Annotated in this window: 98 protein-coding genes (1 of these 98 only partly in view); 59 read left to right on the top strand and 39 right to left on the bottom strand. The window is 63.3% G+C overall.

What is annotated here, in order from left to right:
- The 7 genes in view from JJ896_03180 to uraH are tightly spaced (each overlapping or abutting the next) and all read left to right on the top strand, a layout consistent with a single transcriptional unit that may run on beyond the window.
- On the top strand, positions 1 to 1,582 hold the 3' portion of the coding sequence (locus JJ896_03180) for a molybdopterin-dependent oxidoreductase (GenBank protein MBO6778636.1). Its footprint begins 692 nt before the window's first position; only the last 1,582 of its 2,274 coding nucleotides appear in the window; the start codon falls outside the window, past its left edge; it ends in the stop codon at positions 1,580 to 1,582.
- Complete coding sequence (locus JJ896_03175; GenBank protein MBO6778635.1) at positions 1,579 to 2,490, top strand: XdhC family protein; 912 nt, start codon at positions 1,579 to 1,581, stop codon at positions 2,488 to 2,490. The genes JJ896_03180 and JJ896_03175 overlap by 4 nt, the downstream gene beginning before the upstream one ends.
- Positions 2,487 to 3,812, top strand: a complete 1,326-nt coding sequence (gene allB, locus JJ896_03170; GenBank protein ID MBO6778634.1) for an allantoinase AllB — start codon at positions 2,487 to 2,489, stop codon at positions 3,810 to 3,812. Before JJ896_03175 ends, allB begins: the two co-directional genes overlap by 4 nt.
- A complete protein-coding gene (gene alc, locus JJ896_03165) occupies positions 3,805 to 4,737 on the top strand; it encodes an allantoicase (GenBank protein MBO6778633.1) in 933 nt (310 codons plus the stop codon). Before allB ends, alc begins: the two co-directional genes overlap by 8 nt.
- Positions 4,734 to 5,240: a 2-oxo-4-hydroxy-4-carboxy-5-ureidoimidazoline decarboxylase gene (gene uraD / locus JJ896_03160; protein MBO6778632.1), complete on the top strand. Its 507-nt coding sequence runs from the start codon at positions 4,734 to 4,736 to the stop codon at positions 5,238 to 5,240. Before alc ends, uraD begins: the two co-directional genes overlap by 4 nt.
- Complete coding sequence (locus JJ896_03155) at positions 5,237 to 6,565, top strand: hypothetical protein (GenBank protein ID MBO6778631.1); 1,329 nt, start codon at positions 5,237 to 5,239, stop codon at positions 6,563 to 6,565. Before uraD ends, JJ896_03155 begins: the two co-directional genes overlap by 4 nt.
- Entirely contained in the window at positions 6,562 to 6,906 is a 345-nt protein-coding gene (uraH, locus tag JJ896_03150) for a hydroxyisourate hydrolase (protein ID MBO6778630.1), read from the top strand. The genes JJ896_03155 and uraH overlap by 4 nt, the downstream gene beginning before the upstream one ends.
- A 70-nt stretch (positions 6,907 to 6,976) precedes the next feature.
- Here the strand turns inward: uraH and JJ896_03145 are convergent, their stop codons facing one another.
- From JJ896_03145 to JJ896_03135, 3 genes are all read right to left on the bottom strand, one after another.
- The gene (locus tag JJ896_03145) at positions 6,977 to 7,444 is read right to left on the bottom strand and encodes a nucleoside deaminase (GenBank protein MBO6778629.1); all 468 of its coding nucleotides are present in this window, start codon (positions 7,442 to 7,444) and stop codon (positions 6,977 to 6,979) included.
- Entirely contained in the window at positions 7,444 to 9,561 is a 2,118-nt protein-coding gene (locus JJ896_03140) for an amino acid permease (GenBank protein ID MBO6778628.1), read from the bottom strand. The genes JJ896_03145 and JJ896_03140 overlap by 1 nt, the downstream gene beginning before the upstream one ends.
- A gap of 65 nt (positions 9,562 to 9,626) precedes the next feature.
- On the bottom strand, positions 9,627 to 11,192 hold the full coding sequence (locus JJ896_03135) for a D-aminoacylase (GenBank protein MBO6778627.1): 1,566 nt from the start codon (positions 11,190 to 11,192) through the stop codon (positions 9,627 to 9,629).
- Between the two features lie 112 nt (positions 11,193 to 11,304).
- On the opposite strand from JJ896_03135, the gene JJ896_03130 reads away from it, so the two are divergent.
- Positions 11,305 to 14,433 carry a DNRLRE domain-containing protein gene (locus JJ896_03130; GenBank protein MBO6778626.1) on the top strand — a complete coding sequence of 1,043 codons (3,129 nt, stop codon included), beginning with the start codon at positions 11,305 to 11,307 and terminating at the stop codon, positions 14,431 to 14,433.
- Positions 14,434 to 14,448: 15 nt separating this feature from the next.
- Here the strand turns inward: JJ896_03130 and JJ896_03125 are convergent, their stop codons facing one another.
- Entirely contained in the window at positions 14,449 to 15,750 is a 1,302-nt protein-coding gene (locus tag JJ896_03125) for an aminopeptidase P family protein (protein ID MBO6778625.1), read from the bottom strand.
- Positions 15,751 to 15,810: 60 nt separating this feature from the next.
- Between JJ896_03125 and JJ896_03120 the strand changes: the two genes are divergently transcribed.
- The 3 genes from JJ896_03120 to JJ896_03110 are packed head-to-tail and all read left to right on the top strand — an operon-like array spanning position 15,811 to position 17,893.
- Positions 15,811 to 16,158 carry a hypothetical protein gene (locus JJ896_03120; GenBank protein ID MBO6778624.1) on the top strand — a complete coding sequence of 116 codons (348 nt, stop codon included), beginning with the start codon at positions 15,811 to 15,813 and terminating at the stop codon, positions 16,156 to 16,158.
- The gene (locus JJ896_03115; protein MBO6778623.1) at positions 16,155 to 16,508 is read left to right on the top strand and encodes a hypothetical protein; all 354 of its coding nucleotides are present in this window, start codon (positions 16,155 to 16,157) and stop codon (positions 16,506 to 16,508) included. The genes JJ896_03120 and JJ896_03115 overlap by 4 nt, the downstream gene beginning before the upstream one ends.
- Positions 16,505 to 17,893 carry a T9SS type A sorting domain-containing protein gene (locus JJ896_03110; protein MBO6778622.1) on the top strand — a complete coding sequence of 463 codons (1,389 nt, stop codon included), beginning with the start codon at positions 16,505 to 16,507 and terminating at the stop codon, positions 17,891 to 17,893. The genes JJ896_03115 and JJ896_03110 overlap by 4 nt, the downstream gene beginning before the upstream one ends.
- 1 nt (position 17,894) lies before the next feature.
- Here JJ896_03110 and JJ896_03105 read toward each other — a convergent pair whose 3' ends face one another.
- A complete protein-coding gene (locus JJ896_03105) occupies positions 17,895 to 19,853 on the bottom strand; it encodes a beta-lactamase family protein (protein ID MBO6778621.1) in 1,959 nt (652 codons plus the stop codon).
- A gap of 217 nt (positions 19,854 to 20,070) precedes the next feature.
- Between JJ896_03105 and JJ896_03100 the strand changes: the two genes are divergently transcribed.
- The 6 genes from JJ896_03100 (at position 20,071) to JJ896_03075 (ending at position 24,063) form a co-directional block, all read left to right on the top strand.
- Positions 20,071 to 20,898, top strand: coding sequence for a flagellin (locus JJ896_03100; GenBank protein MBO6778620.1), 828 nt, complete (start codon positions 20,071 to 20,073; stop codon positions 20,896 to 20,898).
- 392 nt (positions 20,899 to 21,290) lie between these two features.
- Positions 21,291 to 21,896 (top strand): hypothetical protein, encoded by a 606-nt coding sequence (locus JJ896_03095; protein MBO6778619.1) that lies wholly within the window; start codon positions 21,291 to 21,293, stop codon positions 21,894 to 21,896.
- A 64-nt stretch (positions 21,897 to 21,960) separates the two neighbouring features.
- Complete coding sequence (locus tag JJ896_03090; protein ID MBO6778618.1) at positions 21,961 to 22,428, top strand: DoxX family membrane protein; 468 nt, start codon at positions 21,961 to 21,963, stop codon at positions 22,426 to 22,428.
- Positions 22,421 to 23,350 carry a hypothetical protein gene (locus JJ896_03085; GenBank protein MBO6778617.1) on the top strand — a complete coding sequence of 310 codons (930 nt, stop codon included), beginning with the start codon at positions 22,421 to 22,423 and terminating at the stop codon, positions 23,348 to 23,350. Before JJ896_03090 ends, JJ896_03085 begins: the two co-directional genes overlap by 8 nt.
- Positions 23,351 to 23,441: 91 nt before the next feature.
- Positions 23,442 to 23,693: a ribbon-helix-helix protein, CopG family gene (locus JJ896_03080; protein ID MBO6778616.1), complete on the top strand. Its 252-nt coding sequence runs from the start codon at positions 23,442 to 23,444 to the stop codon at positions 23,691 to 23,693.
- Positions 23,680 to 24,063 (top strand): type II toxin-antitoxin system VapC family toxin, encoded by a 384-nt coding sequence (locus tag JJ896_03075; protein ID MBO6778615.1) that lies wholly within the window; start codon positions 23,680 to 23,682, stop codon positions 24,061 to 24,063. Before JJ896_03080 ends, JJ896_03075 begins: the two co-directional genes overlap by 14 nt.
- Here JJ896_03075 and JJ896_03070 read toward each other — a convergent pair.
- Entirely contained in the window at positions 24,057 to 25,667 is a 1,611-nt protein-coding gene (locus JJ896_03070) for a peptidoglycan DD-metalloendopeptidase family protein (GenBank protein MBO6778614.1), read from the bottom strand. The genes JJ896_03075 and JJ896_03070 overlap by 7 nt on opposite strands.
- A gap of 127 nt (positions 25,668 to 25,794) precedes the next feature.
- Here JJ896_03070 and JJ896_03065 point away from each other — a divergent pair, with 127 nt between their 5' ends.
- Positions 25,795 to 28,329, top strand: coding sequence for a hypothetical protein (locus tag JJ896_03065; protein ID MBO6778613.1), 2,535 nt, complete (start codon positions 25,795 to 25,797; stop codon positions 28,327 to 28,329).
- On the opposite strand, the gene JJ896_03060 is transcribed toward JJ896_03065, so the two are convergent.
- Genes JJ896_03060 through JJ896_03045 form a run of 4 tightly spaced genes read right to left on the bottom strand, consistent with a single transcriptional unit; the run spans position 28,330 to position 30,980 of the window.
- Positions 28,330 to 29,391 carry a succinylglutamate desuccinylase/aspartoacylase family protein gene (locus JJ896_03060; protein ID MBO6778612.1) on the bottom strand — a complete coding sequence of 354 codons (1,062 nt, stop codon included), beginning with the start codon at positions 29,389 to 29,391 and terminating at the stop codon, positions 28,330 to 28,332. It abuts the gene before it with no gap.
- Positions 29,388 to 30,293: a 30S ribosomal protein S6--L-glutamate ligase gene (gene rimK / locus JJ896_03055; protein MBO6778611.1), complete on the bottom strand. Its 906-nt coding sequence runs from the start codon at positions 30,291 to 30,293 to the stop codon at positions 29,388 to 29,390. Before rimK ends, JJ896_03060 begins: the two co-directional genes overlap by 4 nt.
- Positions 30,290 to 30,763: an ATP-dependent zinc protease gene (locus tag JJ896_03050; GenBank protein ID MBO6778610.1), complete on the bottom strand. Its 474-nt coding sequence runs from the start codon at positions 30,761 to 30,763 to the stop codon at positions 30,290 to 30,292. Before JJ896_03050 ends, rimK begins: the two co-directional genes overlap by 4 nt.
- 31 nt (positions 30,764 to 30,794) lie before the next feature.
- Positions 30,795 to 30,980, bottom strand: coding sequence for a CPXCG motif-containing cysteine-rich protein (locus JJ896_03045; protein ID MBO6778609.1), 186 nt, complete (start codon positions 30,978 to 30,980; stop codon positions 30,795 to 30,797).
- A gap of 38 nt (positions 30,981 to 31,018) precedes the next feature.
- On the opposite strand from JJ896_03045, the gene JJ896_03040 reads away from it, so the two are divergent.
- Entirely contained in the window at positions 31,019 to 31,546 is a 528-nt protein-coding gene (locus tag JJ896_03040; protein MBO6778608.1) for a hypothetical protein, read from the top strand.
- Between the two features lie 436 nt (positions 31,547 to 31,982).
- Here the strand turns inward: JJ896_03040 and JJ896_03035 are convergent, their stop codons facing one another.
- Positions 31,983 to 32,660 carry a DNA alkylation repair protein gene (locus tag JJ896_03035; protein MBO6778607.1) on the bottom strand — a complete coding sequence of 226 codons (678 nt, stop codon included), beginning with the start codon at positions 32,658 to 32,660 and terminating at the stop codon, positions 31,983 to 31,985.
- Positions 32,657 to 33,409 carry a 1-acyl-sn-glycerol-3-phosphate acyltransferase gene (locus tag JJ896_03030; GenBank protein ID MBO6778606.1) on the bottom strand — a complete coding sequence of 251 codons (753 nt, stop codon included), beginning with the start codon at positions 33,407 to 33,409 and terminating at the stop codon, positions 32,657 to 32,659. Before JJ896_03030 ends, JJ896_03035 begins: the two co-directional genes overlap by 4 nt.
- A gap of 85 nt (positions 33,410 to 33,494) precedes the next feature.
- On the opposite strand from JJ896_03030, the gene JJ896_03025 reads away from it, so the two are divergent.
- Together JJ896_03025 and JJ896_03020 are read left to right on the top strand one after the other, a co-directional pair.
- On the top strand, positions 33,495 to 34,583 hold the full coding sequence (locus tag JJ896_03025; protein MBO6778605.1) for a Gfo/Idh/MocA family oxidoreductase: 1,089 nt from the start codon (positions 33,495 to 33,497) through the stop codon (positions 34,581 to 34,583).
- Between the two features lie 56 nt (positions 34,584 to 34,639).
- Positions 34,640 to 35,473: an alpha/beta fold hydrolase gene (locus JJ896_03020; GenBank protein ID MBO6778604.1), complete on the top strand. Its 834-nt coding sequence runs from the start codon at positions 34,640 to 34,642 to the stop codon at positions 35,471 to 35,473.
- 58 nt (positions 35,474 to 35,531) lie between these two features.
- Here the strand turns inward: JJ896_03020 and JJ896_03015 are convergent, their stop codons facing one another.
- The 3 genes from JJ896_03015 to JJ896_03005 all read right to left on the bottom strand — a co-directional run bounded on the left by JJ896_03015 (position 35,532) and on the right by JJ896_03005 (position 41,024).
- Positions 35,532 to 38,249, bottom strand: coding sequence for a TonB-dependent receptor (locus JJ896_03015; protein MBO6778603.1), 2,718 nt, complete (start codon positions 38,247 to 38,249; stop codon positions 35,532 to 35,534).
- Positions 38,250 to 38,429: 180 nt separating this feature from the next.
- Positions 38,430 to 39,518, bottom strand: a complete 1,089-nt coding sequence (locus JJ896_03010) for a carboxypeptidase-like regulatory domain-containing protein (protein MBO6778602.1) — start codon at positions 39,516 to 39,518, stop codon at positions 38,430 to 38,432.
- A 66-nt stretch (positions 39,519 to 39,584) separates the two neighbouring features.
- Positions 39,585 to 41,024 carry a TIGR01777 family oxidoreductase gene (locus JJ896_03005; protein ID MBO6778601.1) on the bottom strand — a complete coding sequence of 480 codons (1,440 nt, stop codon included), beginning with the start codon at positions 41,022 to 41,024 and terminating at the stop codon, positions 39,585 to 39,587.
- 62 nt (positions 41,025 to 41,086) lie between these two features.
- Here JJ896_03005 and JJ896_03000 point away from each other — a divergent pair, with 62 nt between their 5' ends.
- The 10 genes from JJ896_03000 to JJ896_02955 all read left to right on the top strand — a co-directional run bounded on the left by JJ896_03000 (position 41,087) and on the right by JJ896_02955 (position 51,178).
- Positions 41,087 to 42,019 (top strand): helix-turn-helix domain-containing protein, encoded by a 933-nt coding sequence (locus JJ896_03000; protein ID MBO6778600.1) that lies wholly within the window; start codon positions 41,087 to 41,089, stop codon positions 42,017 to 42,019.
- Positions 42,016 to 43,509 carry a phytoene desaturase gene (gene crtI, locus JJ896_02995; protein ID MBO6778599.1) on the top strand — a complete coding sequence of 498 codons (1,494 nt, stop codon included), beginning with the start codon at positions 42,016 to 42,018 and terminating at the stop codon, positions 43,507 to 43,509. The genes JJ896_03000 and crtI overlap by 4 nt, the downstream gene beginning before the upstream one ends.
- Positions 43,490 to 44,362 (top strand): phytoene/squalene synthase family protein, encoded by an 873-nt coding sequence (locus JJ896_02990; protein MBO6778598.1) that lies wholly within the window; start codon positions 43,490 to 43,492, stop codon positions 44,360 to 44,362. The genes crtI and JJ896_02990 overlap by 20 nt, the downstream gene beginning before the upstream one ends.
- A 23-nt stretch (positions 44,363 to 44,385) precedes the next feature.
- On the top strand, positions 44,386 to 44,862 hold the full coding sequence (locus JJ896_02985) for a hypothetical protein (GenBank protein MBO6778597.1): 477 nt from the start codon (positions 44,386 to 44,388) through the stop codon (positions 44,860 to 44,862).
- Positions 44,862 to 45,389, top strand: coding sequence for an isopentenyl-diphosphate Delta-isomerase (gene idi / locus JJ896_02980; GenBank protein MBO6778596.1), 528 nt, complete (start codon positions 44,862 to 44,864; stop codon positions 45,387 to 45,389). Before JJ896_02985 ends, idi begins: the two co-directional genes overlap by 1 nt.
- A gap of 7 nt (positions 45,390 to 45,396) precedes the next feature.
- The gene (locus tag JJ896_02975; protein ID MBO6778595.1) at positions 45,397 to 45,891 is read left to right on the top strand and encodes a sterol desaturase family protein; all 495 of its coding nucleotides are present in this window, start codon (positions 45,397 to 45,399) and stop codon (positions 45,889 to 45,891) included.
- Between the two features lie 4 nt (positions 45,892 to 45,895).
- Positions 45,896 to 46,651, top strand: a complete 756-nt coding sequence (locus JJ896_02970; protein MBO6778594.1) for a lycopene cyclase domain-containing protein — start codon at positions 45,896 to 45,898, stop codon at positions 46,649 to 46,651.
- Between the two features lie 64 nt (positions 46,652 to 46,715).
- Positions 46,716 to 49,988: a T9SS type A sorting domain-containing protein gene (locus JJ896_02965; protein ID MBO6778593.1), complete on the top strand. Its 3,273-nt coding sequence runs from the start codon at positions 46,716 to 46,718 to the stop codon at positions 49,986 to 49,988.
- A gap of 39 nt (positions 49,989 to 50,027) precedes the next feature.
- Positions 50,028 to 50,564 (top strand): DUF1572 family protein, encoded by a 537-nt coding sequence (locus JJ896_02960; GenBank protein MBO6778592.1) that lies wholly within the window; start codon positions 50,028 to 50,030, stop codon positions 50,562 to 50,564.
- Positions 50,564 to 51,178: a hypothetical protein gene (locus JJ896_02955; protein MBO6778591.1), complete on the top strand. Its 615-nt coding sequence runs from the start codon at positions 50,564 to 50,566 to the stop codon at positions 51,176 to 51,178. The genes JJ896_02960 and JJ896_02955 overlap by 1 nt, the downstream gene beginning before the upstream one ends.
- On the opposite strand, the gene JJ896_02950 is transcribed toward JJ896_02955, so the two are convergent.
- The 3 genes from JJ896_02950 to JJ896_02940 all read right to left on the bottom strand — a co-directional run bounded on the left by JJ896_02950 (position 51,175) and on the right by JJ896_02940 (position 55,673).
- Positions 51,175 to 52,860 carry a beta-lactamase family protein gene (locus JJ896_02950; protein MBO6778590.1) on the bottom strand — a complete coding sequence of 562 codons (1,686 nt, stop codon included), beginning with the start codon at positions 52,858 to 52,860 and terminating at the stop codon, positions 51,175 to 51,177. The genes JJ896_02955 and JJ896_02950 overlap by 4 nt on opposite strands.
- Positions 52,861 to 52,944: 84 nt before the next feature.
- On the bottom strand, positions 52,945 to 54,426 hold the full coding sequence (locus tag JJ896_02945; GenBank protein MBO6778589.1) for a hypothetical protein: 1,482 nt from the start codon (positions 54,424 to 54,426) through the stop codon (positions 52,945 to 52,947).
- Positions 54,427 to 54,485: 59 nt separating this feature from the next.
- On the bottom strand, positions 54,486 to 55,673 hold the full coding sequence (locus tag JJ896_02940) for a divalent metal cation transporter (GenBank protein ID MBO6778588.1): 1,188 nt from the start codon (positions 55,671 to 55,673) through the stop codon (positions 54,486 to 54,488).
- Positions 55,674 to 55,776: 103 nt separating this feature from the next.
- Between JJ896_02940 and JJ896_02935 the strand changes: the two genes are divergently transcribed.
- From JJ896_02935 to JJ896_02915, 5 genes are all read left to right on the top strand, one after another.
- Complete coding sequence (locus tag JJ896_02935; protein MBO6778587.1) at positions 55,777 to 56,082, top strand: DNA-directed RNA polymerase subunit omega; 306 nt, start codon at positions 55,777 to 55,779, stop codon at positions 56,080 to 56,082.
- Positions 56,083 to 56,159: 77 nt separating this feature from the next.
- Complete coding sequence (locus tag JJ896_02930; protein ID MBO6778586.1) at positions 56,160 to 56,330, top strand: hypothetical protein; 171 nt, start codon at positions 56,160 to 56,162, stop codon at positions 56,328 to 56,330.
- A gap of 444 nt (positions 56,331 to 56,774) precedes the next feature.
- On the top strand, positions 56,775 to 59,744 hold the full coding sequence (gene uvrA, locus JJ896_02925; GenBank protein ID MBO6778585.1) for an excinuclease ABC subunit UvrA: 2,970 nt from the start codon (positions 56,775 to 56,777) through the stop codon (positions 59,742 to 59,744).
- A 3-nt stretch (positions 59,745 to 59,747) separates the two neighbouring features.
- Positions 59,748 to 60,134: a hypothetical protein gene (locus JJ896_02920; GenBank protein MBO6778584.1), complete on the top strand. Its 387-nt coding sequence runs from the start codon at positions 59,748 to 59,750 to the stop codon at positions 60,132 to 60,134.
- Positions 60,131 to 61,498, top strand: a complete 1,368-nt coding sequence (locus JJ896_02915; GenBank protein ID MBO6778583.1) for a M24 family metallopeptidase — start codon at positions 60,131 to 60,133, stop codon at positions 61,496 to 61,498. The genes JJ896_02920 and JJ896_02915 overlap by 4 nt, the downstream gene beginning before the upstream one ends.
- A gap of 49 nt (positions 61,499 to 61,547) precedes the next feature.
- Here JJ896_02915 and JJ896_02910 read toward each other — a convergent pair whose 3' ends face one another.
- Positions 61,548 to 62,276 carry a hypothetical protein gene (locus JJ896_02910; GenBank protein ID MBO6778582.1) on the bottom strand — a complete coding sequence of 243 codons (729 nt, stop codon included), beginning with the start codon at positions 62,274 to 62,276 and terminating at the stop codon, positions 61,548 to 61,550.
- A 3-nt stretch (positions 62,277 to 62,279) separates the two neighbouring features.
- Positions 62,280 to 63,188 carry an MBL fold metallo-hydrolase gene (locus tag JJ896_02905; protein ID MBO6778581.1) on the bottom strand — a complete coding sequence of 303 codons (909 nt, stop codon included), beginning with the start codon at positions 63,186 to 63,188 and terminating at the stop codon, positions 62,280 to 62,282.
- 105 nt (positions 63,189 to 63,293) lie between these two features.
- Here JJ896_02905 and JJ896_02900 point away from each other — a divergent pair, with 105 nt between their 5' ends.
- The 4 genes from JJ896_02900 to JJ896_02885 all read left to right on the top strand — a co-directional run bounded on the left by JJ896_02900 (position 63,294) and on the right by JJ896_02885 (position 69,907).
- On the top strand, positions 63,294 to 64,694 hold the full coding sequence (locus tag JJ896_02900) for a serine hydrolase (GenBank protein MBO6778580.1): 1,401 nt from the start codon (positions 63,294 to 63,296) through the stop codon (positions 64,692 to 64,694).
- Positions 64,695 to 65,105: 411 nt separating this feature from the next.
- The gene (locus JJ896_02895; protein ID MBO6778579.1) at positions 65,106 to 65,696 is read left to right on the top strand and encodes a sigma-70 family RNA polymerase sigma factor; all 591 of its coding nucleotides are present in this window, start codon (positions 65,106 to 65,108) and stop codon (positions 65,694 to 65,696) included.
- Complete coding sequence (locus tag JJ896_02890; protein MBO6778578.1) at positions 65,697 to 68,393, top strand: serine/threonine protein kinase; 2,697 nt, start codon at positions 65,697 to 65,699, stop codon at positions 68,391 to 68,393.
- Positions 68,394 to 68,452: 59 nt separating this feature from the next.
- Entirely contained in the window at positions 68,453 to 69,907 is a 1,455-nt protein-coding gene (locus JJ896_02885; GenBank protein ID MBO6778577.1) for a hypothetical protein, read from the top strand.
- A gap of 58 nt (positions 69,908 to 69,965) precedes the next feature.
- Here the strand turns inward: JJ896_02885 and JJ896_02880 are convergent, their stop codons facing one another.
- Positions 69,966 to 71,534, bottom strand: a complete 1,569-nt coding sequence (locus JJ896_02880) for a glycerol-3-phosphate dehydrogenase/oxidase (GenBank protein MBO6778576.1) — start codon at positions 71,532 to 71,534, stop codon at positions 69,966 to 69,968.
- Entirely contained in the window at positions 71,531 to 73,021 is a 1,491-nt protein-coding gene (gene glpK / locus JJ896_02875) for a glycerol kinase GlpK (protein MBO6778575.1), read from the bottom strand. The genes JJ896_02880 and glpK overlap by 4 nt, the downstream gene beginning before the upstream one ends.
- A 120-nt stretch (positions 73,022 to 73,141) precedes the next feature.
- Between glpK and JJ896_02870 the strand changes: the two genes are divergently transcribed.
- Together JJ896_02870 and JJ896_02865 are read left to right on the top strand one after the other, a co-directional pair.
- Complete coding sequence (locus JJ896_02870; protein ID MBO6778574.1) at positions 73,142 to 73,864, top strand: GAF domain-containing protein; 723 nt, start codon at positions 73,142 to 73,144, stop codon at positions 73,862 to 73,864.
- Positions 73,865 to 73,943: 79 nt separating this feature from the next.
- A complete protein-coding gene (locus JJ896_02865; protein MBO6778573.1) occupies positions 73,944 to 74,804 on the top strand; it encodes an alpha/beta fold hydrolase in 861 nt (286 codons plus the stop codon).
- Between the two features lie 209 nt (positions 74,805 to 75,013).
- Here JJ896_02865 and JJ896_02860 read toward each other — a convergent pair whose 3' ends face one another.
- The 8 genes from JJ896_02860 to JJ896_02825 form a co-directional block, all read right to left on the bottom strand.
- Complete coding sequence (locus JJ896_02860; GenBank protein ID MBO6778572.1) at positions 75,014 to 76,714, bottom strand: multicopper oxidase family protein; 1,701 nt, start codon at positions 76,712 to 76,714, stop codon at positions 75,014 to 75,016.
- A 1-nt stretch (position 76,715) separates the two neighbouring features.
- Positions 76,716 to 77,240 (bottom strand): hypothetical protein, encoded by a 525-nt coding sequence (locus JJ896_02855; GenBank protein ID MBO6778571.1) that lies wholly within the window; start codon positions 77,238 to 77,240, stop codon positions 76,716 to 76,718.
- Positions 77,241 to 77,249: 9 nt separating this feature from the next.
- A complete protein-coding gene (locus JJ896_02850) occupies positions 77,250 to 78,563 on the bottom strand; it encodes a hypothetical protein (protein MBO6778570.1) in 1,314 nt (437 codons plus the stop codon).
- A 27-nt stretch (positions 78,564 to 78,590) separates the two neighbouring features.
- Positions 78,591 to 79,940, bottom strand: a complete 1,350-nt coding sequence (locus JJ896_02845) for a hypothetical protein (protein ID MBO6778569.1) — start codon at positions 79,938 to 79,940, stop codon at positions 78,591 to 78,593.
- Between the two features lie 169 nt (positions 79,941 to 80,109).
- A complete protein-coding gene (locus JJ896_02840) occupies positions 80,110 to 80,358 on the bottom strand; it encodes a DUF2892 domain-containing protein (GenBank protein ID MBO6778568.1) in 249 nt (82 codons plus the stop codon).
- A 451-nt stretch (positions 80,359 to 80,809) separates the two neighbouring features.
- Positions 80,810 to 82,123 (bottom strand): hypothetical protein, encoded by a 1,314-nt coding sequence (locus tag JJ896_02835; GenBank protein ID MBO6778567.1) that lies wholly within the window; start codon positions 82,121 to 82,123, stop codon positions 80,810 to 80,812.
- Positions 82,120 to 83,493, bottom strand: coding sequence for a hypothetical protein (locus JJ896_02830; protein MBO6778566.1), 1,374 nt, complete (start codon positions 83,491 to 83,493; stop codon positions 82,120 to 82,122). The genes JJ896_02835 and JJ896_02830 overlap by 4 nt, the downstream gene beginning before the upstream one ends.
- Complete coding sequence (locus JJ896_02825; protein ID MBO6778565.1) at positions 83,490 to 84,605, bottom strand: hypothetical protein; 1,116 nt, start codon at positions 84,603 to 84,605, stop codon at positions 83,490 to 83,492. The genes JJ896_02830 and JJ896_02825 overlap by 4 nt, the downstream gene beginning before the upstream one ends.
- A gap of 140 nt (positions 84,606 to 84,745) precedes the next feature.
- On the opposite strand from JJ896_02825, the gene JJ896_02820 reads away from it, so the two are divergent.
- The 3 genes from JJ896_02820 (at position 84,746) to JJ896_02810 (ending at position 87,199) form a co-directional block, all read left to right on the top strand.
- Positions 84,746 to 85,861 carry a T9SS type A sorting domain-containing protein gene (locus tag JJ896_02820; GenBank protein MBO6778564.1) on the top strand — a complete coding sequence of 372 codons (1,116 nt, stop codon included), beginning with the start codon at positions 84,746 to 84,748 and terminating at the stop codon, positions 85,859 to 85,861.
- Positions 85,862 to 85,884: 23 nt separating this feature from the next.
- Complete coding sequence (locus tag JJ896_02815) at positions 85,885 to 86,277, top strand: hypothetical protein (GenBank protein MBO6778563.1); 393 nt, start codon at positions 85,885 to 85,887, stop codon at positions 86,275 to 86,277.
- A 211-nt stretch (positions 86,278 to 86,488) separates the two neighbouring features.
- Positions 86,489 to 87,199 carry an outer membrane beta-barrel protein gene (locus JJ896_02810; protein MBO6778562.1) on the top strand — a complete coding sequence of 237 codons (711 nt, stop codon included), beginning with the start codon at positions 86,489 to 86,491 and terminating at the stop codon, positions 87,197 to 87,199.
- A 43-nt stretch (positions 87,200 to 87,242) separates the two neighbouring features.
- On the opposite strand, the gene JJ896_02805 is transcribed toward JJ896_02810, so the two are convergent.
- Positions 87,243 to 88,661 (bottom strand): L-serine ammonia-lyase, encoded by a 1,419-nt coding sequence (locus JJ896_02805; protein ID MBO6778561.1) that lies wholly within the window; start codon positions 88,659 to 88,661, stop codon positions 87,243 to 87,245.
- Positions 88,662 to 88,764: 103 nt separating this feature from the next.
- On the opposite strand from JJ896_02805, the gene JJ896_02800 reads away from it, so the two are divergent.
- The 7 genes from JJ896_02800 to JJ896_02770 all read left to right on the top strand — a co-directional run bounded on the left by JJ896_02800 (position 88,765) and on the right by JJ896_02770 (position 98,522).
- A complete protein-coding gene (locus tag JJ896_02800) occupies positions 88,765 to 89,754 on the top strand; it encodes a hypothetical protein (protein MBO6778560.1) in 990 nt (329 codons plus the stop codon).
- Between the two features lie 4 nt (positions 89,755 to 89,758).
- Positions 89,759 to 89,971 carry a hypothetical protein gene (locus JJ896_02795; GenBank protein ID MBO6778559.1) on the top strand — a complete coding sequence of 71 codons (213 nt, stop codon included), beginning with the start codon at positions 89,759 to 89,761 and terminating at the stop codon, positions 89,969 to 89,971.
- 144 nt (positions 89,972 to 90,115) lie between these two features.
- Positions 90,116 to 92,215 carry an AAA family ATPase gene (locus JJ896_02790; GenBank protein ID MBO6778558.1) on the top strand — a complete coding sequence of 700 codons (2,100 nt, stop codon included), beginning with the start codon at positions 90,116 to 90,118 and terminating at the stop codon, positions 92,213 to 92,215.
- 147 nt (positions 92,216 to 92,362) lie between these two features.
- Complete coding sequence (locus tag JJ896_02785) at positions 92,363 to 92,866, top strand: ester cyclase (GenBank protein MBO6778557.1); 504 nt, start codon at positions 92,363 to 92,365, stop codon at positions 92,864 to 92,866.
- Positions 92,863 to 94,965: a DUF4331 family protein gene (locus JJ896_02780; protein MBO6778556.1), complete on the top strand. Its 2,103-nt coding sequence runs from the start codon at positions 92,863 to 92,865 to the stop codon at positions 94,963 to 94,965. Before JJ896_02785 ends, JJ896_02780 begins: the two co-directional genes overlap by 4 nt.
- A 117-nt stretch (positions 94,966 to 95,082) precedes the next feature.
- Positions 95,083 to 96,363: a tetratricopeptide repeat protein gene (locus tag JJ896_02775; GenBank protein MBO6778555.1), complete on the top strand. Its 1,281-nt coding sequence runs from the start codon at positions 95,083 to 95,085 to the stop codon at positions 96,361 to 96,363.
- Positions 96,363 to 98,522, top strand: a complete 2,160-nt coding sequence (locus JJ896_02770) for a TonB-dependent receptor (protein ID MBO6778554.1) — start codon at positions 96,363 to 96,365, stop codon at positions 98,520 to 98,522. The genes JJ896_02775 and JJ896_02770 overlap by 1 nt, the downstream gene beginning before the upstream one ends.
- Before the next feature lie 2 nt (positions 98,523 to 98,524).
- On the opposite strand, the gene hrpB is transcribed toward JJ896_02770, so the two are convergent.
- Positions 98,525 to 100,942, bottom strand: a complete 2,418-nt coding sequence (gene hrpB / locus JJ896_02765) for an ATP-dependent helicase HrpB (protein MBO6778553.1) — start codon at positions 100,940 to 100,942, stop codon at positions 98,525 to 98,527.
- A 53-nt stretch (positions 100,943 to 100,995) separates the two neighbouring features.
- Here hrpB and JJ896_02760 point away from each other — a divergent pair, with 53 nt between their 5' ends.
- On the top strand, positions 100,996 to 101,205 hold the full coding sequence (locus tag JJ896_02760; GenBank protein ID MBO6778552.1) for a hypothetical protein: 210 nt from the start codon (positions 100,996 to 100,998) through the stop codon (positions 101,203 to 101,205).
- 117 nt (positions 101,206 to 101,322) lie between these two features.
- Entirely contained in the window at positions 101,323 to 102,729 is a 1,407-nt protein-coding gene (locus tag JJ896_02755) for a beta-lactamase family protein (protein ID MBO6778551.1), read from the top strand.
- Positions 102,730 to 102,746: 17 nt separating this feature from the next.
- Here JJ896_02755 and JJ896_02750 read toward each other — a convergent pair whose 3' ends face one another.
- The 3 genes from JJ896_02750 to JJ896_02740 all read right to left on the bottom strand — a co-directional run bounded on the left by JJ896_02750 (position 102,747) and on the right by JJ896_02740 (position 104,690).
- A complete protein-coding gene (locus JJ896_02750; GenBank protein MBO6778550.1) occupies positions 102,747 to 103,571 on the bottom strand; it encodes a hypothetical protein in 825 nt (274 codons plus the stop codon).
- Complete coding sequence (locus tag JJ896_02745) at positions 103,568 to 103,912, bottom strand: helix-turn-helix transcriptional regulator (protein ID MBO6778549.1); 345 nt, start codon at positions 103,910 to 103,912, stop codon at positions 103,568 to 103,570. Before JJ896_02745 ends, JJ896_02750 begins: the two co-directional genes overlap by 4 nt.
- A gap of 109 nt (positions 103,913 to 104,021) precedes the next feature.
- A complete protein-coding gene (locus JJ896_02740; GenBank protein ID MBO6778548.1) occupies positions 104,022 to 104,690 on the bottom strand; it encodes a hypothetical protein in 669 nt (222 codons plus the stop codon).
- A 305-nt stretch (positions 104,691 to 104,995) separates the two neighbouring features.
- Here JJ896_02740 and JJ896_02735 point away from each other — a divergent pair, with 305 nt between their 5' ends.
- Entirely contained in the window at positions 104,996 to 106,177 is a 1,182-nt protein-coding gene (locus JJ896_02735) for a tyrosine-type recombinase/integrase (GenBank protein MBO6778547.1), read from the top strand.
- 92 nt (positions 106,178 to 106,269) lie between these two features.
- Here the strand turns inward: JJ896_02735 and JJ896_02730 are convergent, their stop codons facing one another.
- Positions 106,270 to 106,752 carry a hypothetical protein gene (locus JJ896_02730; GenBank protein ID MBO6778546.1) on the bottom strand — a complete coding sequence of 161 codons (483 nt, stop codon included), beginning with the start codon at positions 106,750 to 106,752 and terminating at the stop codon, positions 106,270 to 106,272.
- A gap of 84 nt (positions 106,753 to 106,836) precedes the next feature.
- Here JJ896_02730 and JJ896_02725 point away from each other — a divergent pair, with 84 nt between their 5' ends.
- Together JJ896_02725 and JJ896_02720 are read left to right on the top strand one after the other, a co-directional pair.
- Positions 106,837 to 107,247 carry a hypothetical protein gene (locus tag JJ896_02725; protein ID MBO6778545.1) on the top strand — a complete coding sequence of 137 codons (411 nt, stop codon included), beginning with the start codon at positions 106,837 to 106,839 and terminating at the stop codon, positions 107,245 to 107,247.
- A gap of 1,310 nt (positions 107,248 to 108,557) precedes the next feature.
- Entirely contained in the window at positions 108,558 to 109,124 is a 567-nt protein-coding gene (locus JJ896_02720) for a hypothetical protein (GenBank protein MBO6778544.1), read from the top strand.
- On the opposite strand, the gene JJ896_02715 is transcribed toward JJ896_02720, so the two are convergent.
- Both JJ896_02715 and JJ896_02710 read right to left on the bottom strand, forming a co-directional pair.
- Positions 109,111 to 110,382, bottom strand: coding sequence for a hypothetical protein (locus JJ896_02715; GenBank protein ID MBO6778543.1), 1,272 nt, complete (start codon positions 110,380 to 110,382; stop codon positions 109,111 to 109,113). The two genes, JJ896_02720 and JJ896_02715, sit on opposite strands and share 14 nt — an antisense overlap.
- A 1,334-nt stretch (positions 110,383 to 111,716) precedes the next feature.
- On the bottom strand, positions 111,717 to 112,043 hold the full coding sequence (locus JJ896_02710; protein MBO6778542.1) for a helix-turn-helix domain-containing protein: 327 nt from the start codon (positions 112,041 to 112,043) through the stop codon (positions 111,717 to 111,719).
- A 154-nt stretch (positions 112,044 to 112,197) separates the two neighbouring features.
- Here JJ896_02710 and JJ896_02705 point away from each other — a divergent pair, with 154 nt between their 5' ends.
- Entirely contained in the window at positions 112,198 to 113,244 is a 1,047-nt protein-coding gene (locus JJ896_02705; GenBank protein ID MBO6778541.1) for a GIY-YIG nuclease family protein, read from the top strand.
- Between the two features lie 10 nt (positions 113,245 to 113,254).
- On the opposite strand, the gene JJ896_02700 is transcribed toward JJ896_02705, so the two are convergent.
- Positions 113,255 to 114,151, bottom strand: coding sequence for a hypothetical protein (locus tag JJ896_02700; protein MBO6778540.1), 897 nt, complete (start codon positions 114,149 to 114,151; stop codon positions 113,255 to 113,257).
- A 498-nt stretch (positions 114,152 to 114,649) separates the two neighbouring features.
- On the opposite strand from JJ896_02700, the gene JJ896_02695 reads away from it, so the two are divergent.
- Positions 114,650 to 115,273: a hypothetical protein gene (locus JJ896_02695; protein MBO6778539.1), complete on the top strand. Its 624-nt coding sequence runs from the start codon at positions 114,650 to 114,652 to the stop codon at positions 115,271 to 115,273.
- Positions 115,274 to 115,343: the final 70 nt, after the last annotated feature.

Here is a 115,343-nt window from a genome sequence, read left to right as displayed (position 1 = left end):
TTGGGCATGCTTTGCAGCAGTCGGCGCGTGGGCGAGCGGGCGTCCGGTTGAAATCGTGCTGCGGCGGGACGAGGATTTTCGCCACACCGGCAAGCGACACCCCTACTCGGCCGACTTCAAACTCGGCGCTGATGAGGAGGGGCGCATCGTGGTCTTTGAGGCGCTGCACTACCAGAACGCAGGTGCTACCGCGGATCTGTCGCCGGGCGTGCTCGAACGCACCCTGTACCATGCCACCGGGTCCTATCGCGTGCCGAATGCGCGCCTCTTCGCCGCGTCCTGCCGAACGAACATCCCGCCCAATACGGCTTTTCGGGGATTCGGTGGCCCACAGGGCATGTTCGTAATCGAGGCCGCGCTGGCCCGTCTGTCAGAAGTGTCGGGCATCCCGCGTGCCACGCTCCAGGAACGCAATCTCCTGCGACCGGGCGACGTCTTCCCCTACGGCCAGCCCGTCGAGGACAATCGCACCCGACGCGCATGGCATCGTGCCGTGCAGCGTTTTCGGCTGGAGGAGCGGCTGGCCGCAGCAGAGACGTTCAACGCCCAACATTTTGCTGTAAAGAAGGGCGTTGCGGTTATGCCGGTCACCTTCGGCATCTCCTTCACAACCACGTTCCTGAACCAGGCCGGGGCTCTGGTTCACGTCTATACGGACGGGTCCGTTTCGGTGACGACCGGTGGGGTTGAGATGGGGCAGGGTCTGACCACGAACATCGCGCTCACGGTGGCCAAGGCGTTCGGAATCGACCCCTCGCGCGTGCGCGTCGAGACCACAAACACCACCCGCGTGGCGAACATGTCGCCGTCTGCGGCAAGCTCCACGACGTTGCTGAACGGCAACGCGGCCCTGGAGGCGTGCCGTCAAATCCGGGAGCGTCTGCTACGCGTTGGCGCCGGGCTGGTGGAGACCGACCTCTCGACCCTGGATATCAAAGCGGATCGCTTGCTCAAGGATGGTCTGCCGACGGACATCGCGTGGGAGGACCTGGTGGCGGCGGCCTATCTGAAGCGCATCGACCTCTCCGCCCACGGCTTTTTTGCCACACCGGGCATTCATTTCGACAAGGTCCAGGAAACCGGTCATCCGTTTGCCTATCACGCCGGAGGAACGGCGATCGTCGAGGTGACCCTGGACTGCCTGCGTGGACGCTATGCGATCGACGCGGTCCGCATTGTACATGACGTGGGTCGCCCGCTCAGTCGCACTGTTGATCTGGGACAGGTAGAAGGAGGGCTGGCTCAGGGTCTGGGCTGGATGACGGTCGAGGATCTGCAGTACGACGACAGAGGACGACTCATGTCCAAGAATCTTGCGTCCTACAAGGTGCCGGACGCCTTTTTCATGTCGGACACCCTTGAGGTGGAGTTCCTGGACGATGCCGACGAGGTACTGGGCCCGTTCGGCAGCAAAGCGGTCGGCGAGCCGCCGCTGATGTACGGCATTGGGGTGTTCTTCGCCCTGCGCGAGGCCATGCGAGCGTTTGCTCCGGAAGCTCGCCTACCCTTTCACGCGCCGCTCACTCCGGAGCGGGTCCTCATGGGCATTCACGCCCGCGTGGCGGCCGAGCTCTCGGCGTGACACCGGCATTCTGGAGCGATGTGGCCGCCCGGTTGGAAACCGGCGACCGGGTATTTCTGGCCCTGGTAGTGGCCCACTCCAGGCATTCCCCAGGCACGCGCGGAGCAGCCATGGCGGTGACGGCCGATGGGCACTTCACCGGCACGATAGGCGGCGGCGTCATGGAGGCCGATGTGCAGGCTCTCGCAGCGCGGGCCCTCCGGGACGAGCACTTCAAACCGCAGCGTCGACACCTCGTGCATCGCGCCGGCCACGCGCTGGCCTCCGGGCTGATCTGTGCGGGAGAGCAGAGCAACGTGTACCTCATGCTGAACACACGGGACGTGGTGTTGGCCCGCACGTGCGCCCGAGGTGAAGGCACCCTCGTAATTGACGACTCTGGTGCCAGACACGAGGAGGAGCCAGGGAAGTCCGGGGATCCCTGGCCGGTCTGCATACCGCTCTTCAACTCTCGCCGAGTAGCCATTCTCGGTGGTGGGCACTGCGCCGCGGCGCTGAGTCGCACCATGAGCAATCTCGGCTACCACGTCACGGTCGTCGAGGAGCGGGCCGACGTTCCAGCCCTGGAGCGGGCCGGTGAACTGATGCAGACAGAGACGCTCAGGGACGCCGCAGGGCGCGTCGCCCATCCCGAAAACACGTCCGTCATCTGCATGGGTCCGGACCTGCACGCGGACGTCCGGGCTTTGGTTGGAGCGCTGGAGGGACCATTTCCCTTCATCGGTGTCATGGGCGCACCGGCCAAACTGGCCCGCATCCGGACCGAATTGCGGGCTCTGGGGGTCTCCGAGGAGGGGTGGCAACGCATCACAGCTCCGGTCGGGCTGTCTATTGGAAGCCGCACGCCCGAGGAAATCGCCGTGAGCGTAGCCGGCCAGTTGATCCAGCGGGACAGAACGGAGCCATGAATCGGCCGGGTCCTGCCATAACCGCCATTCGAAGCACGCAGATCGTCACGCCGGAAGGCCTGCTGGACGGCTATGTGCGCATGGCCGATGGGCGTATTGCCGACCTCGGGCGGGGTTCGGTGCCAGGCGCGCTGGATGTGGGAGACCGCCTGGTTCTGCCGGGTTTTGTAGACCCCCATGTGCACATCAACGAGCCTGGACGGACCGAGTGGGAGGGGTTTTCGACAGCCACCAGGGCGGCGGCGTCGGCGGGGATCACGACGCTTGTAGACATGCCCCTGAATTCCACGCCCGTCACCACCACCGTCCGGGCCCTGGAGGAAAAACGGCACGCAGCCCAGGGAAAGCTGTGGGTGGACGTCGGCCTGCATGCTGGCGTGGTGCCAGGCAATCTGGCCGACCTGCAGCAGCTGGCGACGTCAGGCATTGTGGGTGCGAAGGCGTTCATGGTGGATTCGGGAATTCCGGAGTTTCCGCCGGCGGGAGCACGCGACCTGGAAGCCGCGATGCGCGTGCTGGCCAAGGCTGGCCTTCCCTTGCTGGTGCACGCGGAGTTGCCGCAGCCCGCACCCGTCGAGCCTGGACCGGACCGTCGCGCACTCTCGGGTGCCGCGCGCTGGGCAGCCTCCAGACCACCGTCGTGGGAGGTGGAGGCCCTGCGCCTGCTCATCGACCTTTGCCGCAGGACCGGGTGCCACACGCATGTGGTGCATGTGGCGAGTTCGCACTGTCTTCCCCACCTTGCCAAGGCGCGGGCTGAGGGGCTTCCGCTCACGGCGGAGACCTGTCCACATTATCTGTTCTTCGCGTTGGGCGAGTTTGGCGACGAGGACGTGCGATTCAAATGTGCACCCCCCATTCGGAGCCGCGAGAATGCGTCGCAGCTTCTGGATGGCTTGCGGGCCGGCCTGCTCGACTACGTTGCGAGCGATCATTCGCCCGCGCCGCCGGCAATGAAGTCGGGTGGATTTGAGCGGGCCTGGGGCGGGATCTCCAGCCTCGCGCTTGGGCCCAGCGTCCTTTTCACCATGCACCCCGAACCCCGGGATCTGGCCGATTGGTTCGCTACAGCGCCGGCACGCATCATGGGCCTCCGGGACCGCGGTGCCATCGTACAAGGGTTGCGAGCGGATCTGGTGGTGTTTGATCCGGGCAAGGAGGGCGTAATAAGGGAGTCGCATCTGCACACCAGGCACACGGTCAGCCCATATCTGGGAAAACGTCTTCGAGGAGTCGCCGAGATGACGTTTCTTGCGGGACGTTGTGTGTTCGACAACGGTGCATTCATCGGAGCCCCCCAGGGCGCCATTGTGTATGGATAGACCTGCATTTACCGGACTGGTTGACCTTGCTTCTGCGCGGCTCGGCGGCCGCGTGCTTGAGGCGACAGACGACTTCTTTGCCGAGAAGGAGAATCTGATCAAGCAGGAGGAGGCGGTGTTCAAGACGGGCCTGTATACCGACCGCGGAAAGTGGATGGACGGGTGGGAGTCGCGTCGGAAGCGTACACCTGGACACGACTGGGCGGTCGTTGCGCTGGGAATGCGAGGCCGTATTCGCGGCCTGGATGTCGACACCTCTCACTTCCGCGGCAATCACCCGCCGCACGTCTCCCTGGAGGGCCGGGACGGAGAGGGGCCGTGGACCGAACTGGTGCCGCGCACCGCCATTGACGAGGACACCCACAATTTCATCCCGGTGCAGGCCGCCCAGGTGTGTACCCATGTGCGCCTGCATATCTACCCCGACGGGGGCGTTGCCCGGTTGCGCGTCTTTGGGGACGTCGTGCCGGTGCTTCCGGCCGATGGTCGCGAGATCGAACTGAGCGCCATCGCCCACGGGGGGCTGGCGATCGCCTGCTCCGACGAACATTTCTGCCGGATGGCGAACCTGTTACTGCCGGACTCGCCCCGCAACATGGGAGACGGCTGGGAAACACGTCGACGGCGTGGGCCGGGCCACGACTGGGTCACCATTCGACTCGCTGGGCCGAGTGTGCTGTCCCGCGTCGATCTGGATACCGCCTTCTACAAGGGGAACTACCCCGATCGGTGCCGGCTCGAGGGCTGTCTTGGGGATCCGCAGACGGCTCCATGGCAGGAGGCTCTGCCGGAAACGCCCATGAAAGCAGACCACCTCCACCGGTTTGAGGCGTTTCGCGCAGCGGGTCCGTTCGATCATCTGCGCCTGTGCATCTATCCGGACGGCGGCGTGGCTCGTTTGCGCGCATTCGGCAGGTTGGTATGACCGTCGCCGAACTCGACGGCTTGCCGGCGGAGCAGGCTTCGGCAGCCCTGCGAGGCTGCTGTGGAGCAAGCGCGTGGGTGGCGGGCATGGTGGCTCGCAGACCTTTCGACACCCGCGAGGCGTTGCATGCGTCAAGCCGAGCGGTCTGCGCCGGACTGGAGCGGGCGGATTGGCTGGAGGCGTTCGCGGCCCATCCCAGGATCGGAGACCTGGAATCCCTCCGGAGTAGATTCGCGCATGACCGGTGGGCTGGTGGAGAGCAGGCGGGTGCCGCGGGGGCCTCGGACGCCGTGCTTCGCGCCCTCGCTCGGCGCAATGACGACTACGAGCTGCGGTTCGGCTACATTTTCATTGTGTGTGCCACCGGGAAGTCAGCCGAAGAGATGCTGCGCATTCTGGAGTCGCGATTGCCAAATGACCCGGAGGTTGAACTGCGGGTGGCCGCAGAGGAACAACGGAAGATCACCGAGCTGCGACTCGACAAACTGCTGGACCCGGCATGAAACTGCTCTCCGAGAGCGCACTACAGAGCTACCTGGATTCCCTGTCGGAAGCCAACCAGGCGTTCACAGCCGTCAGGCCCGGCCCCGGACCGCATCGCCAGCCGGTGCACACCGTATATGGCGGCGCCCAGCTGTTCAAGTCGGATCTGGCCGGAAAAATGGGCAGCGTGGCCCTACGTGTGCTTGATGCCTATGCGCCAGATGACGCGGCCTTTGGCGACGCGTTCGGTATTCCACCGGATCTGGCCGCGACCGTTCATGCACGGGTGCGCGAAAAACTCGCTCGCGAGCCGGTGGAAGACTTCCGCATCGACTACGAGGATGGCTTTGGCGTGAGGCCCGTACAAGAGGAGCGCGCAGAAGCCGCGCGAGCGGCAGGCGAGGTGGCGCTCGGCCTGAGGGATGGCACACTGCCCCCCTTCATCGGCATCCGGATCAAGCCCCTGAACGAGGAATACGGGCGACGATCGCTCGATACCCTGAACCGGTTTTTTGCGGCCCTTATGGAGGCCTCGGGTGGAAAGGTCCCGGAAAACATCGTTGTCACCCTGCCGAAAATCACCCACGTCGAGCAGGTACGTGTGTGCTCCGATGCGCTGGGTCGTATCGAAGAGATGGCGGGACTGGCGGAGAACGCCATCGGGCTGGAGTTCATGGTGGAGACGCCGACATCCATTCTGGGGACTCGTGGAGAGGCCACGCTTGCGGCCTGGGTGCGCGCGGCCGGCGCTCGCTGCACCGCGGCCCACTTCGGCGTGTACGACTACACAGCCAACCTGGACATCACCGCGTCGGAACAGCGCATGGGGCATCCCGCCTGCGATTTTGCGCGGCATGTCATGCAGGTATCCCTGGCCGGCACGGGGGTGTGGCTCTCCGACGGTGCCACCAACGTCATGCCGGTGCCGATCCATCGCGGAGACCAGCTCACACAGGCTGAGAAGGAAGAGAACCGGCGCTCGGTGCACGGAGCGTGGCGCCTGGCATTTGACGACAACATGCACTCGCTGCGGCACGCGTATTACCAGGGCTGGGACCTGCACCCGGCCCAGCTGCCGGCGCGATACGCGGCGGTGTACGCGTTCTTCCTGGACGGCTACCAGGCGGCTGCTCGCAGATTGCGTGCCTTTGTGGACAAGGCGGCCCAGGCATCTCTCGTGGGCGATGTGTTTGACGATGCGGCCACGGGGCAAGGGCTCCTGAACTACTTCCTCCGGGCATTGAACTGCGGGGCAATTACTGAGGAGGAAGCCGCCGAGACCGGCCTCACGCTGGACGAGATCCGCATGCGCTCCTTCAACAAGATTCTGGCACAACGGGCATGAAAGCACCCATCACCACCCACGTGCTGGACCTGGCTTCCGGCGATCCGGCGGCTGGGGTCGCCGTGGTGCTCGAGATGGCCGACGGTCCATCCTGGCAGGAGCTTGGGCGGGGAAAAACCGACGCGGACGGGCGCATCCAGTCACTGCTGGAGGCCTCACATCGGCTGCGCGGCGGTACCTACAGGCTCACGTTCGCCAGTGGCGACTATCACCGTGCCCAGGGGAGGGAGGCCTTCCATCCACGCATCGTGGTGGAATTCGAGATCGAGGACACACAACGGCACTACCACGTGCCTGTGCTGCTCAGCCCGTTTGGCTATTCGACCTACCGGGGCAGCTGAGGTCACTGCGGGGCAGAGGCAGCGCAGGGGTCGCGGCCTGTGTGCCGGCTTCGGGCCCTGAGGGCCGCAGCTAGTACGGTCTGCGATCCTGCTTTCGGTGCCAGGCCGCAAACACTTCCATGGACTCTCGCGGCATCACCTGCATCATCGGTATGCTGCGCGCCTCCGGTTCGACGGGAATCTGCTCGTAGATGAAGGCGTCGTCGAAGCCGGCGCCCGCGGCGTCGAGCTGCCCGGCCGCAAAGTAGACGCGTTCGAGTCGGGCCCAGTAGATGGCCCCGAGGCACATGGGGCAGGGTTCGCAGGTCGTGTAGAGTTCGCAGCCCTCCAGGTGAAACGTGTCCAGCGCCTCACAGGCGGCCCGGATGGCCATCACCTCACCGTGTGCGGTCGGGTCGTTGTTGGCCGTAACCCTGTTGGCGCCCTCGGCCACGATCTCACCGTCGCGAACCACAAGTGCCGCAAATGGCCCTCCTCCGGACGCCACGTTCTCCACCCCCAGGTCGATCGCGCGGCGCATCAGCTGCTCTGGTGTCATCAGCTGCTTTCGGGGTATTTGCTGCGCAGCTCCGAGAGAGCGATGGGCTCGCCAATAATGGTCACCCGGTCACCCTCCTCGAGTTTGGTGCCGCCTCGGGGCACCAGCGTGCGACCGCCGCGGCGCACCACGGCCACGAGGCATTCCTCAGGCCACTGCACCTCTCGAACTTCTCGGCCGACCATCTCTGCGGTGGCATCCATCGAGCGAAGCAGAATGGTCATGAATCGGGCATCCCGCATCAGGAGCTCCTTGGCATGCGCGCCATTGGGTGCATCGATCCAGTGACCGATAAACTCCTCCTCGTCTATGCGATTGGCGAGTTCTGCGAGCATGCGAAGGTGCTGCGCGTGGTTTTCTTCGGGACTTACAAGGATGAACACCGCATGCACGCGGTCGGCACCGTGGGCTTCGCCGAACGCATCCACGACGCCGATCTCGAGTCCCTCCCGGCTTCGACCCAGCACCATGACGGGTGAGTCGATGCCCTTCAGGTGCAGATGGGGCAGGGCCGCGCCCTGAGCCACGGGCGTGGCTCCCGTGCGGGTTCCGTCCAGGAATTTTCCTTCCAGTTCCTCGGCAGGCAAACCGAGTCGCGGCGAGAGCAATCGACTGGCTTCGCGCATGACGTCCTCGAACGACATGTCGGCCTCGATATCGAGGAACTCGGACTGCGCGATTACCTCATCGAAGGGATCCTTCGCGCGCAGGCCTTTTTCCTTCATGATGGCCCGGAATTCCCGATCGAGACCCTCGTACGGGGACGCGCCCAGTCTGCGGAACCAGTGGTAGATCGCTCCGTCGCGCTCCACCCGGTTACGCGCGTAGCGGTAGTACCAGGCCAGGCAAATCACGATGACGCCCATCGTAAACAGGATCGCCAGCCAGCCCATGTACAGGATCAGCAGAAAGCTGAACAGGATTCCTGCAAGCTGCATCCAGGGATAGAGCGGTGAGCGGTAGCCGGGGTCGTAGCTCGGGATGCGGCTTTCGCGCATTACAATGACGGCGAGACACAGCAGCGCGAAGATGAACAGCTGAAACGCGCTGGCCAGCTTGGCAATGCCCTCCTCATCCAGAACCAGAATGAAGAAGACCATGAGACCGCCGGTCGCGAGAATGGCCGGCGTCGGAGTCTGAAATCTACCCAGCTTTCCGAAGACGGCCGGCATGAGTCTGTCACGGGCCATCGCCAAGGGATACCTGCTGGCGGAGAGCACACCCGCGTTTCCGGTCGACGCGAATGCGGCCAGCGCCGCAATCACGACCAAACCGACGCCGACCTGTCCAGGCAGCCAGTAGAAGAAGCTCTGAGCGGCCGTGGCCACTGGCGTCAGATCGCCCCGAAACGCGTTGGGCTCAAGCACAGCGACCATCACGAACACGCCTGCCACATAGACGAACGTGGTCGACGCGAGGGAGAGGATCATGCCGAGCGGGATGTTGCGCTCCGGGTCTTTGATCTCTTCGGCTACGCTGGCCACCTTGGTAAGCCCCGCATACGACACGAACACGAACCCGATCGTAGAGAGCAGCCCCTCGTAGCCAAAGGGGAGAAAAGGTTCGAACTGCATGCGTGTAGCACTCGCAGGCTGCACGGCAAGCAGGTAGTAGGCGCCCTGCACCAGGAAGAAGGCGAGCACCGTCATCAGGATGACGACAAGAACGCGCTGCAGTCCGCTCGACTCTTTGGCGCCGACGATGTTGATCACCACGAAGGCCACCGTCAGCGCGATCGCCACCGGCTTGATGGGCAGCTCGACGAAAATCGCGGCGTACGCCCCGATGCCAATCAGAGCGAACGCGGTCTTCAGGGTCAGGGCCAGGTGCGTTCCCAGGCCCCCAATCGTACCAAAAAGGGGTCCAAGCGATCGGTCCAGGAAGTAGTAGGCACCGCCTGCGCGTGGCAACGCGGTGGCCAATTCAGCCTGGCTGAACATGGCGGGGAGGATCAGCGCCCCCGCGAACAAATAGGCAAGCGCCACCGACGGACCTGACTGGGCCGCGGCCAATCCCGGAAGCAGGAAGAATCCCGAGCTGAACATGGCACCGGTCGAAATCGCGTAGACGTCGAACAGCCCCAGGCTCTTCTTCAGTTTCGTGGTGGGGTCGGGCATGCGGGAATGATACGGTGGTCCGGCGTGGATGCCGCGCGTCTAAACCGGAGATCCATCCGCCGATCTCAGCGTGGCTGCGTCTCGTGCCGAAGCACCCTGCCCGGCCTGCTGTCCTGATAGGCTCCTGAGAGGACCTGCGGCACGCCGTTGACGAACACGTGCGGGATCCCGTGCGGATATTGGTGGGGCTCCTGGAAGGTCGCCCTGTCCAGCACGGAGTCGGGGTCGAAGACAACCACGTCCGCGAACCACCCCTCCCGGAGAGTGCCCCGCTGCTCGAGCCCGAGCACGGACGCAGGCAGCGCCGTCATCTTGCGCACCGCCTCTGGAAGCGTGAGCACGCCCTCCTCCCGCACGTAGTGACCCAGGACCCGGGGAAAGGTGCCGTACCAACGCGGGTGCGGGTGCCCTTCTCCCGGCTGGACCAGGCGACCGTCCGACGCGATCATGGTCATGGGATGCTGCATGATGGCCCTTACATCGGATTCATCCATGGCATGAAAGACGCAGCTCGCGCCACCACGCCGGAGCGCCTCGATCACCAGTTCGGCCCCGGTCTCGGGCGTTGTGGCCCGGCCCAGCTCACGAGCCCAGTCGCCCAGCGTGCGTCCCTCCAGGGAGCGGTCCCATTCCACAAGGGCAAACTGCACCCTGTCCAGGTCATTGCCGCCGCGGTCGTTCACAAGGTTGAACTCGATACCCGCGAGGATGGAATCGCGCAACGCCGGGTCGTCGAGTCGGGCGAACAGCGAGTCACCGGCCATCGCCCAGCCAGGCACCAGAATGCCGATGCCCGTGTAGCTGGCGGTGTACGGGTACTGATCCACAAACACCGCTGTGCCGGAAGCGCGCGCCGAATCCACCATGGCCAGGGTGCGGGATGATGAGCCCCACATGGGCTGACCCACCACCTTGTGATGGGTGAGCACGATCGGAATCTTGGCGCGGGCACCTATTTCCATGGCCTCCTCGACTGCATCGATCAACCCGAGCCCCTCTTCGCGCAGATGCGAGGTGTAGATCCCGCCGCGTGATCCGGCTACCAGGGAGAGGGCGATGACCTCATCAATGTCCGAGAAGGTGCCGGGCAGATATTTCAGGCCGGTGCTGATGCCGAACGCGCCGTCGTCCATCGCCTCGGCGACCATGCCTTGCATGCGCTCCAACTCCTGCGGAGTGGGCTGCCGGTTCTCCAGCCCCATGACCTCGCGCCGAATACTGTTGTGTCCGGTAAGGAACGCAACGTTGATGCCGACCCCCATGGCTTCCGTCTCGTCGAGGTAGCTGCCGAGCGGCCAGGGCCCGCCGCCGTCTGGACCGCCGAGGGCCGTGGTAACGCCCTGGCGCACGTGGCTCTCCGCGCCGGGAAGCCGATGCAGAGGATCCAGGTGGGTGTGAACGTCCACGAAACCGGGCGCGACTACCATTCCGCTCGCATCGACCACGATGGCACCGGTGGTGTCCAGGCCAACACCGATCGCCACAATGCGATCGCCGGAGATGCCCAGGTCGGCCAACCGCGCGGGTGCGCCCGTGCCGTCGAGTAGCTGACCCCCACGAATAACGGTATCAAACTGCGGAGAGCCGGTGCACCCGGCCAGGCTGATCGCCAGAAGAAGCAGTATGCGCATGCCTGCCACAACGCGCAGATGCCGATGCGGCTCCGAACCGGGACACGCAAGAGGGCAGGCTGGCGCGGTTATTGGGTCACGCTCAAGGCTACCTGACCGTACCCGAATCGATATGAGCGCTCCGAGTCGGAGTCCATCCGGATTTCTCCCCATTCTGGTCCTTTTGGGCCTGTTTATGTCCACATCGCCCGATGCGCGGGCCCAGGATGCCGACCACGTCATCGTTGTTTCGGTCGATGGGCTGAGTCCCGCCATGATACAGGCGGCGGGTCCCGACCTGCTCCCGGGATTCTGGCGCATGCGGACCGAAGGTGCCTACACCTTCAACGCGCGCACGGACCCGGACTACACCATCACGCTCCCGAATCACACCGGCATGCTGACCGGACGATTCACGGCGGACGTTGACGGGCACGGCTACACGGACAACGTCGACCCTCAGCCGGGTGAGACCCTGCATTCGAATCACGGGTCGTATGTGACTTCCGTATTCGACGTGGTGCACGACGCGGGCGGGAGAACCGGGCTGTTTGCCACCAAGACCAAATTCTCCCTGTTCGACACCTCCTACGACGCAGCCAACGGTGCGCCGGCGGCAAACGGCGCCGACAAGCTCGACGTCTACGCGTTCCGTCGCTCGTCGTCGTCGCTGCTTGAGGCCTTCCTGGATGCGGGTGAGACGCAGCCGTTTACGTTCGCGATGCTTCATCTGGCGGAGCCGGACATTGTTGGTCACATCCGGACCTGGGAGATCGACAACACGTCCTCCTACTCCATGGCGGTCCGCCTGGCAGACCATCTCGTCTCGGACCTGCTCGACCTGGCCGAGTCGCATCCGGTGTATGGAGGCCGCACGACAGTCATTGTCACCTCGGACCACGGTGGCAGCGACATCGGGCACTTTGAGATCCTGAATCCGGACCACTTTACCGTGCCGTTCCTCGCGTGGGGCGCCGGTGTTGATTCTGGCGTTGATCTGTACACCATCAACTCCACACGTACCGACCCCGGCTCGTCCCACGTCACCAGGCAGGCCAGCGCGGCAACGCCCCCGGTGTTCAATCTGGACGCCGCGAACCTTTCGCTTGCCCTTCTTGGACTGCCCGCTGTGCCCGGGTCACTGGTCAACGCGAATCAGGACCTGCTCCTGTCCTCGTCGGGCGCCCCTCCGCCACCGCCGCCCCCACCACCGCCTCCTCCGCCAACGGGCACGGTAACGGTGGTCCTGCAGGACTCCGGTACATACAATGGGGCCCGGGACACAAAATTGCGCTCCACCGATCCGACGACGAACTACGGAGCGTCCGTGCAGCTGGAGGCGGACGGGTCGCCACTCTTCCGGACTCTGTTTGGCTGGGATTTGGGTCCTGTTCCCCCTGAGGCGACGATCGTATCGGCCTCGGTGATCTTCGACATCACCAACCTGTCGGGCTCGCTGTACGGCCTGTACCCGCTAACGACCGGTTGGAATGAAGCACAGGCAACCTGGCTGCAGGCTACAGACACGCAGCCCTGGGCAACCCCGGGGGCCGGCGGCGGTGACCGATTGCCGACTGCGGTGGCCGAGTTTGTGCCCAATGGGCTGGGTTCACGAACCGTGGATCTCAATGCAAGTGGGATCGCAACCCTGCAGGCGTGGAACGCCAATCCTGCGCTGAATCACGGCTTTGTACTTGATGTGGCCGCCTCCGGGACAGATGGGGTGGACATCAATTCACGGGAGGTCGGTTCAGTCGCGTCCAGACCAGCGCTGAGTATCACATATACGCTGGACGGAACGGATCCGGTGAACCTGCCCCCGCAGGCGCTGATGGACGTGATTACTCAATCGCCGGCGGTCGACGTTGCGACGGAGTTCTCGGCCACGCGCTCCTTTGACCCCGACGGGACTATCGTCAGCTATGAGTGGGACTTCGGCGACGGTACGACGGGGACTGGCGAGACTACATCGCACGTCTATTCTGCCATCGGTCAGTTCCCGGTGACGCTCACCGTGACCGATGACGGAGGCCGGAGCTCGACGGCAAGCCGACTGGTGTCTGTGCTCGGCGCAGTGGTCGAGCGCGCCAGCTTCCAGCGGGGAGTCGACGGCTACGCTGGAGTCGCCGACACGAAGATCAAGTCTGACGCGGCGACCACCGCGTTCGGCAGTGCGGTCGACATGGAAATGGACGGGGAGCCCGACTACGGCGTGCTCATGCGATGGGACCTTTCTTCGGTACCCTCCGGGGTGACGGTGCTCGGCGCATCGTTGGAGATGGAAGTCTTCAATACGTCGCAGGCGACGTACGAACTGTACGCCGTGAGCACGCCCTGGGCCGAAGCGGACGCCACCTGGCTGCAGGCAACGGCCGGCCAGGCGTGGCCGGCGCCCGGAGCGGCGACGGAGGGCAGCGAGGTTATTGGTCGGCTTTCAGCGCGGACCACAGGTCGTATGACCGTGTCGCTCAATGCGGCGGGCACGGCCCTCGTGCAGTCCTGGATCGACAATCCCGCGGCCAATCAGGGCTTCATGATCCGGGATTACGACGGCGCCACGGACGGGGTGGACTTCTTCTCCTCCGAGGCCCCGACGATCGGCGACCGGCCCACATTCCACGTAGACTACACCAGCAACGCCGCCTCAACGGGGCGGATACAGATCTCGTCAGATGACGGATCTCCGGTCAGTCTGCTACCGGCAACGCCATCCATGGCGCAATTGGTGGGCGAGCTGGTTTCAGCGCCGGCTGCCCTCGACCCCGGCCGGACCGGCGCAGAGCGCGAGTACCGCGTGGTCGTCGGTTCCAGTCAGACCGCGGCCCTGGTGGTCCCTGTGGCCGATTCGGTGCAGGTCGATCGCAGTCGCATGGCCCTGGATCGTGTGGCACTGGAGTCGGGCGAAGCCTGGGCGGTCTACGCGCAAACACTCGGCGTCGGAACGGCGAGCCTGGACGTTCCGGCCTCCGGGCGGTTGTTTGTGACCGATGTATCCGCGACTGCCTCCACCTCGATCGACGTCGTGGCTCAGGCGGAGAATACCAGACTCAGGGCATTCCCGAATCCGTTCGGCGCGCAGTTGATGGTGCAGTATCCGCAGGACGCCGCCCTGGAACTGGTGGACATGCTTGGCCGCACCGTGGCTCGTGCGGAGCTCAAGGGTGGCACCGCAGACCTGTCGACGCAGCACCTTCCGGCGGGCACCTACGTACTGCGAGTCAACGGAACGCGAGACGCTCTGGTGGTGACCAAAGGCCGCTAGCGGCGTGCGGGCCGGCTATCGGATGAGCAGGATGCGCTGGCTGGCGGGGTAGAGCCACTCCACGCCCCGTTCGGTTATGACCGCATCGTCCTCCAGCGCCACGCGCACCTTGGCGCCACCCCATTCGGGCGCGCTGGTGTACGCGAATAACTCGATTGACAGCATATTGCTTGGCCTGAGTTCATAGGTGATCCGCAGCGGATTGAAGAAGGCGATGGACGGACCGATGCCGTGTCCGAGGTTGCCCACGGAATGGCTGCCGATGATCACGTCCGTCACCTCCGGGTCATCGGAGGGCTGATTGAACGCGGTCATGCGGCGGAAGCCGGCCTCCTCCAGCGCCGCGTAGATCTGCTCCTGGGCTTCCAGGGCCGTAACGCCCGGCTTGATGGTGCGTTTGAGCACGTCGCGCGCCCGAAGGCCTTGATCAAAGGCATGCTGAATGCCGGGGGGCGCTTCGGTTTCTCCTTCGCGCAACACGTACGCGATGCGCTTCATGTCCGTATGGAAGTTCATCAGACCCACGCCCCAGTCGATGGTCAGGTAGTCGCCTCGCTGGATGATGCGACGGTCTGAAAGGGCCTCGATGCCATCCGGACCCGTTATGTACACGCTGGGCATGCCGAAGCTCGTGCCCAGGCCGCGGCGGAATTGTTCTTCAGCCATCCACCACGCCACGTCCTCGAGCATGGTGACTCCCGGCGTTATCACCTCATTGGAGAGCGCACGCTCGGCGATTTCCTTCGAGATCTGCCCGGCCTCCGAGAACGCCGCGATTTCGGTGGCCACCCTGCGGGAGCGGAAGTCGGAGGTGAGCTTCTCGGCAGACACGAAGCGCTCGGCATAGATCGGCCCCAGCACCTCGGTGAGTTCCAGAAAGCCGCTGTGCGTCAGGCCGTCCGCCGCGCCGATTCTACGGGACATGTTCAGTGCGATGGACTGCGGATCCCGTTCCGACACGAAGTCGGCCAGTTCCGACGCGGAGCCGAAGTAGTCATAGGCGTGACTCTGTTCCAGGAAGTAGCCGTCCACGCCCAGCGCTGCCCGCTCGATACGATCGCCGCCCCGATCCGTAAACACGTAGTAGGAGGTCGATCCCGTGTAGCCCTGGCCAAAGTCCATCCAAAGCGGGTCATCGTTGCCCTCGCGGTTCATGGTGATCCACATGTCCACGTTGTTCTCCCGCATGACTTCCGGCAGCACGAGGTCAAACTTGTCGCGGCGGATCTCGGCCATCATCTCCCATCTTCGGCGTGCCTCCTGGGCGATGGCGTCGTTAACGGTCAGAAAGGCCAGAAGCAGGAGAGTCAGTCGCATCGTGCATCGAGTCGGGATGGACTGTACGTTACCGCTTCCCGCCACAAGAACTCCAGCGAGATGATCTCAGGCGCACATTCCGTCATCTTCAGCCAGGATCCGGAAGCGGACCGGGCCTTTCTTCGGGACGTCATCGGCCTCCCCCATGTGGATGTTGGGCATGGCTGGCTCATTTTCGGGCTGCCACCGGCGGAAGTGGCCGTGCATCCCGGCGAGAACCACAGGCAAGAGTTTTACCTCATGACGGACGACGTGGATTCCTTTGTGGCAGCCGTTCGGGGGGCCGGCGCCTCGTGCGCCGAGATAAAGGACGAAGGTTGGGGGCGACTGACGGTCGTCACCCTGCCCGGCGGCGGAGACCTCGGCGTCTACGAGCCCCGCCACGAGCGACCGGAGGCTATGTCATGAAGCCATTGAGTGGAAAAACGTGGATGCTGCTTGCGGTCGTGATCGCGCTTGTGGCGACGGCCCTGCCGTATGTGCTGCCGGGAGATCTTGGGCTGACCGAGCTCCTTTTTGCGTTCTTTGGGGTCGGGACGATCGCGTACCTGCGTCCGGAAGGTGAGCGCGCCCTCTTCGGGGTGATCATCTTTTGTGTGGTGGTGTTCGCTACCACTTTGCCCATCGGAAACACCCTGGCGGAAAGCGCCGGAAATCTCTGGCCGTTCCAGTCGGCCTCCCTGTGCGTAGCCGGAAGTGTGGGATGGGCCCTGGTGGAGGGCGTTCAGGCGGCTCGCAGATCTGCCGCGCGCGAATGAGAACGCTCGGTTTGGCCCTCTTGCTGGCCTGGTCGGCCCCGGTCGACGCCAGGCAATTCGCTCTGGAAACGGGCAACCGGTGGGAGTATGTCACCATCCTGGATCCCCCGAATGCCCCACCGGATACCGTGGGCGCCGGCTCGTTGGAGGTGCTGCGACGGGCCGAGGGGTATCTGATTCTGAGCTCCCCGATCGCGGGGTCCGACTCGGTGCGCTGGGCAGATCGAAGTCTGTACGGACTGCTTGGCGGACAGGAGTATCTCCTGCTCGATTTCCGGGCCGACTCCGGTAGCAGTTGGAGTATCCCAATGGTGTTGGATGGTGTGGCCCATGACACGATGGACGTTTTCGTGGAGCGGGGGCTGGATCGCTGGTTCGAGGGAGGGAGCCGGGACGTGATTGAGACTCCGGCTGGCTACTTCAACGCCGACTATACCTTCACGGCGAGCGCGCGACGCACGCTCGATGCGGGTTGGACGATCGTGTTCGACCATACGTATGGCCCGGTCTCCCGCATCGACGGCCATGGCACGCTTGGCATTGTCTCCGTGGCTCGGCTCGAGGGAGTGGAACTACCCCGCTTCCACGTCGAGTTGACGACAGACAAGCCGCAGTACGCCTACGGAGAACCGATCGAACTCACGCTCTTCGTGCGCAACGATACCGATCAAACCGTGCGGCTGGGCACGTTCTGCAATGCGCCTTCCTACGTACTCGGTCCGCTGGCGCCTCGGTTCGAGGCCTGCATCCTGTGGGTCGACTACCACGAGTTCCGGCCCGGTTCCAACCGAACGTGGACGTGGCGACACGATCCACGAGTCATGGGCATGCCGGCGGGCGGGACCCATCGTCTGACGGCCTTCTATGCCCACGCAGGCGGGTCGGTTGAGTTTGAGGCGCCTGAGTTTCAGGGAGGCTGGTTGAGCGCAGAAATCGCCCACTTTCTGCCTGCAGCCACCGAGGAGGCCATTCGCACGGACTTGCGGGCCGAGGTGGTGCGCAGCATCCCCCGCAACGACGGCAGCCGCTCGGAGGTCTGGGCCCTCACGGAAATCAGCCCGGAGGAAGCACTCCGACGACATGGTGCGCAAACGGGCCTCAGGCTCAGTGATATGCGACTGATGTATCTGACGGATATCAGATCGACGGAGGTCTCCCGTGCTGAGGTACCGGAGAAGACCGGCCTCCAGGCGTACCCGAATCCAGTAACTGCCGACGTAGTGCACTTCGACGGCCTACTTCCCGGACAGGAGGTCCAGGTATTTGACCTCCTGGGGCGACGCGTCGCGACCGCCGGCCGCGAGCTGGACACGAGCCAGCTCGGCCCGGGACTCTATGTGTTTCGCGTCGGGCCTCGAGCCGGCACGTTCGTCGTGGCGCGCTAGCTTACTCCATCCTGCGGAACCAGACGTCCCGGGTGCGGCCGCTGCCCGCCAGGAATCCGATCACCTTTCCGGTGGGGTCCCGCTGGAATTTGAGGCCACCGAGAAACCAGGCGCCGGCAGTGAACTCATCGTCCACGAGATGGGTGACGGTAAAGGAGTCCAGTCTGCGGTGATGACCCTTCAGTTCGCCCTCTTCAATTGTGAGGGTATAGATCGTCTCCAGCTCATCGTTGATGAACCTGCCGGTGAACGCGGCGAGCTCCTCTTCGGTCATATCAGGGGCCACCACCTTTTCCATCGGAGAATCGGGACCCTGATGGTGTGTGGCCCGGGTCGTGGTGCCGTCTTCCTCAAAGTGGAACGTGACCGAAGCCGGCACCCCCACAAACGTGAAGGTGGAGTCCGAAGTGGGCTCGACCTTGAACTTCGGCTGGTTCGTCGCCTGGGCAAAGAGCTCCCCGTCCTCGACGGTGTACTCGATCATGAGCGGGGCCCCGATAAACCGCCACATCCCGGAGATCGCCTCGAGTTGTTCAGCCGTTGGCACCGAGCCGGCTTCCACCGTGGTTTCTTCTTCCTCTTCTTCCTCGGCCTCCAGGTACTCTCCGAAAAACGCCTCGGCCAGATCCGTCCACATGCCGAGGCTGAATGACGGGTGGTTGCTGGAGAAGAACAGGCCCGAGTCAATATCCGGGAAGTAGCCGAACCACGTACGGAAGGAGGTTTCCCCGCCCGTGTGTGTGTACAGCATCTGGCCGCGCCACTCCCGCACACCCAGGCCCAAGGCGTAGTTCGTGGTATCGCCGGACGTCAGGATGCCGCGTTCCGTGAGCGAGTCGATGGCCTCCGGTCCGCCGACCGTATGGTCGCGAAAGTTGCCCATCCACTTCACGATGTCGTGGGCGGTCGTATTCACCCCACTGGCACCGTAGGCGCCGGCGAAATCGGTGACGTAACGATATCCGCCGCCGGACGCCGCCACGTAGCCCTGCCCTGATCCCGGTATCACCTGGCCCTGATGGGTCTTGATGGTGGAGTTGGTCATGCCGAGCGGCTTGAAGATGCGCTCCTGCATGAACTCACCGAACTCCATCTCGGAAGCCTTCTCCACCACATCGGCCAACAGCATGAACGTGGTATTGTTGTAGTTGTATTCGGAGCCGGGGTCGTTCTGGAGCTGTGGCTGGTTCTGCACGATGCGCGTCAGGAGGTCGCGGTCCATGGCATCTGTGAATTGCCAGCCTGCCATGGGCAGGAAGTTGAGCACCTCGCGGTAGCCGGTGGTGTGGTTCAGCATCATGCGCAGTGTGATCGGCGTGCCGAAGTCCTTCAGGTCCGGGAGGTGGTCCCGCACGTCGTCATCCAGCGAGAGTGCACCGTCCTGCTCCAGCAGCACCAACGCCATGCCGGTAAAGTGCTTCGACACGGACGCAATGCTCACTCCCGTTTCCGCCGTCATCGGGATGCCGTACGTCAGGTTCGCCATGCCGAACCCCTTGGCAAGCACCACGTCGCCGTTCCGCACCACCGAGATGACCGCACCCGGGGCGTCATTACTTGAGAACGGCTGCATCAGTTGATCCACCAACGCTGTCGGCTCGGTGGCCTTCGGTTCATTGGCCACCAGCAGAACCGAGTAGTCTCCCTCCTCGCCTTCGAAGGGGGTTACCTCAATCGTAAAGGTGCCGCTCGTCTCCGGCGAGAACTGGAACGGCTCCGGCCCGCGTGCCGGTGAGTCGTATTCGCCGACTTCTTCGCCTTCCGGGTCGAGAATGCGCACGACCACATCGACCGAGATCTGATCCACGTACCCGTATACGTAGTAGTCCTCACTGGTCTCGAACGTGTAGGTGTCTTTGGACTCGGCCGTCAGGCTGCCCGGCACGGCCTCGCCAAGGGTCAGGGTCTGTGCAGAGACGGGCGCGGCGACCAGGAGAAGGAGCAGCAGGAGATAGCGCATTTCTGGGGGGCGGCTTGATTCTCCGAAGAACTTAGGGGACTCGCGATGCTGTTTTTAGCCGCAGGAGGCAGATATCCCGACTTTTTTCGCCCCGGGCTTAAATCGCAGGGCCCGCTGCCGATACATCCCTTGCCAGCTGTGGTCAGGCGCCAAAACCGGACCGCAGAACCCTCAAGACCGCCGCCTCCAAGTTCAATAAAAACAAGTGAGGAGAGCCATGGCTTTCGGCGATCTCACCCGCATCAACACCAACATCGGGGTCCTCAACGCCTACAACAAGTTGCAGGCAACCAACTCCGAGATGGGTATGCGCCAGATGCGTCTGGCGACCGGCAAGCGGATCAACTCCGCGGAAGACGACTCGGCCGGATATTCGATTGCGAAGAGTCTCGAGTCCAAGACCCGTGGTCAGGCCCAGGCGGCACAGAACATCGGCGATGCCAAGAGCATGCTGACTGTCGCAGAAGGGACCATGGATACGGTCATGGAGATCCTCCAGACCATGAAAGAGAAGACCGTTCAGGCGGCGAGCGACACGCTCAGTTCGACCGAACGCTCTGCCATCGATACGCAGCTGACGGCGCTCTCCGCCGAGATCACGGATCTGCTGGGAGACAGCAAATACAACAACACCTCGTTGTTCACGTCGAGCTCGTTCAGTTTTCAGGTGGGCGCCGAAGCCGGCGACACCTTCTCCGTTAGCGTCGGCACGATGTCCGTCACGCAGCTCGGCGTGAACTCCGGCGCGATCGACGTTTCGACGGCATCCGCGGCGACCAGCTTTCTCTCCACCGTCGACGCTGCAATCACGACCATCTCAACGAAGGTGAGCGGCATCGGGGACAACCAGAAACGCCTGACCTTCAAGCAGGACGCCATCAACATCGCGATGACCAACAACGAGGCCGCGCGCTCCCGCATCGAAGACGCGGACTTCGCCAAGGAGCAGATGGAGATAGCCAAACTGCAGATCCTGCAACAGACCGGCGTAGCGGCCATGGCCCAGGCCAACTCAAGCGCCGGTGCCGTGCTCGGACTGCTCTAGAATCTCTCCCTCGGACATTTCGTCTCCGAGAGCCAGCCCCGGCGGGACCGTAACCCGCCGGGGTTTTTTTGTGCTGGAGCGGTGGAGCGCGCCTGGCGCCCTGTCCCGATGTTGAGGGCGAGTGGAAACCCGGGGGTAGATTCCACAATGGGGAGCTCGGCCGCGCGGGGGATGTGGAATAGAGGCCCGTATTACACCCCGAAGGGACCATGAGCAGGGACTATCTGGAAAACGGCCCCCGTATTCCGCATGCGCGGCGGCGGGGGGCGGCGGGCACGACGCGACGTTGAGCCGTTCCCGGCGGTACCTAGCACGATTTCCCACGGCTCGGCCGCCCGGCACCCCGGCACAACCCCGAACCGTTTCCCGCCGGCCGGCGTTGCGGGCGCCGCATGCCTCCCTACCAGATAGCATCACCCGGCTTCGACGACGATGCGTTCAGCGCCCTGTCCGACTTGCAGGAGCGCCCCGTCATCGAGCAGTACCAGGAGGACAGAGAGCGCATTCAGCGCGCGGTCGTGGCCCCGTTCAAGCTGTATCGCGACGACCTGGTGCTGAACTGGGTGCTCCCGGCACAATGGCCTCTGGAAACGGAGCGCAATGTGTTCAGCCGCATACCAAAAAACGACTTCGGCAAAGGCGGCGCCAACCATCACTACTGGCTGAGTTTCTATCGCCCGTCCCGCTCCCGCCTGAAGGACATCCAGCTGGCCCACAGCCTGTTTCCGGACCGCTTTGTGCTCGGCCTGTATGCGTTCAAGGGCATGGGCGCCGCCTGGACGGAGGCCCGCCCGGCCATCGAAAACGGGCTCAACATTCCGGCAGGCTTTTCAGTGCAACAGGACCGGAACAGCATCTGGATTCGGCGAAGCATCCCCCGGGAAGAAGTACGGACGATGGGCTCTCAGCTGGTCGCGTGGGCACTGGAAGGCATTGAACGGTTGGAGCCTATCTACGGTGCGTTGACCGGGCTGAGGCCGGCCGTCTCCCGGCCGTAGAAGAATCTCAGAAGCGGGGATCACCCGGGCGGGGTCGCGTAGAGGGTGACAACCCCCCGCTGATATGGCAACACTCAGGAAGCTCTTCCACGAAGTTGACCCGGTCATTGTGCGCTGGATGGCCAAAAACGGCGTTCCGATTCTGCGTATCGGCCTCGGCGTCGTGTTCTTCTGGTTCGGCATGCTCAAGTTCTTCCCCGGCATGAGCCCGGCCGAGCAACTGGTCCGAAACACCGTCTATTTTGTGGATCCGGATCTGTTTTTACCGGTGTTGGCCTTCTGGGAGACGCTCATCGGACTTGGCCTGATCACCGGGAAGCTGTTGCGCACTACCCTGTTCCTGCTGTTCCTGCAGATGCCGGGCACCGCTCTGCCCATTGTCGTGCTGCCCGAAGTGGTTTGGAACGACTTCCCGTTTGTATTGACGATGGAAGGGCAGTACATCGTCAAGAATCTCGTCCTCATCGGAGCCGGCATTGTGCTGGGTGGCACCGTGCGGGGCGGGTCCGTGAATCCCGATCCGTATGCGTAGAGCCGTAGTCCTTCTGATCGTATTGACCGCGTGTACCCCAGCGGAGCAGCCCGAGGGACCCATGCCGGTAGAAGCCACGGTCACTCGGGTCGTCGGAACCGACTCACTGAACACCGATCTGGTTCAGGGTGTGGCTACCGTAGACGTGGGCATGTACCTGCTCGACACCGATTCGGAGCGCTACAACGAGCGCATGCCGCTTGATGAGGTGGTCCGCCGCTACCGCATCGCAAAGGACGTGTTCACGACGGCCGGCGTGCAGCTCAACTTGCTCTGGATAAAGTTCGTGCGGCTCGAACCGGAAGTGCTGCGCATTGACGCGAACGTGATGATCGGAACGCCGGCCGGCGACATTGACAACCTCTACGAGAAGAGCCGGCAGCAGCGTTCCGCCCTGGCGCCTCAAGCCGAGGCCGTGTTTGAGGCGATCATAGAGCCCGATCCCGCCAACGCGCGCACGGTCTATCTCGTGGGCATGGAGGATGTGATCATGAACTGGTTCGAGCAGCAGGAAGACGGGTCCTGGAAACTGCAGAGCGACCCCACCAACGCGCTCTCATTTCCCAGCTACACGCTGGAAGAACGCATTCCAAGGCGCCTGCGCGGGGTGATAACGCTGCAGAACATCTTCAAGTCGCAGAAGATTGTCGCGCATGAACTCGGCCACAAGCTGATCAACGTGAGTCACGAGCACCGCGAGATCAGCCCGGCCCATGAAGTGGACGCCGAAGGCGGCCTGATGGTGTACGGCGAGGGCACCGAGATCGCGTCCGGCGAGGAGGGACGATGGCACCTGGAGCGGCTGATGCGGTCGCCCTATCTGTACGTGGTCAACCCCGAGGGACAGCGCATCTACAACCCCGATTACGAGGAGTCCGGCCACTACGCCGATCCGATCTACGGCGAGCTGGTCGTTCGGTAGGCGTTACAGGTCCGGGCACCGGTGCCTCTATGTCCTGGAAACCGGTGGACTGCTATGATGTCTCAGGTATACATCATCGAGCGATGTCGCCATGGCCCGGGACAAGATGATCCGAAAACAGATCTACGTGACGAAGGAGCAGGATCAGCTCCTCTCACGGCGAGCAGCGCAACTCGGCGTGACGCAGTCCGAGGTCATTCGCCTTGCACTTGAAGGGGCGCTGGGACCGAAAGGGTACGAGGCTCGGGCGCACGTTCTGAATGAGGTCGCCGGGGTCTGGAAGAACCGCAAGGACCTCCCGGACTGGGACAGCCTGCGCGCGGAGGGCGATGAGCGCATCTGAACCCTTGCTCCTCTGCGACACGACCATCCTGGTCGACGTGCTTCGCGGACACACGCCCGCGGTGTCGTTCCTGAATGGATACAATGGCCCACTGGCGATTTCGACCTTGTCCGCGGCCGAGCTGGCAGCGGGCACGAGGGCGGGGGAGTCTGTGTCGGTAGGTCGACTGCTATCCCTCTTTGGCCCCATTCCCGTCTCTATGCCCATTGCACAGCTTGGCGGCGCCTACCGGGGTTTCTACGGGCAAAGTCACGGGACCGGACTGGTAGACGCTCTTATAGCGGCGACGGCAGAAATCCACGACTGCGTGCTGGCCACCCACAACAGGCGGCACTTCCCCATGGTGCAGCGGCTGCTCCAGCCCTACTGATCCAGCACGGAGAACAGCCGGGACACACTGCCATCGGCTGTCTGAACACGCACCAGGTAGGTGCCGCCGGGCCATCCCGCCGTCCCGATCGCGAAAGAGTTTGGGCCGCTCGCAAGCGAGGACTCAAACGCGTGCACGCGGCGGCCGAGAAGGTCGAACACGGCTACCCGGGCCGTCGAAGGCTGTCGGGCGCTCACCGTCAACTCATAGCGTCCGGCCGCAGGATTCGGGAATCCCGCGTCCAGGGAGAGCTGCTGCGGGAGATCGTGGGTCCGATCTGTCGTTGTCGCACCCGCCGGCGGATCCAGCGGCTTCGTTGGGTCGATGAGGTGGTACCACATCGTATCCGTCAGGGCATGCTCGTCCGTAGCGACAACCTGGAAGAAGCGCGACCGGAATTCCTGGTCCGACGTCCCGCCAATCGTCACCGTGGAGCCGTCGAGCATGACGTTCGAAGGTGCATTCACCAGGTGGTAGCTCGCGCTACGATTGAAGGGCACGGCCGCGAGCGTTTCACTGAAGGTGCCCTGATCCAGCCTTACAGACCGGCCGGCTACCGGCTTGAACCGTGGGGCGTACCTGGTCTCGGCACCCAGCTCAAACGAGGACTCCATCAGTACACGGCCATCCTCCCGGGTTCGCATGGTCCACGTTCCTGTGTCACGCTCTCCGGGCAGTGGCAACTCAAAGGCGAACCAGCCATAGCGGGTCTTTCGACTCACGCCCTGCACGTCGCTCACTGCGACTGTGCCGTCAGGACGCACCAGCTCGACGACGAACTGATCTCCGACATTGCCCTGGGCCTGAACCCAGGCGTACAACACGGCCTCTGAGTCCCCGACCAGAGCCGGCTCCGAAATCCGCTCCTTAACCGCTTTGTCGGTAATCCCGTTTGTTGATCCGCCGACGGCCGCCAGGGTGAAGACTCCCTGGTCCATGACCCATAGCGGCGCGTCTCCCACATAGTCCGGTTGATCGCGCCACAGGCTGGGAGCGGGGTTATACGAACCCTGCCAGGGATCCCGCGCCGATGAAAGCTCAAAATGCAGATGCGGAATGGGCGTCCACCCGGACGAGCCGACGAAAGCCAGAGGCTGTCCCGCCTCAAACCGCTCGCCGGGTTCGACCATCGCCGAGTTGGTGCGGATGTGCCAGTAGTACGACTCGCTGCCGTCGTCATGCCGCACGGCGATCCCGTTTCCACCGTCCGGATAGGGCGTAGTGGTGTTGCGGTCACCGAACCCGATGGTCGTCCTGAGCACCGTCCCGGCTGCGGGCGCGACGATGTACATGCCGCGATCCATCAACCTGAAGTTGTAGATGGCGATGTCGGTGCCCCGGTGATCGTCGTAGAGGTGGTCATGGCCGCCCATGTAGTCGGTCACCGACGTTGTGCCCTGATCGTCATCGACATAGTTGGAGAGAAACGTGCCGTCTCCAAGCTGCCGCGCCAACGGCCACTCCATGGCAGATGGGAATGCCGACGGGAATCCGGCGGAATCATGCACCAGCATCCCGCCGTGGGCCTGGGCAGGAAAGAACCAGCGTTGCTGGGCCTGGGCGGGCAGGACCAGCAGGGTCAACAGGAGCGAAAGACCTTTCATGGAACCGGACTGAGGATCCCCACCATACAGAATCTGCCTGATGCGTGCGGCCCAATCACAGGCTCGGCAAGGCAGTTCGGCCGAATTGCACTGCCTATACTCAGGTCCCACTCTCCCTCTCTGATCGATGCGAAGCCTCCTTCTCCTGGTGGCGGCCGGCCTTCTCGCGCCCGCCGTCCAGGCCCAGTCCCCGCCCGTGCCCAGCCCCGAGCAGTTCTTTGGCCACGAAATGGGCGCCGACCGCAAACTGGCCCGCTGGGACCGACTGGTCGAGTACTACGAATTGCTGGATGCATCCAGCGATCGCCTGACGGCCGTCAATGTCGGTCCGTCCACAATGGGCAATCCGTTCCTGGTGCTGTTCATCACATCGCCCGAAAACATGGCCCGGCTGGACGAGCTGAAGGCCATCAATGCCCTGCTCAGCGATCCGAGGGGAGCCACACAGGAGGAGCTCGAAATCGCCGTCGACAACGGAAAGGCGGTCATCGTGCAGTCCTATGGGTTGCACTCCAGCGAAGTCGCAGGTGCGCAGACGCCCGCCGAGCTGACGTGGGAGATGGTGACCCGCCAGGATGAGGACATGCTGCGCATCCTGGACAACACCATCGCCATCATGATTCCGTGTTTCAATCCGGACGGCGAGATCATGGTCACCGACTGGTACAATGAGACGGTAGGCACGCCCTACGAGGGCTCGGGGCTGCCCTACCTGTACCACAAGTACATCGGTCACGACAACAACCGCGATGCGTTCATGCAGAACACCATCGAGTCGGTTTACGGGGCCGAGCTGATGTTCCGTGAGTGGATTCCCCAGGCGTATGTGGACCACCATCAGATGGGGGCCTACGGTCCCCGGCTTTCACTGCCGCCCTACGCAGAGCCGACCCGACCGGGTGCAGATCCGCTGGTCTGGCGCGAGATGAGCTGGTACGGCGCCCACATGGCGTATCGAGAGGAGGAGGCCGGTATGGCGGGTGTGATTGGCGCCGCCATCTACTCTGGATGGGGGCACTTCGGCTTCCACTGGATTACGCCGTTCCACAACATCGCCGGCATGCTCACGGAGTCGGCAAGTGCCCGGATGGCCACCCCGCTGTACGTGCATCCGGACCAGTTGCGCGGGTCTCGAGGGTTTCCGGAGTACGAGGAGCAGACCACCTTCCCCAACCCCTGGGAGGGTGGATGGTGGCGCATTCGGGACATTGTGGTGCAGCAGAAGATCGCGTCCATTGCGACGCTGGACATCGCGGCCCGGAACCGCGAAACCGTGCTGCGGAACGCCTATCGCAAGGCCCTCAACCAGACAGCACGAGGTGCGGCGCGTGAGGAGGCCGCTTATCTGATCCCGGCTGATCAGCATGACCCGCTGACCATGCGCAAGATGATCGACAAACTGCTTGGGCAGGGGATTGAGGTGCATCACGCCTCCCAACCCTTCACGCACGAGTCGCGGGTGTACGGCGCCGGATCGTATGCGGTCTCCATGGCCCAGCCCAAGATGGGGGTCATTCGATGGCTGCTGGGGCGCACCTACTACCCCGACAATACCTTCACCCGGCAGCGCGATGGCAGCCCGCTCAGGCCCTACGACATGACCACGGACAACATCTCCGAGTTCATGGGCGTCACCGTGCACGCGGCCGGCTCCATGCCCGAGGGGCTGAACGTTGTCGCGTCACTGGAGGAGCCCCGCGGTCGCATTGCCGTCGGGAGCCAATGGCTGCTGGATGCGCGGCTCAATGACTCGTTCCGTGCGCTGAACATGGTCTGGGACGCGGGCGGATCGGCCGCCCGCACGGTGGATACGGGGGACTTTGTCGTCTCCCTGGACGCGGGTGAAGCGGGCAACATCGCCCTGGAAACGGGTGTGGATTTCAGGCCCGTGCCACCCGGGCTGGTCACCAACCCGGTCCGACGTCAGCAGGTGGGCATGTACCAGCCCTACTACGGCGGAAACATGGACGAGGGCTGGTCGCGCCTTGTGTTTGAGACGTTCGGTTTCCCTTACGAGACGATTCGGGACGCGGACGTCACCGGCGGCAGGCTCGATCGGTTTGACGTGATTGTCCTTCCGACGACATCCCTCAGTCGCATGATGGGTGACGAGACCCCGGAAGACGAATATGGCCGTGGTGCAGCAGCGTATCCGCCCGAGTACCGAAGCGGATTTGGCCGGGCCGGCGCGGATTCCCTCGAATCCTGGGTGCTGCGAGGCGGTCGCCTGGTGACCTTTGCCGACGCGGGTGACCTGCCGCTGACGCATTTCGACCTGCCGATCACGAACGTCATCGACGGGGTGCCATCGACGGAATTCTATGCGCCCGGCGCCACACTGCGCGTGCGGGTGGAACCGGGGCACGCGCTCACTTACGGCATGCCGAAGGACGCGCTGGCCATCCTCTTCCGCGGTGGTCAGGTGTACCGTGTGGACCCCACAGGCCGGAACGACCACATCGAACGGCTGGTCACGTTCCGCGACCGCGACATACTGCACAGCGGCTGGTTGATCGGCGAAGACCACATCGCAGAGAAAGCCGCGCTGGTCCGCGCGCGTTACGGTTTGGGCGATGTGGTTCTGATCGGTTTCCGGGCCCAGCATCGCATGCAGACCCACGGCACGTTCAAGTTTGTATTTAACGCGTTGGTAGGTGACTGATCAGTCGACGGGATCGTGCGCCAGCACCGCGTCCAGGTCCGGGGGCAGATCGGGGTCCCCGGACAGGTTCGATTCATAGCGGTCCAGTCGATCCCCGAATTCCTTGAGGTTGTCGACGAGCGCAATGTTGAATAGCGCCTCGCCCTCGTATACGAGGGGCAGCAGCGCCTTGCCGACTACCACGCCCGAGGCGGTGGCACGGACCTCGATGTTTTCGCCCCCAAGCGGGTCTGTGATGTAGCCCATTACCTGATCGTCCTGCACCACGTCACCCACCTCGATCGAAGAAAGCAGGGTGCCCGAATCCGGGGCGCGCACCCACCGAGACCCGGTCGATAGCACGGGTTTCACCCGCCGTTTCGGTGCCTTCGTCGCCGGCAGCATGCCTATCGACCGCATGACTGTCAACACGCCGCGCAGGCCCACCCGTATGGCCTGACGATCAAACCTCAGGGCCTCTCCGGCCTCGTACAGGAGCATCGGAATGCCGAGGTCATGGCCAGCCTCACGCAGGGACCCGTCCCGGAGGGTCGAGTGCATGATGAGCGGGGCCCGAAAAGCGTGCGCCAGTTTCAGGGAGTCCTCGTTCTCGAAATTTACGCGCACGTGGGGGAGGTTGGTTCTGTGCACCGCACCAGTGTGCAGATCGATACCGTGCGTCGCCTTTTCGGCCACCTCTTCCATGAACGTGTGCGCCATGCGGGAGGCCATCGACCCCGAAGCCGATCCCGGGAAAGACCGGTTGAGGTCGCGCCGGTCCGGCAGATACCGGCTGCGAAAGGTGTAGCCGTAGACGTTGACCACGGGCACCGCGATCAACGTGCCTCGCAGTCTAGCCAGATCGGGGCGCCCGAGCAGCTGGCGGATAATCTCCACGCCGTTGATCTCGTCGCCATGAATCGCGGCCGAGACGAACAGCACCGGGCCGTCCTTTTTCCCCCGCACCACGTGCGTCGGCATCACCATGTCCATGGAGGTGTACATGGGCGCCAGCGGCACCAATACCGTCTGTCGACTGCCCGGCTCTACACGCGTGCCGGCGATTTCGAGCGCGTCGCTCATCCGCGTCCCCGGGTTTTCGTGCGATGGGGTCTCGCGTTCTTCTCGATGAACTCGATGATCATGCCGGCGATGTCCTTCCCGGTAGCTTTCTCGATGCCCTCCAGGCCCGGGGACGAGTTGACCTCCATGACGAGCGGGCCGTGATTCGAGCGGAGCAGGTCCACCCCGGCTACGTTCAGGCCCATCTTCTGGGCGCTGCGCACGGCCGTGGAGCGTTCCTCCGGAGTGATTTTGATGCGCCTGGCGGAGCCGCCGCGGTGCAGGTTGGAGCGGAATTCGCCCTCCTTGCCCTGCCTGAGCATGGAGGCGACCACTTTGTTGCCCACCACGAAACAGCGGATATCGGCGCCACCCGCTTCCTTGACGAACTCCTGCACCAGAAAGCGGGTCTTGAGGGATCGAAACGCCTCAATCGTCGCCTCGGCGGCCTTGTCTGTCTCCGCAAGAATGACGCCCTTGCCCTGGGTGCCTTCCAGCAGTTTGACGATGAGGGGGGCGCCGCCGACCATCTGGATCAAATCATCCGTGGCCTTGGTGCTGTGCGCAAAGCCGGTCACCGGGAGTCCGATTCCCGCGCGTGAAAGAATCTGCAGGCTGCGCAGCTTGTCCCGCGAGCGGGTGATGGCGACCGACTCGTTGACCGAATACACGCCCATCATTTCGAACTGGCGCACGACCGCCGTGCCGTAGAAGGTCACAGACGCTCCAATTCGTGGGATGATCGCATCATACCCCTCCAGCGCGTGCCCGGTGTAGTGCACCGATGGCCGGTGGGAGGTGATGTTCATGTAGCAAAGCAGGTGATTGATCACGTGCACGGAGTGGCCGCGCTGCTGGGCGGCCTCGACCAGGCGCCGGGTCGAATAGATTTCGGGCCCTCGTGACAGGATGCCGATTTTCATGACGGAGGGTTGAGCAGTTGCTTGCGGAAGGCCCGGCCTGCCTGGCGGCCCAGCACGAATGACCGCGCAGGATCAACGACGAGTCGTTCTTCCATGGCGGTCCGGCCGAGCAGCATCGGGAATAGCATGCGGTCCCGGCGTGTGAGGCTGACCTCGATCGGCCAGCGCTGTCCATTGATCAGGAGATCGGTGCGGATGAACGGTCGGGTGGTTCGATTTCCGCCTGAGTCGGAGACGACCCGCTCATCGACCAGAGGAGCCTCCGCTACCACATGCACCTTCCGGTGCTTGCGCAGCGGGTGTATCCAGAACCTGAGCCAGGGGGCGCCTTCCCGGGAGAACGGTTCCATGCGGTATGCGTGCAGCGCGGAGGTGCGGGCACCGGTGTCCACCTTGGCGCGAATGGCGGGCAGATTCAGCTGCGGCAGACCGACGTATTCACGCCACCCGACGGTAATCATGGACTCCATGACCCACAATACTGCCGACCACCACCGCGTGCTACTGTTCGATGGGTTCTGCGGCGAATTCAACCTCTGAGTCGACCCCGCTGAACGTAATCTGGATCGGATTGCAGCACACCTCACAGTCTTCGATGTAGGTCTGCGGATCCTCCGACGGTTCGATGACCATGGAGATCTCCTCCCAGCAATAGGGGCAGGTGAAGCTTTGTTCGACTACGTTCATCATGAGAACCGGCCGGCATAGCGGCGGTTGATGGTGCCATGCGATACGCACTGGTCCTCATACTCATGCTCACCGCCTGCGATTCCACGGAAGTGGATCCAGGGCCGGATCCTGTTCAGACTGGACCGGAAGGGACCTGGCAAATCGATCCGGTGTCGTTTCAGCTCAATCGGGTGACCGACGCGCAGAATGGGATCACCCAGGACATCCAGGCCACCATCAGTGGTACACTGAGTCTGGACGTGGCCGATGGACAGCTGAGCGGAAACGGACAATGCAGCTGGACGACTCGTCAGCACACCGCGCGTACCAACCAGACACTGGAACGCGACGGCACCGAATCGTTCACGGTCAGCGGCACCTTCAGCGATGAGAGCGTGCTCCTCATCCTTTCCGGCTGCGCCTGGAATCAGATCGGATATCGCGGCACGTTCACCGAAGGAGAGGGGTATGACCTGTCCATTCGCGCATCGGGCGAAGGTCCGCTGTTCGGCGCCGATGTGTGGAGCGATGCCCGTTTTGTGAGCGGCGACGACCCTGCGGAACTGCGGCTGCTGCGGCCCTGACGTGCGGGGGTGGCCGGGTTTGACGCTGCTCCGGCCCTGACGCGGAGGGGCGGCTGGGTTTGGCGTGACGGCTGTTAGCGTGGGGGCGCGGCCGGGATTTGCGTTGCTGCGGCCCGGGCGCGGAGGCGCGGCTGGCCTGGGCGCCTTCTCGAGCTCGGTGCCTGCTCGGCGCGGGCACGATGTGTAATCGCGACCCCTGATTCCACCTGACCGCCACATGCGGTGAGACCGAAGTCGAATACGGCCCTCGATTCCACTCGCGGCCTGGCCGCAGCCGGCGCGAGGTGGAAACCCGCCTCCGAATTCCATGTGCAGCGCGCGCTGAGGGCCCGCGAGGGCACGATTTGGCTGGCACCGCCCGCCGCCGGCCGCGCCAGCGCCACGCGCGGTCGGCCCCGCGCCCGCCACCCGCCAGCCGCCCCCGGCCGGCGCACCGTCACGACCGCACGCGCGCCAACACCTTTTCAGAAGTCAGCTCCCTTAGGGCATCGCGTGCAATCCAGCGCGCCGGCGGCGTGTCCAGGGCGAGGATCTCATCGCACAGATTCAGCGCCTCCGGGTGAAGGCCCGGTCGCCGCTTTCCGATCTCGCGAATGGCCCAGCTGACGGCCTTCTTGACGTAGTTGCGGGGGTCGGAAGCGCCACGAAGGAGCTCCGGAAAGAACTCAAGGAAGCGCTGGTCAGGCACCTTCTTGTTCTTGAATGACATGACCGCCGGCAGCACGAACCCGGCGCGCTTGACGAATTCGTGCTCCCGGCGGCACCAGTCCTGGGCGAGATCCCAGGCAAAGGGCACACGATGCAGCAGCCGCATGCAAAGCTGATCGCACACGTCCCAGGATTCCAGGTCGTGCGCCCAACGCTCGGCCTGGTCGCGGGTGACCTGAGCTGGATCCGCCACGAGCACCGCCAGGATGCGGGCCTCGTGTATGCCCGAGTCCCACAGTGCGAGCGCCAGGGTGTGTTGCTTGCGATGCTCCTTGGCAAGGGCGTGCAGCACCGGCATCGAGATGCCCAGCACACGGCCCCCCTGAATGCCGAAGCGCGCCATGCCGGCCACGTTCTTCTCGTCAGAAAGGGACTCGAGGTGGCTGATGATCTCCTGCGCACTCACAGGGCATCGACCTCGGATGGCGGCACGCCTCGCCAGGCGGCGATCTTCGCGACAATCATCTGCCGCACCTGTTCTCGGAGGTCGGCGGCGTCGGATGTCGAGAGCCCATCGACCGGGACAGGCTCGAAAACATGCAGTCGAATGTCACGTGCCGAGCCGAACCGCCAGTTGTCGCGGGGGAGGGCGTCGATCGTGCCGTCCATGGCAACCGGGAGCACAGGCACTCCGGACCGAATGGCGAGGGCAAAAGCGCCGTCATTGAACGTGCCCACACGTCCGTCCGGGGAGCGGGTCCCCTCTGGCATGATCATGATCGAAACGTTCTCCTTGAGTCGCTTCGAGGCCTGGATCATGACGGCGGCCCGACTCCGACGATTGTCACGTTCCACGGGTATGTCGAGCGAAAGCCGCATCATCCAGCCGATCACCGGCACGCGAAACACCTCCGCCTTGCCGACCCACTTCATGTCCCATGGCAGTCGGGAGAAGACGGGGATATCGGCCAACGACTGGTGGTTGCCAACCACCACAAACGGATGGCGGGGGTTCGGCGGCCGGTAGCCACTGACCTGCACGCTCCACATGGGATTGGCTCGAGTCATGGCTGCCCCCAGCCGACGGAACCAGCGACCGGTGCGATACCGCGCCGGATCGCGGTCCAGAAGGTGCACGACGAACATGATCGGCACCCAGATCACAATGAGTGCCGCAATGGAGAACCAGGCCCAAATGGAAACGAGGGTCTGCATGCTCAATGATACCCCGAGGGACCGTTACTTTGGGTGAGAATGCCGCGATGGTCGGCGCTATCGACCCGACCGAACCCGACAACAGATGATGCTTTCGCTACTGGCCCTGCTGGCCCTGCTGGCCCTGAGTCCGACCTCTGATCAGCCCGACCCCGTCCGGGTCGCCGTCGTGGGCCTTACACACACGCACGTGCACTGGATACTCGGCCGCGAGGACCGGGGCGACATCGAGATCGTCGGGATCTGGGAGCCGAATGAAGATCTGGCCGGCCGCTACATCGAGCAGCATGGCCTCTCACCCGATCTCTACTACGGGGACCTGGACACCATGCTCGACGAAACCGAGCCGGAAGCGGTCACGGTGTTCACCTCCATCTACGAACACCTGGAGGTGGTCGAGCAGGTGGCCCCGCGAGGCATTCACATCATGGTGGAGAAGCCTCTGGCCGTGTCGATGGACCACGCCCTGCGCATGGCCGAGCTTGCGAAGACCCACGGGGTGCACCTACTCACCAACTATGAGACCACGTGGTACCCGAGCGTGCATCGTACCCGGGCGATGGTGGAAGCCGGCGAGCTGGGCCCGATGCGGAAGATGGTCATTCGCGATGGGCACCGCGGCCCAAAGGAGATCGGCGTCAACGAGGAATTTCTGGAATGGCTCACGGATCCGGTACTCAACGGCGGCGGTGCGATCACCGATTTCGGGTGCTATGGAGCGAACATCGCGACCTGGTTGATGGAAGGACAGCGTCCCCAGACGGTATTCGCGGTGACCCAGACCCACAAACCGGACATCTACCCGCATGTGGATGATGAGGCGACCATCGTACTGACCTATCCGGGAGCCCAGGCCATTATTCAGGCGTCCTGGAACTGGCCGGTTTCCCGCAAGGACATGGCCGTCTACGGTCGCGACGCCTACGTCTACGCGGATGACGGCAGTCGCATGCGAACCCGCGCCGGAGACGACGAGCCCGAGCACACCTTCAGCGCGGATCCGGCCGACGCCCCGGTCGACGATCCGTTCGCTTACCTCGCTCTGGTCGTGCGCGGTGAGCTGGACCCCGCGCAGGACCTCAACTCCCTGCCGATCAATCTCATCGTCATGGAGATTCTGGACGCGGCCAGGGAGTCCGCGCGGACTGGATCCGCCATTCGCCTGGCCGACTGATCCCTGGCCGGCCCCGCTTGCGTGTCTGAAGTCAGGTACCACTTCTTGAGACACGAATGGCAGGACGTCCCGCGCTCGAACGCCGGCCCCATCGCACGCACGATGGGTGCCACCTGGAGACCGCACACTTTCACGCCCGCGGCGACGAGCGCGGCATCATCCTCGTGCCGCCCCTGATAGGCGGCTCGTATGTCATGTTCGGTCGGCAGTTCGGGCTGTTGGTGCGATGCGGTTTTCGGGTGGTTTCCTTCAACTACCGCGGCCATCCACCCTCCCGCGGACTCTTCGATTTGAGGCGGGCCTACTCCGACACGCTGGACGTGCTGCGCACGCTGCGAAACGCCCACCCCGGCAAGCCCCTGCACGTCATTGGCATGTGCTCAGGGTCCCTGCCGCTGTTCCATGCGCTCGATCACGCACCGGAGCTGGTGGATCGGGTGGTGTTCGTCAACGCCATCCATCACATCCAGCAAACAGCCACACCCCTCGAGGCAGCCCGCCTCTATGTGCGTGCGCGAGGTGTTCGGCCTCCGGCCGGTATGGGCGATGCGGTCTCGGCTGTCCTGGACGCCATCTTCCCTGAGATCGAGAAGGATGCCACGCGATTCGGGCTACTGCCGTATGAGAACGTGCGCACCTGGAGTGTGGCGCGGGACTATCTCGGCGTGCTGGCTCCCCGAGTCCGGGACATGCACAAGCCGGCCCTGTGTTGCTACGGCCGAGGGGACGCGATGCTGGGGCTGGCTGAAGAGCCCACGCTGAGCTCCTATAAGGCCGCCTTCAGGGCATCCTTTCCCGGCATCGTGTTCGCCGGGTTTGACGCAGACCACTTCATGGATGGACACAGAGAGGCGGTGTCCGAACAGATCCTGGCATTCCTGGATCAATGAAAAAGCCCCCACCCGCCGAGACGGGTGGGGGCTTCTCAAACGGTCGATGCCGGATGACCTAGAAGGTCACACGCGTGCCGATGTTGAAGGAACGCGGCAGTCCGAGGAAGACCTCGGCATCGTCGGCGTCGTGATCGCCATCCCAGGAGTTGAAGCGCGAGTTGTCCAGCGCGTCCTGGATGTAGATCTCGTCCAGCAGGTTGAAGACGTGGGCGAACAGCTGAATGTCAACCGGCAGGTTGGTCTTCGGCAGGTCGTAGTTCACGTGCAGGTCTACCAGCTGGTAGTTTGGAGCCTCCCAGCTCTGGCGGCGATCGGTCGCGCTGGTCCGGGAGAAGGGATCGAAGTCGGAGAAGTGGTTGGCGTAGTGCTTGACCGTGGCCTGCACATCCAGACCGTTGGTCGGGAAGAGGGTTACACCAAACGCCATCTGCGTCTGCGGGGCATCTCCTACACGGAGATCATCGATGAAGAAGTTGAACACCTGTACCGCGTCCACGCGGGCATCCGGACGGTAGGAGCCGGACACATCGTTGGTGTAGCGCCAGTCGCCGAACGAGGCACCGACGTCAAGACGGGCTTTGGTAAACGGCTGGTAGGCGGCTTCTACCTCGATACCCTGGTGCAAGGCGTCCAGGCCGCGCAGGTTGATGAGTCCTTCCGAACCGTCGCTCAGCTGCACGCCGCGGGTGAACGTGCGGTCTTCCCAGCGGGTGCTGTAGATGTTCAGCTTGGCGCTCAGGATCGGGTCAGGATTCCAGTATGCACCGACCTCAATCGAGTAGAACTTCTCGTTCTCCGGGTCCTGGTTGGTGATACCGGCGCGGTCGTCGATCACGCCGTCGAAGATCGGCACCTTGGAGACGTAGCCGAGGTTGGCGTAGAGATCGACCTCGTCGGAGATCGCTGCAAGGCCGCCACCCTTGAGCTGCACGCCCATGATGTTGTCGCTCTCGGAAGTTAGCGGGGAGCCGTCGCCGCCATCCACGAAGAAGTTCGTGTAGCCATACTTGATGGTGGAGAGACCGGCCATGCCGTAGGCGGAGACGCCGTCGGCCTTGTACTCGCCCTGGGCGAAGGCACCGAACCAGTCCACCGTGTTGGTGAAGTCGTAGTCGATCTTGTCACCGGCTGCACGAACCTCGTCGTCACCGTTCCAGAAGTCGGAAGAGCCGCATCGGTTGGATCCGTTGCAGCGGAAGTAGTCGCCGCCCAGCAGGTCGCGCACTTCGCGGTAGTGCTCGATCTCAGCCGTGCGCCAGTCCAGGCCGAACTCCACCGAAAGAGGTTCGCTGACTTCGTACTTGAACTTGGAGATCGCGCCGACCGTCCACTGGTTGTTGCGGCTGTTACGCAGGATGGTGCGAGAACCGTCGGCGTTGCCCTGGTTGCGGGCAATCACGGCATCCCAGTCGATGGTGTACGGAGCGTTGTTGAACCAGGGGGACTGGCCGCCAAAACCTTCACGCACCACGCTGGAGCCAAGCGTTCCCGTTCCGCCGCCGTAGCCGCCGGAGTAGTAGGCCACCGTGGACAGCAGGGAGCGGTCGCTCAGCTGGTAGTACCAGTTGAGGTTGACCTGCGGCTTGTGGTAGAAGTTCTCGCGCTCCCACAGGATGCCGTTGTCGTACCGGGAGACCATGTTGTCCCCGACTGCGGCTTCGGCATCGTAGTTGGAAACCGGTGCCCAGTTCTGGTTGAAGAACCGACCGGCCTCATTGTACTTGCTGAAGGCGGCCGGGTCGTAGGTGTCCAGGCTTTCTGCGAACTCACGGTCGTAGGATCCGATGTTCTGACGGTACAGGTTCTGACCGTGGCGCTGCGGGGCACCGAAGGCGAACAGGTCCAGACGGTTGCGCGAGTTGATGTTGTAGGTGGCAGCGCCGTAGTAGGCCCACGAGTCGGTGAACGTACCGTCGATGAAGCCGTCCCCGAACTTGCGCACACCGGCCACGGTGACACCGTACTTGCCGTTGACCAGGCCGGATGAGGCCATCGCGGTGGTCTTGAAGAAACCGCCGCGGCCGACTTCCTGCTTGATCATGCCACCCTGCCGGTTCAGGGCGGGGTCGGTGACGATGTTCAGGGTGCCGCCGATGGACGGAGTCGCCAGGTTTACGGCGCTCAGGCCGCGCTGCAGCTGGATGGACGAGGCGGCATCGCCGACGCCGTCCCAGTTGGACCAGTAGACCCAACCGTTCTCCATGTCGTTGACCGGCACCCCGTTGATCATCACGGCCACGTTGCGCTGGTTGAATCCACGCACGTTGATGCGGGCATCTCCGGCGCCGCCGCCCTGGGCAGTAGCGTACACGGACGGGGCAGTGTCGAGCACCAGCGGAATGTCACGGGATCCGAGTTCCTGCTGGATCTGGACCTTGTCCACTGTGGTGGCAGCGACCGGGGTTTCGCGGTCGATGGCGCGGGAGGCAAACACCTCGAGCGCTTCGAGAGCGGCGCTCTCGAAGACCAGCTGGAAGTTGACGGTGGTATTGCCGCCGCGGATCACGATCACACGTGTTTCCGACTCGTAGCCCACGAAGGACGCGACGAGATTGTAGGAGCCGTTGGCCACGCCATCGATGGCGTAGGTGCCGTCCGCATTGGTTGCGGCACCGAGCGTGGTGCCCTGGATGAGGACGTTGGCGCCCGGCAGCGGATCGCCGGTTTCAAAGTCGGTCACCACACCGGTGACGCGTGACTGACCGAGCACGATGCCGGTCGTAAATAGGGCGAGCATGCTGAATGCCGCGATCGCCCGGGAGTACCTCTTCATCATCAGGAGATTGGAGGGTTAATGTTGTGGGGATAGGGTATTCCTACCGAAGCCGAGAGTCTACTCCTGTGGATAACTCGGGTGGTGAAGGTGGGCCAAAGATTCGTTTACGAATCGGTTATCAGCGACGGGCGGCTCGGGGGCCTGCTCAGCCGATGGGCTCCGTTCTCGGGCCAGCACCTAGCTTCCTGGACGGTATTCCTTCGGTACCACATCGGCCAGGCGCTCGAACGCCATGTAGCCGTAGTAAACCACCCCGTACGGATTGATCACGCTGCCGTCCATGTCTACAAGTACGGAATCCCTGGAGAGCGTCAGCCACGAGCGCTGGTGCTCGTCCAGAGTCGGCTCGGGCAGCCCCTGCCAGGCGCGATAGGCCCGCGTTTCCGTGTCGCGGGTGTAGACCACTTCTACGTAGTCGTCGAAGGCCAGGTAGCGCTCACGAGCCGAGGGCCCGGATCTGGTCAGGCCGGCGGGCTCGAGGGCGAATTGTGGCGTCCTGAAGGGTGCAGCCCGGTTCACCTCATACGGGGTAGACTGCCCGGGCGGCCTGGGGGTCTCGGAGGTGTACATGAAAAAGCCGGCCTCACGGGTTGTGCCAGCGAACAATGCTCTCAGGAAGTGCCGTGATGATCCCAGGTACGCCGCCTTGCGCGCCTCCACCCATCGCACGGCCTCACCGTCATCATCCGTCTCCAGGGGTGAGAAGAGCGCTTCCCCCTCCTGCCGGGTCTGTCTGCCTTTGTGGTCAAACACGCGCAGGAAATAGAGAATGTGGTAGCCCAGCGCCCGGTTCTCAATCTGCAGCGGCGCGGACGCGGTGGCCTGCAGGCGACCGTCCCGGTCCCGGAACGTGAGCACTTCCGGGTTCAGGATGCGAATGTGCTCGGCCTGCTCTTCGTGGCCAAGAAATGCGCGCTCGAACCGCCGGAGCTGCGCATCCCAGGCTGGGTCGCGCTCCCCGGTCACCACGATCTCCTGCAACGGGACGACGCGCGCCTCGAGAACAAAATCGAGCTCGAACCGGATGGGGCGTCGGACCACGACATCGTGCGCCTGGGAGAGATAGCCTACCGATGAGACCACGATGCGGTTGGCCCCCAACGGCACGCCCTGCAGGAGGAATCTGCCTTCGGGGCCGGTGACTGCCCCGGCCTGAGATCCGGACACAAACACGTGCACATCCGCTACGCCTTCGCCGGAGGCCATATCGGTGACCCTGCCCTCTATGCGTGCCTGACCCACCACCGGCCCGGCAAGAAGTAGCATGAGTATGGGAATCAAACCCCGCACGCTGGTACGACGAGGTCGCGAGACGCGCGTTCCGAAGGCGGCCTAGCGCATCGCTGCCCCGAACCGCCGCCGGATGACTGCCGAACGGTAGCCGAACACGCGTCGCAGTTCATCTGCCACGTAGACATGATTGGCGATGCGCCCGAGAGGTCCCAGGGGAGGCGCGTACAACACCCGGTCCGTCATGACGGTCTCGTTTCCGTCCGCCTCGAATCGGTGTTCGTGCCACCAGCACGCGTACGGACCTTGCTCCTGGGAGTCGACGAACACAGCGTTCTCTTCCCACTGATCGATGCGCGTGGTCCAGGAAATGGGTACGGGTCCAACCTTTAGACGATATTTGATCTCAGCACCGGCCTCCATGCGCTCCGGTGGCTGCGTAATGCGGAACTGCATCTGGGGCGGAGTGAGGAGCCCCAGGTTTTCGGCCCGCGAGAAGAACGAGAAGACCTCGGAGAGTGGTTTGGCAATGCGCACCCTGGTGCCGAGTTCGAAGGCCGGCTTGTTGGCGTCCAGGTAGCTGGACTCGGGAAGCTCCGCGCCGCTGCGCACCCCATTAACCTCGACAAAGTCGTTGTTGAGAATGTCGGCCAGCGCCTCGCGCAGGGTGGGATACCGGAACTCGAATCCAAGGGCCGCCGCCCGTTGCGGGATGGCTCGCTGGCTATCGACGAGGACCGATGCCGCCTGGCCGAAAATCACTTTCAGGGCCACGGTCGGCACCGGAAGGAAAGCCGGCCGGTTGAGCACCCTGCCCAACTCGGACGCGAGTTCGCGGAAGGTGACCGGTGTCGGGCCGGAGCCATTGATGGGGCCGCTCCAAGATTCGACCTGAAGTGCGCTGACGATCATCTCCAGCAAATCGTCCAGGTGGATCCACGGCACATACTGCGTGCCCGGACCCACCGGCCCCCCAACCCCGAACTGAAACGGAGGCAGCATGGGCTCGAGCGCCCCGCCCGCTCGGCCGAGCACGACGCCGGTCCTCAGCACCACCACCCGGGCGCCGTGATCCTCCGCCTTGAGGGCTTCCGCTTCCCATGCCTTGCAGAGTTCGGCAAGAAAACCGTCTCCGGGATCGGCCGATTCGCTGAGCTCGACGTCGCCACGGTTTCCATAGAAACCCACCGCGCTTCCGGAGACAAGCGTGCGCGGGGGGGTAGCACAGCGGCCCATGGCCTCGACCAGGCTGCGGGTGAGGTCTACCCGGCTGGACCACAGGCGCTTCTTCTTGTCCTCATCCCACCGGCTTCCAAGAATCGGTTCGCCGGCCAGGTTGACAACCGCGTCGGCTCTCTCGAGGGCGGCGTGGAGAGCCTCGGCGCTGGCATCTGCATCGACATAGACGGCCTCCTGGCCCAGCAGAGACCGCGCGCGCTCCGGATTTCGGGTCATGGCTGTGACATCATGTCCATCGCGACGCAGTCGGAGGACCAGAGCTCGGCCTATAAACCCGGTGGCGCCGGTAACAAAAATATTCATCGTGGTCGCTTTGGTCGATTTGAAAACGTATAATCGTCCTAAACGTTCAAATCGTCAAGCCCGTGGAAGAGTATATCACCACAACCGAGGCCGCATTGCTGGCGGGCGTCGGCGTGAGCAGCATCAAGCGCTGGTCAGATCAGGACCTGATTCAGGTTGTGCGCACGCCTGGTGGGCACCGCCGCGTGAACAGAGCTGATCTGTTGCGCTTTCTGGACGAGTCCTCTTCGTCGCCCGTTTCGACCGCTTTGGCGCGGGAATCGAGCCTTCCGTCGAAGCCGCGGGACCTGCGCTCGGCACTCTCCATATCCCGAATAGGCCTCATAAAGAAGTTGGCGGGGCCGGAAATTCACCTAGCCCCCGAGAACCCGGACGACCCTAAGAGTGCAGGAGTCTTCTGGGCCAACGCCATGAGAGATTCGGATGTTTTTGAGCTGCAGGCCCTTCTGCTGCATGCCAGAAGCAGGCGCGGCTCGTGGCACGCGACGGCGGACGAAGCTGCTCACGGGCTCAGTGAGGTGGGAGAGCGATGGATGCGCGGCGAGATGAGCGTGATGGATGAGCACATTGCCTCCGAGCGCCTGGCTCGTGCGCTCTCCGCCATAATGGAGACGATGCCGGGTGCGGAAGAGGAGCCGGTCTGCATGTTGGCCTGCGTCACCGGCGACATGCATACCCTGGGGCTATCCTTCCTGCAACTGTGCGTGCGCGAGCGGGGATGGAGACCGTTATGGGTCGGTGCATCGACGCCGCTTGAGGAGCTTTATGCCGTTGCCGCCGCCGGTGAGGTGGCCATGATCGCAATCAGCGCCTCCGAAGCGTCCAGCGACACGGTCGAACTGGCCGAATTTGCCCAGATGCTGGGTGCCGCGTGTGCTGCCTCCGGTACATCCCTCGCGTTTGGTGGAAGCGGCGCCTGGCCTGACCCACCGCTATTCGGCATGCGCTTCTACGCGTTCGGCCCGTTTTCGGCATACCTACAAAGCCAGTCATGAGAGAGCGACACGAGGTCATTGTCATAGGCGCGGGTTTCGCGGGGCTGGCCGCGGCCACGCGGCTGGCGACACTTGGTCGCTCCGTGCTGGTGGTCGAGCAGCTCGATTCCGCTGGAGGACGGGCCCGCAAGTTCGAGGATGGAGGATTTACCTTCGACATGGGTCCGAGCTGGTACTGGATGCCGGATGTGTTCGAGGAGTATTTCCGCATGGCCGCTTCGGACGTCAACCAGCACCTGGACCTGGTCCGGCTCGACCCGTCCTACCGAACCTGGTTTGCAGATGCACCCGTAGATATTCCTGCTGGTGCGGACGCGGTGGCTGAACTGTTTGATGAACTTGAGCCGGGGGCGGGACCCCGATTCCAGGAGTTCCTGGCAGAGGCGGAGCACAAGTATCGTATCGGAATGGACCGCTTCGTGCGCCAGCCGGGCACCAGCCCGCTGGAACTCATGGATCCCACAGTGCTGCCGGACGTGCTCAAACTGACCATGTTCTCCTCACTGGCCAAGCATGTGCGCGGGTACTTCCAAGACCCCCGCATCCGGCAGATTCTCGAGTTCCCCGTGCTCTTTCTCGGTGCCCGCGCAGAGAACACGCCCGCGTTGTACAGCATGATGAACTATGCCGACACCGCGTTGGGAACATGGTATCCCATGGGCGGCATGCATCGAATCGCGGAATCCATGGTAAGCGTCGCTTCCAATCTCGGGGTGGAGTTCCGGTTTGGGTCTGCCGTGGACTCGGTGATTTCCGAAGACGGTGTGGCCTCGGGAGTGCGTGTCGACGGCGACGTTTACAGCGCGGCGGCCGTGATCGCTGCTGCCGACTATCATCATGTGGAGCAGCATCTGCTGGAGGAGAAGTACCGGCGCTACGACGAGGACTACTGGGACAAGCGCACCATGTCGCCCGGGTCCATGATTTACTACCTGGGCATCAATCGCAGACTTCCCGGACTGCGCCATCACAATCTGTTCTTCGACGCGCCGTTTGACCCTCACGCCCACACCATCTACGACGAGCCGGGGTGGCCCGAAGACCCTCTCTTTTATGTCTGCGCGCCGTCTGTCACCGATGATTCCGTAGCGCCGGACGGTTGTGAGAATCTGTTTATCCTGGTGCCGCTTGCGGCCGGCCTCGACCATGACGAGCAGGCGAGAGAGCGGCTCTTCGGCCAGGTAATGGATCGACTGGAGAACCACCTGGGGCTCCCGGTGCGAGAGCACATGGTCGTACGACACGACTATGCCCATCGCGAATTTGAGCGAGACTACAACGCCTACAAGGGGAATGCGTATGGACTGGCGAACACCCTGTGGCAGACCGCATTCCTTAAGCCGAAAATGAAAAGCAAGCTGCCGGGCCTGTTCTTCGCGGGCCAGCTGACTACTCCTGGTCCCGGCATGCCGCCCACCCTCATAAGTGGCCAGATGGCGGCGGAATTGACCGACGCCTGGCTGATCAAGCATGTCCCCGTCACCGCCTGACATAGCAAGACCAGAGCGCCTGGCCCTGTTCGGGGAAGTGTCGGTGGCGTGCAGTCGTCTGACGACGCGCTCCTACTCGACCTCGTTTTCACTGAGTATCCGGGCGCTGGGCGCCGATATTCGGGACGGCATCTACTCCATCTATGGATTCGTGCGCCTGGCCGATGAGGTCGTCGACTCATTTCATGGCTACGACCAGCGTACGCTGTTTGCGCGACTGAAAGAGGAGACCTTTCTGGCTCTCGACCAGCGCATCAGCACCAATCCCATTCTCCAGGCATTCCAGCAGGCGTATCACCAGTACGGAATCGACCGCTCGCATGTAGAGCAGTTTCTCAGGAGCATGGAATGGGACCTGGACCGGAACGCGTACGACCGCGATGGCTACGACGAGTACATCGTGGGCTCGGCGGAGGTGGTCGGTCTCATGTGCCTGAAGGTGTTTCTGCGAGGGGATCAGGCCGAATATGACCGCCTGGAGCCCTCGGCGGTGCGCCTGGGCGCGGCCTTCCAGAAGGTCAACTTCCTGCGAGACCTCAAGGAGGACTACGAAAACCTCGGGCGCACCTACTTTCCGAATGTCGACCTGGACCGGTTTGACGATGCCGTCAAGGCAGAGATCGAGCAGGAGATCGCCGAGGATCTCGATGCCGCCCTGGAAGGCATCGTGCAGCTGCCCCGAGACGCCCGGTTCGGCGTCTACCTCGCCTACACCTACTACCGTCAGCTATTGCGACGAATCAGCCGGGTGCCATCCGGAAAGGTGATGCAGACCCGGGTGCGCGTGCCTGACCTGCAGAAGATGATGCTCCTCGCGTCAGCCTACACGCGCAACCGGTTGAACCTGGTGTGACCTTGCGCAGGCTATGCTGGAAAATGGCACTCATTGGTGCGCTGCTCATGCCCGGTGAAGCGGGCGCACAGGCACCCGACTCAGCCGAGGTCAGCGTCTGGAGGGAGGCTCTCCGGAATGCCGACACCGAGCAAGGCAGTGAGGCATATCTGGACGTGGTGGATCGAGACTCCGATCACCCGCTGGCGGTGGCCTTCCGAGCCTCCGCAGAGCTGATCTCGGTCGGCTACAAGGGCAACCCGTTCAGCAAACTCAGGCGATTCCGGGCCTGGAGCAAGGAGCTGGACCGGCAGGTGGAGGCCGATTCGCTGAATCCGGAAATCCGATTTCTCCGCATGACGGTCAAGGACCAGGCGCCCCGAATACTTGCCTACCGCTCCGGCGTTGTGTCGGACTGTGTGGCCGTTCGTCGCGGCCTGGAGCAGGGATACTGGCGTTCCGATCCCGTACACCGCAGATTTGTGCAGTCCGTACTGGAAGCCACCCAATCGTGTCCCTGATGCAGGAGAATGTTGTACTCGTCGATCCGGAAGACCGGCCGCTCGGCGAAATGGAAAAGATGGAAGCCCATCGCCGAGGTGTGCTGCACAGGGCGTTTTCGGTGTTCGTTTTCAACCGAAATGGCGAGTTGCTGCTGCAGCGCCGCGCTCTGGACAAATATCACAGCAGGGGGTTGTGGTCAAACACCTGCTGTTCCCACCCGCGCCCCGGGGAGACGGTTGAGGAAGCGGCCGTGCGGCGTCTGCGGGAAGAAATGGGCATGCGCTGCGAGCTCGAAAAGAGCTTCACGTTCGTTTACCGAAGCACGCTCGACCGGGGGTTGATTGAGCACGAGTATGACCACGTGCTCGTCGGATGGTGCGACACGCAGCCGAAAATCAACCCGCATGAGGTGGCCGAATGGCGGTATGCGTCACCGGCCGTGATTCGTCAGGAGTTGATCGAAAACGCGGGAGACTACACGTCCTGGTTTCGTATCTGCTTCGAACGCGCGGCGCATTCCGCGCACAACTGGCCCACTTCCTGACCCCTGCATGGAATTCCTGCTGAATGCCGGCATCGTGCTGCTGACTTTCGTCCTGATGGAAGGGGTAGCCTGGAGTGCACACAAGTACGTGATGCACGGCTTCATGTGGTGGTTTCATCATGATCACCACAACCACCAGCCCGGGTTTTTTGAGAAGAACGATGCGTTCTTCCTGATTTTCGCCGTTCCGAGTGCGTGGTTCTTCGCAACAGGCACGCTCAACAGCGACTTCCGATTCTTTATCGGACTGGGCATACTGCTTTACGGTATTTGCTACGTCCTGGTGCACGACATCTTTATCCACCAGCGCGTGAAGTGGTTCAGGCGTACGGACAACGCCTATTTCACGGCCATCCGCAAGGCGCACCTGGTCCACCACAAACATCTGGGTCCGGAGGACGGCGAGTGCTTCGGTATGCTGCTGGCTCCACCCAAGTACTACCGGGAAGCGAAGGCTGTTGTCGACGCACGCAAGCGCGCCCGGATTCAGGCGAACGCCTGACCTCATGTCCTGGCTGTACCTCGCGCTGAACGCGGCGGTTATCTCCATCCCGCTGGCTTTCTCCTGGCACGGAGAACTGCGCTTTGTGGACCGCTGGAGAGCGTTCTTCCCGGCCTGTCTCCTGGTGCTGCTCTTCTTCATTGCCTGGGACATTCCGTTCGCAGCGTGGGGCGTGTGGGGGTTCGATGACCGTTACCTGCTCGGCCCGCGCATCGCCGGCCTGCCTCTGGAGGAGTGGCTGTTCTTCCTCTGCATTCCGTACGCCTGCGTCTTCACCTATCACTGCCTGGCACGCCTGTCCGTGCAGTGGGTGGGCGATGGGCTCGCGCGAGGCCTGACGGCTGGCGTCGGATTCCTGGCCCTGGTTCTGGCGATTATCTACTGGGGCCGCCTGTACACCACGACAACCTGCGTCCTGGTCGCCCTCTTTGCAGGCTGGATGGTGTGGAAGCGTCCACCCTGGATTCCGGGTTTCTGGACCGCCTACCTCGTGTTGCTCGTGCCCTTCGTAGGAACCAACGGGGTGCTGACCGGGGTGCGTTTCTGGCAGTATCCCCTGATCAATACACAGCCACAGGCGGTGGTGGATCATGTGGTCTGGTACGACAACGCGCAGAACCTGGCTGTTCGGTTCCTGAGCATACCATTGGACGACTTCCTGTATGCCTTCCTGCTGATTGGGCTGAACGTCGCCCTTCTGGAATACTTCTCCAGTCGGGACCGCAGGGAATCAGTCGGGCGGGCGGAGCCGACCGCATAAGCGAAATCCCGCGGTGCAGGGACCCGGGTGTTCGTTTGTTCGCGACGTCCAACTCGCTTCCTGAATGCGCACCCTCCCCCTGATCCTGTTGTTGCTGGTCGCGACCGCGACGGTGCATGCCCAGAGCACGGGCACCTGTCAGAGGAGTATCGGCGAGGCCTATCTGGACGTCGGCAACGTGCGGGCGCGCATTCTCAACAACGGCGGCCTGTTCTGGCGGGGCTCACCCCACGTCTACAACGTGCCGAAGGGTGGTCCTGCCAACGCGATCTTTGCGAGTGGCATCTGGATCGGAGGTCAGGTGGGCAGGCAACTCCGCATGGCAGGTTCGACCTACGGCCCGCACGAATTCTGGGCCGGCCCATTGGACGATGCGGGCAAACCCCCGGCGGACTGCAGCTTCTATGACCGGGTGTACGAAGTAGCGCGGGAGGATGTAGCGACTTACGAGAACAGCGGGATCGCATCGCCGGACCTGGCGGACTGGCCGACCGGACTCGGAGCGCCGACCGTAGACAGGTGGGGCGAACCGGTCGACCTGTTGCATCTACCCCTCGCCGAGCGGGTGGAGCGCAGGATCGACCTCCGCGCCGGCGAGCGTCCGGACATTTCCGGCGATCAGATGGCCTGGTGGATCATGAATGACCGGGGCAATGTGCACACCCGCACGAATGCACTCCCGCTGGGGGTGGAGATCCATGCATCCGCGTTTGTGTTCTCCAGCGGCGATGTGCTCGGAAACACCACGTTCCACACGTACCGCGTGTTCATGAAAGGGGATGCTCTCCTCGAGGACGCCTACATCTCCGTCTTCACGGACCCCGATCTGGGTAACTTCGATGACGACTATGTGGGCTCTGATTCCGTGCTTGGCCTCATGTACGTGTACAACTCGGACAACCACGACGAAGGGTCGGCAGGCTACGGCGACGCGCCGCCGGCGACCGGCTACCAGTTTCTGGAGGTCCCCAATCCGCAAACCCAGGTAGTACGCTCCGGGGAGGAGAGCCCGGAAGAGCAACGGCCGCGCCTCATGAGCTCCATGATGTACTACAGCGGTGGCGGCGGCGTCATGGGAGACCCCGGAGACGCCCGGGACATGTACAACTTCATGCAGGCCCGGTGGAAGGACGGCCAGCGCCTCACCGTAGGGGGGAATGGGCGTGACTTTTCAAACGAGCCCACCAACTTCTTCTTCCCGGCCATGCCTCCGGAGTACTGGTCCGAGTTCGATTCGGACAACAAGGGCACGGCCAGGGCCCCGGCCGATCGCCGCATGCTGGCCACGACGACGGTCTTCGACCTCGCGCCGGGAGAGGAAGTGCGGTTCGCCTTTGCGATCATCACCTCCTTTGGTGCCGACAACATCGACTCGGTGCGCAAGCTCAAGGAAGACGCGCGAATCATCCAGCACTTCTACGATGTCGGCTTTGAAACCGCCGAACCTCCCGATGCGCCGCGCCTGACTGTGACCGAGCGCAACGGCGAAGCACTGCTGCAGTGGAACTACAGGCAGCAGGACAACAACTATCTGGACTCCTATCAGATGCCGAATGAGGCCCTGTCCCCCCGGGCGCCCGACCGCCACTATCGGTTGGAAGGCTATCGGGTACTGCGCTTCGACGGGCCGGCCGATGTGAGGGGACAGGAGGTCGCCACCTTCGATGTCAAGAATGGCGTGACCAGGGTAGTCGAGGGTGAGGAGTTGACCTACCTCGCTGCAAACGGCTCCGACTCGGGACTCCGCCACCACTATCTGCTGCAGGGGCTGACGAACTACCGAAGCTACTGGTATGGGGTGCAGGCATACGCCTACAACCCGTACTCAAGTCCGCGCGTGCTGAACGGGCCAATCACGCGCGTCGAAATCGTACCCAGCCGCAGCGTTTCCGCGATCACTCCCCTTGGCGAGCAGTATCTCCAGGAGTCGGGCAGCAACATGGCCCGTGGCATTGGATCGCTGCTCGCCATCGAGTCCAACGAGAACGTGGGCTCCAGCGTGGTCAGCGCGAACGTGGTGAACGACGTGCAACTCACCGGCGACATCTACGATATCTCGTTCGTGCAAATCCCCGGACTGGATTCGACCGATGCGGACCGGCTTTCCCTGACGGTGACACGACAGGACGGAACTCTGGCATTCGACGGCTCAACATCTCCACTTCCCGGGCCGCCCAGAGGGGTCGATGTGCTCCGGTTTGACGGGCTGTCCCTGAACGTGACCAGTACCGTCGCGCCCGCGGCGGTGAGCCACATTGAGGTCGTTTCCAACAACGCCGGGCGGCTGGCGGAGCCTGTTACTGCGGCGCCGGCCTGGCTCGGCTACCCGACTCCGGCTGCGCAGGCGGGACGACAGCAGTCGACGACCGATGCCACCTGGATGGTCGTCACCGGCCAGTCGCGGCTCTGCCCTGATCTGGATTGCTCACCGTGGGAGGTCTTCCTGGATCGCACCGTTCGCGAGCAGGGAGGCTGGGACCGGATTGCCCCGTGGGAATGGGAGATTCGTTTCACGGAGCGCGACGCATATGCGTGGGACCCCTGGACCACAGGCGGTCTGATCAGAGTGCCGTTTGAACTGTGGCGCACCGGAATTCGCAGCACGGGTGATCCCAGCGACGACGTCCGTATGATCCCCGTGGTCAACGATATCGACGGCAACGGCGTTTTCAACATCCTGCTGTCTGATCATCCGGCCTCCCCGGATCCGGATGATCCGTTTACGGACTGGTTCTACTGGCACCTGCCTTTGGACGAGAGCCCGGGAGAATCCGGGTATGCAACCTGGCTGCAAACTGCCAGACAGGATGGATCCGCCGCGTTTGGACCCGTCACGTGGGGACGGATGTCGCTGATGAACTGGAACGGAGCCATGGGAAGACCCGCCGCGGACGGCGTGCTGAATGCATGGATGCCGGAGCCCGGAACCACCATTCGGTTGTCCACCACCGCCAGCGTGCAGCCCGGCGACAGATTCGTACTCAATACGTCTGCGCTCGTCAGGCCGGAGGGTGTACAGGAGGAGGACTACCTCATCGGGGTGACGCCCAACCCCTACAAGGGTGCCTCCGCCTACGAGACGAGCCAGCTGACGGACGAGGTGCGCTTTACCAACATGCCCATCTGGGCCAAGATTCGCATCTACACGCTTTCCGGCACCCTGGTACGCACGCTGCAGAAGAACTCTCCGGACCGGCACCTGCCCTGGGATCTGCGCACATCGGAGAACCTTCCCATCGCCTCCGGCATGTACCTTGTTCACATCGACACCGAGCGGGGAGAGCAGGTCCTGAAGCTGGGCGTGGTGAAGAAACAGCCCACGCTCAACGTATTCTGAGACCGGACCCTGCTCGGCATCACCCATCCCGAGCATCGCATGTCCGTCTTTCCAGAGGTTTCCGCCCATCCGGCCGCTGCCTTTCTTCAGCAGAGTCGTGCGCAACTGCGGGACGAGTACGTGCCGAAGATCCTTGCCTGCCTTGATCGCCTGCAGGACAAGGATGTCTGGTGGCGACCCAACCCGGCCTCGAACAGCATCGGCAACCTGGTGCTGCACCTCTGCGGAAATGCTCGCCAGTGGATCATCGCCTCCATCGCGGGCGAGCATGACATCCGGGTACGCAGCGCAGAATTCTCCGCTGATGGAGAGTTCGATGCGGCAACGCTGGCAAGACTTCTGGAGACCACCATGAAGGACATCGACGCTGCGCTCGCCAACCTGGAGGAATCGCGGCTCTCCGAAACGCGCACGGTGCAGGGGTTCTCCATGACCGTGCTGCAGGCGGTGTACCACGTGGTCGAGCACTTCTCCGGCCACACGGGGCAGATCACCTACATCACCAAGCTCCGAATCGAAGAAGACCTCGGTTTCTACGAGGCTGCCGCCGACGGCTCGGTGACCACGCGCTGGTAGTGCAGGTAGTCAAGTACTTCCATGAGGAGCCGGCGTCCCTCGAGATTCTGGCCACGGACCTGTCTGCCGAGGCCCGACAGCCCGACATGCGGCAGTCTCTCGAGCAGTTTCTGCGAGGTCCACGCTATTATCGAGGCTACCTGGCGGGCACAGACCTCGAAGCCGACCGAACGGGAGCCACGACGGTGGCGTCCGCCTGGATACCCAGTCTGGTCACGCTTCTGGCCTCGGATCATGTCTACCGGGAGCGGGCAGGGTCCCTGGACCAGGTTGATACGGGCCATGCGCTCGCGGCAGGTCTCCAGGGCGATGTGCTGACTGCCGGCCTCCGACCTCATGAGCCACTGTCCCCCGGTCCGGTCCGTGAACGCCTGCCGTCGCTCCGCCCGCGGCTGGACGGGGGCGGCATCGTGCTCATCGCCGAACCAGCCCATGATGGCGTAGACTGGGCGCTGTTCTCGCCTGCCCCGCAGGCAGACCGGCTGCGCACTCTGTTTTCAACCGCAGCCTCCGGCCCCGCGCGATTCGTGATTCCCCACGTTGAAGCCCGTGGCGAGCACAAGTTCTACTTCGAGCGGTACGACCTGGAGCTGTACGCCCACTACCGCACCTAGCGCATGGTGAGGCGTGCCAGGCCACGCAGGGTCTGGTGGGCCATGTCGCCGTCGCGACGGAATGAGTTGGTGCTGGCGATGACCACATCCTGCGGCGTGAACGATACCACGGTGAGGAAGCCGCGGTCCGAATCGCCCATGAAAACGCCTTGTTGCGGAAGCATGTCTCGAGACCGGGCGGTCAGGAGCGCGTCTGACCGCACAAAACGGTGCCACCGGTACAGGTCGCCCGGGGTAGACACCATGCCACCTCCGCCCATGACGAGCCACGAGGCCCTGCCCCATTCAAGGGGGATGTTCGGGTCAGACGCAGGCTGACCATAGCCCACCGCCTGGTCGGACACCGAGAATCTGCTGTCCGGGCCATACCACGTGGTCCGCGTCATCCCGGCGGGCCCGAAGAAGTGTGCCATCAGAAACTCCTCGAAGGACTCGCCGGAGGCGACTTCAACGATCGCTGCCAGCAGGGTCCAGGCGGAATGGCTATGAGCCTCACCTGCACCCGGCGCAAAGAGCAGCGGGCGAGCCAGAATGCGCCGTACGGCCTCCTCCCTGTCGATATAGGTCAGGTCGGCGTCGTCGTCCTCCGGGAGATGATGATAATTCGGCAGACCTGACGCGCCGGTCATGAGATGTCGCAGGGTCATGCTCTCCTTGTCCTGGGGCACGTCATCCAGATACTCGGTGATCGCATGATCCGGATCGATGCGATTCTGCTGGGCCAGGAGCAGCAGCGCGCCACGTGTGAAGTCGATGGGCATCGACCCGATATCAAACTGGTGCTCCGGCGTCAGGCTGCTCGGCGGGTCACTGCTGGCGCGGCCAAAGCCTCGCTGCAATACGACCTCGCCGTCCCTTGCGATCAGGACGGAACCGTTGAAACCTTCGCGAGCCCGCTCTTCCAGCGCCTGCTCCACCGTCTCCCAGTCGAAGGACGGAGCCGCGGGCTCCTCGCCTTCGGTCTCACTGACCGCGTCGAATTCCAGTCGTGTCACCTTGTACGGCGCACCTTCCTGGACCCAGAGCCGGAAATCGCCGCCTACTCCTGGCCCGCGCAGTTTCAGAAGGCCCACGCCCCCTTCCTGTCCTACCATGATGCCGCCGGCGCGTGAGCCGATGATGCGAGCATGCTCGAGCGCCTCCAGCATGTCCGCGTCCACCGCATTCGGGTCAACGTGCTCGCTGATGAAACCGTCGGCGCTTCCAGTCTCCCACACCCCTTCCAGGCCACGCAGACGGACACCGATGGCCTCTGAGGCTGATGTGGGCTCCTGCGCCACATCCGCGCGTCCTCCCCCCGAGACGTCGAGCCCGAGACCGGTAATCAGATTCGGGCTCTCAAACGGGATGGCCACCATGACCCGGGCCGTACGCCCGGCCCCCCGAAACATCAGTCGCAGGCCGCTCTCGGTGCGGTCCACGCCCAGGTCGTTGGCACCGGAAACAGCACTGCGCATCTCTCGCAACTCGGCCTCGATGCCCTCATTGCCGCGTTCGGCCACGTAGTCGGGGTGCACATGCTGGACGACGAAGAGGGGGATGGCCTCATCGTGCGAGCTGTTGAGGGTCTCTACCAGCGCGTCGATCAGAGCGCGGATCTCGGGTGAGGGGCCTTGCTGGGCGGTGCTCGGCGCGGCCAGCATCGTGGCTGCCAGTAGCGGCAGACAGTAACGCAATCGCATGTGGGGAGTGGGGTCTTGAGACTCCCCCTTAACGTACGCCTGTCGGAATTAGTGCACGGCGCCGTGCGGTAGCAGGACCGAGACCTATCGCGTTGGCGGCGCGGCCTGTACCCGCAGCGTACCGTCGGGCAGTGTGGTGACGATCGCATCATCGGACGTCTGCACCAGGCCCTGCTTTGAGCCACCGCCCAGCACGAGTTCAAGCCGACCGTTCCGGCCGGACACACGGACCGTCACCGCTTCAACCACAGGAGTAGGCGGATTCTGGGCATTGGGGTCGACGTTTTCGACCGCGCGGAATACGAATTCGGTGATACCCGGGCCGCGAGCCACGTCGGCGTAGGTCATGCCCCCGATGAACTGTGTGTCGGGCAGCTGGATGCTCGTACTTCCCACGGCCTTGACGGCCGTGCCTTCCACCGAATTGTTGATGCTGGTACCCTGGACAAGGGGGTTGCCGTTCTGGTCCGTGACAGTGACACGATAGGTGGTGCCCAACGCCACCGTGGTCGGGGAGATGGTCACCACAGGGATACCCGAGAAGACCACTGGGGTCTGGCCTATGACCGCGACGTTGTTGACATCGGCAGTCGTGGCGGTAATCACGGCCACTCCGTCCTGGGGGAGCGGATTTGCGGCCTGCAGCTCGACGCTTCCTCGGCCCTGATCGTCCGTCGTCACAGATCCGCTGATGACACCATGCGTGCTTGTGAAGTAGACCGAGGTTCCGGCGCGCACTGGGTTGGCATACTGGTCGCCCACGATGATGGAGATGCTGTTGGAGATGCCGAAGATGTTCAGGCCCTCAAAATTGAATTCCTTTGGCCCCACACTGAAGTGGGCCTGGTCGGGCAGGCCCCCGTGGATACTTACGGCAACCGGCTGTGAGCGCACCACCTTGCCCGCCACGTTGGTTTCCGCGATGACCTGGGCGACGCCGGCCCGCGTGCCAGAAGACAAGGTCACGGTAGCTACGCCGTTGTTGTCCGTTTCTGCGGAAGCCGGGGCGATGGACTCGCCGCCGCCGGGCCGCACGCCGAAGCTGAAATCGACCAACGTTGACTTGTCGAGTACCACCGGCCGGCCGATCGAGTCGACCACCTGGAACGTGAGCGAAGCCACTTCCTCCGAACCGCCCTCGCGCACACCGATAACGTTTGCAGACTGCCGCAGCAGCAGCAGGCTGTGGGCGCGTCCCGACTCGGGCTCCTTGGCCACCACCTGGTTCAACCGGAGCGTGGGGACTTCGATCACGCGGCCGGCCAATGCCAGCACGGTCACCTTCGCGGTATCGAAGCCGTCCGAGCCTGCGACCACCTGAAGGTCCATGGTGCTGTCGACGTCTACGGTCAGCTCGTACGAACCGTCCAGGCCGACCTCAAACAGCAGGTCGAAGGGCAGGACGCGGACAAATGCTCCGTCGATGGGATTATTTGTCTCCAGATTCAGGACCGAACCGGCGAGAGTGACGGTACCGCCGGTATCCTCATCGGGCGCGAAAGCGTCACATCCGGCGTAAAAAAGGGCGATTGCCGACAAGGCAACCACAGAAAGCGTGCGAGTCATGGCAGTGACAGCAGGGTGGTATGCCCTGCAGATGTCCAAGACCGTGCCAGCCGTCGGACTCAGGCCAGCTGTCCCCAGACCCACATCAGTGTGCGCACACCGAGCCCGGCACAGACCAGCACAATCACCCCGCCCAGGCCGAGGTACCAGCCCGGAAGCCTGGTGGCCCGCTGACGCACCGCAACAAACACCACCAGGCCCGCGATCAGGGGTAGCAGCACCCCATTGGCCGCCTGTGCCGCGATGATCAGCTGCAACGGGCTCACGCCCGTCAGAGCGAAGAACACGCCCGTGGCAAGAACGGACGCCCAGATGATTCGGAACCGCGGGCCGTCCGCGTCCCAGGCGAACAACTCGGAGATGCCAGCTGCGGCCGCAAGGGGAGCGGTAACCGCGGAGGTGAGTCCGGCGGCCAGCAGACCCGCCGCAAACAGGTAGCGCGAGGCCGCGCCGGCGGCAGGCTCAAGCAGCACGGCAAACTCACCGATGCTGGCCGGCATCCCGCCTTCGGAGACCGCAGCGCCCGTGGCCAGAATGCACAGCGATACGAGTCCCCCCAGCGGAATGAACAGCGCCATGCCGCGCAGTTCGCCCCTCCACGCCCGCTCTGTTTCGTCGGCTGCCCAGTAGCGTCGCGACGCCGATGCGTGGAGAAACAGGTTGTAGGTGACCACGGTGGTGCCCATGAGCGCGATCACCGTCACAATGGAGCCGTCAGGCACGGTGGGCACCGCCAGCCCTCGCACAAAGGCACCCCAGTCTATGTCCGCCAGCATAGCAGACGTCAGAAAGACAACGCTCATCACGGCAACCAGACCCGCAAGTATGGTCGTTACGGCCTTGAGGTTGAAGAGCAGCAACACCAGCGCTGCGACCGCGCAGAGCACGACCGCTACGGACGACGGCAGTCCGAGCGCCGCTTCGAATCCGGCGGCCGCACCCAGCAGATTTCCGGTTTCGAATGCAGCGCAGCCCACCCAGAGTCCCAGAACCACCAGCACATTGACGGCGCCCCGGGCGATCGGTCGGGTGGCCAGGTCGCGTAGCGCATCGCCCAGGCCCTTGCCGGCCAGAATGCCGGAAGCGGCTGTAAAGGACTGCAGCACAAACACAGCCAGCGAAGCAAACACGAGTACCCAGCCGAGCGCATAGTCAAAGCGCACCCCGGCCGAGGCGCAGGTGAGCACGGTGCCGGGGCCTACAAATGCGGCTACGACGAGCGAGGAGGTGCCAAGACGGGTCTTCATGGATCGAAAATCGTGAAGTTTCCTTGATGAAAGAAACAGCCCGGCCTGTAAAGGCATGAAAGGACGCTGCCCCAATTCTCAGGGCGCCAAATCAAGACGAACCATGTCGATCAAGACCGTAGATATTGACCAGCTTGCCGCGACCACCGGCAACATGTACGAGACCGTGGCCATCCTGGCCAAGCGTGCACGTCAGGTGGCCATGCACACCAAGGCCGAGCTGGATGAGAAACTGGCCTACTTCGAAGGCTTCGACCAGGAGCTTGAAGACCCGCGCTTCCAGGAAGAGCAGGCCCGCATTTCTCTGGAGTACGAGGTTCGCACCGAGCCCACCAACCAGGCCATCGACCAGTTCCTGAACAACGAGCTGTACTATCGCGAGGCCACCTCGATCGAAGACGAGTTTTAGGGTTCGCAGACTCTGATTTTAGAGGGCGGCCGCGCTGAGTGGCCGCCCTTTTCTTTTGCTCCCGTTCCGGCACTGCCATGGGCAAGAACAAGAAGATCATTCTCGGCGGCAGCCTGCTGGCCGCAGTACTGGCGATACTCATCCCCATGGAAGACGGGTCGCTGAATACGGAGCTATCCGGGATGCTGCTCGGAGGGGTGGCGTTTTTGGCCATTGCGCTCTTCCTGTTCATTCCGGACGAGGGCTGATTCGCCACGCGCCACGCGGCGGCGGCCGGGGCGACCTGCGGGGTGCGGCGCGGTCGGAGCGGTGCGCGGTCGGAGCGGTCGCTGCGCGGTCGGGGCGAAGTGCGGCGCGGTCCCGTCGAGTGCCCCCACGCGCCGGCTCAAGCCACAGCGCTCAGGAGCGATTTGCCTGATACGTGGAATCAAGCCCCCCTTTTCCACCTGGGCCGGCCAAAAACCGCCCAGACATGGAATCAGGGCCGATTCTCCACCTTGGCTCCCCAAAAAAACGCCAGAACGTGGAATCAGGACCGGCCATTCCACGTGGCCCCGGAAGACCGGCCCGGACATGACCGGCCTGACCCACATATGTGACAGCATTTTTTGACGGCAACCGGCGAAACGATTGCCTATACGCCCGGTAACAGAAGTTCTTTGCCGCCGCCAATTCGGGCCGTGGGCCCGGCCATGGAAGATCGCATCGTCATACAGGGAGCCCGGGAGCACAACCTCCAGAACATCAGTCTGGAGATCCCGCGCAACGAACTGGTGGTGATCACGGGATTGTCCGGCTCTGGCAAGTCCTCGCTGGCGTTCGACACCATCTATGCCGAAGGCCAGCGGCGCTACATGGAGAGCCTGTCGGCCTATGCCCGGCAGTTCCTGGGTATGATGGAGCGACCGGACGTGGACCACATCGACGGTCTGAGTCCGGTGATCGCCATCGAGCAGAAGACCGTCAGCCGAAACCCCCGGTCCACAGTCGGCACAGTCACCGAGATCTACGACTTCCTGCGGCTGCTCTTTGCGCGCGCTTCGGACGCGTACTCCTGGAAGTCCGGCGCGGCCATGCGTAAGCAGTCGGACGATGAGATCGTCGACGGCGTGATGGGCCTGCCCGAGGGCACGAAGGTTATCCTGCTGGCACCGGTGGTGAAGGGCCGCAAGGGCCACTACCGCGAGCTCTTCCAGCAGGTCGGCCGCCAGGGGTTCGAGCGTGTGCGCATTGACGGCGAGCTGACGGAGATCACCGCGGGCATGAAGGTGGACCGGTACAAGACGCACGACATCGAAGTCGTTGTCGACCGTCTCGTGGTCAAGGAAGGTATCCGCTCCCGCGTGTCGGCATCCGTGGACACCGCACTGGGAATGGGAGGCGGCACGCTGATCGCCTCCATTGTATCGGCCGATGGGCATGAAGACCGGCTCTTCAGTCGCCACCTCTTCAGCCCGGATGACGGACTGTCCTACGATGATCCAAGTCCCAACACGTTCAGCTTCAACTCACCGTACGGCGCCTGCCCCGACTGCAACGGTCTCGGCATGCGCCGCGAGCTGGACCCGGACCTCATCGTTCCCAACCCGGACAAGACCATTGCCGAGGGCGGTATCGCGCCACTGGGAAAGCCGAGGGACGTCTGGATTTTCAGCCAGCTGCGAGCGGTAGCGGAGGCCTACGACTTCGATTTCGACACCCCCTTCGAGAAGCTCAGCGAGGAGCAGCAGCGGGTAATCCTGGAAGGTGCCGGAGAGGAGCAGTTCGACATCGTCTACAAGTACAAGGACCGGGAAGTGCGGTACAAGCACCGCTTCACGGGGGTGCACGGCCATATCTGGCACACGTACGAGCAGACTTCGTCCAACACCTCGCGCAAATGGGCGGAGGGCTTCATGCGTCGGCAGGACTGTTCGTCCTGCGGCGGCGGCCGACTGAAGCCGGAGAGTCTCTCTTTCCGCATCGGCGACAAAAACATCGCGCAGTTGGCTCGCATGGACCTGGCGTCACTGCGGGCCTGGTTTGACGACGTCGAATGGAGGGAGCGGCAGTGGGCCATCGCCCGCCAGATCGTCAAGGAGATCTGTGAGCGCCTGGACTTCCTGTTGGACGTGGGTGTCGGTTACCTGAGCCTGGACCGCACCGCGCGCACGCTGTCCGGCGGGGAAAGTCAGCGCATCCGGCTCGCCACCCAGATCGGCACGCAGCTGACGGGCGTGCTCTACGTGCTGGATGAGCCCTCCATCGGCCTGCATGCGCGAGACAACGCCCGGCTGATAGCATCCCTGAAACGACTTCGGGACCTCGAGAACTCGGTGCTCGTGGTGGAGCACGACCGGGAAATGATCGAAGAGGCCGACTTTGTCGTGGATCTGGGGCCGGGCGCCGGAGAGCACGGGGGCCGCGTGCTGGGCGCCGCGCCTCCAGCCAAATTGCCTTCGGGACAGAATGGCGAGTCCAGTCTGACGACGGCCTATCTGCGCGGCGAGAAGCGCATCGCCCTTCCGGCCGCACGCAGAACCGGCAATGGCGCCTGGCTGGAGCTCGAGGGCGCACGTGGGCACAACCTGCAGGAGGATCTGCTCCGCCTGCCGCTGGGCACGCTGACCTGTGTGACCGGCGTGTCGGGATCGGGCAAATCCAGCCTGATCAACCAGACGCTCTACCCCATTCTGGCCAATCACTTCTTCCAGGCGAAGCGGGTCCCGCTGCCGTACCGGGAGATTCGGGGGCTCGAGCACATCGACAAGGTCATCGACATCGACCAGAGTCCGATCGGGCGCACGCCGCGCTCGAACCCAGCCACCTACAGCGGGCTCTTCTCGCACATTCGGGACCTGTTCGCGCAACTGCCGGAGGCCCAGATTCGCGGGTACAAGCCGGGCAGGTTCTCATTCAACGTGAAGGGCGGCCGCTGCGAGACCTGCAAGGGCGCAGGCATCGTGAAGCTGGAGATGAACTTCCTGCCGGATGTCTATGTGGAGTGCGAGACCTGCAAGGGACGTCGCTACAACCTGGACACGCTGGACGTGCGCTTCAAAGGCAAGTCCATCGCGGACGTGCTGGAAATGACGGTTTCGGAGGCGCTGGTCTTCTTCGAGAACGTGCCCCGTATCGAGCGCAAACTGCGCACCCTGCATTCGGTCGGGCTGGGGTACATCCGACTCGGTCAGCAGGCCACCACCCTCTCCGGCGGAGAGGCGCAGCGCGTCAAGCTGGCCAAGGAACTGTCGCGGCCGGGGACCGGACAGACGCTGTACATCCTGGACGAGCCGACGACCGGCCTGCACTTCGAAGACATTCGTCACCTGCTGACTGTGCTGCAGGCGCTGGTGCGCAAAGGCAATACGGTGCTCGTGATCGAACACAACATGGATGTCGTCAAGGTCGCGGACTACGTCATTGACCTGGGCCCGGACGGCGGAAGCGGTGGCGGTCGCATTCAGGCTGCCGGCACGCCTGAGGAACTCGCCGGCACCGACACTCACACGGGCCGGTACCTGAAGGTGGAGCTCGATCGGGAACTGTCCGCAGGCCTCTCGGGCGATGGGGCCGACGCGGATCTGGACCTCGACGCACTTGCGAGCGACGACGAGGACGAGCCGGAGGCCTTCGACGACGAGGACGAGGCACCCGAACTGGAAGACGCAGAAGCGAGCTGATCCATGGCATTCGTACCGGCCTACAACAAGCCCGATGCCCCCGGCATCGCCATGAACTTCGACAACTCGGTATCGCTGTTGGCGGTGATCGGACCGGAGGACGATTTTCCCGCTGCCGCCAACCAGGTGTTCGGGCTGCTCAAGGAGGCGCAAGAGCGCTATCCCGACTGGCCTCGCACGTTCTATGTGGACATAAACGGACACCCCGGTGAGCGGTCGGGCTTCGACGAGGACTTCTTTGAGTTCCAGCAGGAATTCTGGTTCTCGACGATTGCCCATTTTGTCACTGCCTTCGAATTGCCCCTCACCGGCGCGCTGGTGAACCCGAATCCGCAGCGCAACGACGTTCCGGACGTTCTCAACATCGCAGCCCCTCCCGACTCGCCATGAAACTGCTGAGACTGCTACCCCTGCTCCTGTTCATTTCCATGCCGGCGCGGGGCCAGTCTCCGGACGTGCAGGCGCAGCCCGGGATGCTTTCGGACGATGGCGGGCTCACGATGCCGGCCATTCTCTCCATGCGGGAGCGCGCTGCCGTGATTGACCGCATGCTGGAGGACCGCCTGAGAACCGTGGTTCCGGCGCTCATGGACCGGGAGCAGGTCGACCTCTGGATCATTGCCGCCCGCGAGTACAACGAGGACCCGGTTGTCCGCACCATGCTGCCCGCCACGTGGCTGGCTGCCCGTAGGCGCACGGTGCTGGTGCTGCATCGCACGGACAGCGGCGTGGAGGGTCTGGCCGTTGCGCGCTACGCGGTCGGTCCCCTGTTCGAGGCGGCCTGGGATCCGGAGGAGCAGCCCGATCAGTGGCAACGCCTCGCAGACCTCGTGGCCGACAGAGATCCCGAGCGCATCGCCATCAACGTGTCCGAGACGTTTGCCCTGGGCGATGGGCTCACGCATTCTGAGTATCAGGGTCTGACTGCGGCCCTTGCGCCACGATTCCGCGACCGGCTGGTCTCCGGGGATCGTCTCTCGGTCGGCTGGCTCGAAACGCGCACCGCCCTGGAGATGGAGATGTACCCGCATATCGTGCGCATTGCCCGCACCATCATCCGCGAGGGCTTCTCAGACCAGGCTATATCCCCGGGAGTCACGACCACGGACGATGTGGTCTGGTGGTATCGGGACCGCATCCGTGATCTTGGCCTGATTACCTGGTTCCACCCCAGCGTTTCGGTGCAGCGAGCAGAAACCGGTGGTAGGGACGATGACTTCTCCAGCCGACCCGACGCGGCCGTCATCCGTCGGGGAGATCTGCTGCACGTGGACTTCGGCATCACGTATCTGCGCCTGAATACGGACACCCAGCAACACGCGTATGTGCTCCGCCACGGGGAGACAGACGCGCCACAGGGCCTCAGGCATGCGCTGGCTGTCGGGAATCGCCTTCAGGATGTGCTCACGGACGAGTTCGAGGAGGGGCGCTCAGGCAATCAAATCCTCGCGGCCGCGCTGGCGCAGGCCGCCGCAGAGGGCATTCGAGCCACCATCTACACGCACCCCATCGGCTTCCACGGCCACGGCGCAGGGCCGACAATCGGACTCTGGGATCAGCAGGGCGGCGTGCCCGGTCGAGGCGACTATCCGCTGTTCGCCAACACGGCGCACTCGATTGAGCTGAACGCAGTGGTTGCCGTGCCCGAGTGGGGCAAGGACGTGCGCATCATGCTCGAGGAGGACGCCATTTTCGACGGCCGCACGACCACCTACATCGATCCCCGACAGGAACGCATGTACCTGATCCGCTAGGAGCTCAGGATCGCGACCCGAGCCCGCGTGCAGCTCTGGGGCGTCCGCGTCAGGCCGCCGGAGTCACGGTCAGCTCCGAGACGTGTACGTCGATGGCGTGGTTGAACCGCAGGCCGACCAGCCCGTCCGTGGGGAGTTCGGCTTTCGGCAGCGTAGCGACCTCAACGTCGTTCACGTGAAAGCGCAGCGTTTCGCCGTCTACCTGCACCGCCATCACGTTGGTGGCGGTTCCCTCGGTATCCTCCGTGTAGGCAACGATGGATTCGTGGGCCGTCCACGGAATGAGCGTCTCCGTCTCGGCGCCCTTCCGGAGCTTGACCAGGTACTCACCACTGCGACGAAGCAGGAAGTACAGGTATTCCTGCGCTTCTCCAGAGAGGTCTGAGCCGCCCACGAGAATGCCGTACCCTTCATTGCGATTCCCGGGCGGGAAGAGGTGGATCTGGGTCGATGCCGTGTAGGAGCCGTCCGCCGTGCTTGCCGGATGGAAGAATATGCCCGCCGGTGCGGTGGTGATGTGCCACCCGGGCGTCATGGTCACGAAGAACGTGTCCACGGAGTCCGCCTCAGAGCCCACTGAGTAGTTGGGGCCACGGTCAAACCGCCATTCCCAGCCCGGGGGTACTTCGCCCTCGGGATTGCCGGCAGGGTTCTCATGGTTTGGGCGATCCGACACTACGGTTTCAACCGGCGTCTCGGCCTCGGCCACTTCGCCCTCGCCGGAGGCACATGCCCCCAGAACGAGTGAGGCGACAAGAACTAGATAGAGGGTGCGCATGGCTCAGTCTCCTTCGGTCAGTTCCTGGTGCGCGGCCCGGATGGCGTTCGGTATCGCCGTGGCCCACGAGTCCAGGTAGTATTCCGGAAAGTCCGGCAGGCGGTCGACTGCCAGTTCGTCCAGGGGGGTCTCGTTGCGGATGCCGGCTTGTACGTAGTCCAGCAGCCCTGAGAGGAAGTCGCGCATGACCAGCAGGTCTTCACGCGTTCCTGTGACGGTGTAGTTCGGGCCCGCATGCCCGTGAATGAAGATGGTGTCGTCCGAGAATCGGGCGTAGGTGGCCTCCAGCAGGTCCATCCACCCGGCGATGGATGCGCCACCCGGTTTGTCGATGAAGGGCGGCATGCGGTTGAACACCAGGTCCCCCATATGCACGACGTCGGCCTTCTCGAGATGGATCACCGAGTCACCGCCGGTATGTGCGGCGCCGTGGTGTGTGAGGGTGATGACCTCATCGCCCACATCCATGGTCAGGGATTCCTGATAGGTTTCCCCCGCTACGCGTTGTTGATCCACGTTACCCCGTGCCTCGGCCGAGGCCTGATGCAGCCTGGCCGCCTCGGCGTGCGCGATGTGGCGATCCGCATGCTGTGACAGCACGATGTTGCCGGCAGTGTGATCGCCGTGGTGGTGCGTATTGGCAAGCACGTCGATCCGCCGGTCCCCGGCACGCTCCTGAAGGCCCTGCCAGCACTCCTCCGCAGTCTCAGGGTATTGGGAATCAATCACCACGAGAGCATCCGGGGAAATCAGGTAACCCGTTGTGCCACCTCGCGCTTCAAACGTTCCGACTCCTCTTCGGATGGGCGTGAATTTGCCCCGCTGCGGGACGGCAAACAGCGAAGTGGGACGGAGGGCGGCCCCCACGGAAAGGGCCGAGAATCCGCCCAGAAAGGCGCGGCGGGAAAGCATGGGTCGATGGGCTTGGGACAAAAGAATACGGGCGATGGGCTCCGCACGAAACCAAAATGCGGAGGTAACCGTGAGAAAACGCTGTCCCCAAAGCAACTGATCCATATGCGCGTCGCCTTCCTGTTTGCTGTGATTGTGTGCGTTTCTGCCGTCCAAGCGCAGGACCGGTCCGAGGCCGTGCGGGAAGTGCTCGAGGAGGCGGAGATCACAGGCCTGGGCGCGGCCATAGTCGAAGACGGCCGCATTTCCTGGGCCGGAGCGTTTGGGGTTCGCTCGGCGGCCACGAACCCTGCGGTGGACACCTCCACCGTGTTTGAGGCGGCTTCCCTGACCAAACCGGTAGTGGCCCTGGTGGCGCTTCAGCTGGTCGAGGAGGGGCTCCTGGACCTGGACAGGCCGCTTGCAGAGTATGTCGAGTACCCCGACCTGGCGCATACCGGTCGTGGCGGCGAGATCACGGCGCGCATGGTGCTGTCCCATACCTCGGGGCTGCCGAACTGGCGCCCGCAGGGTGGGCAACTGGACTTGAGGAATGCGCCGGGCTCCACGTTCGGGTATTCGGGCGAGGGCTTCGTGTACCTCCAGCGCGCCATGGAAGCGGTGGCCCGCAGGCCGCTCCACACGATGGTGGAAGATCGGGTGTTTGTACCGCTGGGCATGCCTTCCTCCTCGCTGGTCTGGCGGGAGGCATTCGGCCCGTTCGTTGCCGTCGGACACGCCGACGACGGCACGCCCCTGGACAAGTTCACTCCCGGCGAGGCCAATGCCGCGTACTCACTACATACCACCGCGGCCGACTATGCCCGCTTCCTGGCGGCATTTCTGCGTGGCTGGAGCCTTTCGGACGCAATCTGGCAGGACGCGGTATCCCGACAGGCGGATGCGGGCGATGGCCTCGCGTGGGGACTTGGCTGGGGATTGCAGCGGACCGCGCAGGGCGAGTCTGTCTGGCATTGGGGCGACAACCGCGGCTACAAAGCCTTTGTAGCCGGCTACCCGGGTCAGGGAAGGGGGTTTGTCTTCTTCAGCAACTCGGACAACGGCATGCTCGCTCTGCACAGACTGGTGGAGGTGCTGGATGGCACGACGCATCCTTCGGTGCCGTGGCTGAACTACGAGCGGTTTGACAATCCTTCGTTCCAGGTTGGTCGCACGCTGCGGGCGGCGATGGCAGACTCCACCGGACCTTCCCTGCGGGAAGCCTACCGGGGTGCTCAGGATCGCTTCCCCCGGTCCGCCTTCACCGAAGACACCCTTAATGACCTGGGCTACCGTTTGCTGCGCGCCGGGCGCTACGAGGATGCGATAGAGGTATTCGAGCTGAACGTGCAGGAATACCCAGATGCCAGCAATCCGTACGACAGCTTGGGGGAGGCGTTCATGGTCTCCGGCCAGCTGGAGAAGGCCCTGCTCAACTATCGGGTATCCGTGGATCTGGATCCCGGCAATACCAACGGCCGCGCCATGATTGCGCGCCTGGAAGCGGAACTCGCACGCCAGCGGTAGAGACCTGCCCGCCTGACTGGGGCGTCTCCCGCAGGGATGGCCTCAATGGATCCGAATTAGCGCTTTGAGGGATGGTACGGTGTAGTCATCCCATGCGCTGTGCCAAGGGAGGCGAAGCAGCGCCGCTTCCGGCACACGCACACCGTGAACCGGACCGGCGTGGGGCGTCCCGACCATGACCGGGAGGGACGTCCCCGCTTCGTTCAAAAAAAATCCGAGCTACCGTGGCCCCTCTTGCGGCCCGATGTCGCCTATACCAACAAGGGTCTGATCTGCTCGACCTGAAATACTTAGTGTTAGAGGTTAAGCGTCGAGCCAGGGGGCGCCCCGGACACAGCCCTGCCGGGGCGCCCCCGTTTTGATTTTGCACAGGGGCCGTCGCGTCACCAATCCTCCTCAGCCGGACGTATAATGGAAGCACCCACCATCTCCATGACGCGATCCGACATCACACAGCTACTCGTCGCTGCCAGCGACGGGAATGAAGGGGCCATGGAGGCGCTGCTTCCCGCTGTGTATGAACGGCTTCGCACGGAGGCACGCCGCCAATTGCGCCGCGAGCGCTCCGATCACACCCTCAATACCACGGCCCTGGTACATGAGGCGTACCTGAAACTGGTGGACCAGAAGCGCATCCAGTGGAAGAACCGAAACCAGTTCTTCTGGGTCGCGGCCCAGGCCATGCGCCGCATTCTGGTGGACTACGCCCGCGGGCGCGCGCGCCAGAAGCGAGGCGCCGGCTTCACGCTGGTGCCCATCCAGGAGGCCGCTGTCGCCAGCTCGGAGCAACCGGAAATGCTCGTCGCGCTGGACGAGGCGTTGAAGCTGCTGGAGCAGCAAAGTGAGCGGCAGGCACGGGTCGTGGAATGCCGCTTCTTCGCAGGATACTCCGTATCGGAGACGGCCGACATCCTCGAGATCTCCGAGCGCACGGTCAAGCGCGAATGGGCGGTTGCCAGGACTCGCCTCTTCCAAACGCTGCAGACCATGGCGGAGGCCTAGGTGGCTCTCTCTCCGGAAGCTCGGGAGCGGGCCGAGGAGATCTTCTTCGACCTGATGGACGGGGAGACCGCACCCCGGGACGCAGAGCTGCTGGCACTCTGTGACGGGGAGGAGGACATTGCCTCGGAAGTCCGTGCGCTGTTGAAGGCGAATCAGGCGGCCAGCACCATCATCCCCGCTCCGGCTGCCTCCGAGGTGCCGTCCATGGGCGATATCGGCCCCTACCGCATCGTAGGGGAGCTCGGCCGAGGCGGCATGGGAACGGTGCACCTGGCGGAGCGCGTCGGCGACTACGAAATGGAGGTGGCCATCAAGGTGCTGCCTCCTGCCCTGGCCGGGACGAAGGCTCGCGAGCGGTTCGTCGCGGAGCGCCGCATCCTCGCGCGGCTCCAGCATCCCGGCATCGCCCGTCTGCTGGACGGCGGATGGACGGAGGACGGTCGCCCCTACATCGTCATGGAGCGCGTGGACGGCATGTCCATCCGTGACTATGTCGGGGACCGGTCCGTCAACGAACGACTTGAGCTCTTTCTGCAGGTGGCGGATGCCGTGCAGTATGCCCATCGGCATCTGGTCGTGCACCGGGACCTAAAACCGACCAATATTCTGGTCTCCAGGGAGGGGCGCGTCAAGCTGCTCGACTTTGGCATTGCAAAGCTCCTGGACGACGATGATTCCACCGAGTCGCTGACGCGCACGGGGGAACGACTGCTGACACCGGACTATGCATCGCCCGAGCAGATCCGGGGCGAGGCGGTAACCACAGCCAGTGATGTGTACCAGCTGGGCGTGGTGCTCTACGAGATGCTCAGCGGCACACTGCCGTTTCACCTCAAGGGACGCTCGCTGGTGGAGGTGGAGCGCACGGTTTCGGATACGATCCCGAAGCCGCCCTCCATTCGGGTGACCGAGTCGGTCAACGAAGAAGATCGGCGTCGAACTGCCCGTGCGCTGAAAGGTGACCTGGACAACATCATCATGAAGGCGCTCCGCAAGGAGCCCGAGCAGCGCTACGCCTCTCCCGAGGCCATGGCGAATGACGTGCGCAGGCACCTGGCCGGCTTGCCCGTCGAAGCGCGTGGTACCACGGCCTGGTATGTGTTGCGCAAGTTTGTGCGTCGGCACAAGGCCGCAGTCACCGCCGCATCGCTGCTCCTGGTCAGTCTGCTGGCGTTTGCCCTGATTTCCGTCCGACAGGCACAACAGATTGCCCAGGAACGGGACCGCGTCACCCAGGAGCGCGACATCGCCCGCCAGGTGCAATCGTTCATGGAGGAACTGTTCGAGCAGGCGGCACCGGAGAATGCGGACTCCCAGGACGTCACCGTGCGGGACGTGCTCAATGTGGGTGCCTTGCGAATCCAGACTGATCTGGAACAGACCCCGGTCGCCCGGGCGGCATTCATGAACGTGATCGGCAGTGCCTACGGCGTGGTGGGAGACCGCGAGTCCGGGCGCGCCCTCCTGGAGCAGGCGCTGGAGATTCGAATCGACATCGATCCGGACGGTCTCGACGCGGCCGAGTCCATGAATGACCTGGGTGTTGTCGAGCTGCGCGCGCGGAATCACGTCAAAGCAGACTCCCTGCTGTCACGAGCCCTGCAACTGCGCATCGCAAACAATGCGCTTTCGACCGAAGTGGCCACCACCCGGATGAATCTCGCCTCTGTGCGCACTTTCCAGCGCCGATTTGACGAGGCGGAGGCCTTGTACGAAGAGGCGTTGCCGGTCTTCGAACGACGATTTGGCCCCGGGCATCGCCACTGGGCCGTGGCCATGAACAACTATGCGTTGCTCAAGCGAAGCATGGATCGCAGGACCGAGGCCGAATCGCTTCTGGTGGACCTGATTCCCGCCGTGCGCAGCATTGCCCGCACCACGCCGGTACCGCTGGCCACCACGCTGGCCAATCTGGGTACGGTGTACCACGAGCAGGGCAAGTATGCGGAGGCCGTGCTCGCGTTCGCCGAGTCCGTCGAGATCCTCTCCCGACTCGAGAACACCCGCCCGACCGAGTCGATCGTACGGCAGAATCTGGCGGCTTCGCTGGGTTTCCTCGACCGGCCCACAGAGGCCGAGCAGGAGTTTCAAAAAGCGCTCGATATCCGGCTCGCCATGTACGGGCGGGACGACTTCCGACTGGCCGGCCTGCTCAACAACTGGGGCGCGATGAGCCAGCGGCTCGAACGATTGGAGGATGCGGAAGCCCAGTTCCGGGAGGCCGTGCGGCTGGTTCGACAGACAGATCGCATGGCCTGGCGCGACCGGGCCCAGATGGAACTGAACTGGGCGTGGACGCTCATGCTCATGGAGAGGCATCAGGAGGCCACCACCATCTACCAGGGCATCCTCTCTGCGGCCAGAGAGGGGCTGGACGTACCGGACAAGATTCGATTTGACACCCGGTGGGGGCTTGCCCGCTCCCTGGCCGCACTGCAGGAGTGGACCGCGGCCGAGCAGGAGTTTCAGCTCGCCATTCAGATGGCGGACTCCCTGTTCGGCTCCGCAGATCGAAGGCCATGGCGCGTTCGCGTCGGCATGGGCGAGCTACTGGCTGAAACGGGTCGCGAGCAGGAGGCAGCCGGGCTGCTGCGGGTTGCCGCCGATTCCCTGACGGCCCTCGAAGAACTGGACGATCCCTTCCTGACGACTGCGCGGAGCCGATTGGCTCGACTGAGCGGGTCCACCGCCCCCTGAGTCCCTCGGAAACGGCACCGTCCTTGCTGCATTGACGGGTAACATCCCCACACCCCCGAATGCTGCTCCGAATGCCCCATTTCGAGCGCCTCCGCCGCATGCTGACGGTCGCTATGCTGGTCATGGTGACCAGCGCAGTAGACGTCTGGGCCCAGTCTGCCGGAACCGTATCGCGCACTCATTGGCCCGACGTACTGTATGAGACGCAGGCCGGCGCCATGGACCGGCCGGGATCGGCAGCCATGGAGGACTTTGCGGATGTGGCCTTCGTGCCCTTTCTCGACTCCCTGGTGCTTGAGTACGCTGCCCCTGCAGACACGCCCGAAATCAATCTGATCCTGCGCTGGGTGCCAGGCGAGGGCGGCGTAATCGACGGCGAGCTTGTCGACGAGATGCCGGAAGACCTGGAGCTGAACCTGATCGACCTTCAGGCGACCCTGAGGTCGCAGGGACAGGACGTGGGTGTTCTGCTCATCGCCCTGGACAGCCTGCGCCTGCCGGCCAGGGATTTCGAGCACGCCATTACCCTGGAGGATTCCTGGGCGGCGCTGCTTGAAAATGCATCGTCCGAGACGACGCGCGCTGCCTTCGCCGCAGGCTTCACGCTGGAGGATCTGACAATTCTGCGGGTGGAGTTCATCGCTCCGCCGGAGGCACTGACGGAGGTCCCCGTCACACGCAGGCAGCCCAGAGGGCGGACCATCTTTGTGCCCGAGCGCGGCATCTGGATTGGTTGGGATCTGGGTCCGGATCCGTATCGCCGCGGGGGCAGGGCACGGTATCCGAATCGCAGGCCGCGTGGGGAAACAGGCCGCGTATCGTCTCCGCCGAATGACCGCACGGTCCGCGGAGGACGCACGAGCCCCGGCGAGACCCGCGACACCGATCGTGCCGGCGCGGGCGTTTCCGATCAGGGAGATACCGGCCGCAGTGGCACCGGGGTTTCCGGTCAGGGGGACACCGGCCGCAGTGGCACCGGGGTCTCTGATCAGGGAAGTTCCGGGGTCACCGACTCCGGCAACGGCGAGCGCAAGCGCGGTCGCTCACGCGGTCTGCCTGCTCCAAAGCGCGGCGACAACGACGATGACGACGACCGGGACCTGCTGGGCCCGGCCCTCGGAGCCGCAGCGGCTGTCGGTGCCCTGGCCTATTTCGGTGGCACGATCGGCTACTTCGGCTATCCGTCAGACGCTCCGGTCGGCATCGAGGCCGGCCGCATCACGGAGTCCGGAGGCGCGCTGATCCATGCGGCCATCTCAACCGATGTGGCGACCGGAGGGGGCGATGAACGCCTGGTAGTGGGCATTTCCGGTGTCTTCCGCCGCATGGCCGGTGGTCTTCAGCCCATGGCCGGGGTCGACGTCTGGCTCTCGGAGGACGGAGATGCGGTCGATGCGGTCCCGGTGGTCACCGCCGGTGTGCTTCTGAACATAAGCAAGCCGGTTTCCGTGCATCTGGGAACAGATCTGTCGGACTTCCGCCCGCGCTTCGGACTCGCATTTTCATTTCGCTAGTCCGGTCGGCCGGCTGAGGGCTGCACCCGGCAGCGCGATCAGTAACGCAGGGGCCGGCTCAGTCGGGATCCACGAGCAGGTATTCCCGGGCAAGCTGGGTGAACTCCTTCTCCTGTCCGGATGCCCAGGCCGCATCACGGCCCAGCTCCTCGGCCATGATCGCGGCCACCCGGGGCGCGGCGGCGATCGCCCCACGCGCGTCCAGCAGAAGCGCCCGAGTCCGCCTGGAAAGCGCGTCTTCCACGGTGCGCGCCATCTCGTGACGGGTCGCCCATCGAATCTCGGCCTCCATGTAGGGAAGCCGGTCATCCAGCAGCGCGGCAGTCGCCGGGTCCTCCTGGATCATACGCTCGATGGCGGGGGCATCTGACCCGTACTCCGCCAACTCGCCGGACCGCTCTTCGGAGTTCTTGATCCACCCGTGCAGGCGCAGCTTCTCAGTCACGCTGGAGCGTTCATCCAGCCCGGCCACCACCGCGGCCTGATCCACCACGTCCTGCCCCATCTTCCGGTAGGTGGTCCACTTGCCGCCCGTGAGCGTGACAAGCCCTGAGGGTGAGACAAGCACTGTATGGTCGCGCGATATGGCCGCGGTATTCTCGTCGCCTCCCGCACTGACCAATGGCCGCAGTCCCGCAAAAACGCTGAGTACGTCATCCGGGGTCGGGTCCTTGGTCAGGTACCGTGAGGCGTGGGTCAACAGAAACTCTATCTCGTCCGGCAGCGCCCGTGGCTCCAGCGATGGCGCCTCCAGCGGTGTGTCGGTGGTGCCTACGATCACCCGGTCATACCACGGGACGGCAAATAGCACACGCCCATCGTCCGTTTTCGGCACCATGATGGCGCTGTCCCCGGGCTGAAATTCCTTGCCCAGAACAATGTGAACACCCTGGCTGGGTTGAACGATGGGGCGCGCATCGGGTGTGTCCATCTGCAGCACCGAGTCCGTGAAAACGCCCGTGGCGTTTATCACCACGCGTGCGTTGATCTCGTACTCGCGGTCGGCCTCGCGGTCGTGGGCACGCACACCCTGCACCAGTCCCGAACGCTTCAGCAGCCCGGTGACTCGTATGCCGTTCAGTACAACGCCGCCAAGGTCCACAGCCGTTTGCGCCAGGTTAACCGCCAGGCGGGCATCGTCAAACTGGCCGTCGTAATAAACCACTCCCCCGCGCAGGCCCTCCGGCTCCAGCGTTGGAATCCGCTCCAGGGTCTCCTCCAGGTCGAGCGTGCGGGAAGGCCCCAGGCCGAGGTTGCCGGCCAGCATGTCGTAGACCTTCAGGCCTACCCCATAGAACGGGCCCTCCCACCAGTCGTAGTTGGGCACGATGAAGGGCAGGTTGCGCACCAGGTGCGGGGCGTTCCGGATTAGCAGGCCCCGCTCACGAAGCGCCTCGAGCACCAGTGACACGTTCCCCTGCTTCAGATAGCGAACACCTCCATGGACCAGCTTGGTGCTGCGGCTGCTGGTGCCCTTGGAGAAATCGTCCTGCTCGAGCAACAGCGTGCGATACCCCCGCGAGGATGCCTCGACGGCGGCGCCCAGGCCGCTGGCCCCGCCTCCGATGATCACGATGTCCCAGACATCCGGGGCATCCAGCTGCTGTATCAGTTCCTCGCGTTTCATGCGTCACCCTCGGTGGTAGCCCATCGTCCTGACCGCTCCACGGCGCGGCGCCACTGACGAGTCAACTGCTGGGCCTTTTCCCGGTCCATGTCTGGTTCAAAAGTCTTGTCACGGTCCCAAAGTCGCGAAATTTGCTCCAGGGACTCCCAAAAGCCGGTGGCCAGGCCGGCCAGGTAGGCGGCGCCGAGCGCGGTGGTTTCCTGAACAGTCGGCCGCACGACCGCAGTGCCCAGCAGATCGGCCTGAATTTGCATGAGCAGGCCGTTCGCCGTAGCGCCTCCGTCCACGCGCAGTTCAGAGAGTTCGATGCCGGACTCGGAGGCCATCGCCCGAATCACGTCCTGGGATTGAAAGGCGATGGACTCCAGCGCGGCCCGGGCCACGTGCGCGCGTGTCGTTCCGCGTGTCATTCCGATCATGGTGCCTCTGGCGTAAGGATCCCAGTACGGCGTACCAAGACCCACAAAAGCCGGCACGAAGTAGACACCACCGTTGTCGTCGGCCGCAAGCTGTTCGATCTCAGGGGCGGAGTCAATGATCTGCAGGCCGTCGCGCAGCCACTGCACTACGGCTCCCGCAATGAAGACACTGCCCTCCAGAGCATAGATGGTCTCACCGCCCAGATCCCAGGCAATCGTGGTCAGCAGCCCCTTCTGCGATCTAATGGGCTCGGTCCCTGTGTTCATGAGCATGAAGCAGCCGGTCCCGTAGGTATTCTTGGCCATGCCGGATTCGTGGCAGGCCTGCCCGAACAGTGCGGCCTGCTGGTCACCCGCCATGCCGGCGATCGGGATGTCCGCGCCGAGCAGACTGGTGTGGCCGTAGATCTCACTGGATGAGCGCACCCTCGGCAGCACCTTCTCGGGGATGTCCAGAATGTCCAGCAGGTCGGGGTCCCACTTGCCCTCATGAATGTTGAGCAGCAGCGTGCGGGATGCATTGGAGGCGTCCGTGACGTGCACGTCGCCGCCGGTCAGACAGTACACGAGCCACGCGTCGATGGTGCCGAAGCAAAGCTCACCGCGGGCGGCCCGGTCGCGGGCACCGGGTACATTGTCCAGCAGCCAACGCAGCTTGGTCCCGGAGAAATATGGATCGATCACCAGCCCCGTCTTGGCCTGAATGGTCTCCGCATGGCCGGCCGCTTTGAGTGCGTCGCAAAAATCCGCGGTTCGTCGATCCTGCCACACGAGCGCGTTATGCACCGGTTCGCCCGTGGCCCGATCCCACAGCACCACCGTTTCACGCTGGTTGGTGATGCCGATCGCATCGATCTGCGAGGCATCGACTGATTGCTCTTCAAGCACCTGGCGCGCGACTGCCAGCTGGGTCTGCCAGATCTCGGTGGCATCGTGTTCTACCCAGCCCGGTTGGGGAAAATGCTGGGTGAACTCTTGCTGGGCCACCCCGGCGGGAGACCCCTTTTTGTCAAAAAGAATCGCGCGTGAGGAAGTTGTACCCTGGTCCAGGGCAAGGATGTATCGCATGGGGCGAGGGGTTGCTGCGGAAAAGATAATCGCCCCGCCGGGCAGCACGTCGCGGCCCAGCGTTTTCCATTGCGCTTTACGCTGTTATCTTTGACCAACCCCTCCCCCCACTGAATCCTCGTGTCGCGAGCCGACGAGCTGATTGACTCGTTGCCGTCCATTGCGCTTGCCATGACTGCGCGTGGGCGTCAGCGTCAGATCATCGACATTACGGTCGATGGTCTCGTGGAAGGCCTCCACGCCGCCATGGCTCGCATCTGGATTGCCGGACCACCGGGGCGCTCACGGTTCCGCACCCTGACGGTGGATCGCTCCACCTGCCTGCGGCTGCGTGCTGATCGTTCAGTCAACGTGGATCTCAGCGAAGAGTCGGGCCGGGAAGTGATGGCCGCGACCTGGGTGATGCGCATCGCGGACACCCAGAAGGCGATCGCGACCAGCCGCCTGTACCACGGGGGCCAGACTCCGGACGTGTCCTGGATGCGATCCAACCGCTTTCGCGCGTTCGCGGGCTATCCGCTGCTGGACGGCGACAAACTGCTTGGCGTGCTGGCGCTCTTTCTTCGGTATCCCCTCAACGAGCGGACCGAAGGGCTGCTCTCGGTGTTCGCCGGCCAGGTAAGTGCCGCGCTGCGCAACGGCAACGGAGACGGAAAAACGCGCAGCGACGTCTGTATTCCGGGAGGCAGTTCGCTGGATGAAGCCATGCGCGCCTACATCGAGCACATCCTGAAGGAGACCGGGGGCCGGATCGAGGGGACCGACGGTGCGGCCGAGGCGCTGAGCATCCACCCCAATACGTTGCGCTCGCGCATGAACAAACTTGGCGTCCGTCGTCCGTAGGGAACTGACGGCGTACCAGGCGCCGTGGTGGGCACGGAACGGGCATGTAAACACCGTATACGCCTCGTTGCTTCGGTTTGTGACCCAGCCTCTGTGGCATCGTGAGCGGCTGGAACTGGACGATGGGGATTTTCTGGACCTGGATTGGTTGGTGTCGGGCCGTGACCGGTGCGTGATTCTCAGCCACGGCCTGGAGGGCAACTCCCGGCGGGTTTACATGAACGGCATGGCGCACGCGGCAAACCGTGCCGGCTGGGATGTGCTGTCCTGGAATTACCGGGGGTGCTCGGGAGAGCCCAACAGGCTGCTGCGCAGCTACCACAGCGGGGCGACGGATGACCTGGACCGCATCGTACAGCGTGCTCGCGCGGACTTTGGGATTGTTGCACTGGTCGGCTTCAGTCTTGGCGGCAATCTGACCCTCAAATACCTCGGAGAGCAGGGGGAGGACGCGCCCGTCGTGGGTGCCGCGACATTCTCCGTGCCGTGTGATCTGGCCGGGTCTTCCCGAGCACTCGCAGAACCGGCCGCGCTTCCCTACATGATTCGGTTCATGCGATCGCTCCGGGAAAAGGTCCGCACGAAACACGCCATGTTTCCGGAGGAGATCGATGTGGACGGGCTTGACCGCATGCGGACCTTCCAGGAGTTCGATGACAGGTACACGGCACCCATACATGGATTCAGGGATGCCGAGGACTATTGGGCACAATGCAGCTCCAGATCCTTCATCTCGTCGATCCGCCGGCCTGCACTGCTCGCCAGCGCGCTGGACGATCCGTTTCTCTCAGCGTCCTGCATACCCCGCGAGCTGGCAAGGGAGAGTGAGTGGGTACGGCTGGAGACTCCTCGACACGGCGGCCATGTAGGCTTTGTCACGGATCACGCCGAGAGCTGGTCAGAGCAGGTGGCGATGGAGTTCCTGGGTGGACTTTTGTGAAGTCCGGCTTAAGGCGATTGGGGCACGGGCCGATAACCCGATCACGACCAGCTTATATCTCCCTCCCCATGACCAAATTCATAGCAGAAAACCCGTTCCTGCCGCTCACGGCAGTCGCCGGCCTGATCATTCTGATCGGCGCCTTTATCTAGGAGTCGCCGGCTGACCGGCCGCGCACTCTCACCGCGGCGCGGAGCGCGGCGCCGGGCCTACTGGCTGCGGTCTCCTTCGACCACCCGGAAGCCAAGCATCATGCCGGCGTGCAGGTGCTCCGCAATATGGCAGTGCGCCATCCAGTCCCCGGGATTCGACATGTCCACCAACAGGTCCATGGTCGATCCGACCGGGACGATGGCGGTGTCCTTCCAGACCAGGTTCGGATTCCGTACGCCATCCATGTCCAGCACCAGAAAGCGCTGACCGTGCACATGGAAGGGGTGATTCATCGGGTGGAATGACTTCGGGTTGTTGAACACCCGAATCTTGACGACGTCTCCGACGCCGAAGTCCCAGTTGATGTCCATGTTTTCGCGACCGGTATCCAGATCGCGAATGACCCACTCCACCTGCTCAGCGCTGGAGAGCCAGTTCATCATGGGCATCGCATCGTTCCACTCGATGGGCGGCACGTAGAGTGTGTCGATCTCCATGGATCGAACGATGGGCAAGGGAAGGCCGTCCACGCGCACGGTGAGTTCCAGCGTATGGTCGGGCTGGCGGTCAAACTGGTCCCGATAGGCGTCGATGTCGCCGGTGACGTCATCGTTTGTCCGCAACTCCGCAAAGGCCGCGGCAGCACCCGGGTCCGCCGCAGCGTCACCCACCTGGACCGTCGCCAAGTGATGCTCTTCCGGGTAAAACACGCCCCGGAAGTGGTTGATGGCCTGCACCGAATTGCGGATGGCGAACTCGCCGCTCTCGGGGTAATGGACTTCGACGACGTACCGCTCGGCAGGCGCAATCACGACGCTGGGCACAAACTCCTCGTGCTCGAATTTGGAGACGTCTGAAGCGACAATCTTGGCGCGGGCCCCATCGAACACCACATTGAAAGTGCGGGAGTTCGCGACGTTCGTGATGTAGTACCGCACGACGCCGCCACGTGGTACATCCAGGCTGTAGTCGGTGCGGCCGTTGGTTAACATGACGTTGCCGAAACGGCCCATCAAGGCGTGTGTCGGGGACTCGTCGCCATAGGGCAGGATACCCGCATCGTCCATCAACAGGTCATCCAGGATCAGCACTTCCTCCCGGGTTACGGGGTTGTAGTACGCCTCCACGTCGGGGTCGACGAGCATGTTGCCGTACAACCCGAGGTCCTGCTGGATGTCTTCCCGCATGTGTGGGTGGTACCAGTAGATGCCCGTGTCGGGAAACTTGAGCTGGTACGTGAAGGACTCGCCCCGCATGACCGGCGGCTGGGTCATGCCGGGAATGCCGTCGAACGCGTTATCCAGTCGCAACCCGTGCCAGTGCACGGTGGTCGGCATTTCGATGTTGTTGGTGAAGTGCACCGTCACTTCGGAGCCCCGCTCAGCCCGAATAAGCGGACCCGGATACTGTCCGTTGTATCCGTACATCACCACCGTCTGACCACCGATCTCCCTGCGGATCAGCGAAGCCTCGAGGTGGAGCGTATCCCCATCGTTCATCTCCACGACTTCCCTGGGACGTCCTTCCGGAATCGTCATGAGGTCCATGCCGGTGCCCGCCAGCCACGGACCGACCACAGGAACGGCGGTCTCGAGTCCCGGCAACATGGGCATCGACATGTCCATGGGTACCATGCGCCAGACAAGGCTGTCGCCCTGCATGGCCCCCAAATCGTGACCATGGTGCATGTGGTGGTCCTGCCCCGTTGCGGGCAGCACGAGCAGGGCCGCCAGCAGGCAGCCGATCAGTCGAGGCATGCTAGTATCCGTAAACCGCGCAGGGTTCGGTCTCGAAGGGTCCATGGCCGGCCTGCGTATGCATGAACCCGGACCGGGACATGCCGCGCACCACCACAGGGCCCTCCCACGTGGCGGCGCCTTCGGCTTCGTCCTCCTCCAGCGTCACTACCACGAGAAACTTGTTCCAGTCCACGCGTCCGGTCACCTGATGGTTCTCATCCAGTGCGCCGAGTCGCCGCCGCTCGTCGAGTGACGGGGTCGTGACCCACGCCACATACTTCCCCGACCGAGCCGGACGCAGCTTGTCCACCTTGATGCGCAGCTCGTAGATGTACTCTCCTTCCGGTGTCAGGGCAATGCCGAACGGGGAGCGGGCGAAGACCACATCGGCCGTGCCTGTAGCCAAACGCGCGCCTGGCACCTTCTTGGTGGTGACCAGGTCGATGGCGTAGTACGGCGGCGGGTCGTCGCCGATGTGGCATTCAGCAGGAGGAGCCGCAGCAGCGGAGCCGATCAGAAGTGCGGCAAGCAGCGAGAGCAGCATGCGTAGAGGTCAGTTTGTGCCTGGCGGTGGGTCATCCCACTTCTGGGCGCTGGAAATGTCGGGCACGCCCCAATCGGTGCCTTTCCAGCCCTTGAATCCGTCCATGCGGAAGGTCCAGAAGCCTGTGGACATGTCACTGACGACAATCAGGCCATCCTCGTTCCGCACGTCGACACCGAACGCCCCGTTGAATTCGCCCGTTCGGCCCTCTACGCGACCGCCGAGATAGGTGTCGTAGTAGGCCACCGTGACCGGGTTCTCCGGATCCATCATGGAAAAGACCTGCAGTCCGTCCAGGTAGCCCGACACGAACACATAGGGCCAGCGCACCTCGTGGTTGTGCACCAGGTTCTGCCAGTCGGCCGTCCAGGCGCCGATGGGCTGGTTGATGTTCGGTACATCGGAGCCCTCCGACTCAAGCGCCGGCTGGAGGTCGAAGATGCGTAGCGGCGCATAGCGGTACTCCGTTTCGGCGATCACGTACCGGCCGTTCGGGCCGGGCGTAAACGTGTGTCCGCCACGCACGCCCGAGATGCCGGTCAGGGTGACGAGCAGTTGCGGGTTTTCGATGTCGGTGAAATTGTACACGTAGTAGCCACCCGTGCCGCCTCCGTAGAAGCGGTCCTGGCCAGTGTCAACGTGGAAGCCCGCGTAGAAGTCGTGGTAGCCGCGCCGGCCCTCCTGTGGGTTCGGGATTCGGCCGACAAGCGCCTGGTCCAGATTGCCCTCGACCACGTGGCCGAGGTCATAGACGTGCGCAAACGGTCCCGACACGGTCGAAAGGAGCAGGACGCGCCCCGTGGAGTGCTTGTACACAAAGATGTTGTGGAAGCCGCCCGGCAGTTCCGGCTCGCGGATGCGGGCAACCTCACGCACCGTGGATGCGTCCGGCAGGCCGGTTACATCCAGCACCACCGCGCCCAGGTCATTGTTGGGCCCGCCGGAGCCGAATTGCAGGGACTGGACTACGTAATAGCGGCCGTTCCACTTGAAGTGCTTCACGTCCATGCCGCCCGTGCGCTGGTGCAGGTCCTGGTCCTCAATGCGCCACCGGTAGATCACCTCAGGGCTCGCCGGGTCGGCCACGCTGATGATGTCAGTGCCCTTCGGGCCATCCCAGCCGTACACCATGCGGGAGACGTAGACATACGGACGATGGACTTCTTGCTCCATGTCGATGTCGGCTACGCTCAGGATCGGGCCGAGCGGAATGTGCCCCAGCACTTCGATGTTGTCGCTGCCCGGTTTCTCAGGCGTCCATTGTGCGGTGGCGGGCAGGGTCAGGGCCGTGGTCAGCACGGCCAGCGTCAGAATGCGTTTCATGGCAATGTCCTCGTTGCTGGTGGCTGATCAGTTGGTGCCCGGAGGCGGCTCGTCCCACTTCTGGGCGCTCGATATGTCGGGTTGCCCCCAATCCTCGCCGTTCCAGCCCTGGAAACCCTCCATCCGGAACGTCCAGAAACCGGTTGACATGTCACTGATGACGATGAGCCCATCGGCATTGCGCACGTCCACGCCAAAGGCGCCGTTGCCTACGGCACCACCCATCACGCCCACATCACGGGGACCGGTGTACGTGTCGTAGTAGGCCACCGTCTTGGGGTTGTGCGGGTCCATCAGGGTGAAGACCTGCAGGCCGTCGTGGTAGCCGGAGACGAACACGTAGGGCCAGCGCACCTCGTGGTTGTGTGCCAGGTTTTTCCAGTGGGGGGTCCAGGCGGAGATCGATCGGTTGATGTTCGTGACCTCGCCGTCGAGCGCCGGTTTGAGGTCGAAAATGCGCAGGGGAGCGTATTGGTATTCCGTCTCGCCGACCGCCCAGCGACCATCCGGGCTCGGCGTGAATGTGTGGCCCCACGGCACGCCGCGCACGCCGGTCACCGTGATGACGAGCTCCGGATTCTCGATGTCCGAGATGTCGAAGATGTAGTAGCCTCCGGCACCACCGCCGTAGAAGCGGTCCTGACCGGTGTCCGGGTGGAAGGCCGCGTAGAGGTCGTGGTAGAAGAGGAAGCCCGCCGACACCGAGTTACCGGTGGTCCGGGAGTTCGGGCCAGGCACGGGAATCGTGCCGATCAGAGCGTCATCCACATCGCCCGAAACGGCCAGACCCATGTCGTAAACGTTGGCCTGCCCGCCGTTGACCGTCGTGATCAGCAGCACCCGGCCATTGGAGTGCTTGTAGATAAAGATGTTATGGAAGCCGCCCGGCATGTCGGGGGCGCGTATGCGGGCCACCTCGCGTACCGAGTCACCGTCCGGCAGGTCGGTCACGTCGAGAATGACCGCGCCGAGGTCGACGTTCGGTCCCGGAGCAAACTGCAGCGACTGCACCACATAGTAGCGGCCGTCCCACTTGAAATGTTTGACGTCCATGCCCCCGAGCCCCGCATGGAGCTCCTGGTCTTCGATGCGCCAGCGATGCACGACGCGCGGGTTCGACGGGTCGGAAATATCGATGATGTCCGTGCCGCGCTCGATGGACTCGCCGAGCGTGCCGCGGGACACGTAGGCGTAGGGACGGCTCATTTCCTGCTCGAGGTCGATGTCCATCACGCTGAACAGCGGTCCGAGCGGCACATGAGCCTCGACCGTGATGTTGTCGGTGCCGGGCTTGAGCGGAGTCCACGGCGTATCGTTTTGCGCGAGCGCAGGCAGGGCCGCCACGAAAAGGGCGGCCACCAGAAGAAGGTGCTTCATCGGTGGGTGCGGTTTGCTCTGTCAGGGGTGCGTCTTCCGGACGGAGCGGTCAGGGTATGCCTGTCGGGCAGCCATGAATGTACGATGAGGCACGGGTCGCGGCGAAAGTTCCAAAAAAAGAGGGTCGAGGACGCCGGCGACCCCGACTCCAACCAGGAGGAAGCCGTGGCTATTCCGACTTTGCAGTCGTGGACAGTCCCAGCGGCATATAGAGCGGGCACGTCCCGACGAGGCTGGTCAGGACGAAGACCGTCGCCAAGGCTCCAAGGATGAGTGCGGCCGTGCCGGTGATTTGGTCGGTCAGGTAGAGGACGACGACGAGCACGGCCACCAGGACGCGAGCGATGCGATCAATGGTGCCCATATTCTTCTTCATGACGGGGGTGTTGGGTTTGGTGTCCCCAAGCCTACTTGTCATGACGTGTCGCTACAGTCGGGGTCGTCCCGCGTGTGCGTGTGGTGGAATCCCGTACGTCGTGCCCCCAAGCCGGGCCAGCGACGGCTTTGGGATCCCCGTCGCGGCTACGCAGACCATGCAAAGGCGTTGTCGGTGTCTCCCTCAAAGGCCACCCCGCCCCGGACGATTCGCCGCTTACATGGAATCCAGGGCCGTTTGAGAACCTAATCCCCCGAAACGGCCGCAATAGGTTGAATCCGGGCCGTTTGTGAACCTAATCCCCCCGAAACGGCCGCAATAGGTTGAAACCGGGCCCGTTTGTGAACCTAATCCCCCCGAAACGGCCGCAACAGGTTGAATCCGGGCATGCTTTTGAACCTTCGCCCCCCAAAGGCCGCGCCGCGCCCGCCGACCGCCACGCCGCCGCGCCCGCCGACCGCCGCGCCAGGGACCACCCCGGCCGCCGCGCCTCTCAGTTGGTGCCCGGCGGCGGATCGTCCCACTTCTGCACGCTGGAGATGTCGGGCTGCCCCCAGTCCTCGCCGTTCCAGCCGTTGAAGCCGTCCATGCGGAACGTCCATAGGCCGGTAGTCATGTCGCTCACTACGATCAGCCCGTCCGCGTTGCGCACGTCCACGCCGAACGCGCCGTTGATGTACGGGATGAAGTCGTGGCTCTCGGGGCCGGTGTAGGTGTCGTAGTAGCCGAGCGTGCGCGGATTCTCCGGATCCATGAGGCTGAAGACGGCGAAACCGTCCAGATACCCTGCCGTGAAGACAAAGGGCCAGCGCACTTCATGGTTGTGCACCAGGTTCTCCCAGTTGTGGGTCCAGGCCGAAATCGGCGTATTGATGTTCTGAACCTCCCCATCAAGCGCCGGCTGCAAATCAAAAATGCGCAGCGGTGCGTACCGGTACTCGACCTCGGCCACCACGTAGCGGCCGTCCGCGCTCGGTGTGAATGTGTGTCCCCAATCGACACCGCGCACGCCCATCAGCGATACAAGCAAGGTCGGATTCTCGATGTCGGTGATGTTGTAGACGTAGTACCCGCCGGTACCGCCGCCGTAAAACCGGTCCTGCCCGCTGTCAGGGTGATAGCCGGCATACAGGTCGTGGTAGGAGGTGCGCCGATCACCCTCGGCCGCACTGGAAGGAATCGGCACGGTGCCGACAAGGGCACCATCTACATCGCCCGTCACAGCCCGGCCGAGGTCATACACATGCGCCGGGCCGCCGCGCGTGGTCGTGAGCAGGAGGGCCCGCCCGGACGAATGCTTGTAGATAAAGATGTTGTGGAAGCCGCCGGGTGCGTCAGGGTGACGCAGACGCGCAACCTCCCGCACACCCGATGCATCCGGCAAGGAAGTCACATCAAAGATGACGGCGCCCAGGTCCGCGTTGGGCCCACCCTGACTGAATTCGAAGCTCTGTACGATGTAGTAGCGGCCTTCCCATTTGAAGTACTTCACGTCCATGCCACCCCGGTTGAGGTGCAGGTCGTTGTCCTCGATGCGCCAGCGCTTCAGCACACGCGGATTGCCGGGGTCGGAGATGTCGATCATGTCGACGCCCTTCGGTCCACCATCCACCAGGGAGGCCCGGCTGACATACACAAACGGTCGCTCGAGCTCCTGCTCCATTTCGATGTCGGTGACGGTGAGGCGCTTGCCGAGCGGGATGTGACCGATGACTTCGATGTTGTCGGTGCCACGCTCGGTCTCATGCACCTGCCCGGACGCGGGCAGCGCAACGGCCAGGGCCAGTACCAGGATCAGAGCTCTCATTGGTTTCCTCCGGAGGGACCGCGGTCCCAGTCTTGTGCGCTCGACACGTCCGGCTGCCCCCAATCAGGGCCATACCAGCCGTCGAACCCGTCCATTTTCAGGGCCCAGAAGCCCGTGGTCATGTCGCTCACGACGATGAGCCCATCGGCGTTGCGAACGTCGACGCCCCAGGCCCCATCGTACACATTCCAGGTGTAGGGGCTGCCGAGGCGCTCCATGGCGGCGATGCGGTCATTATGCACGCCGTCGAACGTGTCGTAGTAGCCCACCGTGTAGGGATTGGTGGGGTCCATCATGTTGAAGACGCTCAGGCCGCTTTCGTAGCCGGAGACGAAGACAAAGGGCCAGCGCACCTCATGGTTGTGCGCCAGGCTTTTCCAGTCTGCATGCCACACCCCGACGGCCTCATCGATGTTCTTGTCCTCCCCTTCGAGAGCCGGCCGCAGGTCAAAAATGCGCAACGGCTGATACTGGAACTCCGTCTCTCCGACCGCAAAATTGCCGTCGGGCGTGGGAGTAAACGTGTGTCCCCAGGACACGCCGGGCACGCCGACAATCGACACCAGCAGTTCGGGGCTACCCAGGTCGGTGATGTCATAGACATAAAAGCCCGAGCCGCCCCCGCCGTAGAACCGGTCGGTACCGGTTTCGGCGTGATACCCGACGTAGAAGTCATGGTAGCCCCGCGACCACAGGTTCTCGGTTTGCGGTACCGGGATACGGCCGACCAGCGCGCGGTTGGCATCGCGCAGAATCGGGTCCATCTCCGTCTGATCGCCATCCAGGAAGGTGTCCATGTCGAACACCTTCGCATACTGCCCGGAGGTGGCCACGTACAGTGGCTTGCCGCTGGAGTGCTTGTACAGGAAGGTGTTGTGGAATCCACCGGGGTTATCCGGCTGGCGGATTCGACCGACCTCGACCATGCGTTCCGGCAGGTCAGTCACATCGAACACCACGGCTCCGACGTCGGAGTTCGGCCCACTCTGTCTCAGCTGCATGGACTGCACGTAGTAGGTGCGGCCCTCGTGCTTGAAATACCGGCCGTCCATGGCACCGCCCGAGTGCAGATCCTCGTCTTCGATCCGCCACCGATGGATCACCCTCGCGTTGAACGGATCCGACAGGTCGATGACGTCAAAGCCGATTTCGTCCACGCGCCGGGCCACATAGGCGTAGGGTCGGTCCAGATCCTGTTCGATCTCGACATCGGAGATCGAACCCGCTGCGCCAAGCGGGACGTGCGCCACCACATGCATGTTGGCACTGCCGCGCTCACCTGGCGGAGGGGGGTGGGACGGCTGGTCCACGGCCACCTGTGCAACCACAGGCCCGGGCATGATCAGAAGTGCCGCAAGAAGTCGTTTCATGGTTGCCACCGGTCTGCGCCCACAGGGCCATTTATCCAGTCCTGCACGGAGCTGATGTTGCCCACACCCCAGCCGCGGCCATCCCAGCCGCGGAAGTCTTCGACCCGCACGAGCCAGAGTCCGGTCTCGGCATCGACCACTGCGACAAGTCCGTCCGAGTTTCGCACGGCCACGTCCACGGCAGCCGGGGTCCTGAACCACGCGGTGGTGTAGGGCTCAAATGCGTTTCGCATGTTGAACACCGCCATGCCCTGGTCCTGAGCTGCTACAAAAACGTACGGCCACCGCACCTCGAACTGTTCGGCGTGGCTGCGCCAGTCTGCCGTCCAGGCTCCTGCCGCGGTGCGCACCTGGGAAATGGTCCCGTCGAGTGCCGGGCGGATGTCGAAAATGCGGATGGGTGCGGAACGATATCCGGTGGAGGTGACCAGATGGCTCGCGTCCGGCGTGGCCTGGATTCCGACCCCTACCTGCACCGCGGCGGAGTTCACCCAGGTGAGCAGGGCGGGCTCCATCGGATTCGTGACATCGAAGACGAAATAGCCGCCGCCCCCCGCCGCGTACAGCCTGTCAGACTCCGTGCCGAGGTCGTAGGCCGCATACACTCCGTGGAATCCGTTGTCCCGATTGGGCACGTCTGTCGGAACGGCCACACGTCCCACTTCTTTCTCCGGGCCTGCCAGCATCACAATGTGCGATGCCGTCGCTGCCAGGAAGTACACCGACCCGTTTGAATGACGGTAGGCAGCGACATCCCGGACTTCACCGAGGGCCGCGGTGTCCATCGCCGCCCCGGAGTTGTCAAAAAAATGCAGTCCAGCATCGGTTGCCACGGCCACGAGCGATGGGCTCGCTGCCAGGCCGCTGACCTGTGCCGGGACCGACCAGTGCAGCACCGATTGTCGGGACTCGATGTCGATCAGGCTGACAGCCCGCTCGTGGGCCACATACAGCAGCCGGTCGGGGGCGCCGAAGGTTGCGGCAACGGCTGCGCCCTGCGCACGGAGCGGCAGGTGGCTGTCCAGGGTCACGTTTCGCGAGCCCTGGGTCTGGGCAAGGGCGGGGCCGGCCAGCACCGCGGCGACGAGCAGGCAGGGGATGGATCGATGCATGCCGTTCGGTGGGATTTCTGTAGGCGGGCGTCGTGCCGCTGACAAGTCTGGTCACGATACACCGGGTGCCGACGAATCGCAAAGAAGCACCGTTGGCCGGCGCGCCGGGGTGAGCGCCTGTCGGAGGACTAGATTGTGGTATGAAGACGTTGTACGCCCTCCTGCTATGCGGCTTGCTCGTGCCTGCTGCAGCGGCCCAGAAAGTCCGCATTTCTGAGCCCGAAGCCGCCGAACTCACGACGCTCCCGGCTCGATCTGCAGCCTTCCTGTCGCCACCCCGCAACTTCGACGTCAGGCTGCAGGGCTCGGCGGCGCTCTTGAGTTGGGAGCATCCCGAGAGCGTCAGTGCTCCCGAACTGGCCGAGATCGAGCCTAACAATCGGCTTGAAGAGGCTCAGCGCCTCTACGGTCCCGCTCCTGCTGTCGTGACGGGCGCGGCCCAGATCAGCGACACCGGTCAGCTCTCAGTGAGCTTCGAGGGTGGGGCACAGGACGACTTCGAGGATCTCTACGTGTTCGATCTGCTGGAGTCCGGCGGCACGGTGGTCCTCAGTGACCTCTCAGAAGACTGCGATGTGTACCTGCTGGGAGAATCCGGCACGGGGCTGCAGATCGTCGGTGAGTCGTTGAACATCGGGACCCTGGACGAGACCATCCGGATGGACACGCTTTCTGCCGGCACGTACCTCGTCGGCGTGTCCATCTTCGATCCGTCCCTCGGCGCGCAGGAATCGGACTACCGACTGACCGTGAGCGGGGCAGTGGCGGCCGAATCCGTCACGGGATTTCGGGTATATCGCTCCGACGTGGTCGGCGCGCGCGCGAACGGCGAAGCCGTCGTGGATGTTGGCGCGGAGGCGCTGAGCGCATCGCACGTACTTCCGGGGGCGGGCACCTGGCACTTTCAGGTCGTGGCAGTCGGTGCTTCCGGGGAGAGTGCTCCGTCCAATGAGGTGTCCGTCATCGCGACAGGCATCGAGCCCATCGCACCGAGGGCCTTCCGGCTGGAGCCCGTCGCCCCCAACCCGGTCCGGGGTCAGGCGCTGATTTCCTTCGAGCTTGGGCACGGATCCCCTGTGCGTGTGCAGGTAGTGGACATGCTGGGCCGCGTCGTCGCGAGGCCGCTGGCGGAATTCCGCGGTCCCGGGATTCACGAGGTTCCATGGGATGCTTCCGGGCACCCGACGGGGACTTATCTCGTGATGATTCAGACCGATACAGGAGGAACCAGCAAGCCCCTGATTCACGTTCGCTAGGAGACCCGACTATGTTAGCCGCCATGGCGAATCCCCCGGCCGCTACCGTTCAGAACGCCATCAACGAACTGGCCCGATGGCGAGGAGCCTTTGAGGCGCGGGCTGCCCGTCGTATCCGTCGAAGCCAGCTGATGGCCATCCAGCAGGACTGCCTGACGAACCTGGCGGCATACCGATTCCAGGCTCCCAACGGTTCTGATTTTCGGCAGCTCATGAGCAACATTGCTCTGATTGCGAGTCGGGAAGAGCGGGATCGCGTGCTGGAGGCGTGGCTCTACAACATCAGCCGCTTCCTTCAGAAGCAGCTCCGGGCGAGGGACCCCTTCAACTGGAAAGGCGAAAGCAAGTCGTTCCTCTACGGCCTGGAGATGGCGCTGCCGCGCAAGGAATGGCCCCAGGCGTTTTCGGACAAGTAGGCCCCTGCTAATCGTCGGCCCCGCGCGCTGCGCGCCGACCCCCGACGCCGCCCTCCCCGCGCCCCCGCGCCGACCCCGCGCCCGCGGACAGGCACTCACCTTGCAATTCATGGGACCCAAGCGGCGCAACCGCCTGGTTCCGGCCTTTTTGGGCTGATTTCTGGGACACACGCCGTGACCCCCGTCCTAAAACACAGACACGGCGACTCCCATGAAGGACATTCGTTACAACCTCCTGATCGCAGGCCTCGCCATCGCCCTGATGGCACCCATCTCCGCTTCCGCGCAATCCGGTACCGAGTTCGGCGTGGACCTGGCCCTCGCGGTTCCGCAGGGCGCGTTCCAGCAGAACGTGGATCAAACCGGCTTCGGCATCAACCTGCACGGCGGAACGCACCTGTTCCGCAGCCCGCTCTTTGTCGGAATTGATGCCGGGATCCACGTCTACGGCAGCGAAAACCGGTACGTACCGCTGTCGATGACCATCCCGGATATCGAAGCGCGCGTACACACCACGAACAACCTGGCCCAGGTACACGGCATGCTGCGCCTGCAGCCCATCACCGGCAAGGTGCGCCCATACGTGGACGGCCTGTACGGTGTCAAATATCTCTACACCCGGACATCGCTCACGAACGAGTTCGATGAGGAGGTGGTCGGCTCGACCAACTTTGACGACTACACGGTGAGCTACGGCGTCGGCGCCGGCCTGGACGTGCAGGTCTGGCAGGGGGCGATGGGCGACGACGATCGCCCGGGACGTGTATACCTGACCTTCGGAGCGCGCTACCTGCTCGGTGGCGAGGCAGAATACCTGCGCGAAGGCGATATCGAGCGTGAGCTTGGCAGCTACTCGTTCAATACCACCCGATCCACCGTAGACATTGTTCAGCCCCGCTTTGGCGTGACCATCGCGTTCTGACGCCCGCCGACGGCGGGTCAGGAAAGCACGAGGGCGGTCTGCCTCAGCACTCGGGAATACGCACCGAGATGTTGACGGCCAGGCCGCCCTCGGACGTTTCCTTGTACTTGTGCGACATGTCGCGGGCGGTCTCGTCCATGGTTCGGATCACGTCATCCAGCGAGACCTTCGCCTTTTCCGGATCTCCGTTCAGGGCCAGCTCGGCCGCATTGATGGCCTTGATGGCGCCCATGGAGTTGCGCTCGATACAGGGAATCTGGACCAGCCCTCCCACGGGATCACAGGTTAGACCCAGGTGGTGTTCCATGGCGATCTCAGCCGCCATGAGGGCCTGGGGCACTGTGCCACCCAGACTCTCCGTAAGCGCCGCGGCGGCCATCGCCGAGGACACACCGATCTCCGCCTGGCACCCGCCCATCGCGGCGCTGATGGTCGCCCGCTTCTTGAAATAGGTTCCGATCTCGCCGGCGACCATGAGGAAGTCACCGATATCACGGTCCGACATCTCCCGCTCGTTGAAGCACACCAGATACATGAGCACGGCCGGAATGACGCCGGCTGCTCCGTTGGTCGGGGCGGTCACTACCCGTCCCAGATTGGCGTTCTCTTCGTTGACTGCCAGCGCGAAGCAGGATACCCACTTCAGGACCTGACTGAACTTGGGCGAAAGGCCCTTCAGGACCCTGATCCATTCATGAGAGTCGCCGTAGGTGGCGTCCGGCAGCAGCTTGCCGTGCAGGGCTGCCGCGCGCCGAGTCACGTCCAGGCCCCCCGGCAAGGTGCCTTCTGTATGGCAGCCCCGATAGATGCACTCGCGCATCACGTCCCAGATGGTCGCGATGTCGCGGTCAATGGCATCGTCCATACGCCAGACCCGCTCGTTGGCACGCACCAGTTGGGCGATGGACATGCCGGTGCGCCGGGCGTGCTTCTCGAAATCGCCGGCTGAGGAGGCCGGGTAGGGCAGGACCACATCGCCCGAATCCTCGTCCTCCTCCCCAGCCTTGACCACAAAGCCTCCGCCTACGGAGTAGTAGGTCGACTCCCGGATCTCGCCGTCCACCAAGGCCTGACAGACCATGCCGTTGGCGTGAAAGGGCAGCCGCTCAGACATGCGGAAGACGATGTCGCGGGAGGGATCGAACGGAATCGTCGCGTCGCCCAGTTGCACGGTTCGTCGTTCCTGCAGCGCCTCCACCAAACCGGCAATGCCGGCGACCTCCACCGTCTCCGGCTCTTCTCCCAGCAGCGCAAGGCAGACGGCCGTGTCCGTGCAGTGTCCCCGGCCGGTCAGTGCCAGCGATCCGTACAAAAGGACGCGGATGCCCTCGATGCGCTGGGGGTCTGTCTCGGCGGTGAGCTCGCGCATCCATCGCTGCACCGCACGCCACGGTCCAAGGGTGTGGGAGCTGGAAGGCCCCACCCCAATCTTGAGCATTTCGAAGATGCTGATAGCCGACATGCGTTACAGAATCGCGCCGAGCCGCTTCTATGGATCTGAGCGGGCGCGAGTCTCGGCTGGCGCTCCACGCAAATCAAGTTCAACGCACAAATCTCACAGATCCATGAAACGACACCAAATCCCCCTCGGTGCCGCAGTGGTGATTCTCTCTTTGCTCATGACGGGCTGTGCGGGAGATCTGCTGCTGCCGGACGAAACCGACACCAATCCCTATCTGGACGATGCGCGCATTCTCGTGGACGAACTGGTCGACCACACCATAGAGTACGCCAACGCCTACAACGGGACGCACGGAGACCCCGGGCTCATACTGCTGGAGGCCATGAATGCCTATGCCCCCGACGTGATTGACCTGGACGTGGAGGACACGGGCCGGCGGCTTGCTCAAGCCTGGTCGAACCCCGCGCGAAAGGGTCCCATCCAGGTGCCAGGTCTCACCGACACACACAACGCCCATCTGACGCGGGTCTTCGAGGCCGCCCGGGTTGAAACTCCGCAGGCCATGCGGGCGGCCTTTGCTCCCCTCCTCAGGGATGCCCGGCGTGCACTGGGCGAAGAAGGAGCCCGGCCAGTTCTGGAAGCAGCAGCCATGTTGCAGGCTCAGTTCGAGTTCTTTACCGACAAAAAGAACGAGTACGCGCTGAAGCAGCTGGCGACGTCTCTCCGGTTTGCGGCCGGGCCCCAGGCCTCGGCGAGCCCCCGATTCCTGCGTATCCAGGACTCGACAGGCACTGATCCCCAACCGGAGGCCCCGCCCGAGTTCACCGAGCATTTCGACCCCGGAGACTGGTGGAGCAACACGATCAATGACGGTGTGACTGCCGGTCAGGGCGGCGTACTTGTCGGCGCGAGTGTTGGATGCGGGATCGGCTTGTTGATTGGCGGTCCGCCCGCGTGTGCTGGAGGCGCAGCCATCGGCGGCACGCTTGGTGGTGGAATCGGGGTAGGAGTCGGCACGTTTGTGTCCGGTGTTGCGCACTTCATGCAGGACGTGTTCGATCATGCCCAGGACATGGACGACTGGTGCAAGAGGCAGAAGGATCTGCCCTTTGCGCAGCGCCACGACCAGTACGAACTCCGTTGCTCGGACTGACGCCATGAGATCGACCCAAAGAACCCGATTCGTGGTAGCCGTGGTCCTCTTGAGCACGATTGCCGGGGCCGTAGCCATGGTCTATCGGCACCCGGATCTACCGGTCCTCTGGCCCGCGGGACTTGGCGCGGCCGGGGGGGCAATATGGAGCATGGTCCTTTTGCGGGTCACGTTCTGGGCCCTGGAGCGAAGGGCCCCCAAGAACGGCCAGGCCTGACGGCCCATGGGGTGGGTCAGCGGCGGCCTCGGTTTCCCGTGAGGGGAATCGGGGTTTCCGTGTAGGTGCCTGCGCCGCTTGAAGCAGAACCCCGGCCGTGGCAGAAGCAATCGGTATACTGGCACGCCAAATCTGCTTCCGTCCATGTCCTCGCGTTTTCAGGATCGACTCAACCGTGCAGCCGGCCGCGACTTCGTCGGCCGCGGGGAGGAAATGGCGGCCTTCAGACGCATGTTGGTCGAGCCCGAGCCGGAGCACCTGGTACTCATGGTGCACGGTCCGGGGGGCATAGGCAAGAGTACGCTCCTCAAGGCATTCGCACGATTGTGCGGCGAGACAGGCGGTCGGGCGCTTCTTCTTGACGCCCGGGATTTCGGAGATTCGGCGCCCGCCTTTCTGAAGTCCGTGTGCCAGCGGCTGGAGGCTACGAATGATTGCGATGTGTGGGCCGCGCTTGGCGCCGTTGAGGAACGTGTGGCGCTCCTGATTGACACGTTCGAGCTGGCCGCCGACATGGAGCCATGGCTGGTGCGAGAGTTTCTGCCACGCCTGCCGGACAACGTGGTGGTGGCGCTGGCCGGGCGACACGGTCCGTCAGACGCGTGGCGCCGCGAGCCCGGATGGAACAGCCTCATGCGTGCCCTCCCCCTTCGAAATCTGAAGCTGGTCGAGGCGGCGGAAATGCTGCATCGGGCCGGCGTGCCGGAGGACCGCGTGCACGCATTGCTTGCGCCGACACACGGACATCCGCTTGCGGTAGCCCTGGTACTGGAATTGTACCAGCTGAAGGGTGGCGTGGATGTCGATCCCACAGACGCCCCCGACATCGTGCGCGCGCTGGTCGAGAGACTGGTGATGAAGGTGCCGAGTCCTGCTCATCGACTGGCGCTGGAGGCATGCGCCATCACGCACGCGATGACGGAGGACCTGCTGGCCGCCATGCTGGACGCCCCGGAGGCGGGCGAGACCTTCCTGTGGTTGCGTGGACTGGCCTTTATTGAGGCCTCCGAGTCCGGCCTCACCATGCACGACGTAGCGCGCGAGGCCCTCGCGGCAGACTTGCGTTGGCGTAATCCTGGGCAGTACCGGGAGCTGCATCGACGAGCCCGGCGCTACTATGTCGCAGCCATGCACGGCACGTCGGACAAGGGACTGCAGCGTCGACACCTGCGGGACCTGGTCTACCTGCACCGGGACAATCCACTGGTGCAGCCTCTGTACCAGCAGCTCCGGGCCGGGCACGGTCGGGCCGAGGCACACTCTGACACGCGCATTGCCGACGCGGACGCTCAGGCGGTTCGGGAGATGGTAACGCGCCACGAGGGCCCGGAGGCGGGCACGTTCGCTGCGTCCTGGATTCAGGAAGCTTCGTCCGAGGAGCTCGTGATTTTCAGAGACGGTGCCGGCGTGCCGAACGGCCTTCTGTTTCTGCTGGATCTCGAGACTCACCCGGATGCGCTGCGGGCGGAAGATCCGTGCATGAGCGCCGCCTCGGAGTATCTGAAGCGCACCGCGCCGCTGCGACCGGGCGAGCGCGCCACCGTGTTCCGTTTCTGGATGGCGGCTGACGAGTACCAGGGTCTTTCGTACGTGCAGATGGCCATCTTTGTGCACATGGTTCAGCACTATCTCACAACACCATCGCTCGCGTTCTCCTTTCTGCCGTCGGGCATCGCGGATGACCTGGAGCCAATCATGGCGTACGGAGACATTCATCGGCTCCCGGTGACCTACAGGCAGGGCGGCCGGGACTTCGGCATGTTCGGGCATGACTGGCGGGTAGTCCCGCCAGACGCGTGGCTGGAGTTGATGGGGCAGCGACAGGAGGGGGCGAGTGTGGCGGAGTCCCGTCCGCCCGTGCGCGAGACCCTGCATATCCTGGATCGCAGCGATTTTGCGGAAGCATTGAAGCAGGCCCTTCAGCACTATGCGCGCCCCGAGCGCATGCCCGGAAATCCGCTGCTCCGCTCGTCGCTGGTAGCCACCCGCGCTCCCGGCCCGGATGAAGCGGACCGCATTGAAACGTTGCGGCAGCTGATTGCCGATGCGGCCGGTGGGCTTTCCGGATTGCCGAAGCTGGAGCGCGCCTATCAGGCGCTCGATCGCACGTATCTCAGACCCGCGGGGAGTCAGGAAGCCGCGGCCGAGATGACGGGCATGGCCTACTCCACATTCCGTCGTCAGCTGGCGCGTGCTGTGGACGAGGTGGGAGAGACGCTCTGGCGCATGGAGATCGGAGACTAGGCTCGCGGGCCAAGGGTGCTTTGCTCACAAATCCCTGAAAAAAAGCTCACATGAGCAGAAAGTGAGCAGAAGATGAGCAGGTTTTGATCTGGTGGGCGGGCAGAATCTCCCGGTACGATGGGGTCAACCCAATGACTCCACGCCCAATTGGAATCTCCCACCACACTTGCAGACCGGCTCTTCCGCGCAATCAACGGCGGAGATGAGTCGCTCATTCGTTCGCTGTGTGCACCCACGTATCGTGGGTTCGACGCAAGTCGTGAGGCTACTCAGCATGGTCGCATTGCCCTGTTGGGTGATCTGCGCCGACTGACAACCGCCTTTCCGGACGGCCGCATCACTCCGATGCATGCCATGACCGAGGGCTCCTCCGCACAGGTGGTATGGGTGCTTTCCGGCACCCACAAGGGCACGTTCCTGGGCATTCCCGCAACCCAGCGGGAAGTCGAGGTCTGCGGGTTTTCCCATCTCGAATTCGCGGGTGGCACGCTGCACCGAGCCATGCACCTCTGGGACATGGCCGGCCTGCTGCGCCGCCTGCGACTGTTGCCCGACCTGCCCAACCGGCGCAGTGCTACCGGGCTGCGACACGGGATGAACAATGCATTCCGCACCATCAACCACGGGACCATCCCGCAACCCACAACATGAAAACTTCCATCAAGCGAGGACTGCTACTGATTCCGGTCCTTCTGGCAGGCTGGCTCCTAATGGAGACCCCGGAGCTGGGCGATGCGTCCAGTCACCGGGAGGCGCCGCTGATCGCGAATGATCCGCTGGCCGACAACACGGATCTCTACGCCTTCGTCTCGCCGGACAATCCGGAGACCGTCACGATCATCGCCAACTATATCCCGCTCGAGCTGCCGGAAGGCGGCCCGAACTACAACACGTTCTCGGAGAACGTGCGCTACGAGATCCACGTCAAGAACGACGCCTCGACCACCGGCGACGACATCACGTATCGATTCACCTTTGCCCGCGAAAACGAAGACCCGACCACGTTCTTCAACATTCGCCTGGGCAAGGAAAACCTGAAAACCACCTACACGCTGGAGCGCAGCATGGCGGGTGGCTCGTTTGAGACCATCGTCACAGGCGGCATCGTGCCTCCGAACAACATCGGCCCACGCTCCATCGAAGGCGGTGCCGGTCTCGGCACCACCTACCAGGCCCTGGTAGATGCAGCCATAACGACCGCAAGTACGGGCGAGGTGGTCTTCGCCGGACCGCGCGATGACGCCTTCTTCGTCGACCTCGGCGGCATCTTTGATCTCGGCGAGACGCGCTCCTCCTATGGAATGGACGCGAGCAACCCGGACAACGCACGAGACGCCGTCGCCGGCTTCAATACCCACACGATCGCGCTCCAGGTGCCGATTTCCACACTGCAGAAGGATGGAAAAATGGCCTCCGAGGCCGCCAACATTCTGGACGGCGACTTTGTGATCGGCGTCTGGGCATCCGCCAGCCGGCCCCAGATGAAGACGCTCTCAGCAGAAGGCGAAGCGCCGACGTACAGCGGCCCCTGGGTGCAGGTATCCCGCCTTGGCATGCCGCTGACCAATGAAGCCGTCATTCCCCTCGGCGAGAAGGACCGCTGGAATGCGCGCACCCCGTACAACGAGGACCCCGCGCACAACGCCTACTTCTACAATCCCGAGCTGGCGCTCTACATGGATGACGATCAGTTCGGTGGCGCCGTGCCGGCCATGTCCGCTCTGCGTGTTCAGCGCAATTCACTCGGCGCATTTGACTTCGGCAACGGCCAGGACGGTCTCTACGGCCTGAAAGGCTCCGCCGCCGTGGAAGGCACCGCTCTGGACGATGCGGTCTTCGGCACCCTGTTGCTTCCTGGTCCGGGCCAGCCGCGCTCGGTCGATCTCTGGCCTGCTTTCTACGTGGGCGTGCCCAACGTGCGTCCCTACCAGCTGGCCACCGGCAAGGGCGGAGACCCGCTGGCTGCAGGCAAGCCGTTCGTGAACAACTTCATGCCCACTGGCGGCGACATGCTGCGTCTGAACATGGCCGTGCCGCCGACGCCGCGCAACGACGCAGACTTCAGCACGCTCGGGCTGGTGCAGGCGGCCGTGCTCGGACTGACCGATGCCCGCTTCAATGCGACGACGGACATCCAGTTCATCCCGAACATGGACGGTTTCCCCAACGGGCGCCGGCTCGAGGATGACGTCACCACCATCGAGCTGCAGGCGGTGTCCGGCGTCGTGCTGGCTGCCATTGGCCTCTGGTACGACGACTACGATCCCAACAGCTCGGCCAGCCCGGTTACCCAGGATCTCCTGGACGTGCTGACCTACAACGCCGGTCCGACCGCGAACGACGTCGCCCTGCTGGACGAATTCCCGTACCAGGCCAACCCGCACCGCGGCTACGACTACGTCAAGCAGCTGACGGCGGCTTCTCCGGGCACGAGCACCAACACCAGCCGCATCGACCCGGGCGTTCTGGGAATCGGCGTGCCGGACCAGTACCAGCTCGCGCAGAACTACCCGAATCCGTTCAATCCCAGCACGCGGATTGAATACAAGGCCTCCACCTCCGGCCCGTTGGCCGTGCGCATCTACGATGTGCAGGGACGCCTTGTCCAGACGCTGGTGGATCGGAATCACTCTGCAGGCACCCACGCCATTGAGTGGAATGCCGAGGGTCTGCCCTCGGGGGCCTATTTCTACCGCATCGAAGCGGGCGGAAAGACGGCGGCAGTCCGCCAGGCACTTCTGGTCAAATAAGCAGAGGGGAGCGTGTCGCCAACGGGGCGCCCGACGGGGCGCCCCGGCGACACGTGAATCCCATCGAAACGCGCCGGATCGGCGCTCTCATCACCCACCTTGAACCTCCTCTCTGTCATGAAACGATTCATCTTTGCCGCGCTGCTCTTTGCAGGTGCCGCAGCATTCCTGCTGACAGCCGACACCCAGTCGTTGCCCGACCGCGGCACCATCGTCACTGCCTCCGCTTCATCCGCCGGCGCGGAAGCTTCCCTGATCGAGCGCGTCATGCGCGAGCCCAACCGCGCGGACGGCTATGTGGACCTTGCGCAATACTACCTGGGCCAGGCCCGTGCCACTGCGGACGAGACCTTTTTCGTACCACGTGTAGAGGCGCAGCTAAAAAAAGCGCTCGACCTGGACCCAAACCACTACCGCGCACGCGTTCTGCGGGGCACGCTGCTCAACAAGCTGCATCAGTTCGAGCAGTCTGAAGCGCAGGCTCGCGAGCTGATCGCCGAGTCGCCGGGTCACGCCTACAACTACGGCACCCTGGTCGACGCGCTTGTCGAGCTGGGTCGCTACGACGAGGCCGTCACCGCCATGGATCAGATGCTGGAGCGCCGCCCCGACCTCTCCTCCTACTCCCGCGCCTCCTATATCCGTGAGCTGCTCGGCGACGAAGAAGGTGCCATTCGGGCGATGGAGTTTGCGGCAGGCGCAGGCACCATCGGCAGCGAAGGCCGCTCCTGGGCACTCTACCAACTGTCTCAACTGGCCCTCGGCAGCGGAGACCATGCTGCGGCGCGTCGCATCCTGACCGGAATTCTCGAGGAGCATCCCGGGTATGCGCATGCGGTCGCCGGTTTGGCCCACCTTGCTCTGCTGGAGGGCCGGGTGCAGCACGCGGACTACCTGATCGAGCAGGCCATGGCGCTGGCCCCCGGAGCAGGCTTCGAAGAGCTGGCTCTGGAGGTGTACCTCGCCATGGGCGACGAGCAGCGGGCAGCGGAAGCCACGATCGCCATTGAGCGCGGCCTAGAAGACGCGCAGGCCATGGGAGAGAACGTCAACATGGAGCTGGCCGACTTCTACGCCGACGAGGAGACCCGACTGGACGGCGCGCTCTGGCTGGCCAGCATCGAAATCGCGCGCCGCCCGGACCACCTGCATGCCAACGAGACCTACGCCTGGGTGCTTCACAAGCTGGGTCGCTCGGAACAGGCCATCGAGTTCATCGACCATGCGATGCGTTTCGACAACGGGGACGCCAAACTGAGCTTCCGCGCCGGTCAGATCTATGTCGGAGCGGGGCTGGTGGCCCAGGGGCGCACGCTTCTTGAGCGCGCCCTGGAGGAAGGTCTTCACATCGAGTCGCCTTCGGCCGCTGCCGAGGCCACCGACATCCTGGCGGGCTGATGCGAGCACTCTTGATTCTACTGGCCCTCGTTTTGGCCACCGCCGACCAGGCCTTCAGCCAGCAGCGTATTTCAGGGCGAGTGGTCGCCGCCGACACCGGCAAACCGCTGCCGGGCGCCCAGGTGTTTGTGGTGGGGACTTCCCAGGGCACCGTGACCGACTTCGATGGTCGCTTTGAACTGACGGCCGCCGATGACGCAGGGGTCCGGATCCGTGTGCACTATGTCGGTTTTGTCGCCGCCGAATCGGCTTTGCCCGCTGAGGAAATCCGCCTGGAAGAGCGCACCGTTGATCTCTCGGAGATCGTGGCGGAAGCGTTGGCCCCGGCGACCTCCGCATCGTCCATCACACTACGCACGGCCGACCGCAGCGGAAGGCCCCGCAAGACCACGCCGGACCTCCTTGAGCTGGTACCTGGCCTGGTGGCCTCCCAGCACGCGGGCGGCGGCAAGGCTGAGCAGCTGTTCCTGCGCGGATTCGACGCCGACCACGGCACCGACGTGGCCCTCGAGATCGACGGCATGCCCATCAACCTGGTGTCCCACGGGCACGGGCAGGGCTATGCGGACCTGCACTTCTTCATCCCCGAGACGGTTGAGAGCGTGCGCGTGGAGAAGGGACCCGTATCCGCAGAGTTCGGTGACCTGGCCACCGCCGGGGGCGTCGCCTTCTCGACACGACGGACCATTCCGCAGAACATGATTACCGTCGAGGGCGGGTCTTTCGGAGGCCGTCGGGCGATGGGACTGCTGCAGCTCGGAAACGGCTACGCCGCCGTCAGTCACGACCGCGCCGATGGTCCGTTTGCGAACCCGCAGGGCGTGCGGCGCACCAATCTGTTTGCCTCACAGACCTTTGGCAACCTGCATGTCTCGGCGGGCGCGTACGACGCCGACTGGACCGCATCGGGCCAAATCCCGGATCGCGCTGTGGCCAGCGGTCAGATCGGTCGCTTTGGTTCACTGGATCCGCTGGAGGGCGGGCACACCGAACGGCAGTGGGCCACTGCTGCGTGGGAGCGCCAGGAGGGCTCGCGCACTGTGCAGGCCAACGCGTGGGTGTCGCGGTACCGCCTGAACCTGTACTCCAACTTCACCTTCTTCCTGGAGAACCAGGAGCAGGGCGACATGATCGAGCAGCAGGATCGCCGGACCCTCGGCGGCGGCCGGGTGATGCTTACCGACCGCTTCGAGTTCGGTCCTGCGCTTGTGACGAGAACCTTCGCCGCTTCGGTTCGCGCGGACGACATTTCTGTCGGGCTGTGGCAGAGTCCCTCAAGGGAGCGCGGCTCGGTTATCGACCGCGGCGAGATCGCCCAGTTGCATACCGGTGGCTGGACCAGCTGGACGGCCGTCATAGGTCCGAGATTCAGAACCACCGCTGCCCTGCGGGCCGATGCGTTTCGCTTTGAGCTCGACGGCACCAGTCGCAGCGCCGCCCTGCTTAGCCCACGGGTTTCCGCGGCGTACGCGATCAGTCCGGGCACCGAGCTGTTCGGCGGCATCGGCCGGGCATTTCATTCGAACGATGCGCGCAGCGTCGTTCGTGGCGGCCCGGACTCCACGCCCGTGGCGCCGGCTCTGGCTTCCGAGGTGGGCGTGCGTGCACGCCCGGGCAACCGCACCACGCTGTCCGTGGCGTTGTGGCGGATTGCACTGGATCGGGAGTTCGTCTTTGTGGGCGATGCCGGTACCACCGAGTTGAGTGGTGCGACCCGTCGCCTGGGCGTGGAGGCCTCCGCACGCTTCGCGCTTGCTCAGAGCCTGTTCCTGGAGGGATCGGCGACGGCCTCCCGCGCACGCATGGTGGAAGGCGGCCGTGTGCCGCTGGCACCGCGCATGGTTGGGTCAGCCGAGATCGCCTGGACTCCGGGCGCGTCGCATGCGTCTCTGTCGATGACGGGGCTTGGGGAGCGACCGCTCAACGAAGACGGTTCGTTGACCGCCCCGTCCCAGTTCCGGGTCGATGCTGAGATCGGTCGCACGTTCGGTTCGCTGGACGTCACCGCTGCCATCCAGAACGTGACGGATTCCGATTGGGATGAAGCCCAGTTCGCCACCCTCTCGCGCCTGTCCAACGAGCCGGCAGGCATCGAAGAACGCCACTTCACACCGGGATGGCCGCGCGCTCTGCGCCTTGGCCTGGCCTGGAAATTTTAGAACTAGCGCTTGCGGGGCTTGGCCCTGCGGGTAGGCTCCGCCTCGAGCGGGTTCTCGGGCCAGTAGTGCTTGGGATACCGCCCGCGCATGTCCTTGCGAACATCGAAATAGCTCGATTCCCAGAACCCCTTCAGATTCGTGGTGATCTGGAGGGGTCTCTGCGCGGGTGAGAGCAGGTGCATCGTTACCGGCACGCCTTCAATGCGTGGCGTATCGGTCATGCCGAAGACCTCCTGGATGCGCACGGCCAATACCGGACTCTGCGGGTCGGAGTAGTCGATGCGAATCCGGGAGCCGGTCGGCACCTGCAGGTGAGTCGGCACTCGGCCGTCCAGGGCCTGACGCATGGACCAGTCCATGCCGGTCAGTAACGCCTCCGCCAAATCCAGCTTTCTGAGATCCGAGAGTCGCGCCATGCCGGTGAGGTGCTGCAGCAGCCATTCTTCGGCGTGTTCGGTCAACCAGGCCTCGCTTCGAGACGGCCAGTCCGGGTCGCGCGCGTGCAGGAAGTTCAATCGGTCCTGCAGTTGCCGGCTGGCTTTGTCCCATGGCAGGAGGTGCAGGCCTCGTTCCCGGACCTGCTCCATGAGGGCTCGGGCGATTTCGTCTGAGCCGACGTCGGACGCCGAGGCCTCCGAGAGCACGACCGCGCCGAGTGCCCTCCGCCGCACGGCCGCGGCCCGATCGGACGAGGCATCCCAGGAGACCAGCGTCTCCTCCGTGATCTGATCCTCGAACACCGCCTCGACTTCGGAGGCCTCCAGAGGGGCCGCCAGAAACACCTGATGGTTGCGACCACCGGTGTGCGCTACGGCGAGGAAGTCCGCATCGCACAGGGGATCTCCCTTGTGAAGATGCACCTGCCGACCGTTGCGCAGTCTGAACCGACCCTCCGCCGTTCGCTGGGCGATGCGGTCCGGGTAGGCCCTGGCCAATAGCATTCCTGCCACGGCCGGATCGACGTCTGCCTTCGGCGCCTTCAGCCTTCGGGCGAATTCTGCCGCCGTACGCTGGAGGCGCTTGTCGCGGAGCGGGAGTCGAAGAGCAACGTCTGCCGAGGACGCGTTGCGCAGCGGGTCTCCTTCCTCGATCAGTGCGGCCAACTGGGTCGCCGTGACCTGCGCCGAGGGCGAAGTGGCTGCCAGCAGCATGTGCGCCAGACGCGGGTGGGCACCGAATCGCACCATGCGCCGGCCCTGTGCGGAGATGCGGTCCCCATCGAGCGCGCCGAGCTGATTCAGCAGCTCCGACGCGCCGGCGAGCGCCCTTTCTTCGGGAGGATCCATCCATCTCAGCGCGTCGGCGGTGGTACCCCAGACGGCGAGCTCGAGCAATAGTTGGGCGAGGTCCGCGCCCAGTATTTCGGGGGGCTCGAAATCGCGCCGAGCCGCGTGCTCCGCGCGCGTCCAGAGGCGCAGGCAGGTGCCCGGAGCCAGTCGGCCGGCGCGGCCCGCTCGTTGTTCGGCAGAGGCGCGCGACGTCGGCATGGTCACCAGCCGGGTCATGCCGCTGTTTGGCTCGAACAGGGGCCGGCGGGCGAGGCCGCAGTCGATGACTACACGCACGCCTTCGATGGTGAGACTGGTCTCGGCGATGTCGGTCGAGAGCACCACCTTGCGCCGGCCCGCGGGACTGGGTTTGATGGCGGCGTCCTGCTGGTTGAAGGGCAATGCACCGTAGAGGGGGCGGATGTCGGCGGCCAGACCTTCGAGTCGCTCGGCGGTGCGGCGGATCTCTCCGGCTCCGGGAAGAAAGACAAGCACATCGCCCTCCGTTTCAGGGAGCGTGTTTCGAACCGCGGAGGCCACGGTGTCCTCCACGCGTCCCTGCGGCACCCGGTCGAGCCATTTGACGTCTACCGGAAACATGCGGCCCTCGGAGCTGATGACGGGCGCATCATTCAGCATGCGCGAAACGCGGGCGCCGTCCAGCGTTGCCGACATCACGAGCACCCGCAGCTCGGGCCGGAAGGCGGAGCGTGCATCCAGGGTGAGTGCAAGTCCGAGGTCCGCCTGCAGGCTGCGTTCGTGGAACTCGTCGAACACTACGGCCGCGACGCCCTCGAGGGAGGGATCGTCCTGCAGCAGTCGGATCAGGATGCCTTCCGTGATGACCTCGATCCGGGTATTCGGGCCGATGCGTGATTCCTGCCGGACCCGGTAGCCCACCGTCTCGCCGACCTGTTCCCTGCGGAGTTGCGCCATCCGCCGTGCCGCAGCGCGTGCGGCCAGCCGGCGAGGTTCGAGCACGAGAATGCGCCCACCGCCCGTGAATGGGGCGTCCAGGAGCGCTAGGGGGACCAGGGTTGTTTTTCCGGCGCCGGGAGGGGCCTGAAGCACCGCTTCCGTGCGTTCGGTCAGCTCGCGCAGGAGGTCCGGCAGCGCCGCGCGCACGGGGAGATCGGGGGCAGAAATGCTCACCTACGAAAGATACCGGAGTCGAATGTCGCTGGAACGTCGTATGATAGGAGAGGATGAAGACGAAGCAGACCCATCGCATCCTCTCGCACCCCATCGCCCGGGAAGCCCTCCTGGACGTGGTGGATGAGGTCGGGCGATACGCCTGGCGGTTTGCGAATACGCCCGTCGATACCTGGCTGGCGGAGCAGGATCACGTGGAGATGGAGGACGAGTGGTTCTACCCCGGCGTGGATGAGGAGGTGCTGATCCGGCTCCGGAATTAGGTGGAGCGGCGCTGCCCTCCGGAAGAGCGCATCGCGGCACTGCGCGACCGATAGAATTGACGGTTCAGCGTGCGCACGGCCGTGGAGGGGCCGCCCGCCACTATGTTGCTACTCCCCATGCGCCTGCTCCCCATGATTCTGCTGATCGCCGCGTGCGGCGAATCGGCCATCACATCGCCCGATCCGGATCCCGAGCCGGAAGTGCGCACGGTGCAGCTGAGCCTGGAGTCCGGAGGTGGTCAAAAGGCGCCGCAGGGATTGCGCGTCGACGCGCCGGTTGTCATCCAGGCGCGCTTTGAGACGGGAGAGCTCGCTCCAGGCGTTTCCGTTTCAGCGAACGTTACCGGAGGTGGAGGCCGGGTTGAGCAGGCCACGGCGCAGACCGACGCCGAAGGACGGGCTTCGTTTGAGTGGACCCTCGGCACTGGTTACTCGCAGTCCTTGCGCGTCCAAGCCGAAGGCTCGAATGCGGTCCTGGTTTCTGCGGTGGCGACCTACCGGTATTTCCAGCCGCCGGATGACCAGGACGGTTGGGAGGTCGCGGCGATGGACGCTCCCAGGCCGGAATTGCTCTTCGCGGAAGTGGACGGGATCCGAAGTGGCAGATGGAGCGGGATCCACTCGCTGCTCATCGCCCACCAAGGGAAGCTGGTATTCGAGGAGTACTGGCCCGGAGGCAATTCAAGCGGTCAGCAGATCAACTGGGACCGTTTTACGGCGCACGAGGTGCAGTCAGCCAGCAAGTCCTATCGATCCGCATTGATCGGGATGGCCATTGACCGAGGTCTGATCGGCGGGGTTGATGAGCCGCTGTCGGGGTTCTTTCCCGACTATCAGTTCAATGCGGGCAAGGAGGCCATCACCCTGGAGCACGTGCTGACCATGTCCACGGGGCTGGAGTGGAATGAGTCCGGCGCTGCGGCGGGCAATACGAGCAATCACCTGTCGCAGATGTACCGTACTCCGCCGTCGAACTGGACGGGCTTTGTGCTCAATCAGCCGCTCCAGTTTACGCCGGGCGGCACGTGGGTCTACAACACCGGTGCGAGCATCATGCTCAACGACATTCTGGCCCGGGGCACCGGCATGCAGGTGGCCAACTTCGTACGGGAATTCATGGCAGACCCAACCGAGAGTGACGTGCTGCCCGGTGTCGGCAATCCGCTCGGTGCGGTAACGCGTCCGCGGGACATGCTGCGGCTGGGGCAGGTCTTTCTGTCGGACGGGATGTGGAAGGAGACGCGCGTGCTGTCGGAGGACTGGGTCGAGGAGAGCTTGACCGAGCGCTTCCAGTTCTCGGGCGATGTGTCCTATGGCTACCAGTGGTGGATGCGCACGCTTCGCACCCGGACGCCGCGCACGTATCGCGTGCAGTACGCGTCCGGGAACGGCGGGCAGTACATCATTCTGGTGGATGATCTGGACCTTGTGATCGTGTCGACCGGCGGGAATTTCGGGTCGAGTCTCATGAACCAGATCTGGCCGATTCTGGAGCAGGGGGTGCTGGCGGCGTTTGAGCGGTAGCGGGGCCCGACCCTGTGTTAGTCAACATTCCGCGGGGAACACGTTCCTTTGTCGGCGCAGGCGCGAAGCTCTTTCAGCGTCTGGTCGAATGCCGCCAGGTAGTACTTGGCGTCCACCGAGCCGCCACGCCCTCCACTCAGAATACCCTCACCCCGAGGCCCGGAGAACTCGTGGGCATAGAGGGCGGCCGTGACGAGAGATATCTCGGTGTGGCCCTTGTCGAACGAGGCCACCACATCCTCCCGACTCGTGACCTTGTAACCGAGAAGCCGTGAGAGATCCGAATAACTCCGTCCAGACTGGTCAACCGCCAGGGCGAGCATCTCCTGATCATTCTCGTCCAGGGCCATGTAGAACGCGTTGACGGCGACCTCTGCGCGGCGGATGGCGCTTCCGACCGTGGCCGACGTGATCGGTGGCGGCAGACGGCTGTCCCTGGCCGTCAACACCACAAAGTTGCCGAACTCGTCGGGATGTACGGTCATCGTGAGTCCACCCGGGTGGGGGACACCACGCTCCGGCTCGGCCTGCGGCCAGACAAGAATGACGGCGGCGCAGAGGGCTGCCCCGAAGAGCGCTGAAAGGACGTGGCTGGAGTTCATCGATTCCATCAGATGTGTCAGGGGGGAGCGAGCCTGGCGCAATTCCAGGGCCAGTGAGGCCGGGTGACCAAACTCCCTGTTCACCAGCGCCAGGATGTGCGAGGGTGGCGTATCTCGGTCGAGGTGTTGCTGAATGAGGGCCATCACATGGGGAAGAGCTTCCTCGATGGCATCCTCTGTCCAGCCGTCACGCCTGGCGGCGTGTTGCCAGTTGGAGAGTATGTGGCTGACTGTGTTCACCGCAGACCCAGGCTCGGTTTCGGACTCCAGAGTTCGGTCAGGATCGCGTCTGCCAACCGCCAACTGTGCTCTTCCCGGGCACTCTCGCGGCGGCCCTTCGGCAAGAGACGGTAGTACTTCCTCCGGTGACCGGACTCACCTTTCTCCCAGTAGGACTCGATGAAGCCCTGCCTCTCCAGTCGATGCAGTACCGGGTAGATGGCGCCTTCGGCCCATTCCACCCGCCCGCCTGAGAGATCCTTGACGCGCAAGATGATTTCGTAACCGTAGCTGTCGCGATCAGCCAGAATAGCCAGGATCGCCGGTTTGGCGGCTGCAGCCGAAAGTTCTCTGGAAAACACGGTATACCCTAAATGATCTAGGCAATAATACCTCGATGATCTTGGGTATGCAAGTGGCGGCTGGTGGTCGGGGGCCTGACAGACCGCCGATTGAACGATCGTCACCCGATCAACGGCGCGTGCCCGGTTGAAATCGCAAGAGGTTCCACTCTTGCTGCATGGTCTTGGACCAAGGTCCACCCGCCTCGCTGGAGAACACGAAATCGCTCAGATGGACAAATCCTTCGGTTTCCGATATCCGGATGAGGTCAACCTGCGGTACCGGCAGTTCCACGTCTACGCCCGGCAGCCATGTCGTTGTCCTGCGGAAAGTTCGTGAGCGTCCGTCATCAGAGACGCCGACCAGTCTGTATTCCGTGCCCGGGATGGTAGTGACCGCGTCTCCCTCCGCGTTCAGGAGCGGAATCCATAGCTCTGCTTCCTGGCTGCTGCCGCCATTGTCGAACCGCCAGATGCCGTCAGTGCGATTTGTGTGCCACCCGCTTCGCCAGGAGAATGCTGGAGTGCTCTCTGTGGATGTCTGCAGCACACTGTACCACGTTTCGCCCTCGATAAGTGTATCCCTGTCTACGACCCAGGACTCCACCCAGGAGAAGGACTCGTTCTGGTGATCGGTTCGGATCCAACCGGTACGCTGCAGGATCCATGAATGACCGAGGCCCAGGGGAACCAGCTCGGTCACCTGACCGGAATCTCCGTCCAGGGTTGCACCGGTGTCGCATCCGACCAACACTAGAAGTGGAAGCAGGACCGGAAGTATTGGCAGACGCTTGAGCATGGGAATTGTCATAGTCGGCCCGGTAGGGTTTACTGCGCTCGCTGAGGCTCGCTCCGTCAGTCGCTTCGCTCGTGTGAACCTGATACGGTTCGAACCCGACCGGCATGATATGGCACAGCCCTGCCGGCCTTCGGCAAACAGGGCTGCCCCATAGTGGGCCCGGTAGGACAACAACATCTTGTTCCGAAAAGCAGCATCCCTGTGCAATACCGCTTCAAAATACCTAAAATACGTGTGTTGAGTCACGAGTTGCACAGTCTCGTTGCACTCGGCCTCGATACTTGTTGCCCCACTGTTGTCCCCGAATGCCCGCCTCCATCAAGGCCATTATCAGAAAAGATCGGCTGCGGGCAGACGGTACCTGCCCGATCTACATCCGGGTCACGGTAAACAGGAAGACCAGCAAGTACGCCGTTGGCATAGCCGTAAGGACTACAGAGTGGAATGAGCGGCGGGCGCGAGTTCGCAGCAGCCACGATCTCGCGGATGCCTACAACCGCAAGATTGAGCAAATGCTCAACGAGGCCCGAGAGAGGGGCCTGGACGCCCCCACAGCACGCGCAGTGGTGAGGGCTGCCAAGATTGGGTCTGGATTGCTACTCGACGATCTGGACGCGTTCCGCGACGTCCTGGGGGGGCAGGGCAAGGTCTGGGAGCTCAAGCACTTCGGAGTCCTCAGAAATAAGGTCGAGCGATGCTTCGGCAAGCTCGTCGCCTGGAGGGATCTAGATGCAGCCTCTCTCGTGCGATTCGAGTCTTTCCTGCGGGAGATCGATGGTAATAGCAACAACACCGTCCGCAATCACCTGAAGCGACTCCGCCGCCTTCATAGGCGACAGGTGGCTCGTGGTCTCCTAAGCTCGGACACCGATCCGTTTCGAGGGTATCAACGGCCCAGCGCCGAGCCAGTACAGAAGCGACGACTGAAGCGGGAGGAGATCGCCGCGATAGAATCTCTGTCGCTGGGCGAGGGCGGTGCGCTGGCCATTTCTCGGGATGCCTTCCTGTTTTCCTTCTATGCGAGCGGGGTTCGCTTCGGCGACCTCTGCATGCTCAAGCCCGAGAATATGGTAGACGGCAGGCTTCACTATCGCATGATGAAGACCGGCCAACCCGTCAGCGTAAAGCTACCTGAACAGGCACTCGTTATCTCAACTAGATATCCCTTGGCAGGCTTTCCTTGCCTATTTCCGTACCTGCGCTCTGGGGACCTACGAGACTTGCCAACCGCCAAGAGGCGGATCTCCTCCCGCAACGTCATTGCAAACCGAAACATCAAGAAGGTGGCGGAAGCGGCGGGCGTGCAATCTGGCGGTCTTACAATGCACGTCGCTCGACACTCCTTCGCAGACCACGCGAGAGTGTCAGGAGGGGACTTGTACGCGATTAGCAAGGCTTTAGGACACTCAAATATCCAGATTACCCAGAGCTACTTGAGCAGCTTTGACCAAGATGCTGTGGACGCGCTTGTCGAGTCGATCTTCTAGCGTTCTGAGCGAGCGCCAAGCACACCAAGGGTCGCTGCCTGGGCATGGAGTGGGGCTGTGAGCTTGTTGGACCGATGCTGCCCGTGGAACGCTCAGGTACTCTGCCCCCACCACCTTAGGCCTATGGCGAATTCCATGACCCGCTTTCTCTCGTGGTAGTACTCTAGCTGGTCCAGTAGGCGGGCGCTTGGCGAATGGAGTCGTACAACAAGCGGCAGGGCTGCTTCCGCATTGACGGCGAAATCTGGGTCGTCGCGGAGAGACTCGACGTAGGGAAGGATCTTCTCCTCAAAGGTTGGGCGATTTGTGTGATCGAGGACTCGACAAAGCATGCTTAGAAAGCTTGCGTAACCACATCCCCTGCAACTCCAGCCGCTAAGGTCGATTCCTATTCTGGCTTTCGGCAACCATTTGGAGGCCGCCCAAAGCACGCCCTTGATTGAACCCGCAGGACCAGCATTCCAGCTGGAATCGTATCCAGACATGCTTCCTGGGAAGAGTTCAAGCCAGCCCTCCTGAACCTGCGGAAGCAGTTCGGGGTCAACGAAAAGGTCTCGGAAGAGGTCGGGTGGCACTGGTTGGTTCTGGTGGTTACGCAATCCGTAGCAACTGCAAGGATAATCGTAGCAGACGAGGAACTCACAAGACGCCGAGGACCCATGGACATCCAACTACTCCAGAATCTGATCTGCCAACTTGTTCAGGTAGATGACCTTAGGTCGGAAGGTCCAGAGTACACCCGCGCGGTCGACGTCGGCGAACTCCGCTTGGTGTGGGGCGAAGTAGATCTGACAACCGGTGAATACGGCCATCCAGGTAACTCAAATCGATTCTACTGGGTGACCAAGGACATAGCCGGTCTTGGGTTCGCCGACGAGAAGTACTCGGTGGTGGCCACGAATTCGCACTTTGCGATGCCGCATGAACTCGAAGACCCTAGGCAGGCGGGGTTCGGCGGGGCGTCCGTGGAATACAAGACTGCAGACGGCTTCCGCTTACAGTTTTGGTCGGTCTGGAGCAGGAAGCAATACCGAGTCAATTGGCTTGCCGTCGGCAAGCGTGCTTGCTAAGATGGCCAGGGAGACGAAACGCAGGCGGCCGAAATGCGAGACACCCTACGTTTGGAAACCGTTACCACAAGTGACTACCGCGCAATTGAGCAACTTCGATTGCGAGCCTACTCCCAAGGCGCAAACGTCCGGAACGCATCAGCGGCTGCATGGGACTCTATCGACGAGAAAGCGGTGGTTGCGGCGATCTGGGATGGAGATCAACCAGTGTCCACGATGCGCCTGACTTTCCACGAGACTCGGTCAGGGGTCGACGACGAACTACACGTTCTCACCACTGGACTTGATCTCAGATTTCCCGCTGGGTGCCTGGGTAGAGCGGCAACTAGTCCCACTCACGGGGGGGGGGCTCTCCATGAATCTCCGGGTGTGGCTTATGGTGGAGGCATGTCAGCGTGGGTTTAAGTGTTTGTGCGGGGTCGTCGCAGGAAATGCGCGTCGGCTCGCCTACCTCCGGGGCCTTGGGTATCAGGCGTTTAGCATGCCTGGCGAGCATCCCATTGGCTTCACCAGCGACAAGACCTTCGTAGTCCTTGATCTTGAACGCCAAGGACAATCCGCTATTCACCGAATCGTGCGCGACCTTGGTGGGCAATCCCTTCCCGCTGTCGAAGCCGCTATCAGGGGCCTGACATAGAGATGGAGATAATCCGCGTCGACGCATCACACAAAGACGAAATCTCTCGCCTTCGGATCTCAGCCTACTCCAAGGGTGCGCATACGAAGGCGAGTGACTACAGGTGGGCGGAGTGGGACACAACAGATGACACTTCGACGGTGTTGGCAGTTGAGAATACCGGGGCGCTCGTTTCGACTATGCGCTTGAGTACAGTCTCGGACGAAGCGTCCCTAGCTAAGATCTTGGGCCCAGCCTGTCGGCCTAGTGGTGAGCCGCCTTTCGGGCTACTGGGGCGTGGGGCGACCAAGCGGGGATTCGGGGGATTGGGGCTCTCGATGAACCTGAGGCTCCACCTGATGCGGATTGCCGCTAGCCAAAACGTGCACACACTGGTCGGACTCGTGGCTGCCCAGTCCCGCAGACTATCGTATCTCGGCGAACTTGGATATCGAGCAATGCCCCTGCAGTCGCGAGACACCCCAAGCATTGAAAAGGTCCTGGTCGAACTGGATCTGCGCGTCTACGGCGACTCGGCAATTAGGCGACTTGAGGCTGACCTCCAATCGTACGCCAACCTCCTGCCCCCCCCCCGGCAACTAGCGTCCCAAAGGGGACGTCGGCCACGTAGGCAGAGCCGACCGGCGGCGGTTTATCGTCATCGACTTGGAACGGGATTCGTCCCGGCCCAGTCATGAAGATTCTTACGGTTGGGCGGGAGCGGGCGTCGGAGGTATCAGACCTGAGAGTTCGAGCCTATTCGCGTGGGACGAATCTGCGGCAGCCTGACTACAGCTGGGCCTTGTGGAACGATTCGGACGATGCAGCTCTCGTGATGGTATGCGAAATCAATGGGTCGATTGTCTCCACTATGCGACTGCAGGTCTTGGCGGACCACGCGCAGTTGGCGGACTCGCTGAGTATCCCCAAATATCGCTCGCTCCATCCAGCTCCGTTCGGAGTGCTTGGTCGTGGAGCCACACACCAGGACTACGGCGGTCAAGGCCTTTCTATGCGATTGCGACTGGCCTTGATGAAGCGCGCTACCGGCGCGGGAGTGCGTACGCTGGTGGGACGCCTAGCCGCAACGTCGCGACGACTTCGTTTCCTTGAGGATATCGGCTACGAGGTAAGCCCGCTGCCGTCGCCTAAGGTTCCAGGAATCCCTTTCGTCATTGCCCAGCTGGATCTGGACAAGTACGGAGATTCCGCAGCGGCCCGCATCGCGGAGGCCATCCTCCGGGCACCTAGCCAAAAATGACGTCATTCGGTAGATCCTCCACACTCGCGTCTGGGGGATACTCTGGCGAAAGTGCGACCACGAGTTGCGTCATCGCCGCCACGACAGCCACAGGAGCCTGATGGGCATTCGAAGCTCGGTTCAGCGCGTGCCGAAAGTCGCGCTCGAATCTGAACCTGGGTATTCCGGTGCCACCGACTGCAGCAAGCGACCGGGCCTCTGGGTTGAACGCAATCAGGACGCCGTGAGCGTGCGATCCCAGACTACTCTCATCGTAGGCTCTCCGGAGCCAGGCATCGGTGATCACCGCGTCAGTGACTCGGATCCCCATCTGGATACTGGTCGATTCCTCAGCCGTGGCAATCGCCTCCCCCAAAGCCCCAGAAAAGCTCCGCAGCTCTTGGAGTGATCCACCAGCCTTCACCTTGGCCAGGACCATGATCTGCCTAGGGTTTAGGGCTAGAAGACCAAGCGTGCCGGATAGCAGAAGAGCTGCCCCGACAACTTGACCCGTGCCTGGGATCACATCCGCGACGAAAATATCCAGGGCAGCCGCGAACAGGACCCCGAAGTAGCCAACAAACGAGATGATCTCCCCCCGTCCATGTCGGAAAGCAAATGCCACGAGCCACTGCATAGCATAGGCCAGAGCCCCAATGGCGAATAGTGTCGGCCAAGAACCCGAGGGGATAGCCTTACCAGTTAGCAGGATGCTAACGGCTCCAACGACAGTCAGGCCAATGGAAAAATGTGCGACGACCTCGGTCGCGATTGCCCGGCGAACCTGAGCGAGCATTGAGTAGGAGACCCCTGCCACGAGCCCCGCAAGGAGTGCGGCAGCCATCGGTATGCCTGCATGCTGCTCGTTCGGCCATCCTAGTACCACGATTCCCAGGACAACCGGAATCAGGAAAAGGCTGCTTCGGCCAAGTCGAATCCTGCCAGACACCACGGCCAGGACAAATAGCCAAACTGGTGCTGCCTTTAGCGATGCCGCCACCAGCGAAGTGGGCAAGCGCTCCAGGGCGTAGAACGCGAGCAAAATGGTGATGGCTGCGAGTGTGGTGCGCAGAACAAGCGGCCTTTCCCTCGACCGCGCGGCACGAAGGATCGCTCTAGGACTGAGGACCAGAAGCAGAAGGAGCGGGACCGTGCCACGAGCCAGAACTGACCAGGCCCCAGCGCCAACTCCCTGAACCAACTGGGCCATGATCGCGAAAAGCGCGGAGGCGGCGATCATGGCCGCAACAGCGGGGCTATCGGGGGGTCTGTAACTCATCGGCCTGGATCGGCGGCGCTGCGTCAGATGCTCGACCTACGTGTCCCGGTTATTGTGTCGCCGTGCGAGCCTCCGGTGCGCAGAGCTGTTTGAACGCGGATTCATTTGGGCGTAAGGAGGTACGGCTCAGGGTACAACAGATGGCACGCAAAAAAGGCCGAGTCTTGAACAGCGTCGTTGGCGAATAGCTGGGGTGGGGGGCGAGCTTTTCCTCCGCAACCCAGACCGGCTACCATGAGCTGACCATACGGGAGCGATGTGCAATTCATCTTGCCGAACCAAGCAACTTCATCCGCATCTCAACCAGGAGCGCACGATGGGTTCGATTTCCAACGGCTGTGCGGTTGAGCGTCTCCCGGCGTTTCCTGGCATGAGATACCGCTTGCTGGAGGGCCCTTCTAGCAGAACTACCGCCGACCTGGCTCGCCGTCGCGAGGAGTTTTTTCCGACCGACCAAGCTTTCCAAGGCTGATGCGCCCATATCCTTCGTGTAGGCCGAAACCCATCGGGCCCCGTGTTCTCGGCGATATTCCTCCATTTCTGCCCTGAGTCCATCGACGATTCTCATTTGAGTAACCTCCCCACCAGTCGGAGGTGGTGATCGCGCGCCTCGGAAATTCCCTTTTGGCGGAGTTCCGATACGGTCTTCAATCCAGCTCGGATGTGAACCGACCGTGGGGTTTTCAATCGAGTCTCGAACCGGAGAATCGACTGCCCCGGATCCCGCCCCCTCCGACGCATCTCCTGCGACTTGTCATACACGGCTAGCGAACGTTCTCGATTCGACCAGCATCTCCAGTTTCCCTGGGAATAGCGGCGGGCCCGGAATGGTGCACGTCGGTCGGCGATCACTTCGAGGTAGGCCTCAGGCGGTCCGGATATCTCCATGTCCTGACCGACTTCCAGCTGGCTCATCTTCGCGCGGCCCAGGTCCGTGTAAATCCCTAGATCAGCTAAGTCTCCCTCCAAGTTGGCGAGTGCGCGCAGGAGTTCCGACTCATCAGCGAGGGGGAAGTTTATGCCGTCGAGTTGACACGCGGCCTCTATTCGAATCTGAAAAAGGGAAGCTGGGGCCCCGGCGGGCCGGAAAATCCTCGCGGAGAACCCCGGCTGCCGAAGTGCGGCACAAACGCCCCAATAGACGGTGTCCCCCGATTGGAACAGGGCGGCCGGGGTGGTGTGTTCGGCCGGGATAATCCGGAAGGGGTGGTCTGCGTCGATCTCGTATTGACAGAGCGATATGCGCAGCCAGTCCGTCCCGACTTTGCACCGTCGTGGGCTGAGCGACAGATTATCTGCACGACGGGGGCTTGTTATTAGAGGATGGGAACCGCTCATGACAGCGACCTCCCGGCAGGTACGTAACCCTCCTCGATCCAAGCGTACACCTGCTCGGCTCTAAAGAGCACAGTGCGTCCGCGTTTGCAGTAGGGGATGAATCCCTTCTTCCGGCGGTAGTGTAGTTGGCGACGTGACCACCCCGTCAGTGCGCATACTGCCTCCTGGGTGAAGTATTCCGGCGAGTTGATGCGCTCGGCCAGTCGGGGCATCTGGGACTTGAGGACTGCCTCAACCGCCTTGGAAACGAGGAGAGAGAGATCCTCAGTCGAAAGGATCGCAAACTGGTTTTGCATGACAGCAACCATGTTTGAGTTAGACATGGCCGCCGCCTGTGGCACACCGGTGCCATTCCGGATTCCGGGATATCCCGGACTATGTCGAACTAATGATTCGTCAGCAGCACTCGCAAATTGAGTTAGGGGTTGACGTTTAGGCTTGCGTTTGCCTTCATTCGACCGCCAATCCCGCAACACAATGGGCTGCATTTACAAGATTTCCCACCCCATGATCAACGGGGTCTACATCGGCCAGACTGTAAAGAGAGCGCAGGATCGTTGGAAGGAGCACGTGAGGGCAGCGGGCGATTTCTCGCGGCGCAGCAAGGGCAATGGGGCGCTGTACGAAGTAATCCGGGCCTTCGGGCCCGATGGGTTCGTAGTAGAGGAGGTCGCGGAAGCCGACACGCAGGCGGAGCTGAATGCTTTGGAGACCCGCTTCATAAAGGAGTACGACTCAGTAGAGAACGGCCTTAACAGGGTCGCTGCACCTAGCACTCGCCGGGATCTGGCAGAAGCTGGTACGATTACCATTCGAGATGAGGCGTTCTCGTATTCCTCTAAGGCCGACCTCTGTCGTCAGCTTGAGGTTTCCTACTCCACTCTACAACACTGGCTGGGCAAGGGTCTGAGCCTGGAGAAAGCCAGCGAGCAAGCCCTTCGAGCAAGGGAGGACACCGAGGGAGAGTTCGAGGTCTTTAGAAAGCGTTACCGGTCTTATACCGAGTTGGCCGCCGACAAGAAGCTGAATCGCCACGGGCTTTCCGGTCGCCAGATCGCAGCGAGGGTTAGAAGCGGGATGACAATCCGGGAGGCCGTAAGCACACCTAAGAGGCCGAAAGGAATCAGCGTCGAAGTCGAGGTCGGCGGAGAGCAGAGAACCTTCGACAACGCTGCCGAGGCCTATCGAAAGCTTTCAGCGGATCGAACACTTCCTGCGTACTCGGCGGTAATCCAACGTCTTGAAGCGGGCGAGACCGCTGAAGAAGCGTTCGGGCTTGCTCCTCGACCTTGGATGGCTAAGCACGGAGACGTGTTAGCGCTAGTTGAGGAGGAGGGCTACCAGCTGCTCGGTGAACTCAAGCCTTGGTCGCAGCCCGTCGTAGTGGAACACACCAAGGAGGTGTTTGCCAGCAAGAAGGCTTTCGCCCGTGAGTTCGGGCTTGAATACACCGAGGTTGCCAGAAAGCTGAAAGCAGGGGCATCGGTCTTCGACCTACTTCGAGAAAGCGGGCACATCGACTAAGGCAGCGCCATCAGTCTGGATTCGCGTACCTCTCCAGCCCGGCCTCTCTGACCCAGCGGCGGGCGGTCTTGTCTGATCGCCCTAGTCTTCGAGCCAATTCGGTGTAGTTCACCTTCTCCGTGCCTCTGAATCTGCACTGATCCATCAGGTTACGGAGGGCTTCTGGCCCTGGTCTCTCGGCTTGCGCTACCAGGGTCTTCTTGTCTTCTCGGAGCTTTTTAATTTTCTCTTGAGCGATGGCGTGAAGGCGTAGTATCTGCGCCTTCTCGGCGCGATGCTCCTCAAGTTCTGATTTGAGGCGTTGGACAAATGGGTCTGCCTCGACGGAGCGTACTGAACCGTCCCGACGGTATTGGCGGATGACTTCAGCCAACACCGAATGGCGCAGCTCAACAAGCTCGGCGACTTCGTCAAGCTCGAACATCGCCTCTTCCTCGGCGAAAGATTTTTCATAAAGGAGATCTACAAGGCTTGACCAGCTCGAACCGATCTTCACATCGAAGGTCAGCTTCATCTGGCGTTCCTCCTCTGACAGAAGCTCTCCGTCTCGGTCGTTCGTGCGCAGCGATGAGATCATCGATGAGCCGATCCGGAGAAAAGAGCCTCGTGTCTCGAATGACAGGCTTTCATGGGTGGCTCCCGACTCAACCAGGTCACCCTGCTGGGTGGCGACCCCTTCGATGTTCTCCGCTAATAGCTGAAGCGCAGCTGTCCGCATCTCCAGTCTTCGGCTGCTCTTGCGGATCGTTGCCAGCTCCTGCTTCACGTCGGACTCAAGATGAGCCAACAGGACGTAGCGTCCCTCAGAAAGCATGGTAGACGCTTCCTCCAACCAGGCTTCGACCAGGTCTCTTCCCGCCTCGCCGAAGTCCTCAAGCGCCTGCGTGTAAAGGGTGTCCTCGCCCATCCTCTCTATGAATTGGTCATTCCGATGTGGTGTAAGGTATACAGCTGGGCAGGCCGGTGGTCTCGCAGGGGGTTGTTAATGCGACCGCTGACGTCTTCGCGGGTGCCGTCTTAATCTGTCCTCCTGTGAAGGGGGCCAGCGTAGCCGCAACCGGAGCCTCGCCGGGCATGAGGGATCCCACGCCCATCAAAGAGTTTATCGCCCTAGCGACGCACGCCACCAGAGCATCGAGACCGCTGGGAGCATCGGTTATTCCTCCACCCGCCGATCCCTTTCTCACTCTCTGGAGATTCAGCCACAACAAAGAAGCTGCCCGACCGCCGGATCCGGCCCCGAGTGGGGTCGGCTTTTGCTATCCTGTACCACCGTGATTGACCTACCAGTCGTTCTGGTCGACTTCGGGACAATCCATCACAGGGCAGGTTGTGCCTCGCTCTCGTTCCCGCAGGTGGAGGAGATCGGGCTACCCAGTCTGTTTGAATAAGTCGCCCGCCTGATATGCAAGAAGTCGTAGACCTCTACAAACGGCTCGCCGTTGTCGCCCGCGACGAGGGAGATAGACTCGCCAGCAAGCACGGCTTGCCAGCCAGCGAGCAACCGATTGGAGTGTTGGGCCAAACCTTCAACACCGCTGTAATGGGTCTGGAGGTTCTTGACCACTACACAACGATGTGGAATCGCAGCGCCGGTGGGCTCACAGCGAACCAAGTAGCGGCTCTGAAGGCCCAGAATGGCGAACGGATCATGAAGCTGAACAACAGCACCTTTGTGTCGGTGATGTCGGCTTGCGAGTTCGGGGCAAAGCAGGCCCTGAGGGCCGGGCTAAAGCCCAACATGAAGGTTCGCAAGCGTGTCTATTTGGCCGAGATCATGGAGGCATCCCAAGTCGCCGGACAGATCACTCAGGCGGATCTTTATGGGTGGGATGATGCCCGAGAACTTCGCAACGTTATCATCCACAACAACGCGATTCCCGACGTTACGACCACGCTTCGGGTGGGTCCAAATAGTCTGACCATGGTCGAGGATCAAATGATGCAAGGCAATCTCAAGTTAATTGTCGAGGCCACTATCTGGGTTGCTCAAGCGTTCGGACGTTGGGTCGATTCCAGCCTCTCTTGATCCCGCTGTCAACCTGGTTCGCACCTTGCTTTTCCTTGTGCCCCTTCGGGAGGTCGACATGGGACCCGCT

Source organism: Rhodothermales bacterium, assembly GCA_017643395.1.
Lineage (GTDB): Bacteria > Bacteroidota > Rhodothermia > Rhodothermales > UBA10348 > JABDJZ01.
This window is presented reverse-complemented; position numbering and strand designations above follow the sequence as displayed.

Coding starts and splice junctions, on each gene's coding strand:
- JJ896_02920 (MBO6778584.1), top strand. CDS start 59,748: ATGGCATTCGTACCGGCCTACAACAAGCCCGATGCCCCCGGCATCGCC.
- JJ896_02905 (MBO6778581.1), bottom strand. CDS start 63,188: ATGCTTTCCCGCCGCGCCTTTCTGGGCGGATTCTCGGCCCTTTCCGTG.
- JJ896_03155 (MBO6778631.1), top strand. CDS start 5,237: ATGAAACTGCTCTCCGAGAGCGCACTACAGAGCTACCTGGATTCCCTG.
- JJ896_03090 (MBO6778618.1), top strand. CDS start 21,961: ATGGCAACACTCAGGAAGCTCTTCCACGAAGTTGACCCGGTCATTGTG.
- JJ896_02960 (MBO6778592.1), top strand. CDS start 50,028: ATGTCCGTCTTTCCAGAGGTTTCCGCCCATCCGGCCGCTGCCTTTCTT.
- JJ896_03140 (MBO6778628.1), bottom strand. CDS start 9,561: ATGCCCGACCCCACCACGAAACTGAAGAAGAGCCTGGGGCTGTTCGAC.
- JJ896_02775 (MBO6778555.1), top strand. CDS start 95,083: ATGAAACGATTCATCTTTGCCGCGCTGCTCTTTGCAGGTGCCGCAGCA.
- crtI (MBO6778599.1), top strand. CDS start 42,016: ATGAGAGAGCGACACGAGGTCATTGTCATAGGCGCGGGTTTCGCGGGG.
- JJ896_03110 (MBO6778622.1), top strand. CDS start 16,505: ATGAGAACGCTCGGTTTGGCCCTCTTGCTGGCCTGGTCGGCCCCGGTC.
- JJ896_03015 (MBO6778603.1), bottom strand. CDS start 38,249: ATGAAGAGGTACTCCCGGGCGATCGCGGCATTCAGCATGCTCGCCCTA.
- JJ896_02850 (MBO6778570.1), bottom strand. CDS start 78,563: ATGAAACGCATTCTGACGCTGGCCGTGCTGACCACGGCCCTGACCCTG.
- JJ896_02710 (MBO6778542.1), bottom strand. CDS start 112,043: ATGTCTAACTCAAACATGGTTGCTGTCATGCAAAACCAGTTTGCGATC.
- JJ896_02795 (MBO6778559.1), top strand. CDS start 89,759: ATGAGATCGACCCAAAGAACCCGATTCGTGGTAGCCGTGGTCCTCTTG.
- JJ896_03085 (MBO6778617.1), top strand. CDS start 22,421: ATGCGTAGAGCCGTAGTCCTTCTGATCGTATTGACCGCGTGTACCCCA.
- JJ896_02715 (MBO6778543.1), bottom strand. CDS start 110,382: ATGAGTTACAGACCCCCCGATAGCCCCGCTGTTGCGGCCATGATCGCC.
- JJ896_02845 (MBO6778569.1), bottom strand. CDS start 79,940: ATGAAGCACCTTCTTCTGGTGGCCGCCCTTTTCGTGGCGGCCCTGCCT.
- JJ896_03080 (MBO6778616.1), top strand. CDS start 23,442: ATGGCCCGGGACAAGATGATCCGAAAACAGATCTACGTGACGAAGGAG.
- JJ896_02760 (MBO6778552.1), top strand. CDS start 100,996: ATGAAGACGAAGCAGACCCATCGCATCCTCTCGCACCCCATCGCCCGG.
- JJ896_02985 (MBO6778597.1), top strand. CDS start 44,386: ATGGCACTCATTGGTGCGCTGCTCATGCCCGGTGAAGCGGGCGCACAG.
- JJ896_03065 (MBO6778613.1), top strand. CDS start 25,795: ATGCGAAGCCTCCTTCTCCTGGTGGCGGCCGGCCTTCTCGCGCCCGCC.
- JJ896_03040 (MBO6778608.1), top strand. CDS start 31,019: ATGCGATACGCACTGGTCCTCATACTCATGCTCACCGCCTGCGATTCC.
- JJ896_02735 (MBO6778547.1), top strand. CDS start 104,996: ATGCCCGCCTCCATCAAGGCCATTATCAGAAAAGATCGGCTGCGGGCA.
- JJ896_02945 (MBO6778589.1), bottom strand. CDS start 54,426: ATGACTCGCACGCTTTCTGTGGTTGCCTTGTCGGCAATCGCCCTTTTT.
- JJ896_03100 (MBO6778620.1), top strand. CDS start 20,071: ATGGCTTTCGGCGATCTCACCCGCATCAACACCAACATCGGGGTCCTC.
- JJ896_02705 (MBO6778541.1), top strand. CDS start 112,198: ATGGGCTGCATTTACAAGATTTCCCACCCCATGATCAACGGGGTCTAC.
- uraH (MBO6778630.1), top strand. CDS start 6,562: ATGAAAGCACCCATCACCACCCACGTGCTGGACCTGGCTTCCGGCGAT.
- JJ896_03025 (MBO6778605.1), top strand. CDS start 33,495: ATGATGCTTTCGCTACTGGCCCTGCTGGCCCTGCTGGCCCTGAGTCCG.
- JJ896_02695 (MBO6778539.1), top strand. CDS start 114,650: ATGCAAGAAGTCGTAGACCTCTACAAACGGCTCGCCGTTGTCGCCCGC.
- JJ896_02790 (MBO6778558.1), top strand. CDS start 90,116: ATGTCCTCGCGTTTTCAGGATCGACTCAACCGTGCAGCCGGCCGCGAC.
- JJ896_02970 (MBO6778594.1), top strand. CDS start 45,896: ATGTCCTGGCTGTACCTCGCGCTGAACGCGGCGGTTATCTCCATCCCG.
- JJ896_03120 (MBO6778624.1), top strand. CDS start 15,811: ATGATCTCAGGCGCACATTCCGTCATCTTCAGCCAGGATCCGGAAGCG.
- JJ896_03095 (MBO6778619.1), top strand. CDS start 21,291: ATGCCTCCCTACCAGATAGCATCACCCGGCTTCGACGACGATGCGTTC.
- glpK (MBO6778575.1), bottom strand. CDS start 73,021: ATGCGATACATCCTTGCCCTGGACCAGGGTACAACTTCCTCACGCGCG.
- JJ896_02885 (MBO6778577.1), top strand. CDS start 68,453: ATGCTGCTCCGAATGCCCCATTTCGAGCGCCTCCGCCGCATGCTGACG.
- JJ896_02700 (MBO6778540.1), bottom strand. CDS start 114,151: ATGGGCGAGGACACCCTTTACACGCAGGCGCTTGAGGACTTCGGCGAG.
- JJ896_02895 (MBO6778579.1), top strand. CDS start 65,106: ATGGAAGCACCCACCATCTCCATGACGCGATCCGACATCACACAGCTA.
- JJ896_02755 (MBO6778551.1), top strand. CDS start 101,323: ATGCGCCTGCTCCCCATGATTCTGCTGATCGCCGCGTGCGGCGAATCG.
- alc (MBO6778633.1), top strand. CDS start 3,805: ATGGATAGACCTGCATTTACCGGACTGGTTGACCTTGCTTCTGCGCGG.
- JJ896_02815 (MBO6778563.1), top strand. CDS start 85,885: ATGGCGAATCCCCCGGCCGCTACCGTTCAGAACGCCATCAACGAACTG.
- JJ896_03130 (MBO6778626.1), top strand. CDS start 11,305: ATGAGCGCTCCGAGTCGGAGTCCATCCGGATTTCTCCCCATTCTGGTC.
- JJ896_03005 (MBO6778601.1), bottom strand. CDS start 41,024: ATGAATATTTTTGTTACCGGCGCCACCGGGTTTATAGGCCGAGCTCTG.
- JJ896_03145 (MBO6778629.1), bottom strand. CDS start 7,444: ATGACACCAGAGCAGCTGATGCGCCGCGCGATCGACCTGGGGGTGGAG.
- JJ896_02740 (MBO6778548.1), bottom strand. CDS start 104,690: ATGCTCAAGCGTCTGCCAATACTTCCGGTCCTGCTTCCACTTCTAGTG.
- JJ896_03020 (MBO6778604.1), top strand. CDS start 34,640: ATGGCAGGACGTCCCGCGCTCGAACGCCGGCCCCATCGCACGCACGAT.
- JJ896_02965 (MBO6778593.1), top strand. CDS start 46,716: ATGCGCACCCTCCCCCTGATCCTGTTGTTGCTGGTCGCGACCGCGACG.
- JJ896_02855 (MBO6778571.1), bottom strand. CDS start 77,240: ATGCTGCTCTCGCTGCTTGCCGCACTTCTGATCGGCTCCGCTGCTGCG.
- JJ896_02990 (MBO6778598.1), top strand. CDS start 43,490: ATGTCCCCGTCACCGCCTGACATAGCAAGACCAGAGCGCCTGGCCCTG.
- JJ896_03075 (MBO6778615.1), top strand. CDS start 23,680: ATGAGCGCATCTGAACCCTTGCTCCTCTGCGACACGACCATCCTGGTC.
- JJ896_02840 (MBO6778568.1), bottom strand. CDS start 80,358: ATGACAAGTAGGCTTGGGGACACCAAACCCAACACCCCCGTCATGAAG.
- JJ896_03070 (MBO6778614.1), bottom strand. CDS start 25,667: ATGAAAGGTCTTTCGCTCCTGTTGACCCTGCTGGTCCTGCCCGCCCAG.
- JJ896_02975 (MBO6778595.1), top strand. CDS start 45,397: ATGGAATTCCTGCTGAATGCCGGCATCGTGCTGCTGACTTTCGTCCTG.
- JJ896_03105 (MBO6778621.1), bottom strand. CDS start 19,853: ATGCGCTATCTCCTGCTGCTCCTTCTCCTGGTCGCCGCGCCCGTCTCT.
- JJ896_02825 (MBO6778565.1), bottom strand. CDS start 84,605: ATGCATCGATCCATCCCCTGCCTGCTCGTCGCCGCGGTGCTGGCCGGC.
- JJ896_02835 (MBO6778567.1), bottom strand. CDS start 82,123: ATGAGAGCTCTGATCCTGGTACTGGCCCTGGCCGTTGCGCTGCCCGCG.
- JJ896_03050 (MBO6778610.1), bottom strand. CDS start 30,763: ATGGAGTCCATGATTACCGTCGGGTGGCGTGAATACGTCGGTCTGCCG.
- rimK (MBO6778611.1), bottom strand. CDS start 30,293: ATGAAAATCGGCATCCTGTCACGAGGGCCCGAAATCTATTCGACCCGG.
- JJ896_02910 (MBO6778582.1), bottom strand. CDS start 62,276: ATGCGCACCCTCTATCTAGTTCTTGTCGCCTCACTCGTTCTGGGGGCA.
- JJ896_02860 (MBO6778572.1), bottom strand. CDS start 76,714: ATGCCTCGACTGATCGGCTGCCTGCTGGCGGCCCTGCTCGTGCTGCCC.
- JJ896_02820 (MBO6778564.1), top strand. CDS start 84,746: ATGAAGACGTTGTACGCCCTCCTGCTATGCGGCTTGCTCGTGCCTGCT.
- JJ896_02770 (MBO6778554.1), top strand. CDS start 96,363: ATGCGAGCACTCTTGATTCTACTGGCCCTCGTTTTGGCCACCGCCGAC.
- JJ896_02830 (MBO6778566.1), bottom strand. CDS start 83,493: ATGAAACGACTTCTTGCGGCACTTCTGATCATGCCCGGGCCTGTGGTT.
- JJ896_03115 (MBO6778623.1), top strand. CDS start 16,155: ATGAAGCCATTGAGTGGAAAAACGTGGATGCTGCTTGCGGTCGTGATC.
- JJ896_03060 (MBO6778612.1), bottom strand. CDS start 29,391: ATGAGCGACGCGCTCGAAATCGCCGGCACGCGTGTAGAGCCGGGCAGT.
- JJ896_02935 (MBO6778587.1), top strand. CDS start 55,777: ATGTCGATCAAGACCGTAGATATTGACCAGCTTGCCGCGACCACCGGC.
- JJ896_02915 (MBO6778583.1), top strand. CDS start 60,131: ATGAAACTGCTGAGACTGCTACCCCTGCTCCTGTTCATTTCCATGCCG.
- JJ896_02810 (MBO6778562.1), top strand. CDS start 86,489: ATGAAGGACATTCGTTACAACCTCCTGATCGCAGGCCTCGCCATCGCC.
- idi (MBO6778596.1), top strand. CDS start 44,862: ATGCAGGAGAATGTTGTACTCGTCGATCCGGAAGACCGGCCGCTCGGC.
- JJ896_02725 (MBO6778545.1), top strand. CDS start 106,837: ATGGACATCCAACTACTCCAGAATCTGATCTGCCAACTTGTTCAGGTA.
- JJ896_03135 (MBO6778627.1), bottom strand. CDS start 11,192: ATGCGCATACTGCTTCTTCTGGCGATCAGCCTGGCCGGGTGCACCGGC.
- JJ896_02940 (MBO6778588.1), bottom strand. CDS start 55,673: ATGAAGACCCGTCTTGGCACCTCCTCGCTCGTCGTAGCCGCATTTGTA.
- JJ896_03045 (MBO6778609.1), bottom strand. CDS start 30,980: ATGAACGTAGTCGAACAAAGCTTCACCTGCCCCTATTGCTGGGAGGAG.
- JJ896_02720 (MBO6778544.1), top strand. CDS start 108,558: ATGAAGATTCTTACGGTTGGGCGGGAGCGGGCGTCGGAGGTATCAGAC.
- JJ896_03030 (MBO6778606.1), bottom strand. CDS start 33,409: ATGCAGACCCTCGTTTCCATTTGGGCCTGGTTCTCCATTGCGGCACTC.
- JJ896_02800 (MBO6778560.1), top strand. CDS start 88,765: ATGAAACGACACCAAATCCCCCTCGGTGCCGCAGTGGTGATTCTCTCT.
- JJ896_02880 (MBO6778576.1), bottom strand. CDS start 71,534: ATGAAACGCGAGGAACTGATACAGCAGCTGGATGCCCCGGATGTCTGG.
- uraD (MBO6778632.1), top strand. CDS start 4,734: ATGACCGTCGCCGAACTCGACGGCTTGCCGGCGGAGCAGGCTTCGGCA.
- allB (MBO6778634.1), top strand. CDS start 2,487: ATGAATCGGCCGGGTCCTGCCATAACCGCCATTCGAAGCACGCAGATC.
- JJ896_03010 (MBO6778602.1), bottom strand. CDS start 39,518: ATGCTACTTCTTGCCGGGCCGGTGGTGGGTCAGGCACGCATAGAGGGC.
- JJ896_02950 (MBO6778590.1), bottom strand. CDS start 52,860: ATGCGATTGCGTTACTGTCTGCCGCTACTGGCAGCCACGATGCTGGCC.
- JJ896_02805 (MBO6778561.1), bottom strand. CDS start 88,661: ATGTCGGCTATCAGCATCTTCGAAATGCTCAAGATTGGGGTGGGGCCT.
- JJ896_02900 (MBO6778580.1), top strand. CDS start 63,294: ATGCGCGTCGCCTTCCTGTTTGCTGTGATTGTGTGCGTTTCTGCCGTC.
- uvrA (MBO6778585.1), top strand. CDS start 56,775: ATGGAAGATCGCATCGTCATACAGGGAGCCCGGGAGCACAACCTCCAG.
- JJ896_03125 (MBO6778625.1), bottom strand. CDS start 15,750: ATGCGACTGACTCTCCTGCTTCTGGCCTTTCTGACCGTTAACGACGCC.
- JJ896_02780 (MBO6778556.1), top strand. CDS start 92,863: ATGAAAACTTCCATCAAGCGAGGACTGCTACTGATTCCGGTCCTTCTG.
- JJ896_02930 (MBO6778586.1), top strand. CDS start 56,160: ATGGGCAAGAACAAGAAGATCATTCTCGGCGGCAGCCTGCTGGCCGCA.